The sequence below is a fragment of the Xanthomonas sp. SI genome, assembly GCF_014236855.1.
Taxonomy (GTDB): Bacteria; Pseudomonadota; Gammaproteobacteria; order Xanthomonadales; family Xanthomonadaceae; genus Xanthomonas_A.
The window spans coordinates 1,434,240-1,549,582 of the sequence record NZ_CP051261.1 but is presented as its reverse complement, the minus strand read 5'-3'; the positions used below and the strand labels follow the sequence as shown (position 1 = coordinate 1,549,582).

The 115,343-nt window shown below is 66.1% G+C and carries 91 protein-coding genes, 1 pseudogene and 1 riboswitch (2 of these 93 cut by a window edge); of the genes and pseudogenes, 48 read left to right on the top strand and 44 right to left on the bottom strand.

Features of this window, described 5'->3' with window-relative positions; all coding sequences use genetic code 11:
• Positions 1 to 830 carry the 3' portion of an alpha/beta hydrolase gene (locus HEP75_RS06490; RefSeq protein ID WP_185825866.1) on the top strand. 205 nt of this gene lie to the left of the window's left edge, so 830 of the gene's 1,035 nt are visible here — the last part of the coding sequence; its start codon lies beyond the left edge, outside the window; its stop codon occupies positions 828 to 830.
• A gap of 22 nt (positions 831 to 852) precedes the next feature.
• Here HEP75_RS06490 and HEP75_RS06485 read toward each other — a convergent pair whose 3' ends face one another.
• The 3 genes from HEP75_RS06485 to HEP75_RS06475 are packed head-to-tail and all read right to left on the bottom strand — an operon-like array spanning position 853 to position 4,201.
• Positions 853 to 1,917, bottom strand: coding sequence for a homoserine dehydrogenase (locus HEP75_RS06485; protein ID WP_185826517.1), 1,065 nt, complete (start codon positions 1,915 to 1,917; stop codon positions 853 to 855).
• Positions 1,918 to 1,937: 20 nt separating this feature from the next.
• Positions 1,938 to 3,155: an O-succinylhomoserine (thiol)-lyase gene (locus HEP75_RS06480; RefSeq protein WP_185825865.1), complete on the bottom strand. Its 1,218-nt coding sequence runs from the start codon at positions 3,153 to 3,155 to the stop codon at positions 1,938 to 1,940.
• Positions 3,152 to 4,201 carry a homoserine O-succinyltransferase gene (locus tag HEP75_RS06475; protein ID WP_185825864.1) on the bottom strand — a complete coding sequence of 350 codons (1,050 nt, stop codon included), beginning with the start codon at positions 4,199 to 4,201 and terminating at the stop codon, positions 3,152 to 3,154. Before HEP75_RS06475 ends, HEP75_RS06480 begins: the two co-directional genes overlap by 4 nt.
• 70 nt (positions 4,202 to 4,271) lie before the next feature.
• Positions 4,272 to 4,390, bottom strand: a riboswitch (SAM riboswitch).
• 134 nt (positions 4,391 to 4,524) lie between these two features.
• Here HEP75_RS06475 and HEP75_RS06470 point away from each other — a divergent pair.
• The 4 genes from HEP75_RS06470 (at position 4,525) to HEP75_RS06455 (ending at position 10,005) form a co-directional block, all read left to right on the top strand.
• The gene (locus HEP75_RS06470) at positions 4,525 to 5,541 is read left to right on the top strand and encodes a M23 family metallopeptidase (RefSeq protein ID WP_255424016.1); all 1,017 of its coding nucleotides are present in this window, start codon (positions 4,525 to 4,527) and stop codon (positions 5,539 to 5,541) included.
• A 46-nt stretch (positions 5,542 to 5,587) separates the two neighbouring features.
• Positions 5,588 to 7,192, top strand: coding sequence for a peptide chain release factor 3 (locus HEP75_RS06465; RefSeq protein ID WP_185822586.1), 1,605 nt, complete (start codon positions 5,588 to 5,590; stop codon positions 7,190 to 7,192).
• Positions 7,193 to 7,319: 127 nt separating this feature from the next.
• Entirely contained in the window at positions 7,320 to 7,964 is a 645-nt protein-coding gene (locus HEP75_RS06460) for a hemolysin III family protein (RefSeq protein ID WP_185815681.1), read from the top strand.
• A gap of 61 nt (positions 7,965 to 8,025) precedes the next feature.
• Positions 8,026 to 10,005, top strand: coding sequence for an AsmA family protein (locus HEP75_RS06455; protein ID WP_185825863.1), 1,980 nt, complete (start codon positions 8,026 to 8,028; stop codon positions 10,003 to 10,005).
• Between the two features lie 124 nt (positions 10,006 to 10,129).
• On the opposite strand, the gene HEP75_RS06450 is transcribed toward HEP75_RS06455, so the two are convergent.
• The 3 genes from HEP75_RS06450 to mtgA all read right to left on the bottom strand — a co-directional run bounded on the left by HEP75_RS06450 (position 10,130) and on the right by mtgA (position 12,541).
• The gene (locus HEP75_RS06450; RefSeq protein WP_185825862.1) at positions 10,130 to 10,558 is read right to left on the bottom strand and encodes a CBS domain-containing protein; all 429 of its coding nucleotides are present in this window, start codon (positions 10,556 to 10,558) and stop codon (positions 10,130 to 10,132) included.
• A complete protein-coding gene (locus HEP75_RS06445; protein ID WP_185825861.1) occupies positions 10,530 to 11,540 on the bottom strand; it encodes a glycosyltransferase family 2 protein in 1,011 nt (336 codons plus the stop codon). Before HEP75_RS06445 ends, HEP75_RS06450 begins: the two co-directional genes overlap by 29 nt.
• 263 nt (positions 11,541 to 11,803) lie before the next feature.
• Complete coding sequence (gene mtgA, locus HEP75_RS06440; protein WP_185825860.1) at positions 11,804 to 12,541, bottom strand: monofunctional biosynthetic peptidoglycan transglycosylase; 738 nt, start codon at positions 12,539 to 12,541, stop codon at positions 11,804 to 11,806.
• Positions 12,542 to 12,604: 63 nt separating this feature from the next.
• On the opposite strand from mtgA, the gene HEP75_RS06435 reads away from it, so the two are divergent.
• The 5 genes from HEP75_RS06435 to HEP75_RS06415 all read left to right on the top strand — a co-directional run bounded on the left by HEP75_RS06435 (position 12,605) and on the right by HEP75_RS06415 (position 20,105).
• Positions 12,605 to 13,519 (top strand): Hsp33 family molecular chaperone HslO, encoded by a 915-nt coding sequence (locus HEP75_RS06435; protein ID WP_185825859.1) that lies wholly within the window; start codon positions 12,605 to 12,607, stop codon positions 13,517 to 13,519.
• 117 nt (positions 13,520 to 13,636) lie between these two features.
• Positions 13,637 to 14,488: a hypothetical protein gene (locus HEP75_RS06430; RefSeq protein ID WP_185825858.1), complete on the top strand. Its 852-nt coding sequence runs from the start codon at positions 13,637 to 13,639 to the stop codon at positions 14,486 to 14,488.
• Positions 14,489 to 14,733: 245 nt separating this feature from the next.
• On the top strand, positions 14,734 to 17,616 hold the full coding sequence (locus HEP75_RS06425; RefSeq protein WP_185825857.1) for a TonB-dependent receptor: 2,883 nt from the start codon (positions 14,734 to 14,736) through the stop codon (positions 17,614 to 17,616).
• Between the two features lie 78 nt (positions 17,617 to 17,694).
• Positions 17,695 to 19,542 (top strand): tetratricopeptide repeat-containing sulfotransferase family protein, encoded by a 1,848-nt coding sequence (locus tag HEP75_RS06420; RefSeq protein WP_185825856.1) that lies wholly within the window; start codon positions 17,695 to 17,697, stop codon positions 19,540 to 19,542.
• Positions 19,539 to 20,105, top strand: a complete 567-nt coding sequence (locus tag HEP75_RS06415; RefSeq protein ID WP_185815672.1) for a 2OG-Fe(II) oxygenase — start codon at positions 19,539 to 19,541, stop codon at positions 20,103 to 20,105. Before HEP75_RS06420 ends, HEP75_RS06415 begins: the two co-directional genes overlap by 4 nt.
• 66 nt (positions 20,106 to 20,171) lie before the next feature.
• Here HEP75_RS06415 and HEP75_RS06410 read toward each other — a convergent pair whose 3' ends face one another.
• Both HEP75_RS06410 and HEP75_RS06405 read right to left on the bottom strand, forming a co-directional pair.
• The gene (locus tag HEP75_RS06410; RefSeq protein ID WP_185825855.1) at positions 20,172 to 21,464 is read right to left on the bottom strand and encodes an aspartyl/asparaginyl beta-hydroxylase domain-containing protein; all 1,293 of its coding nucleotides are present in this window, start codon (positions 21,462 to 21,464) and stop codon (positions 20,172 to 20,174) included.
• On the bottom strand, positions 21,464 to 22,075 hold the full coding sequence (locus HEP75_RS06405; protein WP_185815670.1) for a TetR/AcrR family transcriptional regulator: 612 nt from the start codon (positions 22,073 to 22,075) through the stop codon (positions 21,464 to 21,466). The genes HEP75_RS06410 and HEP75_RS06405 overlap by 1 nt, the downstream gene beginning before the upstream one ends.
• Positions 22,076 to 22,277: 202 nt before the next feature.
• Between HEP75_RS06405 and HEP75_RS06400 the strand changes: the two genes are divergently transcribed.
• The 3 genes from HEP75_RS06400 to HEP75_RS06390 all read left to right on the top strand — a co-directional run bounded on the left by HEP75_RS06400 (position 22,278) and on the right by HEP75_RS06390 (position 26,161).
• Entirely contained in the window at positions 22,278 to 23,135 is an 858-nt protein-coding gene (locus HEP75_RS06400; RefSeq protein WP_255424084.1) for an alpha/beta fold hydrolase, read from the top strand.
• Positions 23,132 to 25,612: an acyl-CoA dehydrogenase gene (locus HEP75_RS06395; RefSeq protein WP_185825853.1), complete on the top strand. Its 2,481-nt coding sequence runs from the start codon at positions 23,132 to 23,134 to the stop codon at positions 25,610 to 25,612. Before HEP75_RS06400 ends, HEP75_RS06395 begins: the two co-directional genes overlap by 4 nt.
• A gap of 69 nt (positions 25,613 to 25,681) precedes the next feature.
• Positions 25,682 to 26,161 (top strand): hotdog fold domain-containing protein, encoded by a 480-nt coding sequence (locus tag HEP75_RS06390; protein WP_185825852.1) that lies wholly within the window; start codon positions 25,682 to 25,684, stop codon positions 26,159 to 26,161.
• 31 nt (positions 26,162 to 26,192) lie between these two features.
• Here the strand turns inward: HEP75_RS06390 and HEP75_RS06385 are convergent, their stop codons facing one another.
• Both HEP75_RS06385 and HEP75_RS06380 read right to left on the bottom strand, forming a co-directional pair.
• Positions 26,193 to 26,546 (bottom strand): DUF1304 domain-containing protein, encoded by a 354-nt coding sequence (locus tag HEP75_RS06385; protein WP_185815666.1) that lies wholly within the window; start codon positions 26,544 to 26,546, stop codon positions 26,193 to 26,195.
• Positions 26,547 to 26,634: 88 nt separating this feature from the next.
• Positions 26,635 to 28,035, bottom strand: coding sequence for an MFS transporter (locus tag HEP75_RS06380; protein WP_255424015.1), 1,401 nt, complete (start codon positions 28,033 to 28,035; stop codon positions 26,635 to 26,637).
• Positions 28,036 to 28,121: 86 nt separating this feature from the next.
• On the opposite strand from HEP75_RS06380, the gene HEP75_RS06375 reads away from it, so the two are divergent.
• The gene (locus HEP75_RS06375; protein ID WP_185825851.1) at positions 28,122 to 29,720 is read left to right on the top strand and encodes a choline dehydrogenase; all 1,599 of its coding nucleotides are present in this window, start codon (positions 28,122 to 28,124) and stop codon (positions 29,718 to 29,720) included.
• A 36-nt stretch (positions 29,721 to 29,756) separates the two neighbouring features.
• Here the strand turns inward: HEP75_RS06375 and HEP75_RS06370 are convergent, their stop codons facing one another.
• Positions 29,757 to 30,653: a DMT family transporter gene (locus HEP75_RS06370; protein WP_185825850.1), complete on the bottom strand. Its 897-nt coding sequence runs from the start codon at positions 30,651 to 30,653 to the stop codon at positions 29,757 to 29,759.
• 280 nt (positions 30,654 to 30,933) lie between these two features.
• Between HEP75_RS06370 and HEP75_RS06365 the strand changes: the two genes are divergently transcribed.
• Positions 30,934 to 32,322, top strand: coding sequence for a serine hydrolase domain-containing protein (locus tag HEP75_RS06365; RefSeq protein WP_185825849.1), 1,389 nt, complete (start codon positions 30,934 to 30,936; stop codon positions 32,320 to 32,322).
• Between the two features lie 1,175 nt (positions 32,323 to 33,497).
• Here the strand turns inward: HEP75_RS06365 and HEP75_RS06360 are convergent.
• The 11 genes from HEP75_RS06360 to nudE form a co-directional block, all read right to left on the bottom strand.
• Complete coding sequence (locus HEP75_RS06360; protein ID WP_009600482.1) at positions 33,498 to 33,956, bottom strand: histone H1-like repetitive region-containing protein; 459 nt, start codon at positions 33,954 to 33,956, stop codon at positions 33,498 to 33,500.
• Between the two features lie 338 nt (positions 33,957 to 34,294).
• Positions 34,295 to 34,582, bottom strand: coding sequence for a hypothetical protein (locus HEP75_RS06355; protein WP_185825848.1), 288 nt, complete (start codon positions 34,580 to 34,582; stop codon positions 34,295 to 34,297).
• A 681-nt stretch (positions 34,583 to 35,263) separates the two neighbouring features.
• The gene (gene gcvH / locus HEP75_RS06345; protein ID WP_185825846.1) at positions 35,264 to 35,659 is read right to left on the bottom strand and encodes a glycine cleavage system protein GcvH; all 396 of its coding nucleotides are present in this window, start codon (positions 35,657 to 35,659) and stop codon (positions 35,264 to 35,266) included.
• Positions 35,660 to 35,759: 100 nt separating this feature from the next.
• Positions 35,760 to 36,866 (bottom strand): glycine cleavage system aminomethyltransferase GcvT, encoded by a 1,107-nt coding sequence (gcvT, locus tag HEP75_RS06340; protein WP_185825845.1) that lies wholly within the window; start codon positions 36,864 to 36,866, stop codon positions 35,760 to 35,762.
• Between the two features lie 253 nt (positions 36,867 to 37,119).
• A complete protein-coding gene (locus HEP75_RS06335; RefSeq protein ID WP_185825844.1) occupies positions 37,120 to 37,551 on the bottom strand; it encodes an NfeD family protein in 432 nt (143 codons plus the stop codon).
• Between the two features lie 3 nt (positions 37,552 to 37,554).
• Positions 37,555 to 38,523 (bottom strand): SPFH domain-containing protein, encoded by a 969-nt coding sequence (locus HEP75_RS06330; protein ID WP_185815658.1) that lies wholly within the window; start codon positions 38,521 to 38,523, stop codon positions 37,555 to 37,557.
• A gap of 66 nt (positions 38,524 to 38,589) precedes the next feature.
• Positions 38,590 to 38,892 carry a DUF962 domain-containing protein gene (locus HEP75_RS06325; protein ID WP_185825843.1) on the bottom strand — a complete coding sequence of 101 codons (303 nt, stop codon included), beginning with the start codon at positions 38,890 to 38,892 and terminating at the stop codon, positions 38,590 to 38,592.
• 246 nt (positions 38,893 to 39,138) lie between these two features.
• Positions 39,139 to 39,462: a YnfA family protein gene (locus tag HEP75_RS06320; protein WP_185822571.1), complete on the bottom strand. Its 324-nt coding sequence runs from the start codon at positions 39,460 to 39,462 to the stop codon at positions 39,139 to 39,141.
• Positions 39,462 to 40,241, bottom strand: a complete 780-nt coding sequence (gene mazG, locus HEP75_RS06315; protein ID WP_255424083.1) for a nucleoside triphosphate pyrophosphohydrolase — start codon at positions 40,239 to 40,241, stop codon at positions 39,462 to 39,464. The genes HEP75_RS06320 and mazG overlap by 1 nt, the downstream gene beginning before the upstream one ends.
• A 272-nt stretch (positions 40,242 to 40,513) precedes the next feature.
• A complete protein-coding gene (cysQ, locus tag HEP75_RS06310) occupies positions 40,514 to 41,314 on the bottom strand; it encodes a 3'(2'),5'-bisphosphate nucleotidase CysQ (RefSeq protein WP_185825841.1) in 801 nt (266 codons plus the stop codon).
• Positions 41,311 to 41,865: an ADP compounds hydrolase NudE gene (gene nudE, locus HEP75_RS06305; protein ID WP_185815653.1), complete on the bottom strand. Its 555-nt coding sequence runs from the start codon at positions 41,863 to 41,865 to the stop codon at positions 41,311 to 41,313. The genes cysQ and nudE overlap by 4 nt, the downstream gene beginning before the upstream one ends.
• 74 nt (positions 41,866 to 41,939) lie before the next feature.
• Between nudE and bioA the strand changes: the two genes are divergently transcribed.
• The 3 genes from bioA (at position 41,940) to HEP75_RS06290 (ending at position 47,167) form a co-directional block, all read left to right on the top strand.
• Positions 41,940 to 43,331: an adenosylmethionine--8-amino-7-oxononanoate transaminase gene (gene bioA, locus HEP75_RS06300; RefSeq protein WP_185825840.1), complete on the top strand. Its 1,392-nt coding sequence runs from the start codon at positions 41,940 to 41,942 to the stop codon at positions 43,329 to 43,331.
• Positions 43,322 to 44,053: a 16S rRNA (uracil(1498)-N(3))-methyltransferase gene (locus HEP75_RS06295; RefSeq protein ID WP_185825839.1), complete on the top strand. Its 732-nt coding sequence runs from the start codon at positions 43,322 to 43,324 to the stop codon at positions 44,051 to 44,053. Before bioA ends, HEP75_RS06295 begins: the two co-directional genes overlap by 10 nt.
• Before the next feature lie 495 nt (positions 44,054 to 44,548).
• On the top strand, positions 44,549 to 47,167 hold the full coding sequence (locus HEP75_RS06290) for a TonB-dependent receptor (protein WP_185825838.1): 2,619 nt from the start codon (positions 44,549 to 44,551) through the stop codon (positions 47,165 to 47,167).
• A 355-nt stretch (positions 47,168 to 47,522) separates the two neighbouring features.
• Here HEP75_RS06290 and HEP75_RS06285 read toward each other — a convergent pair whose 3' ends face one another.
• Positions 47,523 to 48,545 (bottom strand): glucokinase family protein, encoded by a 1,023-nt coding sequence (locus HEP75_RS06285; protein ID WP_185825837.1) that lies wholly within the window; start codon positions 48,543 to 48,545, stop codon positions 47,523 to 47,525.
• A gap of 893 nt (positions 48,546 to 49,438) precedes the next feature.
• On the opposite strand from HEP75_RS06285, the gene HEP75_RS06280 reads away from it, so the two are divergent.
• The 19 genes and pseudogenes from HEP75_RS06280 to HEP75_RS06190 all read left to right on the top strand — a co-directional run bounded on the left by HEP75_RS06280 (position 49,439) and on the right by HEP75_RS06190 (position 76,945).
• The gene (locus HEP75_RS06280; RefSeq protein WP_185825836.1) at positions 49,439 to 52,057 is read left to right on the top strand and encodes a TonB-dependent receptor; all 2,619 of its coding nucleotides are present in this window, start codon (positions 49,439 to 49,441) and stop codon (positions 52,055 to 52,057) included.
• A gap of 103 nt (positions 52,058 to 52,160) precedes the next feature.
• Positions 52,161 to 53,855: an alpha-L-fucosidase gene (locus tag HEP75_RS06275; RefSeq protein WP_185825835.1), complete on the top strand. Its 1,695-nt coding sequence runs from the start codon at positions 52,161 to 52,163 to the stop codon at positions 53,853 to 53,855.
• Between the two features lie 14 nt (positions 53,856 to 53,869).
• A complete protein-coding gene (locus HEP75_RS06270) occupies positions 53,870 to 54,925 on the top strand; it encodes a glycosyl hydrolase family 18 protein (protein ID WP_185825834.1) in 1,056 nt (351 codons plus the stop codon).
• A gap of 55 nt (positions 54,926 to 54,980) precedes the next feature.
• Entirely contained in the window at positions 54,981 to 57,464 is a 2,484-nt protein-coding gene (locus HEP75_RS06265; protein WP_185825833.1) for a family 20 glycosylhydrolase, read from the top strand.
• A 16-nt stretch (positions 57,465 to 57,480) separates the two neighbouring features.
• The gene (locus HEP75_RS06260; protein WP_185825832.1) at positions 57,481 to 60,180 is read left to right on the top strand and encodes a glycoside hydrolase family 2 protein; all 2,700 of its coding nucleotides are present in this window, start codon (positions 57,481 to 57,483) and stop codon (positions 60,178 to 60,180) included.
• A gap of 41 nt (positions 60,181 to 60,221) precedes the next feature.
• The gene (locus HEP75_RS06255) at positions 60,222 to 62,909 is read left to right on the top strand and encodes a glycoside hydrolase family 3 C-terminal domain-containing protein (RefSeq protein ID WP_185825831.1); all 2,688 of its coding nucleotides are present in this window, start codon (positions 60,222 to 60,224) and stop codon (positions 62,907 to 62,909) included.
• A gap of 136 nt (positions 62,910 to 63,045) precedes the next feature.
• The gene (locus HEP75_RS06250) at positions 63,046 to 64,491 is read left to right on the top strand and encodes a glycoside hydrolase family 125 protein (protein WP_185825830.1); all 1,446 of its coding nucleotides are present in this window, start codon (positions 63,046 to 63,048) and stop codon (positions 64,489 to 64,491) included.
• A gap of 129 nt (positions 64,492 to 64,620) precedes the next feature.
• Positions 64,621 to 66,963 carry a GH92 family glycosyl hydrolase gene (locus HEP75_RS06245; protein ID WP_185825829.1) on the top strand — a complete coding sequence of 781 codons (2,343 nt, stop codon included), beginning with the start codon at positions 64,621 to 64,623 and terminating at the stop codon, positions 66,961 to 66,963.
• A gap of 146 nt (positions 66,964 to 67,109) precedes the next feature.
• Positions 67,110 to 68,963 carry a beta-galactosidase family protein gene (locus tag HEP75_RS06240; protein WP_185825828.1) on the top strand — a complete coding sequence of 618 codons (1,854 nt, stop codon included), beginning with the start codon at positions 67,110 to 67,112 and terminating at the stop codon, positions 68,961 to 68,963.
• A gap of 657 nt (positions 68,964 to 69,620) precedes the next feature.
• On the top strand, positions 69,621 to 70,175 hold the full coding sequence (locus HEP75_RS06235; RefSeq protein WP_185825827.1) for an SMI1/KNR4 family protein: 555 nt from the start codon (positions 69,621 to 69,623) through the stop codon (positions 70,173 to 70,175).
• 18 nt (positions 70,176 to 70,193) lie between these two features.
• Positions 70,194 to 70,706: pseudogene (locus HEP75_RS06230) on the top strand (beta-galactosidase); the annotation flags it as partial.
• Positions 70,707 to 71,016: 310 nt separating this feature from the next.
• On the top strand, positions 71,017 to 71,742 hold the full coding sequence (locus HEP75_RS06225) for a hypothetical protein (protein WP_185825826.1): 726 nt from the start codon (positions 71,017 to 71,019) through the stop codon (positions 71,740 to 71,742).
• Positions 71,743 to 71,876: 134 nt separating this feature from the next.
• Positions 71,877 to 72,338: a hypothetical protein gene (locus tag HEP75_RS06220; protein WP_221899308.1), complete on the top strand. Its 462-nt coding sequence runs from the start codon at positions 71,877 to 71,879 to the stop codon at positions 72,336 to 72,338.
• 447 nt (positions 72,339 to 72,785) lie between these two features.
• Positions 72,786 to 73,214, top strand: coding sequence for a hypothetical protein (locus HEP75_RS06215; RefSeq protein WP_185825824.1), 429 nt, complete (start codon positions 72,786 to 72,788; stop codon positions 73,212 to 73,214).
• Between the two features lie 80 nt (positions 73,215 to 73,294).
• The gene (locus tag HEP75_RS06210) at positions 73,295 to 74,137 is read left to right on the top strand and encodes a DUF4062 domain-containing protein (RefSeq protein WP_185825823.1); all 843 of its coding nucleotides are present in this window, start codon (positions 73,295 to 73,297) and stop codon (positions 74,135 to 74,137) included.
• 47 nt (positions 74,138 to 74,184) lie between these two features.
• Positions 74,185 to 74,334, top strand: a complete 150-nt coding sequence (locus HEP75_RS22145; protein ID WP_221899307.1) for a hypothetical protein — start codon at positions 74,185 to 74,187, stop codon at positions 74,332 to 74,334.
• Positions 74,335 to 74,978: 644 nt separating this feature from the next.
• The gene (locus HEP75_RS06200) at positions 74,979 to 75,683 is read left to right on the top strand and encodes a transposase (RefSeq protein ID WP_185825821.1); all 705 of its coding nucleotides are present in this window, start codon (positions 74,979 to 74,981) and stop codon (positions 75,681 to 75,683) included.
• A 211-nt stretch (positions 75,684 to 75,894) separates the two neighbouring features.
• A complete protein-coding gene (locus HEP75_RS06195) occupies positions 75,895 to 76,461 on the top strand; it encodes a sigma-70 family RNA polymerase sigma factor (protein WP_185825820.1) in 567 nt (188 codons plus the stop codon).
• A complete protein-coding gene (locus tag HEP75_RS06190; protein ID WP_185825819.1) occupies positions 76,451 to 76,945 on the top strand; it encodes a hypothetical protein in 495 nt (164 codons plus the stop codon). The genes HEP75_RS06195 and HEP75_RS06190 overlap by 11 nt, the downstream gene beginning before the upstream one ends.
• A gap of 202 nt (positions 76,946 to 77,147) precedes the next feature.
• On the opposite strand, the gene HEP75_RS06185 is transcribed toward HEP75_RS06190, so the two are convergent.
• Together HEP75_RS06185 and HEP75_RS06180 are read right to left on the bottom strand one after the other, a co-directional pair.
• Positions 77,148 to 78,302, bottom strand: a complete 1,155-nt coding sequence (locus HEP75_RS06185) for a glycosyltransferase (protein WP_185825818.1) — start codon at positions 78,300 to 78,302, stop codon at positions 77,148 to 77,150.
• A gap of 259 nt (positions 78,303 to 78,561) precedes the next feature.
• Positions 78,562 to 79,386 (bottom strand): DUF5694 domain-containing protein, encoded by an 825-nt coding sequence (locus tag HEP75_RS06180; protein WP_185825817.1) that lies wholly within the window; start codon positions 79,384 to 79,386, stop codon positions 78,562 to 78,564.
• A gap of 466 nt (positions 79,387 to 79,852) precedes the next feature.
• Here HEP75_RS06180 and HEP75_RS06175 point away from each other — a divergent pair, with 466 nt between their 5' ends.
• Positions 79,853 to 81,190: a diguanylate cyclase gene (locus tag HEP75_RS06175; protein ID WP_185825816.1), complete on the top strand. Its 1,338-nt coding sequence runs from the start codon at positions 79,853 to 79,855 to the stop codon at positions 81,188 to 81,190.
• Between the two features lie 293 nt (positions 81,191 to 81,483).
• Here HEP75_RS06175 and HEP75_RS06170 read toward each other — a convergent pair whose 3' ends face one another.
• Positions 81,484 to 82,350: an NmrA family NAD(P)-binding protein gene (locus tag HEP75_RS06170; protein ID WP_185825815.1), complete on the bottom strand. Its 867-nt coding sequence runs from the start codon at positions 82,348 to 82,350 to the stop codon at positions 81,484 to 81,486.
• 111 nt (positions 82,351 to 82,461) lie between these two features.
• Here HEP75_RS06170 and HEP75_RS06165 point away from each other — a divergent pair, with 111 nt between their 5' ends.
• The 8 genes from HEP75_RS06165 to HEP75_RS06130 all read left to right on the top strand — a co-directional run bounded on the left by HEP75_RS06165 (position 82,462) and on the right by HEP75_RS06130 (position 90,966).
• On the top strand, positions 82,462 to 83,370 hold the full coding sequence (locus HEP75_RS06165; RefSeq protein ID WP_185825814.1) for a LysR family transcriptional regulator: 909 nt from the start codon (positions 82,462 to 82,464) through the stop codon (positions 83,368 to 83,370).
• Positions 83,371 to 83,476: 106 nt separating this feature from the next.
• Positions 83,477 to 83,914: a hypothetical protein gene (locus tag HEP75_RS06160; RefSeq protein ID WP_185825813.1), complete on the top strand. Its 438-nt coding sequence runs from the start codon at positions 83,477 to 83,479 to the stop codon at positions 83,912 to 83,914.
• A gap of 171 nt (positions 83,915 to 84,085) precedes the next feature.
• Complete coding sequence (locus HEP75_RS06155) at positions 84,086 to 84,523, top strand: hypothetical protein (RefSeq protein ID WP_185815625.1); 438 nt, start codon at positions 84,086 to 84,088, stop codon at positions 84,521 to 84,523.
• Positions 84,520 to 87,246, top strand: a complete 2,727-nt coding sequence (locus tag HEP75_RS06150; protein WP_185825812.1) for a hypothetical protein — start codon at positions 84,520 to 84,522, stop codon at positions 87,244 to 87,246. Before HEP75_RS06155 ends, HEP75_RS06150 begins: the two co-directional genes overlap by 4 nt.
• 57 nt (positions 87,247 to 87,303) lie before the next feature.
• Positions 87,304 to 87,711 carry a DUF2251 domain-containing protein gene (locus HEP75_RS06145; protein WP_185825811.1) on the top strand — a complete coding sequence of 136 codons (408 nt, stop codon included), beginning with the start codon at positions 87,304 to 87,306 and terminating at the stop codon, positions 87,709 to 87,711.
• A gap of 171 nt (positions 87,712 to 87,882) precedes the next feature.
• Positions 87,883 to 88,992, top strand: a complete 1,110-nt coding sequence (locus tag HEP75_RS06140) for a histidine kinase (RefSeq protein ID WP_185825810.1) — start codon at positions 87,883 to 87,885, stop codon at positions 88,990 to 88,992.
• Positions 88,989 to 89,729, top strand: coding sequence for a LytTR family DNA-binding domain-containing protein (locus HEP75_RS06135; protein WP_185825809.1), 741 nt, complete (start codon positions 88,989 to 88,991; stop codon positions 89,727 to 89,729). The genes HEP75_RS06140 and HEP75_RS06135 overlap by 4 nt, the downstream gene beginning before the upstream one ends.
• Before the next feature lie 103 nt (positions 89,730 to 89,832).
• A complete protein-coding gene (locus HEP75_RS06130) occupies positions 89,833 to 90,966 on the top strand; it encodes an acyltransferase family protein (protein ID WP_185825808.1) in 1,134 nt (377 codons plus the stop codon).
• 153 nt (positions 90,967 to 91,119) lie between these two features.
• Here HEP75_RS06130 and HEP75_RS06125 read toward each other — a convergent pair whose 3' ends face one another.
• From HEP75_RS06125 to HEP75_RS06105, 5 genes are all read right to left on the bottom strand, one after another.
• Entirely contained in the window at positions 91,120 to 91,980 is an 861-nt protein-coding gene (locus HEP75_RS06125; protein ID WP_185825807.1) for a Crp/Fnr family transcriptional regulator, read from the bottom strand.
• Positions 91,981 to 92,213: 233 nt separating this feature from the next.
• Positions 92,214 to 92,555: a RebB family R body protein gene (locus HEP75_RS06120; protein ID WP_185825806.1), complete on the bottom strand. Its 342-nt coding sequence runs from the start codon at positions 92,553 to 92,555 to the stop codon at positions 92,214 to 92,216.
• Positions 92,556 to 92,641: 86 nt separating this feature from the next.
• A complete protein-coding gene (locus tag HEP75_RS06115; protein ID WP_185815619.1) occupies positions 92,642 to 92,968 on the bottom strand; it encodes a RebB family R body protein in 327 nt (108 codons plus the stop codon).
• A gap of 563 nt (positions 92,969 to 93,531) precedes the next feature.
• Positions 93,532 to 94,101, bottom strand: coding sequence for a hypothetical protein (locus HEP75_RS06110; RefSeq protein ID WP_185825805.1), 570 nt, complete (start codon positions 94,099 to 94,101; stop codon positions 93,532 to 93,534).
• A gap of 40 nt (positions 94,102 to 94,141) precedes the next feature.
• A complete protein-coding gene (locus tag HEP75_RS06105) occupies positions 94,142 to 94,462 on the bottom strand; it encodes a hypothetical protein (protein ID WP_255424014.1) in 321 nt (106 codons plus the stop codon).
• On the opposite strand from HEP75_RS06105, the gene HEP75_RS06100 reads away from it, so the two are divergent.
• Positions 94,461 to 95,060 (top strand): hypothetical protein, encoded by a 600-nt coding sequence (locus tag HEP75_RS06100; RefSeq protein WP_255424013.1) that lies wholly within the window; start codon positions 94,461 to 94,463, stop codon positions 95,058 to 95,060. The two genes, HEP75_RS06105 and HEP75_RS06100, sit on opposite strands and share 2 nt — an antisense overlap.
• Before the next feature lie 46 nt (positions 95,061 to 95,106).
• Here HEP75_RS06100 and HEP75_RS06095 read toward each other — a convergent pair whose 3' ends face one another.
• From HEP75_RS06095 to HEP75_RS06075, 5 genes are all read right to left on the bottom strand, one after another.
• Positions 95,107 to 95,340: a RebB family R body protein gene (locus HEP75_RS06095; protein WP_145702145.1), complete on the bottom strand. Its 234-nt coding sequence runs from the start codon at positions 95,338 to 95,340 to the stop codon at positions 95,107 to 95,109.
• Between the two features lie 159 nt (positions 95,341 to 95,499).
• Positions 95,500 to 96,063, bottom strand: coding sequence for a sigma-70 family RNA polymerase sigma factor (locus HEP75_RS06090; RefSeq protein ID WP_185825803.1), 564 nt, complete (start codon positions 96,061 to 96,063; stop codon positions 95,500 to 95,502).
• A gap of 248 nt (positions 96,064 to 96,311) precedes the next feature.
• Positions 96,312 to 96,539, bottom strand: a complete 228-nt coding sequence (locus tag HEP75_RS06085; RefSeq protein ID WP_185825802.1) for a hypothetical protein — start codon at positions 96,537 to 96,539, stop codon at positions 96,312 to 96,314.
• Between the two features lie 23 nt (positions 96,540 to 96,562).
• Positions 96,563 to 98,764 (bottom strand): hypothetical protein, encoded by a 2,202-nt coding sequence (locus HEP75_RS06080; protein WP_185825801.1) that lies wholly within the window; start codon positions 98,762 to 98,764, stop codon positions 96,563 to 96,565.
• 39 nt (positions 98,765 to 98,803) lie between these two features.
• Positions 98,804 to 99,076, bottom strand: coding sequence for a hypothetical protein (locus tag HEP75_RS06075; protein ID WP_185825800.1), 273 nt, complete (start codon positions 99,074 to 99,076; stop codon positions 98,804 to 98,806).
• A 423-nt stretch (positions 99,077 to 99,499) separates the two neighbouring features.
• Here HEP75_RS06075 and HEP75_RS06070 point away from each other — a divergent pair, with 423 nt between their 5' ends.
• On the top strand, positions 99,500 to 100,591 hold the full coding sequence (locus HEP75_RS06070) for a sialidase family protein (protein WP_185825799.1): 1,092 nt from the start codon (positions 99,500 to 99,502) through the stop codon (positions 100,589 to 100,591).
• An 863-nt stretch (positions 100,592 to 101,454) separates the two neighbouring features.
• Here HEP75_RS06070 and HEP75_RS06065 read toward each other — a convergent pair.
• The 8 genes from HEP75_RS06065 to HEP75_RS06030 form a co-directional block, all read right to left on the bottom strand.
• The gene (locus HEP75_RS06065) at positions 101,455 to 102,174 is read right to left on the bottom strand and encodes a copper homeostasis protein CutC (protein ID WP_185826514.1); all 720 of its coding nucleotides are present in this window, start codon (positions 102,172 to 102,174) and stop codon (positions 101,455 to 101,457) included.
• 14 nt (positions 102,175 to 102,188) lie between these two features.
• Complete coding sequence (locus HEP75_RS06060; RefSeq protein WP_185825798.1) at positions 102,189 to 103,238, bottom strand: N(4)-(beta-N-acetylglucosaminyl)-L-asparaginase; 1,050 nt, start codon at positions 103,236 to 103,238, stop codon at positions 102,189 to 102,191.
• Between the two features lie 221 nt (positions 103,239 to 103,459).
• Positions 103,460 to 104,035, bottom strand: a complete 576-nt coding sequence (locus tag HEP75_RS06055) for a HEAT repeat domain-containing protein (RefSeq protein ID WP_185825797.1) — start codon at positions 104,033 to 104,035, stop codon at positions 103,460 to 103,462.
• Between the two features lie 62 nt (positions 104,036 to 104,097).
• Positions 104,098 to 104,421, bottom strand: coding sequence for a hypothetical protein (locus HEP75_RS06050; protein WP_185825796.1), 324 nt, complete (start codon positions 104,419 to 104,421; stop codon positions 104,098 to 104,100).
• Positions 104,421 to 108,785 (bottom strand): RHS repeat-associated core domain-containing protein, encoded by a 4,365-nt coding sequence (locus HEP75_RS06045; protein ID WP_185825795.1) that lies wholly within the window; start codon positions 108,783 to 108,785, stop codon positions 104,421 to 104,423. Before HEP75_RS06045 ends, HEP75_RS06050 begins: the two co-directional genes overlap by 1 nt.
• Positions 108,786 to 108,971: 186 nt before the next feature.
• A complete protein-coding gene (locus tag HEP75_RS06040; protein WP_185825794.1) occupies positions 108,972 to 109,448 on the bottom strand; it encodes a chemotaxis protein CheW in 477 nt (158 codons plus the stop codon).
• Positions 109,449 to 109,491: 43 nt separating this feature from the next.
• Positions 109,492 to 110,853: a chemotaxis protein CheB gene (locus HEP75_RS06035; RefSeq protein WP_185825793.1), complete on the bottom strand. Its 1,362-nt coding sequence runs from the start codon at positions 110,851 to 110,853 to the stop codon at positions 109,492 to 109,494.
• Positions 110,840 to 115,343 carry the 3' portion of an Hpt domain-containing protein gene (locus HEP75_RS06030; RefSeq protein ID WP_185825792.1) on the bottom strand. The gene runs 2,627 nt beyond the window's last position, so 4,504 of the gene's 7,131 nt are visible here — the last part of the coding sequence; its start codon lies off the right edge, out of view — the gene reads right to left on this strand; the stop codon is at positions 110,840 to 110,842. Before HEP75_RS06030 ends, HEP75_RS06035 begins: the two co-directional genes overlap by 14 nt.

Sequence of the window (115,343 nt, the reverse complement as noted above, 5' to 3'; positions counted from 1 at the left end):
AAACGGTCGTGCTGCTGCACGGCAAGAACTTCTGCGCGGCGACCTGGGAGTCGGCGATCGCCGCGCTGGTCGCCGCGGGCTATCGGGTGATCGCGCCGGACCAGATCGGCTTCTGCAAGTCGAGCAAGCCGCAGGCCTACCAGTTCTCCTTCGCGCAACTGGCGGCCAACACCCATGCGCTGCTGCAACACGCCGGGGTCACCCGGGCGGTGTTCGTCGGCCATTCGATGGGCGGCATGCTCGCCGCGCATTACGCCCTGCAGTATCCGCAGGACGTGAGCCGGCTGCTGCTGGTCAACCCGATCGGGCTGGAGGACTGGAAGGCGGCCGGCGTACCGTGGCGCAGCGTCGACGACTGGTACGCGAAGGAACGCAAGACCGATGCCGCCTCGATCAAGCAGTACCAGCAGAACGTCTATTACGGCGGGCAGTGGAAACCCGAGTACGACCGCTGGGTGACGATGCAGGCCGGGCTGTATGCCGGTCCCGGCCACGACCGTGTGGCCTGGAACCAGGCGCTGACCTCGGACATGGTGTTCAACCAGCCGGTGGTGCAGCAGTTCGCGCAACTCCGCGTGCCGACCACGCTGTTCATCGGCCAGCGCGACCGCACCGCGATCGGCAAGGACCTGGCGCCGCCGGCGCTGGCCAGGACCCTGGGCGACTATCCGGCGCTGGGCAAGCGCGCGGCGGCGGCGATTCCCGGCGCGACGCTGGTCGAATTCGCCGACCTGGGCCACTCGCCGCAGGTCGAAGCGCCGCAGCGCTTCAACGCCGCGCTGCTGCAGGCGCTGGCCGCGCCGAGCGCCGCACCGAACGCTGCGCCGTAACGGCGCAGCGGATGCCGGCGCCTCAGCGCACCGCGATGCGCAATACGTCGTCGAGCAAGGCCGCCGCGGTCACCTCGGCACCGGCGCCCGGGCCCTGGATCAGCAACGGTTGCTGCAGGTAGCGGTCGCTGTGGATGGCGACGCGATTGTCGGTGCCGGCGCCGCTGGCCAGCGGATGCGCCAGCGGCAGTTCGCGCAATCCCACCGACGCGCCATGCGCATCGAAGCGGCCGACGAAACGCAGGCAGGCGCCATTCGCGCGCGCCTGCGCCAAACGCGCCGCCAGCGGCGCATCCAGCGCCGACAACCCGGCATCCACGTCGCGCGGTGCCGCCGCGGCCAGCGCCGCCGGCAGCAGCGAATCGACCTGCACCTGCTCGGCGCGCAGCGACAGCCCGGCCGCGCGCGCCAGGATCAGCAACTTGCGGCGCACGTCCTCGCCGGACAGGTCCTCGCGCGGATCCGGCTCGGTATAGCCGGCCGCCGCGGCCTCGCGCACGCAATCGGAGAACGCGCGGCTGCCGTCGTAGCGATGCAGCAGCCACGCCATCGAGCCGGACAGCACGCCTTCCACCGCGTGGATATGGTCGCCGCCGGCGGCCAGCGCGCGCAGGCTGCTCAGCAACGGCAGGCCCGCGCCGACCGTGGCGCTGTCGCCGTAGTGCGCGCCGGCGGCATGCCGCGCGGCATGGATCTGTTCGGCGCGCGCCAACGCGGCGCCCTGGCCGAGCTTGTTCGCGGTGACCACATGCACCCCGCGCGACAGCCACTCGGCATGCCGCTGCGCCACCGCTTCGCTGGCGGTGGCATCGACCACGATGTCGCCGGCACGCAGATCGGCCGGTTGCGGCGTGCTGCCGCCATTGCCACGCGCGGCGGCATTGGCCACCGCCAATGCCTGCGCCGGTGCTTGCCCGCATTCCTGAAGGGTGCGCGAATTGGCCAGCCAGGCGAACGCCGGCAAGCCCGGGCGACGCTGCTGCAACACCTGGTAGCGCGCGACGAAGGCGCGTCCGACCGTGCCGGTACCGAGCAGACCGAGCCGCGGCAGTGCGGCATCGGCCGCCCGCGCCGGCGCCGGCGCTATTGCGTCAGCGACGCTGCTGTTCACGCGTCCACCCGTTTGCGCGCCACCGACTCGCCCGCCTGCTGCGCACGCAGCAGACCGGCCTGCAGGTCGGCGATCAGGTCCTCGCTGGACTCGATGCCCACCGACAGCCGCAGCAGGCCATCGCTGATGCCGGCGTTGGCGCGCGCCTCGGCGGTCATCGCCGCGTGCGTCATCGACGCCGGATGCGCGATCAGGCTCTCCACCCCGCCCAGCGACTCGGCCAGGGTGAAATAGCGCAGGCCATCGACGAAGGCGCGCACCTCGGCCTCGCCGCCGGCCAGCTCGAAGCTGATCATCGCGCCGAAGCCGGTCTGCTGCCGCGCCGCCACCGCATGCCCCGGATGCGTGGCCAGGCCCGGGTAATAGACCTGGTTGACCGCGGCATGCCCGTCGAGCAGCGCCACCACCGCCTGCGCATTTTCCTGGTGCACGCGCAGCCGCGCATCCAGCGTGCGCAGGCCGCGCAGGGTCAGGAACGCATCGAACGGCGACCCGGTCAGGCCCAGCGCGTTGGCCCACCACACCAACTGCTGGTGCAGTTCGGCGGTGGCGGCGATCACCGCGCCGCCGACCACATCGCTGTGGCCGTTGACGTACTTGGTGGTGGAATGGATGACCAGATCGGCGCCGAAGGCGATGGGCTTCTGCAGCGCCGGCGACAGGAAGGTGTTGTCGACCACCGCCAGCGCGCCGGCCTTGTGCGCGGCATCGATGACGAAGCGCAGATCGGTGATGCGCAGCAGCGGATTGGACGGAGTTTCGATCAGCACCAGCTGCGGCGACTGCGCCAGCGCATCGGCCAGCGAGCGCGGGTCGGTGAGGTCGGCAGTGATCAGCTCGAAATGGCCCTTCTTGGCCAGCGCGTTGAACAGGCGCCAGCTGCCGCCGTACGCATCGTGCGGCACCACCAGCTTGTCGCCCGGCTGCAGCAGCGCGTTCAGCACCAGGTTGATCGCGCCCATGCCGGTGGCGGTGATCACGCCGCCGGCGCCGCCTTCCAGCTCCGCCAGCGCTTCGCCGAGCAGGTCGCGGGTCGGGTTGCCGCTGCGGGTGTAGTCGTACTGGCGCTTGTTGCCGAAGCCGTCGAAGCTGAAGTTCGACGACAGTACGATCGGCGGAGTCACCGCGCCGTAGGCGGTATCGCGATCGATGCCGGCGCGCACCGCGGCGGTGGCGGCGCTACAGGGCAGATCGTTGTCGTGGGCAGTGCTCATGCGGTAGCTCCGGTGGGGCGAAGGGCGGTGGCGAGGATCGCGTCGATGCGGTCGGTTTCTTTCAGGAAGGCGTCGTGGCCGTATGGCGAACGCAGCACGCGCAGGCTGCCGCGCGGGCCCAGGCCTTCGACCAGGGTGACCAGGTCGGCCAGCGGCACCAGGCGGTCGCCTTCGACCGCGACCACCACTGTCGGCACGGCGACGGCGGCCGGATCGATGCGGTGCAGGTCGATGGATTCGGACAGGCGCAGGTAGGCGTTGACCTGGGTGCGCGCCACGTACTGCGCGCCGGCGGCATCCAGGTAGTCCTCGGCGGCGACGCGCACGCGGCCGTTGATCACTTCCGGTGGCGCATCGAAGCGCTCGCCGAATTCTTCCGGGGTGCGGTAGCTGAGCATCGCGAACTGCCGCGCCAGCGACAGCCCGTGGCTCTCGGCGCACTGCAGCTGGCCCAGCGCCACCGCGCGGCGCTGCAGCGCGCGCCATGCCGCGGCATACGGATGCGCGCGGTGCGCACCGCTGACCGCGACGAGCTTCAGCAAGCGCTGCGGATGCCGCACCGCCAGCTGCAGGCCGACAAGCGCGCCGTAGGAATAGCCGACGAAGCCGTGCAGTTGGGCGATGCCCAGCGCATCCAGCAGCGCGGCGATCGCATCGGCCTGGTCGGCGCTGTCGATCGGCGCGTCCAGGTTGCCGTCGGCGCCGACGAAATCGTATGCCAGCAACCGCCGCTGGCTCGGGTCCAGCGCCCGCCCCGGCCCGACCAGGCCTTCGGCCCAGCCCTTCTCGGGGAAGCTCGCGTTGGCGGCGAGATGGCGATGCGCGGAGATGCCGCCGGCGACGAACACCACCGGCGCGTCGACCGGTCCGCTCAGTTCGTAGCGCAGGCGCAGCAACTGCACGCCGGCGTGGCGCAGCGGCAGCGCCACCGCCACTTCGCCGCGCATCGCGATGACGCCATCGGCGGCCGGCGCAACGGCGGCGGCATAGCGGTCAAGCGGCACATTCACAGCAAGGGGGCGGTTTGGCGTATTCACGAGGCTCATGGCGGTATCCGGGGAGGAACGGCCATCGAGCTTCGCGGAGCTCGCGTTCGACGTGCGGAAGGCACGAATCGAACCATCTTTCGGCGGACGCGGTGGTCCCCGCAGGATTTGGCACCTACACGGTCGCTTGCGCGTCCGCTGGCTGCCCCGGCATCAAAGGGCCTGTCCCTCCGCCGGTCTCGATGGTGACCCCACGATGCCAGCGTTTTTCGGCGATGTCAAATCTCTTTATTCGGATGGAGCGATATAAGGAAACCGGGATCGCGACTGCCGCATACTCCGCACCGCCACGGCGCTCCCCCACGCCGGCGCCAGGAGTCCCGATGCCCGGCCAGTGCCCGGCCCCCGCCACCGCCCACGACGTCGCTGCGTTCCGCGCAGCACCGCGCTGGCCGCTGCTGGTCGCCTGCGCGCTGGGTGTCGCGTCCACCCCAGGCGCAGCCGGGACGCTGTATGCGTGGAAGGACGCCAACGGCATCGCCCACTACGGCGACCACGTGGCCGATCCGCAGCGCGCTGCGGCGCCCGAACCGCCGCCGGCGTCGGCGAGCGCCGAGCTGCCGCTGGCGCAGTTGCGCCTGGATGGCCAAGCTCCGCGGCAACAGGCCTGGGCCGACAACCGCCTGGACGGGCCGCTGCAGGTGCAACTGCGCTCCCGCCACGCCGACAACCTCGCCGCGGTCCCGGCACTGCCACTGCGCGCGATGCTGCCTGCCCGCGGCAGCGCCCTGCTGTCGCGGCTGTACGCCAGCGACCCGCGCTACGCCAGCCCGTTCGACCTGGTGCTGGAGGCCGTACCCGGCGACCCGGCCGCCAAGCCGCAGGACGCCCTGTACCAGTTGCCGTTCGCTGCGGCGCCGGTGCGCGTGGACCAGGGCGTGGGCGGCCACTTCAGCCACCACGACGCGCAGAACTACTACGCGCTGGATTTCGCCCTGGCCGAAGGCACCCCGGTCCTGGCCGCGCGCGCCGGCACGGTGATGCAGGTGGAAGCGGGTTTCGCCGAGGCCGGACTGGACCGCGAGACTTTCGGCGGCCGCGCCAACTTCGTGCGCATCCTCCACGCCGACGGCAGCATGGCGCTGTATGCGCACCTGGCGCCGCACGGCGTGGCAGTGCATGCCGGCCAGCGCGTCGCCGCCGGACAACGCCTCGCGCTGTCCGGCAACACCGGCCTGAGCACCGCGCCGCACCTGCACTTCGCGGTACAGGTCAACCGCGGCATGCGCCTGGCGTCGATCCCGTTCCGCATGGCCGGCGCGCTCGGCGAACTCAAATTGCCGCGCAGCGAGGACGCCGCGGACGGCGCGCAACCCGTGCCCGGCGCCGCGGCGCTATAATTGCGCTCTTCCCTGTAGCCGTGATCGCCCAGTGGGCGCCGTTGCCATGTCCGATGTTGCCCAGGAAGCTGCGCGCCGCCGCACCTTCGCCATCATTTCCCACCCCGATGCCGGCAAGACCACGCTGACCGAAAAGCTGCTGCTGTTCGGCGGTGCGATCCAGATGGCCGGTTCGGTCAAGGGCCGCAAGGCCGCGCGCCATGCGACCTCCGACTGGATGGCGCTGGAAAAGGAGCGCGGCATCTCGGTGACCTCGTCGGTGATGCAGTTCCCGTACGAAGGCAAGATCATCAACCTGCTGGATACCCCCGGCCACGCCGACTTCGGCGAGGACACCTACCGCGTGCTCACCGCGGTGGACTCGGCGCTGATGGTGATCGACGTGGCCAAGGGCGTGGAAGAACGCACCATCAAGCTGATGGAAGTGTGCCGGCTGCGCGACACGCCGATCATGACCTTCATCAACAAGCTCGACCGCGAAGGCAAGGAGCCGATCGACCTGCTCGACGAAGTGGAGACCGTGCTCGGCATCCAGTGCGCGCCGGTGACCTGGCCGATCGGCATGGGCCAGCGCCTGAAGGGCGTGGTGCACCTGATCAGCGGCGAAGTGCATCTGTACGAACAGGGCCGCAACTTCACCCGCCAGGACTCGACCATCTTCCCGTCGCTGGACGCGCCCGGTCTGGCTGAGCGGATCGGCGAACAGATGCTGGCCGAACTGCGCGAGGAACTGGAACTGGTGCAGGGCGCCAGCCATGCCTTCGACCTGGACGCCTACCGCGCCGGCAAGCAGACCCCGGTGTTCTTCGGCTCCGGCGTCAACAACTTCGGCGTGCAGCCGTTGCTGGACTTCTTCGCCGAGCACGCGCCGCCGCCGCAGGCGCATGCCACCACCGGCCGCCCGGTGCAGCCGACCGAGGAAAAGCTGACCGGTTTCGTGTTCAAGATCCAGGCCAACATGGATCCGCAGCACCGCGACCGGGTCGCGTTCATGCGCATCTGCTCGGGCCGCTTCAGCGCCGGCATGAAGACCCTGCACGTGCGCACCGGCAAGGACACCAAGCTGGCCAACGCGCTGACCTTCATGGCCAGCGACCGCGAGATCGCCGCCGAGGCCTACCCCGGCGACGTCATCGGCATCCACAACCACGGCACCATCTCCATCGGCGACACCTTCACCGAGGGCGAGGCGCTGTCGTTCACCGGCATTCCCAACTTCGCCCCGGAACTGTTCCGCCGCGCGCGGCTGCGCGACCCGCTCAAGCTCAAGCAACTGCAGAAGGGCCTGGCGCAGCTGTCCGAGGAAGGCGCCACCCAGTTCTTCCGCCCGCTGATGAGCAACGACCTGATCCTGGGTGCGGTCGGCGTGCTGCAGTTCGAAGTGGTCGCCTACCGGCTCAAGGACGAATACGGCGTGGATGCCAGCTTCGAGCCGGTCGGCGTGGTCACCGCGCGCTGGGTGCACTGCGACAACGCCAAGAAGCTGGAGGAATTCCGCGAGAAGAACGCGATGAACCTCGGCATCGACGGCGCCGGCGAACTGGTCTACCTGGCGCCGACCCGGGTCAACCTGCAGCTGGCGCAGGAACGCGCGCCGGACGTGCGCTTCGCCGCGACCCGCGAGCATGCGCACAGCGTCGCCCTGGACTGACGCAGGAACTGACGCCGCAAGCGCGCGGGCGTGAACCGCGCGCCAATTGCTGCATCGCAACGGATGCGAACCGCTCGCAATTGCGGTACCGTTTCGGGCCATGGAAGCAGACCCGCGTTCCTCGCTCATGAACGCCGATGCGCCGCCTTCGACGGACTGGCGCGACGAACTCGCCAGCGCGCTGACCCACGGCCTGGGCGCAGTCGCCGCACTGGCCGGCAGCTCGGTGCTCATCACCCTGGCCGCGATCTACGGCGACGGCTGGCAACTGGCCGGCGCGATCGTGTTCGGGGTCGCCTTGCTGCTGCTGTACACCGCCTCCACGCTGTATCACGCCATTCCGCATCCCGGCGCCAAGGCGCGGCTGCAGGTGCTGGACCACTGCGCGATCTACGTGCTGATCGCCGGCACCTACACGCCATTCACCCTGATCGGGCTGCGTGGCCCCTGGGGCTGGGGCCTGTTTGCGGCGATCTGGACCATCGCCCTGGCCGGGGTGATCTTCAAGCTGTTCTTCACCGGCCGCTTCCGGCTGCTGTCGACCATCCTCTACCTAGCCATGGGCTGGCTGATCGTGGTGGCGATCGAGCCGCTGCTGCACTCGGTCGATGTGCCGACCCTGTGCTGGCTGCTGGCGGGCGGCCTGTTCTACACGCTGGGCACCTACTTCTACCAGCGCGACACCGTGCGCTACTTCCATGCGATCTGGCACCTGTTCGTGCTCGCCGGCAGCGTCTGCCACTTCGTCGCGGTGACCGGGCAAGTGCTGTAGACCGGTTTGCTGGAGGGCACCCTTTCGCACCCTGTGCACGCACGCCGCCTAGTATGGCGAGATGGATCGCGAACCCACTTCTGTGTCACGTGGCCGGCGCCGTTCCTGGCCCTGGCGCCGCCCCGACGGCCGCTTGCGGCGTTGGCCGCTGGTCCTCGGCGCACTGGTGCTGGTGCTGCTGGTCGTCATTCTGATATTCGACTGGAACTGGTTCAAAGGTCCGGTGGAGCGCGCGGTGCAGGCCAAGACCGGTCGCGCGTTCCACATCGACGGCAATCTCGACGTCGACCTCGGCAGCACCCTCACCATCCGCGGCGATCGCCTGCGCTTCGCCAACGCGGACTGGTCGAAACAAGCGCAGATGGCCAGCGCGCAGCGTGCCGAGATCGACCTGTCGCTGTGGCCGCTGTTGCGCGGCAAGGTACGCATTCCGGAGATCCGCCTGAACCAGCCGAACCTGCTGCTCGAGACCGGACCGAACGGGCAACCGGGCAACTGGAACTTCGGCAGCAACGACGGCGGCACGCAGGTGGTCCTGGGCCGCATGCTGGTGCAGCAGGGACGGCTGCGTTTCCAGGACATCCCAGGCCGCACCGACATCGACGTCAGCGTGGACAGCCTGACCTCGCAGCGTCGCCGCGGCGACGCCGCACCGCCGATCGCGGTCGCCGGCGATGGCCGCTGGCGCGGCAACCCGTTCACGCTCAAGGGCAGCACCGCCTCGCCGCTGGAACTGAGCGAAAGCGACCATCCGTTCAAGATCGACCTGCGCGGCAGCGCCGGCAGCACCCGCGCGCACATGCGCGGCACGCTGACCAATCCGTTCCAGCTGCGCGTGTTCGACCTGCAACTGAGCCTGGCCGGTACCGACATGCAACACCTGTATCCGCTGCTCGGCATCGCCATTCCCTCCACCCCGCCCTACCAACTCGACGGCCGGCTCAAGCGCAACGGCGAAATCTGGCGCTACGAGGAGTTCAGCGGCCGCGCCGGCGACAGCGACCTGGCCGGCACCGTGCAGATCGACACCGCCGGGCAACGCCCGTTCCTGCGCGCCGACCTGCGTTCGCGGCGCCTGGACTTCGACGACCTGGCCGGCTTCGTCGGCGCGCCGCCGCGCACCGGCGCCGGCGAGACCGCCAATGCCGAACAGAAGGCACAGGCGGCCAAGCTCGCCGCCGACAGCAAGGTGCTGCCCTCCACCCCGTACGACCTCGGCAAGCTGCGCGCGATGGACGCCGACGTGCGCTGGAAGGCGCAGCGGATCAACGCGCAGACGCTGCCGCTGGACGACATGGATGCGCACCTGAAGCTCAACGACGGCGTGCTGCTGCTGCAGCCGCTCGACTTCGGCGTGGCCGGCGGCAACATCCGCTCCGACATCCGCATGGACGCGCGCAAGCCCACCATCGCCACCCGCGCGCAGATCTCGGTGCGCGGCATGCGGCTGGAAAAGCTGTTCCCGGACGGGCAGCTGGCCAAGGAAGCCTCCGGCGCGATCGGCGGCGAGATCGCGCTCGCCGGCACCGGCAACTCGATCGCGCAGATGCTCGGCAGCGCCGACGGCAGCGTCGCCATCGGCATGGGCAAGGGCCACATCAGCAACCTGATCATGGAACTGGCCGGACTGGACATCGCCGAGTCGCTGAAATTCCTGGTCACCAAGGACCGCGAGATTCCGGTGCGCTGCGCGTTCGGCGATTTCGCGGTCAGGGACGGGCTGATGCAATCGCGCGCACTGGCCTTCGACAGCACCGATACGTTGTTGATCGGCAGCGGCGATATCGATCTTGGCGACGAGAAACTGGACCTGCTGCTGAAGGCGCGCCCGAAGGACCGCAGCATCCTGTCGCTGCGCTCGCCGCTACGCGTCGGCGGCACCTTCAAGGATCCGACCTTCCGCCCCGACTTCAAGGCCCTGGGCATGCGCGGCGCGATCGCCCTGGCGCTGGGCAGCATCGCCCCGCCGGCCGCCCTGCTCGCCACGCTGGAAACCGGCCCGGGCAAGGACGCCGATTGTGGTGGGCATTATGCCAAGTAGCCGGGATTCGGGATTGGGGATTCGGGATTGGTAAAAGTCAAAAGCGCATCAGCCTGCTTTTGCTTTTACGAATCCCCAATCCCGGCTTTTCACAGCCGAATGGCTGGTCATCCCTAATCCCGCGTCAGCTAGTGATGTACCGCTGCAGCTGATCCAATTCCTGCTGCTGTTCCTCGATCACCGCCTTGACCAGATCGCCGATCGAGATCACCCCGACCACCGCGCCGGCCTGCACCACCGGCAGATGGCGGATGCGCTGGCCGGTCATCAGTTCCATGCATTGCTGCACGCTCTGCGACGGGTCCACCGTGTACACCTTCACGCTCATGATGTCGCGCACCGGCGTGGTCGCCGAAGAACGGTCCTGCAGCACCACCTTGCGCGCATAGTCGCGCTCGGAAAGGATGCCGGCCAGACGCCCGTCCTGCATCACCAGCACTGCGCCGATGCCCTTGTCGGCCATCAGCCGCAGCGCATCGACCACCGCCGCATCCGGCGACACCGCGTGGATCTCACCGCCCTTGTCACTCAACAACTGTCGTACCGTACGCATCGCTGCCTCCCGGTTCGCTTGATCGTACGGCCGAGGATACTCCTCCGCCCGGTGCACGCCAGGTGTCGACCAGATACAGCGGCCGCTGCTTGGATTCCTCGTACAGCCGGCCCAGGTATTCGCCGATCAGGCCCAGCGCGATCAGCTGCGCGCCGCCCAGGAACAGGATCACCGCCATCATCGTCGGCCAACCGGCGACCGGATCGCCCCACAGCGCCGCCTTGATCACGATCCAGGTGCCGAACACGAACGCGGCCACCGCGGTCGCCAGGCCCAGATAGGTCGCCACCCGCAGCGGCGCGGTGGAAAAACTGGTGATGCCTTCCAGCGCGAAGTTCCACAACCGCCACAGGCCGAACTTGCTGCGCCCGGCCAGGCGCGGCGCGCGCCGGTACGGCAACGCCATCTGGCGGAAACCGACCCAGCCGAACAGGCCCTTCATGAAACGATGGCGCTCGCGCAACTGCGCCAACGCGGAGAGCGCGCGCGGCGACAGCAGGCGGAAATCGCCGGTGTCGGCCGGAATCGGCGTCTTCGACAGGCGCCCGATCACCCGGTAGAACAGCGACGCGGTGCCGCGCTTGAGCCAGCCTTCGCCGTCGCGCGCGATGCGGGTGCCGTAGATGTCGTCGTAGCCGGCGCGCCACTGCGCGACGAATTCCCCGATCAGCTCCGGCGGATCCTGGCCGTCGGCGTCCAGCAGCATCGCCGCGCCGCGCTCGACGAAATCCAGGCCTGCGGTCAGCGCCAGCTCCTTGCCGAAATTGCGCGACAGGCGCAGCGCCCCGATTCGCGGATCGGCCGCGGCCAGCGCCAGGATCACCTCCCAGGTCTCATCGCGGCTGCCGTCGTCCACATACAGCACCCGCCCCTCCACATCGTCCAGGCCATCGAGCGCGGCGAGGATCCGCGGCTGCAGCAGCGGCAAGGTCTGCGCCTCGTTGAAGGCAGTGACGACGACGGTCAGGCGCTCGGGTTCCATGTGCCGATGGTACGGAGCGGCCTGCGCGTTCACCAGCGGCAGTGCGCCGCATGAAGAGAATCCGGAATCGCTCCCTTCTCCCACCGGGACCTGTTCCCTTCTCCCAACGGGAGAAGGTGCCCCGAAGGGGCGGATGAGGGTACGGGCGAAGCCTCGCATACCCAAATCCGCGAGACGCTTCGCGCCGTACCCTCACCCCAACCCCTCTCCCGATGGGAGAGGGGCTAGCGGCCAACGTCGCACGCGCTATAGCTCACATGTTGCTAGGGCGTCTGCAGATAGGCCGGCCCGCCCAGCTGCCGGGTCTGCCGCTGGATCCAGTTGGCGCGGCGCTGCACGTACGGCCCCGGGCGCGCGGCGGCGTAGCGCTGCGGCGCCGGCAGCACCGCCGCCAGCAGCGCGCTCTGCGCCGGACTCAGTTGCGCCGCATCCTTGCCCCAGAAACTGCGCGCCGCCGCCTGCGCGCCGTAGACCCCATCACCGAACTCGGCGACGTTGGCATACACCTCCAGGATCCGCTGCTTCGACCAAAACGCCTCGATCAGCACCGTGTACCAGGCCTCCAAGCCCTTGCGCAGCCAGCTGCGGCCCTGCCACAGGAACACGTTCTTGGCCACCTGCTGGCTGATCGTGCTGGCGCCACGCAGGCGCCCGCCGCGCGCATTGTGGTCGCGCGCCTTCTCGATCGCCTCCAGATCGAAGCCGTGGTGACTCGGGAAACGCTGGTCCTCGGCGGCCACCAGCGAAATCGGCAGGCTCGGGGCGATCTGCGCGCTGTCGCGCCAGTCGTAGGCGACGCGGAACGACCAGTCGCCCTCGCCCCAGGCGCCGAGTTGGCGCTCGAGCATCATCGCCGAGAACGGTGGATCGACGAAGCGCAGCATGATCACCTGCGACGTGCTCGCCAGCGCGAACAACAGCGGCGCCGCCAGCAGCCAGCGCAGCCAACGCCTGCGCCGCGGCACCGCCGCGCCACTTGCAACGCCCCGCGGCGCCCCCATTGCTATGCCTTCTTCGACTTTGTCCACCGAGATGACCCACTATCCTGCGGTCGCCATCTTCCCATGCGCAGCGAGGCCGCGATGAGTTCTTCCGATCACGATCACCTGACCCGCTTCCTGCTGCCGAGCGCCGGCGTGCGCGGCGTGCACGTGCGCCTGCAGTCCGCCTGGCGCGACATCCTCGCGCCGGCCAGCTATCCCGCCGCGGCGACCGAGTTGCTGGGCGAGGCCTGCGTGGCCGCGGCCCTGTTCACCGGCCACACCAAGGTCGACGGGCGCCTGTCGGTGCAACTGCGCAGCCAGGGCGCGCTGCGCACCCTGTTCGCCGAATGCACCGCGGCCGGCACCTTGCGCGGCATCGTCCAGTTGGGCGAGGGCAGCGACGCCCCGCGCGACCTGCGCGCGCTCGGCGACGGCGCGCTGCTGGCGATCACCATCGAAAATCCCGGCCTGGACCCGCGCGAGCCGCAGCGCTACCAGAGCCTGGTGGCGTTGTCGGCGGCCGAACTGGGCGAGGCCTTCGAAGACTATTTCCGCCAGTCCGAACAGTTGCCGACGCGACTGATCCTGGCCGCCGACGGCCATCAGGCGGCCGGCCTGCTGCTGCAGAAACTGCCCGGCGACAGCGGCGACGAGGACGGCTGGAACCGCGCCGGCGCCCTGTTCGAGACGGTAAGCGAAGCCGAACTGCTGGCCCTGCCGGCCGAAACCCTGCTGCACCGGCTGTTCCACGAGGAAGCGCCGGAGCTGCTGGGCACCAAGCCGCTGCGCTTCGGCTGCTCCTGCTCGCGCGAGCGGGTGGCGGCCATGCTGCGCTCGCTGGGCGAGGAAGAAGCGCGCGCCGCCGCCGAGGCAACCGGCCAAGTTGAGATACGGTGCGAGTTCTGCGGCCGACACTATGACTTCCCCTTGACGGAATTCGGCGTATTGTTCGCTGTAACCTCGGCTGAACCGGCGCCCTCGGAGCGCTTGCAATAGCCAGGGGCGAGGGCTAGGACCGGGGAGCCCGACTTGTTAAAGAAACATAAACCCACTAGTATCGTTCACCCTGAACGGCGGGAACTTTAGTCCCCGCCCGAGAGTCACACACTGCCGATGCGAGCCCTACTGCGCCTGCCACTTGCCCTGCTGATCGCCCTTGCGGCGACCACGGGCGCGCATGCGCAGAGCAAGCCCGCAGACCGCACCGTGCTGCCGATCTGGAACAAGGGCAGCGGCAAGGTCGAAGCGCTGCTGTACCTGGAGCCGACCGGCGAACAGGCGGCCGGCGCGCGCTGGCACTTCGGCCGCAACTCGCTCGACGCCGCCTTCGGCCTGTCCTCCGGCGACTCGCTCGGCCTGCTGTGCAACAGCGCCAGCGGCAGCAGCATCAGCGGGCTGGCCAGCCATTGCATGCTCGCCAGCCTCGGCGACGAGGACAACGATGTCGGCCACCACGTTGCCGCGACCACCACCTTCAACCGCCCCGGCGGACGGGTGTCGCTGTCGGCCGGCACCGGCCGCGAGAACATGCCGGCGTGGCTGGCGGGACCCAACAAGACGCCCGTGCTGCGCATGGAGCAGAACGACCTGACCGTGTTCGCGCAGCAGAACATCGGCCGCGAAGGCTTCGTCTCGATCGGCGGCACCTATGCGCGTGCGCGCCTGGTGCCGATCGCCGATGCTTCGCAGGCGCTGGTCGACCAATGGGACAGCAAGAGCCTGAGCATCGGCGGCGGCTACGGCTCGTTCAGCGCCAATGTCATCGGCCGCGTCGTCGACGCGCCGGGCCAGCCGGGCAAGTGGTCCGGCCTCGGCGTGGGCCTGACCTGGCGCACTCCGTGGAGCGGCCAGCTGACCGTCGGCGCCGAGAACGTGATCACCCGCGGCAAGAACCCGTTCGCCCCGAACAACATCAGCACCGAGGAAGGCACCATCCCCTACGTGCGCTACGAACAGGACTTGTAACCAGCAACCCCTTGTTCGGAAAAGGAGTTGCTGCGGAAAAACGCCCCCTTGTGGGGCTTTTTTTTGCCCGTCAGGAGCAAATTAGTGATACTTACATCACACTTATGTCGATCTTATTAACAACTCTTTAATTTCTCTGAAGACGCAGTTACTATCGGTTCACCCTGCGGATTTTGGCGTCGCCTTTCGACGCCACCGCTGGACAACCTTCAGTTGACACCACATCTCATTCGGAGAGAGAGCCAATGAATTGCAAGACCCATCGCCTGCGCGACGCCATCACGTTCGCGCTCGCCGCTGGCACCACCGCCCTGCTCAGCACGGGCGCAGCGGTTGCCCAGGACAGCTCTTCCAGCGACCCCTCCAAGACCCTGGACACGATCCAGGTGACCGGCTCGCGCGTTGCCCGCGTCGAGACCGAAACCGCCAGCCCGGTGGTGGTGATCGATCGCGCCGCGATCGAGCAGACCGGCAAGCTGACCCTCGGCGAACTGGTGCAGGAGCTGCCGGCGATGTCCGGCGCGCCCGCCTCCCCGGCGGTCAACAACGGCGGCGGCGACGGCAAGTCCACGGTCGACCTGCGCGGCCTGGGCGATGAGCGCACGCTGCTGCTGGTCAACGGCCGCCGCGTCGCCAACAACGACGTCAACTCGATCCCCGCCACCGCGGTGGAGCGCATCGAAGTACTGACCAGCGGCGCCTCGGCCGTGTACGGCTCCGATGCCGTCGCCGGCGTGGTCAACTTCATCCTGCGCAAGGATTTCGAAGGTCTGGCGGTCAGCGTCGACTACGGCCAGGCCACCCATCTGAGCGACGGCGCGCGTAACGGCGGCTCGGTCACCTTCGGCCAGGTCGGCGACCGCGGCAACATCATGGCGGGCCTGAACTACAACAAGTTCGACGGCATCTCCTCGGCCGACCGCAAGTACTCCAAGGACGCCACCTACCTGTACAGCGGCTCGGTGACCATCCTCGGTTCCAGCCGCACCCCGGGCGGCCGCATCACCATGCCGGCCACCCTGGCCACGCAGTACGGCTGTGCCACGGTCACCCTGACCCCGGGCGCCAGCGGCGCTGCGCAGGGCGACTACCGCTGCTACTCCGGCGCGCGCGACTCGTTCAACTATCAGGCGACCAACCTGATCATGACGCCGCAGGAGCGCACCAACGCGTTCTTCCTGGCCAACTACCAGATCACCGACAGCATCAACGCGTTCGCCCAGGTCTACCACAACAAGACCAGCTCGAACTTCGCCATCGCGGCGCTGCCGTTCGACGCCCGCGGCGACAAGGTTGTGATCTCCGCCGACAACTTCTACAACCCGTTCGGCGTGGATTTCGGCGCGGACGTGGCCGGCAACCAGTACAACCAGCTCCTGACCCGCTTCACCTCGCTGGGCCAGCGCCGCTCGTACTACAGCACCGTCACCGACCAGGTCGTCGCCGGCCTGGAAGGCTTCGTCGGCGACACGTCCTGGAAGTGGGACGCGGCGATGAACTACGGCCACTACACCCGCGAGAACACCAGCTACGGCTACGTGTACTACGCCGGCCTGCGCGACGCGCTGGGCCCGTCGTTCCAGGACACCGATGGCGTGGTCAAGTGCGGCAGCGCGGGCAATGTGATTTCCGGCTGTACCCCGCTCAACATCTTCAACATCAACGATCCGCAGACGATCTCGACGCTGAAGGATTACGAAGCGCGTCCGACCTACTCGACCACGTACCAGATGCGCAGCTTCGAAGCCAATGCCAACGGCGAGCTGTTCACGTTGCCGGCCGGCGCCGCGCAGCTGGCGGTGGGTGTCTCCTGGCGCGAGGAGTACCAGAAGAGCTCGGTGGACTACATCGCCATCGCCGATGCCAACGGCAACTGTTTCATTTCGCAGGAAGCGTGCGGAACCCCGCTGGGCGGCAAGTACAACGTCAAGGAAGTCTACGGCGAACTGTACGTCCCGCTGCTGTCGGAAGTCCCGTTCGCGCACCTGCTGGCGCTGACCCTGGGCAGCCGCTATTCGGACTACAACACCTTCGGCAACACCACCAACAGCAAGATCCAGCTTGAGTGGCGTCCGATCGAGAACCTGCTGCTGCGCGGCACGGTCGCCGAAGTGTTCCGTGCCCCGACCATCGACAACCTGTACGCGGGTGCGAGCGGCGATGCGCCGAACTTCACCGACCCGTGTATCGGTTACGGCGCCACCGGCACCGCCCGCAACCACGAAGCCGCGTGCGGCGCTGGCGCTGGCGCGACCGCCATCCCCGGCGCCACCGGCATCACTCCCAGCGGCCTGTCGCAGACCACCGGCGTGTGGTCGGGCTCGGTCGCTGCCGGTTTCGACCTGAAGCCGGAACAGGGCAAGTCGTTCGACTGGGGCGTGGTGTACGACCCGGATTGGCTGCCGGGCTTCTCGGCCAGCCTGGACTACTGGCGCCTGTACCTGAACGACACGATCAACCGCGCCGATGCGCAGACCGTGTCCAACATCTGCTACAACGACGAGAGCAGCCCGTTCTGCGGCTTCATCAGCCGTTATTCGGATGGCCAGGTCAACTTCATCCGCGAACCGATCGTCAACCTGGGCCGCCTGGATACCAAGGGCTGGGATCTGGCGCTGCGCTACCGCCTGCCGGATACCGCCTGGGGCAGCTACACCTTCGGCCTGGACGGCACCTACATCGCGCGTTACGACAACAACACCAACCCGGCCGATCCGGACGGCGTCGTGACCCACGTGGCAGGCACCTACAACAAGACCTACGGCCTGTACTCGCGCGTCCGTGGCCGCTTGTTCGTCAACTGGCAGAAGGGCGACCTGGGCGCCAGCTGGCGCGTCCGCTATATCGGTCCGTTCGACGTGGGCAGCGCCGATCCGTCGCAGAACTTCAGCTCCGACGCCGGCTTCCCGAACGTGGTCAGCTCGTACGGCTCCTACTTCCTGCACAGCGTCAGCCTGAACTACGCGCTGCCGTGGTTCAATTCGAAGGTGGAAGTGGGCCTGGACAACGTGTTCGACAAGCAGCCGCCCATGCTGTACCAGAACAACGTGCTCAACGCGAACACGGACGTCAACAGCTTCGACACCGTGGGCCGCTACCTGTGGGCTCGCTACAGCATGAACTTCTGAGCACGGCAACGACGCTCTTGATTTGAAGACGGGGCCGCGCGAATGATTCGCGCGGCCCTTTTTCATTGGTAGATCCGAATGAACTCTCCGCAACTGCAATACGCCATCCAGCTGATCGACCAAGGCCAGGCTGGCGTGGCCACCGACCTCTGCCGCCAGGCGCTGGCCAGCGATCCCGGCGATCCTTCCTGGAACACCTTGTTGGCGATGTCGCTGCAGCATGCGGGCGATACCGCCGGCGCTGCCTCCATCTACCAGCGATTGACCGAACTGCAGCCGCACGAATCCGCGCATTGGGCCAATCTCGGCCTGACCCTGCGTACGCTCGGCGAGCACGCCCCGGCCGAACACGCCTATCGGCAAGCCCTGGCGCTTGCGCCGCAGACATATCACTACCTGGTCGATTACGGCCTGGTATTGCTGGACAAGGGTGACATCGCCCATGCCCGCCACCGATTTCTGGATGCCGTGGACCTGGACCCCAGCCAGCCCGAGGCACGCATCTATGCCGCGATCGCCTGCTTCGAGTGCGGCGACGCCCAGCGCGCGGCGGCGTTGCTGCCGCCGCCGGCGATCTGGCCGCAACTGCCGGACAACCTGCGCGAGGAACTGGCCACCGCCTTGATCCAGGTCGGCCGGACCGACGAAGCCGAAGCGCTGCTCACGCAGAGCCGGCCCGGACAGGCCCCGTCGCTGTCCAACGTCATCCGCCTGGCGCAGTTGCACGAACGCACCAACCGCGTCGAGCAGGCCACTGCGCTGTTGGCGCAGGCCGCATCCATGCCGCAGCAGCAGCACGACCGGCAGACGCGCGTAGAGATCCTGCAACTGGAAGCGTCGCTGGCGCAGCGCCGCAAGGACTATGCCGCGGCACGCCGTGCAATCGAGAACCTGCTAGAGCTGCAGCCGCAAATCCAGGTCCAGGCCATCGCCTATTTCGCGCTCGCCGGCATCGAGGACAAGCAAGGCCATCCCGCCGCCGCGATGGCCATGCTGGAGAAAGCCCACGCCATCCACTTCAAGCTCGCAGCCGATAGCGTGCCGGAGATCGCCTACTCCAACGAAGAACCGCTGCAGGTCTCCAGCCTGTGGCTGGACGACGCACAGGCGCGCTATGCCGACGCGCGCGGCGATGCGCCCGGCAGCGACGCCTCGCCGGTGTTCATCGTCGGCTTCCCGCGCTCGGGCACCACCATGCTCGAGCAGATGCTCGACGCGCACCCGGGTTACGCATCGATGGACGAACGCGCCACCTTGCAGCGCTGCATCGAGTGGATGGAAGCGCAGGGCAAGCGCTACCCCTACGATCTGGGCGCGCTGGACGAGGCGCAGGTGGAGGCGATGCGCCAGGTGTACTGGTCGGAGATCGCCAAGGTCATCGCGCTGGCGCCGGGCCAGCAGTTGGTCGACAAGAATCCGCTCAACATGCTGCGCCTGCCGATGATCGTGCGCCTGTTCCCGAACGCCAAGATCATCCTCGCCCTGCGCCATCCGTGCGACGTGCTGCTGAGCTGCTACATGCAGAATTTCCGCTCTCCGGCGTTCATGGTGCTGTGCTCCAGCCTGGAGCGCCTGGCCAAGAGCTACGTCAACGCGATGCGTTTCTGGATCCACCATCAGGCGTTGCTGCAGCCGGACCTGCTGGTCCTCAAGTACGAGGAAACGGTTGCCGATTTCCCCGCGCAGGTGCAGCGCATCGGCGGCTTCCTCGGCATCGCGCAACCCGAATTCCTGGCCGGCTTCAGCCAGCATGCCGCACGCAAGGGCTACATCAGCACGCCCAGCTATTCGCAGGTGGTGGAACCGGTGAACCGGCGCGCGGTGGACCGCTGGCACGCCTACGCGCCGTGGCTGGCCGGCGCGTTGCCGATCCTGCAACCGGTGGCCGCGCATTGGGACTACGACCTGGAGATGCCTGCGCCATGAAAGCGCTGAGCGACTACATCCGCAGCTACGACGATGCGCTGCCCGAGGCGTTCTGCCGCCAGCTGATCGACGGCTTCGAGGCCTCGCGCGCGCATCACCAGCGCAACGGCAGCAACAGCCGCGCGGTGCTCGGCGACAGCAACTGGACCGAGCTGGATGTCGGCAAGCTCGCCGACCCGGCGTTCCTGGGATTCTTCCTGGACAAGATCGAGCACTACCTGGCGCGCTACAACCAGGACCTCGGGCTGACCCTGTCGATCCCGTACCGCCCCACCATCGACCGGCTGATCCTGAAGAAATACCAGGTCGGCGGCAGCGACCGTTTCCAGCCGCACTTCGATTCGATCGACGAGGTGTCCGAACGCTACCTGGTGTTCCTGTGGTACCTCAACGACGTCGCCGAAGGCGGCACCACGCGCTTCTGCGACCTGGACGTGGAGACCGTGCCGCGCACCGGCAGGCTGCTGATGTTCCCGCCGTACTGGATGTACCAGCACGTCGGCAATCCGCCGGTCTCCAACGACAAGTACATCCTCTCCACCTACCTGATGTTCAAGCGCTGAGCGGCACGCGCCGGCCCGGTAGTGCGTGCGCGAACCGGGCCGCACGCGGCTGGACGGCTGCGCCGGCTACAGGCCCGCGCGCAGGTTGAACGCGCCGATCGTCTCGATCAGCTGCCGCAGCGCCAGCGTCTCGGCCTCTTCCAGGTCCGGATGCCAAGTGTCCAGGATCATCACCACCCGCAGCTGCTCGCTGTGGTTCCAGGCCTGGTGCAGGCAGGTGTCGTTGAAGGTGACCAGCTGCCCGACTTGCCAGTGGTGGGTGATGCCGGCGACCTCCAGCGCGCACTCCGGCGGCACGATCAGCGGCAGATGGGTGACAACGCGCGAGTTGCTGACCCCGTAGTGCGGCTTGATCGTGGTGCCTGGCGCCAGGATCGAGAACAGCACCTCCGGCGCGTGCAGATCGATCTTGGTCAACGGCACATGCGCCAGCGCCGCCGTGGTGACCGGGCAACGCTGCAGGTTCTCGGCATGCGCAACGCCGTGCCGGTAGAAGAAATAGGCATCCCAGGCGCCATCGCCGTGCTTGGCGCTGAGGTAGTCCTGCGGCGTGGCGCCGTTGCTGAAATCCAGGAACGGTTGCACCGCCTGGCGCGAGGCCAGCACCTGCCGCAGTTCGTTGCAGATGCCCTCGGTGGCGGCCTGCAGCCGCGCGTACCAGGGGAAACGCGACGCGTCCAGATACGGCGAGGGATCCAGATCGGGCACATACAGGAAGGTGGGGCGCTGGCCGTCGTCGGCAGGGCGCGGCTGCAGCCCCAGATAGATCCGCAGCGCGGCCGTCACCCGGCGCAGCGCCGCTTCGCCGAAACGGTCGATCAGCGGCTGTACCGCCGCCGCGAACAAGGCGTGCCGTCCCTGGTCGATCCGCGCCATCGCCGCGATCACCCGCGGCCGCAACTCCGGCGCGGTGCTGTGCTGATCGAGCCAGCGGCCCTTGGCCTGCGCGGCATGCACCGCGGCGAAGTACATCGGCAAGGCGTCGTCGCCGCGCCCCACGGCATCCAGGCTCTCGGCGTAGCACAGCCGCACCAGGAACGCGTCCGTTGACAGCCGCAAGGCCTGTTCGAACGCCGGCAGCGCCTGCGCATGCTCGCCCAGGTGAGCCAGGCAGATGCCCAGCCGGCTGCACGCCTCCAGGCTCGGTTCGGCGGCGGCAACCAGAGCCCAGGCCTGGGCCGCACGCGCGATCTCGCCGCTCTCCATCAGCAGCGTCGCGTGCATGCGCCGCAGCGTCACATCGTCCGCCGCCGTGGCCAGTACCTGTTCGCACAGCGCATCGGCACGCCGATAGTCGCCCTGGGCGAGATGCCGGCGCACTTGCTCGTGCACGCTGGAGCGGGTCAGTTCCTGGAACATCAGCCGGGGATCAGGGTCACGATCACGTGTTCGACATAGGCCTCGAACTCCTCGCGCGCCTGCTTGGGCTGGTGCAACTGCAGCGACAACTGCAGGAAACCGACGTAGGCCGCGTAGGCCAGGCGGGCGCGGTGCTGGGCATCGGTGCGGCTGAGGCCGGCCTGGCGGAACGAGGCGATCAGGTACTCCATGCGCCGCTGCGAGACCCGGTCGATGACCGGACGCACCGCCGGATGGTCCAGCGCCTTCAGCAGCTCGCTGTAGATGATGTGCGGCTTGACCTCGTGCGCGACCAGTTGGAACAGCGCGCGCAACCGGGTGCGCGGATCCGGCACCTCTTCCAGGCTGCCGAACACCTGTTGCTGCTCGACCAGTTCCCAGCGCTCCAGCGCCGCCTGCAGCAACGCATCGCGCGACGGGAAGTGCCAGTAGAAGCTGCCCTTGGTCACGCCCAGACGCCGTGCCAGCGGTTCCACCGCTACCGAGTTGACGCCCTGTTCGGCGATCAGGTCCAGTGCGGCCTGCGCCCAATCTTCGGCGCTGAGTCGGTTGTTGCGGCCACCGCTGGGAGCGGCGGCGTCGTCGGTGGTAGACACGGAGGCATTGTTCATCCGTCGATTTAACCATACGGGGAAGTCGGTTGCAGTATGTGCCCTCCATGAATCGCACGCAAATGCCCGGCAGCATTGGCTTTTCGTTTCCATACTGCATCGTATTGACATCGCTGCCGGCTCATCCATACTAGCTCGTATGGTTTCCTCTCCTTCCAGCATGCCGATTGCGGCCTCCGCCCTGCTCGCCGGCGCGGACGACATGCAGCTGGCCGCGACCGTCACCGAGCCCGGCGCTGCGGGCAGCCTGTTGTTCGCGCACGGTTTCGGGCAGACCCGGCACGCCTGGATGTCCAGCGCCGCGGCGTTGCAGGCGCACGGCTATCGCAGCGTCGCCTACGACGCGCGCGGCCATGGCGACTCCACCCGCAATCCCACCGCCCTGCCCTACCGCGGCGAACAGTTCACCGACGACCTGATCGTGGTCGCCGGCGAAATGGCGCCGGCGCCGGTGCTGGTCGCCGCCTCGATGGGCGGGCTGTTCGGGCTGATGGCCGAGGCGCGCTGGCCGGGCCTGTTCCGGGCGATGGTGCTGGTCGACATCACCCCGCGCTGGCAGCCGGCCGGGGTCGAACGCATCCTCGCCTTCATGACCGCGCATCCGCACGGCTTCGCCACGCTGGACGACGCCGGCGACGCCATCGCCGCCTATCTGCCGCAGCGCGCGCGCAAGTCGCCCGATGCGCTGCGCAGCGTCCTGCGTCGGCACGCCGACGGCCGCTGGTACTGGCACTGGGACCCGCGCCTGGTCGAGGAGCTGGCGCGCGACGGCGAGCAGCACCAGGACGCGATCGCGCAGGCCGCGCGCAAGGTGCACTGCCCGGTGCTGCTGATCAGCGGCGGGCGCAGCGATCTGGTCACGCCGCAGACCATCGAAGAATTCCTGTCGTTGGTGCCGCATGCGCAGCATGTGCACCTTCCCGAGGCCACGCATATGCTGGCCGGCGACGACAACGCCGCGTTTACCGCCACTGTGTTGCATTATCTGGATGCACTGCCACCGGCTAACGCCGGCGCACCGTCCGCCGTCACCGAGCAAGTCCCCGGAGCAAGCCCATGAGCATCGTCGCACCCTTCCTTGTGTTGCTGCTGGCAGGCGCCTTCGCCGCCTATCACCGCATGCGGCTCGCCGTCTGGGCCGCGCTGAGCGCCACGCTGCTGGTCGCGTGCTGGCTGCTCGGCGCCCACCACGTCGCCACCATCGTCGCCGCCGTGCTGCTGGCGCTGGTCGCGGTGCCGCTGCTGTTGCCGTTCGTGCGCAAGCCGCTGCTCACCGCGCCGATGCTGAAGGTGTTCCGCAAGGTGCTGCCGCCGCTGTCGCAGACCGAGCGGATTGCGCTGGAGACCGGCTCGGTCGGCTTCGAAGGCGAACTGTTCACCGGCGACCCGGACTGGCAGAAGCTGCTCGACTATCCGAAGCCGCAGCTGACCGCCGAGGAGCAGGCCTTCCTCGACGGCCCGGTGGAAGAGCTATGCCGGATGACCAACGACTGGGAAATCACCCACGTCCATGCCGACCTGCCGCCGGAGCTGTGGAGCTTCGTCAAGAAGCACAAGTTCTTCGGCATGATCATTCCCAAGGAATACGGCGGCCTGGGTTTCTCCGCGCTGGCCCACCACAAGGTGATCCAGAAGATCGCCTCGGTCTCGAGCGTGGTCAGCTCCACCGTCGGCGTGCCCAACTCGCTGGGCCCGGGCGAACTGCTGCTGCACTACGGCTCCAAGGAACAGAAGGACTATTACCTGCCGCGTCTGGCGGTGGGCCAGGAAGTGCCGTGCTTCGGCCTGACCGGCCCGTTCGCGGGTTCCGACGCGACCTCGATTCCCGACTACGGCATCGTCTGCAAGGGCGAGTGGAACGGCGCCAACGTGCTCGGCGTCAAGCTGACCTTCGACAAGCGCTACATCACCCTGGCGCCAGTGGCGACGCTGGTCGGCCTGGCGTTCCGCATGTACGACCCGGAAGGCCTGATCGGCGACACCAAGGACATCGGCATCACCCTGGCGCTGCTGCCGCGCGAAACCCCGGGCGTGGAGATCGGCCGCCGCCACTTCCCTCTGAACTCGCCGTTCCAGAACGGCCCGATCCACGGCCGCGAGGTGTTCATTCCGCTCAGCCAGCTGATCGGCGGCGTGGACATGGTCGGCAAGGGTTGGAACATGCTCAACGAGTGCCTGGCAGTGGGCCGTTCGATCACCCTGCCCTCCACCGCCAGCGGCGGCGCCAAGTACGGCGCGATCGTCACCGGCGCCTACGCGCGCATCCGCAAGCAGTTCGGCCTGTCGGTCGGCCGCTTCGAGGGCGTGGAAGAGGCGCTGGCGCGGATCGGCGGCAAGGCCTATGCGATCAGCGCGCTGGCGCAGGCGACCGCCGCGGCGGTGGACCGCGGCGACGTGCCGTCGGTGCCGTCGGCGATCGCCAAGTACCACTGCACCACGATGAGCCGCGAAGTCATCAGCGACGTGATGGATGTGGTCGGCGGCAAGGGCATCATCCTCGGCCCGCGCAACTTCGCCGGCCGCAGCTGGCAGGCGGCGCCGATCGCGATCACCGTGGAAGGCGCCAACATCATGACCCGCAGCCTGCTGATCTTCGGCCAGGGCGCAATCCTGTGCCATCCGTGGGTGATGAAGGAAATGAAGGCCGCCGGCAATCCGGACCACAAGGCCGGCGTCGACGAGTTCGACCGCAACCTGTTCGGCCATATCGGCTTCGCGATCTCCAACGCGGTGCGCTCGCTGTGGTTCGGCCTGACCGCCGCACGCATCGGCGCCGCGCCCGGCGACGCCTACACCCGCCGCTTCTTCCGCAAGCTGGACCGCTATTCGGCGAACCTGGCGCTGATGGCCGACGTGTCGATGCTGATGCTCGGCGGCAAGCTGAAGTTCAAGGAATCGCTGTCCGGCCGCCTGGGCGACGTGCTGAGCCACATCTACATGACCAGCGCGATGCTCAAGCGCTACCACGACGACGGCGCGCCGGCGACCGACCAGCCGCTGCTGGCCTGGGCCTTCCACGACAGCGTGCACAAGATCGAACTGGCGCTGTCGGCCGCCCTGCGCAACTTCCCGATCCGTCCGGTGGGCTGGCTGATGTGGGCGCTGATCTTCCCGTGGGGCCGCCGCGCCGAAGCCCCGGGCGACCGCCTGGGTCACCGCGTCGCCGCGCTGCTGATGACGCCGAACGAAGCCCGCGACCGCCTCGGCCAGGGCGTGTTCCTGACCCCGTGCGAGAACAACCCGGGCGGCCGCATCGCCAGCTACCTGACCAAGGCGGTGCTGGCCGAGCCGGTCGAGCGCAAGTTCCTGAAGGCGCTCAAGAGCAAGGGCATCGAGGCGCTGGACTTCGCCTCGCAGCTGGACGAGGCGGTGCGCGAAGGCGTGCTGACGGCCGACGAGCGCCGCCAGCTGGAGGAACTGCGCGAGATCACCATGGACACGATCAGCGTGGACGATTTCGACGCCGACGAACTGCGCTCGGCCAGCTACTACCACCGTGCCACGGCCGGCGACGACCATTCGCGCGAAGCGGCCTGAGACCCACTCGGTAACACGCTCACCACGACGGCGGACTTCGGTCCGCCGTCTTCATTTGAGGGACACACCATGAGCCGATTGCTGTCGCTTTACCGACGCATGCAACGCTGGCCGGGTGGGCAGTGGCTGTTCTCGCGCGCGGTCTGTTTCAAGGCGCCCTACTTCGCCAGCATCGCCCCACGCATCACCGTGCTGCAGCCCGGCCGTTGCGAGGCGCGCATCGCGCATCGGCGGCGGGTCAGCAACCACATTGGCACCGTGCATGCGATCGCGCTGTGCAACCTGGCCGAGTTGTCCGGCGGGGTCATGGTCGATGCCAGCCTGCCGCCGTCGATGCGCTGGATCCCGAAAGGCATGCGCGTCGAATACCGCAGCAAGGCCAACGGCACGATGCACGCGGTGGCGACGCCGGACGTGGCGATCGTGGCCGCCGAGAGCGGCTACGAGCTGCCGGTCAGCGTGGAGATCCGCGACGCGCGCGAACAGGTGGTGTTCTTCGCCAGCATCGCCATGTGGGTGTCGCCGCGCGCGAAGGTGGCGAACGGCTGACGCCGCACCGCGATGCCGGCGCGCAGCCGGCTCAATAGGCCAGCAGCACCGCCGCGATCGCCAGCGCCGCCGGCAGCGCCTGCACGAACAGGATGCGGCGGCTGACGCTCCACGCGCCGTACAGGCCGGCCACGACCACGCAGCCCAGGAAGAACAGCATCACGTCCACGCGCTGCGTCGCCGCGCCCCAGCCCAGGCCGGCGGCAAGGAAGCCGTTGTACAGGCCCTGGTTGGCGGCCAGCACCTTGGTCAGCTGCGCCTTGTCCGGCGTGTTGCGGAACACCTTCATGCCCAGCGGCCGGGTCCACAGGAACATCTCCAGCACCAGGATGTAGACGTGCAGCAAGGCCACCAGGCATACCAGGATCGAGGCCAGCAGGGTCATGCGCGCGTCCATCGGCGAAAGAGGATGCACAGCATAGCGGTTGCCGCAGCGGCCGGCACCGCGGCCGCGCGGCCTGCTGCGCGCAGGCTCAGCGCGTCGGGGGCATCTCTGCCGCTGCAGCGGGCGCGGCGCTTTCGACCGCACGTGCCAGGCGCCAACCGATGACGCCGGAGACCGTCGCCGCCAGCGCGGCAAACGCGGCGAAACCGGGCACGCCCATGCCCAGCGCACGCAGGCCGTTCATTGCCGAGGCCACGGCCACGTCGCCGGCGCGCCATACCGCCGTATCCACCGCATTCTTGCCCTGGTAGCGCAGCTGCCGCGGCACCCGCGTGTACAGCGATTCGCGCGCCGGCCCGACCATGCCGTAGGTCAGCGAACGGGTGATCACCAGCGGCAGCACCACCCAGGGCACGATCCACACCGCCAGGGCATAGGGATCGGGCGACAACGCGGTGGTCACCAGCGTGCCCACGCTGATCAGCGCCCACAGCGCGATCACCGCGCCGGCACCATTCTTCATCAGCAGCCAGCGGGTCACGCTGATCTGCACGACGACCTGCAGCACGTTGGTCAACGTGTCGATGTTGGCCGCGAACTGGGTACGCTCGACCGCGTTGTGGAAGGTGGCGCCGGAGTAATCGGTCATCAGTGCATAGCCGACCGTGCCGATGCAATCGCCCAGCAGCATCAGCAGCGCCATGCCGCGCATGAACGGATTGGCCAGGATCTGCTTGAGGCCGTCGAACATGCCGCCGCCGACCGCGGCCTCGTGGCCGACGTCGTGGCGGCGCGCGCCATGCACCCGCGCCCAGCGTCCGAGCAGGATCACGCACACCAGCGCGACGCCCAGCAGCGCCGCCGACACCACCAGCAACGGCGCCACGCCGATCACCCCGACCAGCCCGCGGGTCAGCAGCGGCCCGGCCACCGCACCGGCGGTGCCGCCCAGGCCGATCAATGGGAACAGCCGCCGCGCCTGTTCGTTGCTCCAGATGTCGGCCATGAAGCTCCAGAACACCGACACCACGAACAGGTTGAACACGCTGACCCAGACGAAGAACACGATGCCCAGCGCACGCGGACTGAGCCCGCCGTAGCCGCTGAACAGCGGCACGAAGCCGAGCAGGCACAGCGCGAAGAACACGTACACCGCCGGCACCACGATCCGCCGCGGCCAGCGCGCCGCCATCCACGCGAACAGCGGGGTCAGCAGCAAGGTGGCGACGAAGGTGGCCATGAAGAACCAGGGCAGCTGGGTCGAGCCCACCGCCGCCGACAGCTGTTCGCGCACCGGCCGGATCACGTAGTACGCCGCCAGCACGCAGAAGAAATAGACGAAGGACAGCAGCACCGCGCGCAGCTCGCCGGTCTGGACGCGCTTGTTTTCCCCTTGCATCGGCCCGCCGTTCGCCGTGTGGTTGCGCGCACGGTAGCCGATGCACTGCAACATCGCCAGCGTCGCCGACACGCGCAGACCCATGCGCATCGCGGCGTCTGCACCCCGCGGCGCGGCCGAGCATATGCTCTATCCACGGCGACTAGCGTCGGCGCCACGAAACAGGGGGACCGCGGGTGTACGACTACATCATCATCGGCGCAGGCTCGGCAGGCTGCGTGTTGGCCAACCGGCTCAGCGAGGATCGCGATTGCAAGGTGCTGCTGATCGAGGCCGGGCCGCGCGACCGCAATCCCTTCATCCACATGCCCGCAGGCCTGGCGCGGCTGGCCGGCAACCGCCGCATCAACTGGAACTACCTCACCGCGCCGGAGCCGGCCTTGAACGATCGGCGCCTGTGGTGGCCGCGCGGCAAGGTGCTGGGCGGCTCCAGTTCGATCAACGCGATGTGCTACGTGCGCGGCGTGGCCGCCGACTACGACGACTGGGCCGCCGCCGGCGCCGAGGGTTGGGACTGGCAGGGCGTGCTGCCGTATTTCCGCCGCAGCGAACGCAACAGCCGCGGCGGCGATGCGCTGCACGGCGGCGACGGGCCGCTGCACGTGTCCGATCTGCGCTATCACAACCCGCTGTCGGACGTGTTCATCGCTGCCGGGGAGCAGGCCGGCTTCGCCCACAACCGCGATTTCAACGGCCCGCAGCAACAGGGCGTGGGCCTGTACCAAGTCACCCAGAAGGACGGCGCGCGCTGCTCGGCGGCGGTCGCCTACCTGGCGCCGGCGCAGGCGCGCGCCAACCTGCAGGTGATCACCGACGCGCTGGTGCTACGCCTGCTGGTGGAGGGCGAACGCGTGGTCGGCGTGGCCTACGCGCAACGCGGCGCCGAAGTGCAGGCGCGGGTGTCGCGCGAGGTGCTGCTCAGCGCCGGCGCGGTGAACTCGCCGCAGCTGCTGATGCTCTCGGGCATCGGCCCGGCCGACGAACTGCAGCGCCATGGCATCACCGTGCACCTGGACCAGCCGCAGATCGGCGCCAACCTGCAGGACCATCTGGACGTATGCACGCTGTACCGCACCCGCCCGGGCATCAGCTACGACCGCCGCAACCAGCTGAAGATCGCCTTCGACTATTTCCTGCGCGGCCACCGCGGCGCCGGCAGCAGCAACATCGCCGAGGCCGGCGGCTTCATCCGCTCGCCACTGGCGCCGGATGCGCGCGCCGACATCCAGCTGCATTTCGTGCCGGCGATGCTCGACGACCACGGCCGCAACCGGCTGCCCGGCGAGGGCTTCACCCTGCACGCCTGCCACCTGCAGCCGCGCAGCCGCGGCCGCCTGTCGCTCAACGACGCCGACCCGCGCACGCCGGCGCGGATCCAGGCGAACTACCTCAGCGATCCAGACGGCTTCGACCTGCGCATGCTGGTGGAATGCGCGCGCCTGGCGCGGCGCATCCTGCAGCAGCCGGCGTTCGATCCCTGGCGCGGCGCGCCGCTGCTGCCGGCACGCGACGACCTGGACGAAGCCGGCCTGGTCGCCTACATCCGCGCCAAGGCCGAGACCATCTACCACCCGATCGGCACCTGCCGCATGGGCAACGATGCGTGGTCCGTGGTCGATCCTCAGCTGCGCCTGCGCGGACTGGAAGGACTGCGCGTGGTCGATGCATCGGTGATGCCGCGCCTGGTCAGCGGCAACACCAACGGCCCGACGATGATGATCGCCGAGCGCGCCGCCGACCTGATCCGCGGCCACAGCGCGCTGCGCGACGGCTGAGGCACGGCCGGCGCAGCGGGCGGGCCTACCCGCGCCTCACCGCGCGCGGCCCGCCAGCCACACGCCCAGCGCCGCCAGCGCGAAGCCGCACAGCTTCAGCGCGGTCAGGTGCTCGCCGAGCAGCAGGTGGCCGAACACCGCGGTCACCGGCGGCATCAGGAAGAACAGGCTCGCCACCTGGGTAGCGGCGCCGCGACGCAACAGCAGAAACAGCAACGCGAAGCCGCCGATCGAATTGACCAGCACCAGCCACGCCATCGCCGCGACGAAACCGTCGCTGGCCTGGAAGCGGAAGCCTTCCCACGCCGCCAGCGGCAGCAGCACCAGCGTCGCCGCGGCGTTCTGCACCGCTAGTCCGACGCGCAGGTCGAGCTGCGCGGCATGCCGCTTCTGGTACAGGGTGCCGGCGGCGATGCCGAACAGGCCCACCAGCAAGGCCAGCCAGCCGCCCCACGGCGTCGCCCCATCGATGCGGTCTGCGGCGACCGTGGCGACGCCGGCGAAGCCCAGCGCCATGCCCAGCCACTGCGCCGCGCGCAGCCGCTGGCCGCCCCACCATGGGCTGGCCCAGGCCACCAGCAGCGGCATCGCCCCGATCACCAATGCGGCCACGCCGGAGCCGGTGCCCAGTGCGAAGGCGGCGTAGACCCCACCGAACTGCAAGGCCAGCATCAGCACCCCGGCCACCGCGCTGCGCGCCAGTTCCTGCCGCGGCAGCGCCTTCAAGCGTGCAGGACCGGCGGCCAGCGCGAAGCACAGCGCGGTCAGACCGAAGCGCCACAGCAGCGCGGTGAACGGCGCCGCATGCGCCACCACCTGCTTGCCGGCGATGTAGCCGGTGCACCAGACCAGCACGAAGGCCAGGCCCAGCCAGGTCGCGGCGGCAGGCGCGGTACGCGCGGCGGGGATTGAGGAAAGGTCGGGATCGGGCATGCGCCATGATCCCGCAGCGCTACCGCGCCGTCACTGCGCCGGCAACGGTTCAGCCTGGCCCGCGGCGAGCGCAGCGGCTTCGGCACGTCGATTGCATGCGTTTCAGGCACCTGCCGCGCCGTTGCGGCAGCCGCTCCAGACTCCGCGTTGCCGGGCTTGTCGGCTCGGCAAAATCACCAGCAGGATCAAGACGATGCCCATTCATCTTCTCCCGGTTTGTGCAATGGCGAAAAGCGGCGCTAGAATCGGTTTCGGCAGCACCTCACAGGCCACACGCGCGATGAAACAGAACAGCAGGCACCGGCTCCTTCGACCGGTGGCAACCGGGATGCTCGGGGTATTGCTGCCCTTTGCAATGTCCTCCACCGCGCAGACGCCGGCGCCCTCGCAGCCGCTGCCGCCGCCGATCTACACCGAAGCCACGCGCTACACCTCGCCGACCCAGCCGCTGCCGTACCGCGCGTCGCTGCCGGACAGCAAGGTGCTGCCGCTGGCCAGGGACTTCGATGTCGCCAGCCTGGAAGCGATGGCCGAGCAGCTCACCTACGGCGAACGCGTGCCCGGCCTGGCGGTGGCGATCGTGCACAACGGCCAGGTGATCAGCGCGCGCGGCTACGGCGTCACCGACGTCAACCGCCCCGAGCCGGTCGATGCGCACACCGTGTTCCGCCTCGCCTCGCTGTCCAAGGCCTTCGCCGGCACCATGGCCGGCCTGCTGGTCAACGACGGCACGCTGCGCTGGGACAGCAAGGTCGTCGACTACGTGCCCGGCTTCCAGCTCAGCGATCCGGTCGCCACCGGCCAGTTGAACGTGGCCGACCTGCTCAGCCATCGCGTCGGCCTGACCTACAATGCCTACGACCGCGACGTCGAATCCAATACCGACTACTACACGCTCAGCCACAAGCTCGCCTACGCGCCGCTCAAGTGCGCGCCGGGCGACTGCTACGCCTACCAGAACGTCGCCTTCAGCCTGATCGGCGACGTGGTGTTCGCCGCCTCCGGCAGCTTCTATGAGCAGTCGGTGGAGCGCCGCATCTTCAAGCCGCTGGGCATGAACGACGCCAGCATGGGCCTGGCCGGGATCCAGGCCAGCCCGCGCTGGGCGCGTCCGCACGTGCGCAGCCGCAACGGCTGGGTGTCGCTGATGCCCAAGCCCACCTACTACCGGCTGGCCCCGGCCGCCGGCGTCAACGCCAGCATCAGCGACATGGCGCAGTGGCTGATCGCGCAGACCGGGCACCGTCCGGACGTGCTGCCGGCGCCGTTGCTGGCCACGCTGCATGCACCGCTGATCACCACCCCCGGCGAGATGCGCTCGGGCTGGCGCCGCGAGCGGGTCAACTCGGCCAGCTACGCGCTGGGCTGGCGCATCTTCGATTACTCGGGACACCAGGTGGTGTTCCATGCCGGTGCGGTGCAGGGCTATCGCGGGCTGGTCGCGCTGGTGCCCGAACGCGACCTGGGCGTGGCGATCCTGTGGAACGGCGAGAGCGGCCTGCCCTCCGGCCTGCTGCCGACCATCCTCGACCGCGCGATCGGCCTGCCGATGCAGCGCTGGCTGGACGTGGACACCGACTTCGGCAGCGACAACATGATGGCCGAGCGTCCGGATCCGAAGGACAAGAAGGGCGCCTCCGCGTCAAAGTCGACCGCGTCGCCGCACTGACGCGGGCGGTCTGCTGATGGAGTCGGCGGAAGGCGGCGCGAGCCGCCTTTCTGCTGTCTGCGTGTTGGCTTTGCGGGAGCTGCGCTTCAGAGCGACAAAATCTACTGGGTTGCGCAAGCCAGCAATTGCGCCCTGATCCGACGTTGATGGAACCCAGGCGATAGGGTCGCGGCTGAAGCCGCTCCTACAGGGGGCGGCGTGCGGTAGCGGCTCGGCCCACGTCGAAGCGCTGCTTGAAGCGATCGATCGACAAGTCACTGGCGATTTGGCCGTCGTCTGTCACCAAGACAACCAGCCGTCGGATCAGCTGCCGACACTCGCGCACAAGTCCATCAAGCGAATAAAGCCCCTCTCCCATCGGGAGAGGGGTTGGGGTGAGGGTACGGGCGAAGCCTAGCGACAAGAGGTTGCTGCGAGGGTACGGGCGAAGCCTCGCAGCAAGAAGTTGCCGCAAGGGTCTAGACGAGATTCGCTGCAAGAAGTTGCTGCAAGGCTCCAGGCGACACCTCGTGGCAATGAATGCTCATGGCGATGTACCTCACCTCGCCACATACCCCACCGCTACGCACGCCGCCTGACCCGACCCTGCGCACCAACTTCCCCGGAAAGCGGCGCGTGGTCCCGGTGGAGAAGCAGGATCAGTCAGCCAGGCCGCACGGCAAGTCGGCACTGCAGCGCTGGGTTGCCAGCACGTGCGTCTACCCTCCCGCGCTCACACGCTCGCACAGGCGCCGCCAGCGCAGCAACGGGCACGTGGAGCGCGGTGAGGATGGTTTGAAAACGCAGAGGCTGCCGGCGCGACATGGCAACGCCACCTAATGCCCTCGAGCAGACGCGGGGGAGCCAAGCGGCATCGTCGACCACGTCGTCTGCGGCAGCGAGGCAGACGCCTGGCGAACTCGCGCAGCAGCGTGGCCTACAGAGCAGTCGGAATTCAGTACAGATCGGACACGTGCCAGGCGGCGACAGAGCGCGATGGCGGCAACACCGCCGGCTTGAGGACTAGCCACCGTGCAGGCGACACGTCGGTGGCAGATGGGCGGCAGGTGCGTGGCACCTAGGCGCCATGGCAAGCAGCTCGCCACTCCGACGGCAAACGGACGCCCATAAAAAAGCTCCCTCCCCGCTGGGCACCGGGGAGAGAGCTCTAGGTACGGCTATCGGGATGGATCAGATCAGATCAGCGGCGCGGGCGTTGCCGGCAGCGCGACCGGAGCGGTCTTCTTCTTGCGGGCAACCGGCTTCTTCTTCGCGACGGCCTTCTTGGCGACAGCCTTCTTCGCGGCCGGCTTCTTGGCAGCCGACTTCTTTACCGCCTTCTTGGCGACGGCCTTCTTCGCGGTCTTCTTTACGGCCTTCTTGGCGGTGGCCTTCTTCGCGGTCTTCTTGGTGGCGGCCTTCTTGGCGGTCGCCTTCTTCGCGGTCTTCTTTACCGCCTTCTTCGCGGTGGTCTTCTTGGTGGTGGCCTTCTTGATGGCCTTCTTCACCTTGGCGACCTTCTTGGCGACTTTCTTGGCGACCTTCTTGACCGCCTTCTTTACCGAGACCTTCTTCGCTGCCGGCTTCTTGGCGGCAGTCTTCTTGACCGCTTTCTTAGCGGCCGGCTTCTTTTTCGCAGCTTTTTTCGTGGCCATGGGATGGCTCCTCGTCAGTGAACTATGGATTGAAAACGCCCAGTTAAAGCAAACCCGCGGCGATGGTCCGCCTGCAGGATCCGCCGGCGCGTAGTGCGGGCCGGGTCGGATACAGAAACACCCGTATCGAAGCTCGATACGGGTGTCGTGCCAGGGGAGACGTTGCGTTTCTCGGAGGGAAGCGACACCTGATCCACCATCGTCAGGTTCCTGGTGGAGGTCCAAGTTGTGCTTCGCGTTCTGATGTCGATCCGATTCACTCGCTTGCGCAGCAACGTCTGCTGGGCGAAACCTAATCACGCTTTTTTTTACTGTCAACAGTTCTACGCAATTTTTTTTCAGGCGTCGCGTGCCGCGAGCGCACCGATCGCCGCGATCGGCAGCCGCCGGACCTCGACAACAGCCGTTGCGAAACCCGCGACGAAACTTCGGCGCAAACAAAAACAGCGGTAATTCCCGCGATTTTTTGCAACACGCCGATGCGACCGGCCATTTCGCGCGCTGCCGCGCGCGGCGCCGGCGGCATCCCGGCGCGCATACGCGAGCCTGTCCGCGAGCTGAAAAAAACTTTTCGCGGCATGCGCCGTTCCGGCATCGCACAAGAGCAAATGCGCAAAACTGCGCAAACTTTTTCGCGCTGTTCGGCGCTTGCGAGCGCGCGTGCGCGGCGTCTCGCACTGCATCGCGGCGGCGACGACGATGCCGTTGTAGCGCCCGCATGTCTGCGCATGCTCCTCACCGGCACATCACGCACACGCGATCGGACGCGTCGCGTTTGCGCTCGCCACCGCGTCCGCCAGCGGCGTGCATGTTCGCCTCGACCGACCCGCAGCACTGCGCATGCGCGCCACGACGAACACATCCGACCGGACGAACGCGACGCGGCTGGCCGACGCTGGCCGCAGCGCAGCGAGCGCTGCTGCGATCGGCAGATGTTCGGCAGATGCTTCGCCCGCGGCGCCCGACTGCGATGCACATCACCGTCACTGCCAAAAAACCGACGCGCGGTTCGCCGCGTCCCGGTGCCGCTGCAGCGGCGTCGCCTTCCGCCACTTGGCGACCACGTCGTGCGCATCGATGCGTGCGGCGCGGCCGGCATCCTCGCCCTGGCGTGCCGCATCCGCCGCCTGCGTCAAACCCGATCGCCGCTATGTCGGCCACTCAGAGAGATGCCGATCGCCTGATCGGCAAACCTCCGCACTACCGAAAGCGCGCTCCGCTTCCTGCTGCCGCTTTCTTTTGTGCGGCGCAAACGAAAACCGGCCGCACAAGGCGGCCGGTTCGGCTGTCGCGAAGTGGAACTCGGCTCAGTGGCCGTCTTCCTCGAGCAACTCGGCGTAGTCGTCCGGGGTCAGCAGGTCGTTCAACTGCTCCGGATCGGCGATCTCCAACACGAAGATCCAGCCTTCGCCGTAGGCGTCCTCGTTGATCGTCTCCGGCTTGTCGCTGAGTGCGGCATTGACCTCGACCACCTTGCCGGTGAGCGGGCTGTACACGTCCGAGGCGGCCTTGACCGACTCGACCACGGCCACGCCGTTGCCGGCGACGACGTCGTCGCCGACGTTGGGCAGCTCGACGTAGACCAGGTCGCCGAGCAGGCCCTGGGCGTGCTCGGAGATGCCGACGGTGACGTGACCGTTGCCTTCGACGCGCGCCCATTCATGGGACTTGAGGAATTTGAGGTCGCCAGGGATCTCGCTCATGGGGCTGCTCCGGAAAAAGACGGTATCGGGGATGGGTGGCTAGTGTAGCGAACCGGATGCTCCGCAACGACGTCGCGGGCGCATTGCGGCGGCGGCCGGTTCACTCGAGGACGCCGGGCTGGACCTGGCCTTCGCGCACGAACGGGAACTTGACCACGCGCACCGGCACTTCCTTGCCGCGGATGTCCACCCGCACCTGCCCGGGCGCGCCGGCCGGCACGCGCGCGAACGCGATCGCCTTGCCCAGCGTCGGCGAGAACGTGCCGGACAGGATCTCGCCTTCGCCCTGCGCGGTGAGCACCTTCTGGCCGTGGCGCAGCACGCCCTTGTCGTCCATCACCAGGCCGATCATCTGCCGCGGCGCGCCGTTGGCCTTCTGCGCCTCGAGCACGTCGCGGCCGATGAACACACGGCCCTCGTCCAGCGCCACGGTCCAGGCCAGCGCGGCCTCGTACGGCGACACGCTGTCGTCCATGTCCTGCCCGTACAGGTTCATGCCGGCTTCCAGGCGCAGCGTGTCGCGCGCGCCCAAGCCGGCCGGCTTGACCCCCGCTTCCAGCAGTGCGTTCCAGAACGCCACCGCCTGCTCCTGCGGCAGCACGATCTCGAAGCCGTCTTCGCCGGTGTAGCCGGTGCGCGCGACGAACAGCGCCACGCCGTCGGCCGACACCGCCTCGAACGCGGCGAAGCGGCCCAGCTTCTGCACCGCAGCGCGATCGTCCTCGCGCAGCAGGCCGATCGCCTTGGCGCGCGCGTTCGGGCCCTGTACCGCGATCATCGCGAAGTCCTCGCGCTCGCGCACTTCCACGCCGAACTTCTGCGCCTGCTCGCCGATCCAGGCCAGGTCCTTGCTGCGCGTGGCGGCGTTGACCACCAGGCGGAAGAAGGTGTCGGACATGTAGTAGACGATCAGGTCGTCGATCACCCCTCCCTGCGGGTTGAGCATGCAGGTGTACAGCGCCTTGCCCGGCAGCTTCAGCTTGTCTACCGAGTTGGCCAGCAGGTGGCGCAGGAACGCGCGCACCTGCGCGCCGTGCAGGTCGACCACGGTCATGTGGCTGACGTCGAACATGCCGGCGTCGCGGCGCACCTGATGGTGCTCGTCGATCTGCGAGCCGTAGTGGATCGGCATGTCCCAGCCGCCGAAGTCGACCATCTTGGCGCCGAGGGCGCGATGGCTGTCGTTGAGGATGGTCTTCTGGGTCATGGCGCGGGTCCGTGAGGAAAGTCGCCCATTATCGCCGCCGAGCGGCCGGGATTGGAGATTCGGGATTGGGGGATTCGGGGCGGCCGCATACGATCCAGCCCGAAGGCACGCCGTTGTAGGAGCGGCTTCAGCCGCGACACAATCTCTGATTCTGATAATGCCTGTCGCGGCTGAAGCCGCTCCTACAACGGATGCATGCAGCATGCGGAGATGCCGCGCACGCACGGTAGCCTCCAAATCCCGAATCCCGGCCTTACTCCGGCTGCACCAGCAACGTCATGCCATCCACCCCGACGATGCGCACCGCGCTGCCGGCCGGCAGGTCGGGGCCGCCAACCACCCAGAACGCGTCGTCGACCTTGGCGCGGCCGCGGCCGGCCTGGATCGGCTGGTCCAGCGTCACCACTCGGCCGATCAACTGTTCGGCGCGGCGGTTGAGCAGCGGCCGGTCGCTGACCCGGTCGCGGCCGCGGAACCAGGTGCGGTAGATCTGGATGGAGACGAAGCTGAGCACCACAAACGCGCCGATCTGCAGCAGCAGCGGGATGCCCGGCAGCACCAGCACGGCGACGAACACCGCCGCGGCGGCGAAGCCCATCCACAGCATGAACGCGCCCGGCGCCAGCGCCTCGGCCGCGAACAGCAGCAGGGTCAGCGCGCCCCACGCCACCACCTCGACGCGCATCGCTCAGACTCCGCTGCGCGGCGGCATGCCGCGCGGCACCGCCGGCGGCGCGGACTGCTGCTTGCTCAGCGCCTCGCGCGCCAGTTCGCCGATGCCGGCGATCGAGCCGATGATGCCGCTGGACTCCATCGGCATCAGCACGAACTTCTGGTTCGGCGCGGTGGCCAGTTCCTTGAACGCCTCCACGTACTTCTGCGCGATGAAGTAGTTGATCGCCTGCACGTCGCCCTCGGCGATCGCCTTGGACACCATCGTGGTGGCGCGCGCTTCGGCCTCGGCCAGGCGCTCACGCGCCTCGGCGTCGCGGAATGCGGCTTCCTTGCGGCCTTCGGCCTCCAGCACCGCGGCCTGCTTCTCGCCCTCGGCGCGCAGAATTTCCGACTGCCGCGAGCCCTCCGCCTCGAGGATCTGCGCGCGCTTCTCGCGCTCGGCCTTCATCTGCCGCGCCATCGAATCGATCAGGTCGCGCGGCGGCTGGATGTCGCGGATCTCGATGCGGGTGACCTTGATGCCCCACGGATTGGTCGCATGGTCGACCACGTTGAGCAGCTGCGCGTTGATCGTCTCGCGCTGGCTCAGCGATTCGTCCAGGTCCATCGAGCCGATCACGGTACGGATGTTGGTCTGCACCAGCGCGATCGTGGCGATCTCCAGGTTCGACACTTCATAGGCGGCCTTGGCCGCGTCCAGCACCTGGAAGAACACCACCCCGTCCACCCGCACCACTGCGTTGTCCTTGGTGATCACGTCCTGGCTGGGCACGTCCAGCACCTGCTCCATCATGTTGACCTTGCGGCCCAGGCCGTAGACCACAGGAATCAGGAAGTGCAGGCCGGGCGACAAGGTGTGGGTGTAGCGGCCGAAGCGCTCCACCGTCCACTGGAATCCCTGCGGCACCATGCGCACGGTCTTGAACAGCACGATCACGCCTGCGACCAGGATCACCAGCGCGAGGAAATAGGTGGACGGCATCGATTTGCTCCATTTAACCGAAAGGGTCTATCCAGCGAGTATAGCGAGCGCCCGGGACGGCGCCGGCTACCAGCGGATGCGCCCGAGCAGCATGTCCTTGAACATGACCCAGTCGCCGGCGAACGAGTACAGCGGGTGACGGAAGGTGGCCGGGCGGTTCTTCTCGAAGAAGAAATGCCCGATCCAGGCGCAGCCGTAGCCGCACAGCGGCGCGATCCACAGCCAACGCGGCTTTCCTGTGCAGATCGCCAGCAGCACCGCCAGCAGCACTGCGGCGCTGCCGACGAAATGCAGCCGGCGCGACAGCGGATGCCGGTGCTCGCTCAAATAGAATGGATAGAACTCGCGGAAGCTGGCGAAACGCCGCACGCGGTGGCCCTCCCGAGGCAACGCAGGCAGCTAGCATACGCCGCGTTGGTACCCGCATTAAAGAAGGGGTGTCGGCGCTCGCGCGGCCGGCCCGCCGCTGGCAGCGAACGCCTCCAACGTGGTCACACGCGGCATCGCCAAGCGCCGCCTGCGACATGCGAGCGTCGCCTCTTGGCCAGGTTCGCCACCATCGCGCTGGAAGATCGCGACGCACGGCAGGCGCCGATCCCGCGCGCTGCGCGTACTTCAGCCCTGCCGCGGCGCGAACATGATCACCGCCATGCCGAGCACGCACAGGCCGGCGCCGAGCAGGTCCCAGCGCGTGGGCCGGATCGATTGCACCGCCCACAGCCACAGCAGCGCCACCGCGATGTAGACGCCGCCGTACGCGGCGTACACGCGGCCGCTGGCCTCCGGATGCAGGCTCAGCAGCCACACGAACGCGGCCAGGCTGGCGCCCGCCGGCAGCAACAGCCATGCGCTGCCCTGCTCGCGCAGCCACAGGTACGGCAGGTAGCAGCCGACGATTTCGGCCAGCGCGGTCAGCACGAACAGCAGCAGCGTCTTCATTATTGCGCCGCGTCGCGCTCCTGGCGCTTGGCGCGCTGCCAGTACGCCTCCTGCTGCTGCAGCGACAGGCCGTCCAGCGCGCCGCCGTCGTGCTGCGCCAGCTGCTCCATCGCGCGGAAGCGGCGTTCGAATTTCTGGTTGGCATGGCGCAGCGCAGCACCGACATCGACCTGGGCGTGGCGCGCGAGATTGGCGCAGACGAACAGCAGATCGCCGATCTCGTCCTGCAACCGCGCCTGGTTGTCCTGCACCGCGCCGCGCGCGAATTCCGCACGCACCTCCTCTAGTTCTTCCTGCAACTTTTCCAGCACCGGCTCCGGCCCTGGCCAGTCGAAGCCGATCCGCGCTGCGCGCGCCTGCAGCTTCACCGCGCGCTGCCATTCCGGCAGGCCGCGGGCGATCCCGGCCAGCGCGGAGCTGTCGGTCTTGCCGGCTGCGGCGCGCTCGTCGTGCTTGATCTGTTCCCAGTTCAGCGTCTGCTGCTCGGCGTCGGCGACCTGGCTGTCGCCGAACACATGCGGGTGGCGGCGCACCATCTTGTCGCTGATCGCGGTCACCACGTCGTCGAAGCCGAAGGCGCCCTGCTCGCGCGCCATCTGCGCATGGAACACCACCTGCAGCAGCAGGTCGCCGAGTTCGTCCTTCAACTCGCCCAGGTCGTTGCGGTCGATCGCGTCGGCGACTTCGTACGCCTCTTCGATGGTGTACGCGGCGATGCTGGCGAAATCCTGCTCCAGGTCCCAGGGGCAGCCGTGCTCGCGATCGCGCAGGCGCGCCATGATCTCGAGCAGGGCGGGAAGGTCGTAGCGGGCTGCGGTCACGTGCGGGTTCCGATGCGACGGCAACGGCGCCGCCTGCCGGTTAGTGTGGCAGAGCGGCCCGCACGATGAGCGGCCGGCGGCATGGCGAGCGGCGATGCGGCGCATGCGAACGGCCGGCGGCGCATGGCTGCAACGCCGTCATCGCGCCTGGTTACCGAGGCGCGCATTGCGGCGGCGTCAGCCGCGACGCCGCCTGGCAGCCCTACGCCGCTGCCGGCGGCAGCGTCCGCTCAGCCCAGCCAGCTGCGCCACGGCAGCGTGGGATCGCCCAGCGCCAGGAAATCGCCGTTGAGCAGCGATTCGCGGCGGTTGTAGCGGAACGGCTTGCCGGTATCGGCGGCGAGCAAGGTGCCGCCGGCCGCCTGCAGCACGCACTGGCCAGCCGCGGTATCCCATTCGGAGGTCGGGCCGAAGCGCGGGTACACGTCCAGCTCGCCGTCGGCGATGCGGCAGAACTTCAGCGACGAACCCTGCGCGATCACCTCGGTCTCGCCCATGCGCAGCAGCAGCGCGTCGGTGCGCGGATCGCGGTGCGAGCGGCTGGCCGCCACCCGCAGCGGCGCGCCGGCCGGGCGCCGCGTGTTCAGCGCGGTGTCGCGGAAACCGTCGCGCCGGTACGCCTGCTCGCCGCGCACCGCGTGCCAGACGCGGCCATCGACCGGCGCCTGGACCACGCCGAACACCGGCGCGCCCTGGTGGATCAGCGCGATGTTGACGCTGAACTCGCCGTTGCGCTTGACGAACTCGCGGGTCCCGTCGAGCGGGTCGACCAGCCAGTAGCTGGTCCAGTGCTCGCGCACGTCCCATGGAATGTGCGCCGATTCCTCGGACAGCACCGGCAGGTCGGGGGTCAGCCGTTCCAGGCCTTCGACGATGATCCGGTGCGCGGCCAGGTCGGCCTGGGTCAGCGGGCTGGCGTCGGCCTTGTGCTCGACCTCGAAGCCGGTGGCGTAGACGGCCATGATCGCCGCGGCGGCGTCGATGGCGATGGCGATGACGGTTTCGCGCAGGTCTGCGGTGATGCGGATCATCCGCTACGACCCAGCCACTCGCGGGCGATGAACAGCGCCGCCAGCGAACGCCCTTCGGAAAAATCCTCACGCAACATCAGTTGATCCAGTTCAGCCAGTTTCCAGGGCACCACTTCTAGTTCCTCCGGCTCGTCGCCGGCAAGTTTTTCGGGATAGAGATCTTGCGCGAGCACCAGCCAGGACTGGTGGCTCATATACGTGGGCGCCAGGGTCATCGCGCGCAGCACCTGCAGCTGCCGGGCGCCGTAGCCGGCCTCTTCCTTGAGTTCGCGGTCGGCCGCCTGCAGCGGCGTCTCGCCGGCGTCGATGCGGCCCTTGACCAGGCCCAGTTCGTAGCGATGCACGCCGGCGGCGTACTCGCGCACCAGCAGCACGGTCTGCGCGTCCAGCATCGGCACCACCACCACCGCGCCGTGGCCGGGGGATTTGAGTCGGTGGAACACGCGCCGTTCGCCGTTGCTGAACTCCAGGTCCAGCTCTTCGACCTTGCGCTCCATGGCCGACTCGCCGCGCTCGCGCAGCGCGTGGATGATCGGCAGCGGACGGCTCACGCCGGCACCCCGCGGCGCTTTGCAGCGTCGACCGATAGAATGCACGGAGCGAAGAACCTGTTCATGAGCGCGAAATGCTAACAGACCTGACCGCATCACAGACTGCCGCCGCCTGGCGGCAACGCGACCTGGCGGTGCTGTGGCACCCCTGCACGCAGATGCGCGAGCATCCGGACACCCTGCCGCTGCTGCCGATCGCGCGCGGCGAAGGCGCCTGGCTGATCGATCACGAAGGCAACCGCTACCTGGATGCGGTGAGCAGCTGGTGGACCAATCTGTTCGGCCACAGCGAGCCGCGCATCGCCGCGGCCATCGCCGCGCAGGCCACCCAGCTGGAACAGGTGATGCTGGCCGGCTTCAGCCACGCGCCGGCGGTGGAACTGGCCGAGCAGCTGCTGGCGCTGGCGCCGCGCCAGGACGGGCGCGCGCCGCTGGCCAAGGTGTTCTACGCCGACAACGGCTCGGCCGGGGTCGAAGTGGCGCTGAAGATGGCCTTCCACTATTTCCACAACCGCGGCGAGACCCGCCGCACCCGTTTCGTCGCGCTGGAGAACGGCTACCACGGCGAGACCATCGGCGCGCTGGCGGTCGGCGACATCCCGCTGTACCGGCGGGTGTACGCGCCGCTGCTGTGCGAAGCCCTGTTCGCGCCCTCGCCCGACGCCTACCTGGCCGCGCCGGGGCAGAGCGCGCGGCAGCGCGCCGATGCCGCCGCCGATGCGCTGGCCGACCTGTTCGACCGCCATCCGGGCGAGATCTGCGCGGTGATCCTGGAGCCACGCCTGCAGTGCGCCGGCGGCATGCGCATGCACGACCCGGCCTATCTGCGCCGCGCGCGCGAGCTGTGCGACGCCAACGGCGCGTTCCTGATCGCCGACGAGATCGCCACCGGCTTCGGCCGTACCGGCACCCTGTTCGCCTGCGAGCAGGCCGGGGTGATGCCGGACCTGCTGTGCCTGTCCAAGGGCCTGACCGGCGGCTTCCTGCCGCTGTCGGCGGTGTTGGCCACGCAACACTTATATGACGCCTTCCTCGACGACAGCCGCGAGCGCGCCTTCCTGCACTCGCACAGCTATACCGGCAATCCGCTGGCCTGCGCCGCCGCGCTGGCCAGCCTGCGGATCTTCCAGCAGGACGACGTGATCGCGCGCAACCGCAGCACCGCCGAAACCATGCGCGCGCTGTCGGCGCCGTTCAACGACCATCCGCATGTGGCCGACGTGCGCCAGGCCGGAATGGTGGTGGCGTTCGAACTGACCCGCAACGGCGACAAACGCACCCCGTTCGCGGCCGGCGCGCGGGTCGGCCTGTGCGCGTACCGCGCCGCCCTGCAGCGCGGCGTGGTGCTGCGCCCGCTGGGCGACGTGCTGTACTGGATGCCGCCGTACTGCGTGGACGACGCGCAGCTGGCGCTGCTCGCCGAGACCACCCTGGCCGCGATCGACGAGGCCGTGGCATGCGCCTGACCCGCTGCCATGTCGAGCTGCCGTTGCGCGAAGGCGAGGACGTGGTGCTGCCCGAGGACGTCGCCGGGCATCTGCTGCGCGTGCTGCGGCTGCGCGAAGGCGACCGCTGCGTGCTGTTCAACGGCGACGGCTGCGACTACGACGCCGAACTGCTGCAGGTCGGCAAGCGCGGCGCCAGCGCGCGGATCGGTGCGGCGCAGCCGGCGGACAACGAATCGCCGCTGGCGATCACCCTGCTGCAGGGCGTGGCGCGCGGCGAGAAGATGGACCTGATCCTGCAGAAGGCGACCGAACTGGGCGTGGCCGCGATCGTGCCGGTGTGGGCCGAGCGCACCGAGGTGAAGCTGGATGCGGCACGCACCGACAAGCGCGTGGCGCACTGGCGCAGCGTCGTGGTCTCGGCCTGCGAACAGTCCGGCCGCGCGCGCGTGCCCAGCCTGGCCGCGCCGCTGGCGCTGGCCGACGCCGCCGCTGCGGTGGCCGGCACGCAGCTGAAGCTCACCCTGGATCCGCAAGGCGAACACCGGCTGCGCACGCTGGACATCGCCAGCAACGCGGCGACGATCGCGATCGGCCCGGAGGGCGGCTGGTCGCCGCGCGACCGCGCCGCGCTGCACGCCGCCGGCTTCGCCGGCCTGCGCCTGGGACCGCGTATCCTGCGCACCGAGACCGCCGGCCTGGCCGCGATCGCGGCATTGCAGGCGCGCTGCGGCGACCTGTGAACCGGCGCACGCAATCGCGTAGACATCGTTGACCGCAGGCGTGCTGCGACGGTGCTACCGAAGCCGCGCGAATTGTCGATTTCACCTTTAAAACAGCGCTTTTCTTAGCGATTATTTAACCGCAACGCGCGTTGACAACGAAGGACAAGCGCGACACAGTCGGCGCTCCTGAGCCATCGCGCGGGGTGCTTCCGGCTTGAACCGGCGCAACGAACGACACGGCCCGCCAGCGCATGGCCGCCGGTCCGCACAACCCACGCACGCGCAGCCGCGTGCGCCATCCGCCGCTGCCGCGCCCATGTGCGGCGCGCCCGCCGGCACGCACCACAGCGCCGATGCCGATCCCGATACGCCGTCTCCGCCACTCGGCGGCATGCACGGCCCGCCCTTGTTTTCCATTCGCCCATCGCGCCGCATCCGGGCCGAGGGCATCACTTGCCTGCCGCCACGCCGGCGGGCCTTTCGCGTCCTGCGCACCTTTCGGAGACCGCCCGCTTGAACCACACCCGCCTCGCTCCCCTGGCCTTCGCCATCGCCGCGGCGCTGGCCGCACCGGCCAGCGTCTTCGCCCAGCAAGTCCCCCCGCCACAGAACGACGCCGCGACAGCGCCCGCGACCGACAGCGGCACCGCCGCCAGCGACCAAGCCGCGCCCGCGGCGGTACAGGAACTGGATGCGGTCAAGGTCACCGGCTACCGCGCCAGCCTGCAGAAATCGCTCAACATCAAGCGCAATGCCGATGCGATCGTTGATGCGATCTCGGCCGAGGACGTCGGCAAGTTTCCCGCCGCCAACGTCGCCGAATCGCTGTCGCACCTGCCCGGGGTCAGCGTCGATCGCCAGTTCGGCGAGGGCGAGAAGGTCTCGATCCTCGGCACCGATCCGGCCCTGAACCGGGTGCTGCTCAACGGCCAGAGTATCGCCTCCACCAGTTGGGGCGGCGATCCGAACAATCCGGACAGCCGCTCGTTCAACTACTCGCTGCTGGCGCCGGAAGTGATCGGCAGCGCCGAGGTCTACAAGAGCCCGCAGGCCAGCATCGACGAAGGCAGCCTGGGCGGCACCGTGATCCTGCACACGCGCAAGCCGCTGGAACTGGACAAGAACCTGCTGACCGGCAGCGTGAGCTACGGCTACAACGACCGCTCCGAGGACGGCAAGCCCAACGCCTCGCTGCTGTACAACTGGAAGAACGACGCCGGCACGCTCGGCGTACTCGGCTCGGTGATGCATTCGGAGCGCTCACTGCGCCGCGACGGCGTGGAGATCTTCGGCTACAGCGACATCCAGGACGCCGGCTTCCCCGACGCGGTCGCCGCCGGCAAGCAAGGGGTCTACCCCACCGCGATCAACAGCGCACTGTTCACCCAGACCCGCAAGCGCGACGGCGTCACCGGCTCGCTGCAGTGGAAGCCGAACGATGCCTTCGAGCTGACCTACACCGGCCTGTACGTCGAGGAGACCTTCGACAACGTCAACCAGAGCCGCTACGCCAACTTCGTGCCGGCCAACGCCACCGCGCTGGACGTGACCGACGGCGTCGCCACCTCCGGCGCCTATGGCGACAACGCCGAAACCATCCTCGATTCGTACGTGCGCAAGACCACGGTCAAGACCAGCAGCAACACCCTGCGCGGCGACTGGCACGGCGACGGCTGGAACGTCTCCGGCCAGGTCGGCGCGACCCGCTCGGCCGGCGGCGCCGATCGCATCTACGGCCTCACCTTCCGCGGCAACGGCGGCTACGACTACGCCATCGATCACCGCAACGTCGGCGTGGACTACGCGGTGCCGCCGTCGGCGCTGGAATCGATGTCGGTGCTAGGCGCCACCGTCAACCGCTATCCAAACCTGGACAAGGAGCGCTACGCGCAACTGGACTTCGACCACGACGTGGCCTGGGGGCCGATCACCAAGCTGCGCGCCGGGGTCAAGGCCACGCGCCACAGCACCGCGCAGGACATGTACTACGACAGCTTCCCCGCCGACCCGAACACCACGCTGGCCGCGGTCTATGGCGGCGGCACGCCCGGCGGCTATCTGGACGGTCTGTCGGTCAGCGACGACATGCACCACTGGCCGCGGCAAAGCCCTGGCGCGCTGGTGGACTACGTCGGCGGCCTGCCCGGCAGCGATACGCTCGCGCCCAGCTACGGCAGCAGCTTCGACGTGGTCGAGCGCAACCGCGCCGCGTATCTGCAGGCGGATTTTTCCGGCTACAACTACCGCGGCAACATCGGCGTGCGCTACGTCAACACCCGCGACGCGATCGGCGGCTACCAGTACGACGGCAGCGCCTATGCGCCGGTGCGCTACAACAAGTCCTACGGCGAATGGCTGCCGTCGCTTAACTTCGCCTACGACCTGTCCGACGCGCTGATCCTGCGCGTGGCCGCGGCCAAGGTGATCGCGCGGCCGCGCTATGCCGACCTCACGCCCTACGTCAACGCCGACGACAACAAGCTCACCGCCAGCAGCGGCAATCCGGCGCTGGATCCGTACCGCTCCACCAACTACGGCGCCTCGCTGGAATGGTATTTCGCGCCCAACAGCGTGCTCGCCGGCGAACTGTTCTACCGCGACATCTCCAACTACATCCTGCAGACCCTGGTGCAGCAACCGCTGCACAACAACACCTACAACCGCGAGGACATCTACGAGGTGACGCTGCCGCAGAATTCCGGCGCGGCCAAGGTCAAGGGCGTGTCGCTGAGCTACCAGCAGGAACTGGGCGGCGGCTTCGGCGTGGCGGCGAACTACACCTACTCCAAGGCCGATACCCAGGGCGACTACAACCTGCCCTACAACTCCAAGAACAGCTACAACCTCAGCCCCTACTTCGAGAAAGGGCCCTGGGAGGCGCGGCTGACCCTGGGCTGGCGCTCGGCCTACTTCACCCAGATCGGGCGCCTGGGCGCGAACCAGATGACCGACGACTTCACCCAGCTCGATGCGTCGGTGTCCTACGCCATCACCGACAAGGTCAAACTGCAGCTGGAAGGCACCAACCTGCTCGACGAGACCTACTACAGCTACGTCGGCCAGGAGAGCCAGCCCTACTATCTGTACAAGAACGGGCGCGGCTACATGCTCAGCGTGCACTTCACGCTATAACCGCGGCGATGGCGGCGGCCGCACGGGCCGCCGCTGTTGTCGCAGGCATCGGCGCTCCGCGGGCGGCACCAGCGAACGTCGCTGCGACGGCGCTTGCGGTCGCTACCGGCGGCTTCGCGACCGCTTCGTCTTTCTGTCGCGGCTGAAGCCGCTCCTACAGAAGCCGCACCGCTCGCTCCTGTAGGAGCGGCTTCAGCCGCGACAGGAGAACGGCAACGCCGATGATGCCCTATCGCACCGATTCCGGACGCGAGGTTTTACAGGGTCCTTTCAGCGGCGACGGACGATCCCCGACACGCCGCGCGCCGCGATGCCATGTTCCCATCTCGCCAACGCAGCCCGCGCGCCGCGAGCGCTAGCGCTGCTGCTGCAAGAACCAGTTCGCCGCGCCGATCACCCCGAGCTGGCCGTGCTCCACCAGCTTCACCGGGATCTGCTCCAGCGCCGGACGCATCGCGCCCTTGTTCAAATAGCGCTCGACGAAGCTGCTGGCGGCCAGGAACTCGCCGATCTGCGGCAGGAAGCCGCCGGCCAGGTAGATGCCGCTCTGGATGCCGTACAGCAGCGCCATGTCGCCGACCACGCTGCCGAGCAGGCCGCAGAACGCCGACAGCGCTTCGTGCGCCAGCGGATCGTTGCCGGCCAGCGCCGCCGCGGTGACCTCGCTGGGCGCGGCATGCGCCGGCGCGACATCGTGCAGCTCGCACAACACCTTATAGAGATTGAGCAGGCCGGGACCGGACAGCAGGTGTTCCACCGGCACATAGCTGCGCGTGCGCAGCAGCCGCTGCGCGATCGCCATCTCCAGTTCATTGCCGATCGGCAAGGCCGCGTGTCCGGCTTCGGTGGCCAGCACGACGGCGCCGCCATTGGTCGGAATCCACACCGCCGCGCCGAGCCCTGTGCCCGGGCCGATGACCAGCGCCGGTCCGCGCTGCGCCTTGCGCGGGCCGGTCAGATGCAACACTTCGCTGGCATCCATCGACGAGGCCGCATAGGCCACCGCTTCGAAATCGTTGACCAGGTGCAGCGCCTGCATGCCCAGCCGCTCGCGGATCTCCGGCGGCGACAGGCTCCACGGCAGATTGGTGGTGATCACCCTGCCGTCTTCCAGCGCATAGCCGGCGCTGGCGATCACGCCACGGGTCGGCGCCGGACCCGGCACGCCGGACAGGAATTCGCCAATGATCTCGGTCAGGCCCGGATAGTCGGCGCAGCGGTACTTGCGATAGTCCAGCACCTTGACCGTCTGCACGCTGTCGCTGGCGTCGCCGCGCGACACCAGGCCGATACGCACATGGGTACCGCCGACGTCGGCGGCGATGAAAGGCTCGGCGCGCGGTCCGGCCGCTGCCACTGGTGAACTGCTTGCGGACACGTATTCTCCCGTTGCGCCCCACAGGGCGCAGCCGATGGGGCCTGTTGATCGATCGAGTTTCAGACCACCTTGACAACGTTGTCAAGATGAAATTCACCCAAATGTCGCTCTACCGTCACTGCTTCCACGATAAGCCATCGCGGCCGATTCGTCGCGCTATTCCGACAGGACACCGACATTGCCGATGGAACGCCCGAAAGCCGGTACAAACGGCGTGCGAAAATTCGCCGCAATGCACAAATTCTGGGATGCAGGTCGTGCTGTTGCGCGTCGCAGCCCAGCGCGCAGGCAGTCGCGAACGCGCCACCCGGCCTTGTTCTCAGCGTGGATTTCCTTTCCCGCACAAGCACCTACGCAGCGTACAGGAAACTAAGCGGATTCATCTTCGGCACCTGCCGTCGCATCCGTGCCGAGAATTGTCAAAATACCGTGAAGTAAGTGTTGACAACGCTGTCAACGCTATACCAGACTCGGTCGCATACAAGTTTTACATCTTCAAGACACGCCTCGTTCAGGGACACGGGACAGCGGTGCATCGCGATCCAGTGCCTGGCAGGGCCGCGCCAGCAGGTTCGCTGGCCGCGGCCCGCAACGAAGGCAAACGGCTCCAACGCCGGTGCACGGAACGGGGGGACTCCCGCCCGCGCATCAGGCAACTGCACCTTGCACGGTTTTGCTGGATTTGGTTGTCACTCAACAGGAAACAAGGAAGGACCGGCGCCCTCGGTGCCGCCGGCCGGCTACTTCCGCGTCAACGACCGGACGACGCGCACCGAAACGCGATACGCGCAACCACCGCAAGGTGCCGCGCAATCAACAGGCCGGGCAGCGGCCAGCACGCCGGAACATCGGTTGGCACCTCATGCCCATGTACTAACCCAGAGGTTTAGCCAATGAATAGCCGCACCACCACGTTAGCCATCAGCATCATGGCCGCGCTGTACCTGTCCGGTAATGCTATGGCGCAGGAAGCACCCGCTTCCGGCGCAGAGTCGAAGAACGTCCAGGAACTGGACACCATCACCGTCACCGGCTACCGCGCCTCGCTGGAGAAGAGCCAGGCGGTCAAGCGCTCGGCCAACTCCATCGTCGACGCGATCAGCGCCGAGGACATCGGCAAGTTCCCGGACACCAATGCCGCCGAGTCGCTGGCGCACCTGCCGGGCATCAGCGTGGACCGCCAGTTCGGCGAAGGCGAGAAGGTCAGCATCAACGGCACCGATCCGGCGCTGAACCGCGTGCTGCTCAACGGCCAGACCATCGCCTCGGGCGACTGGGGCGGCAACCCGTCCGACACCAGCGGCCGTACCTTCAACTACACCCTGCTGTCGCCGGAAATCATCGGCCTGATGGAGGTCTACAAGACCCCGGAAGCGCGCATCGACGAAGGCTCGATCGGCGGCACCGTGATCGTGCACACCCGCAAGCCGCTGGACCTGCCGAAGAACACCATCCGCGGCTCGGTCGGCTACAACTACAACGACCGCTCGGAAGAAGGCAACCCGCGCGGCTCGGCGCTGTGGAGCTGGAAGAACGACGACGAGACCTTCGGCGCGTTGATCTCCGCCACCCACGACAAGCAGGACATCTCGCGCGCCGGCATCGAGTTCTTCGGCTACACCACCGGCGCCAACATCCCCGCCACCGCCAATATCACGGGCGACGGTGGTAACGTTGCTACCGCCAAGGTGCCGGCCGGCATCAACAGCGCCTACTTCCAGCAGACCCGCGAGCGCAACGGCCTGCAGGGCGCGCTGCAGTGGAAGCCGAACGAGCAGAACGAGTTCAACCTGACCGGCATCTACATCAAGGGCAAGTACAACAACTTCAGCGAATCGCGCTACGTCTGTCCGGCCTGCAACGACGATCTGAAGAAAGTCACCAGCGCCAACGTGCAGAACGGCTACATCACCTCCGGCACCGTCACCGACGGCGCCGCCGGCCAGCCCTACGCCCAGCTCGACACCAATTACCGCGAAAGCACCGTCACCACCAAGAGCGTGAACCTGCGCCACGACTGGTACGGCGACAACTGGGTGTTCACCACCCAGGCCGGCACCACCAAGGCCACCGGCGGCAAGAATCCCGAGTACCTGATGAAGTTCCTGCTGCAGGACGGCGGCTACAACTTCAACTACGACGGCAGCCACACCGGCGTCACCTACGACAACAACAGCGCGTCCAACTGGGGCCTGGCCTCCGGCCAGCAGGCCGGCGGCCTCGAGTACACCACCACCGAGGACAAGGAAAAGTACTTCCAGTTCGATGCGGCCCGCGATCTGCAATGGGGCCCGTTCAACAAGGTGCTGGTGGGCTACAAGTACATCAACCACGACAACGGCCAGAACTCGCGCGGCAACGCGATCTTCGCCAACCAGGACGTGCTGCTGACCGGCTTCAACCCGGGCACCACGCCGGGCGGCCTGTACGACGGCCTGGGCGCAAGCGGCGACCTGGTCAACTGGCCGACCGCCAACCTCAACTCGGTGCTGGACTATCTGAAGGGGCTGCCGCAGGCGGCGCTGACGCCCAAGTTCGGCCAGATCTACGACGTCAAGGAAATCACCAGCGACCTGTACGCGCAGATGAACTTCGAAGCCGGCAAGTTCCGCGGCAACGTCGGCCTGCGCTACGCCGACACCAAGGACAAGTCGCAGTACTACCAGACCAGCGATGGCGGCACGACCTACGCGTTCCAGCAGGTCAGCAACGAGTACAAGAAGCCGCTGCCCAGCTTCAACATCGCCTATGACCTGGACGACACCAAGGTGCTGCGCTTCTCCGCGGCCAAGGTGATGGCACGCCCGCGCTACAGCGACCTGGCCGGTTCGTTCTCGCTCAACAGCACCAGCGGCGACCTGACCGCCAGCGGCGGCAACCCGGACCTGAAGCCGTACGAGTCGACCAACTACGATCTGGCCGCCGAATGGTACTTCGCTCCGTCCAGCATGCTGTCGGCCGAAGTGTTCTATCGCGACATCAGCTCCTACATCGTCAGCACCACGACCACGGAGATCCTCAGCGACCCGACCAACGGCATCGTCAACCAGCCGTACAGCGTGACCCGCCCGATCAACGCCACCGGCGCCAAGGTCAAGGGCGCGTCGCTGAACTACCAGCAGGCGTTCGGCTACGGCTTCGGCCTGCAGGCGAACTACACCTACGCCGAGTCCAGCTCCGAGGACGGCCTGAACCTGCCGTACCTGTCGCGCAACACCTACAACGTGATCCCGTACTGGGAAAACGGTCCGTGGATGGTGCGGGTGAACTACAGCTACCGCTCCAAGTACTTCACCCAGATCGGCCGCCTGGACTCGAACGTGTTCACCGACGAGTACAAGCAGCTGGACCTGACCGCCTCGTACGAGATCAACGACTGGATGAGCGTCAGCGTCAGCGCCACCAACCTGCTCGACTCCACGTACTACTGGTACAACGAGGTCAAGTACGCGCCGATCGGCATGTACAAGAACGGCCGCGGCTACCAGGCGCAGCTGAACTTCAAGTTCTGATGTAGGACTGGCGCGCCACCGACCCTCCACGGTGGCGCGCCCTTTTTTTGCCCGGCGTTTGGTTTGCGCCGGCATCGCGTTTTCTACAGAGGAGTGCAGTTCCATGACGTCCGAGACCCGCCTGCGCGCGGACCGATCCCGCCACGCCGGAGCTGTACGCAAGACTCTGGCAAGCAGCTTTTCCCTCATTTTCGCGTTGGCGGCCATGCCGGCCTGCGCCGCGGATGCGCCGTCGCCGACCGCGCCCACCGCCACCACCCTCAGTCCCGAACAGATCGACCAGCAGTGGCTGCAGGCCACCGCCAAGTACGCGCCCGAACGCGCGCGGCTGGTGCGCGAAGCCGATGCCGGCGCGCGCAAGGGACCGTTCCGCCCGGACTGGGCCTCGCTGAAGAACTACCGTTCGCCCGGCTGGTACGACAACGCCAAGTTCGGCATCTTCATCCACTGGGGCGTGTTCTCGGTGCCGGCCTTCGGCAACGAGTGGTACTCGCGCAACATGTACCAACCCGACGCCAAGGACAGCCAGGACTACGCGCACCATCGCGAGACGTACGGCCCGCAGTCCACCTTCGGCTACAAGGACCTGATCCCGCTGTTCACCGCGCCCAAGTTCGACCCGCAGGGCTGGGCCAAGCTGTTCCGCCAGGCCGGCGCGCGCTACGTGGTGCCGGTGGCCGAACACCACGACGGCTTCGCGATGTACGACTCGCAGCTGTCGGACTGGACCGCGACCAAGATGGGTCCCAAGCGCGACGTGATCGGCGAGCTGTCCAAGGCGATCCGCGCCGAAGGCCTGCATTTCGGCCTGTCCTCGCACCGCGCCGAGCACAACTGGTTCTTCGACGGCGGCCGCAGGTTCGACTCGGACGTCAACGATCCGCGCTACGCCGGCCTGTACGGGCCGGCACAGATCCGTTTGCCGGGCAAGGACGATGCCGATGTCGTCAACGACTGGACGCCGGTGTCGCAGGCGTGGCTGGACGACTGGCTGGCGCGCACCACCGAGCTGATCGACCGCTATGACCCGGAGCTGATCTACTTCGACTGGTGGATCGCGCACCCGACCTTCCGCAGCACCTTGCCGACCATGCTGTCGTACTACTACAACCACGGCGCCGCGCGCGGCGACGGGGTGGTGGTGAACTACAAGCTCGGCGCGTTCCCGGAAGGCGCCGGCACGCTGGATATCGAGCGCGGCCAGCTCACCGGCATTCACCCGACCCACTGGCAGACCGACACCTCGGTCAGCAACGCCTCGTGGGGCTATGTCGAAAACGACACCTACAAGACCCCGACCTTCATCGTGCACATGCTGGTGGACGTGGTCAGCAAGAACGGCAACCTGATGCTCAACATCGGCCCGCGCGCCGACGGCTCGATCCCCGATACCGAACGCGACATCCTGCTGTCGATCGGCAAGTGGCTGAAGACCAACGGCGAGGCGATCTACGACAGCCAGCCGTGGCGCACCTATGGCGAAGGCCCCACCGAAGTGGTCGGCGGCACCTTCCAGGACACCAAGACCAAGCCCTACACCGCCGAGGATTTCCGTTTCACCACCGGCCACGGCGCGCTGTACGCGATCGAGCTGGGCTGGCCGGCCGGCGGCAAGGCGGTGATCCGCTCGCTCACCCCCGCCGACGGCGTGCGCGGCGTGACCCTGCTCGCCACCGGCAAGAAGGTGCCGTTCGAACAGCGCGCCGACGGCCTGCACCTGACCCTGCCGACCAAGCCCGCCGGCGAACACGCCTACGTGTTCCGCATCGACCTGCCCTTCCCCACTTCCACCCGCTGACGGATATTCCCCCGATGATGAAGCGATTCGCAGGGCTGCTGCTTGCCCTGGCCATGGTCTGTACCCCCGCCATGGCCAAGAACCCGACCGCGCTGTTCTATTTGATGAGCACGCAGAAATCGACCAACTCGTTCCTGGCCAACGTCGACAAGATCGACGTGGTGGTACCGACCTGGTACGGCGTGGACCAGAACGGCCTGGTCAACGGCACCCCCAACGCGTACATCTACGACATCGCCAAGCGCAAGCAGCTGCGGGTGATGCCGATCCTGTCGATGACCACCGGCCGCGAAGGCTTCCACAAGCTGATGCACGACGAGGATGCGAAGAAGCGCATGATCGGCTCGCTGCTGATCCACGGCAAAAAGAACGGCTACTACGGCTTCCAGTTCGATTTCGAGAACATCGCCTGGACCGACCGCGACGCCTACACGCTGATGGTCAAGCAGACCGCCGACGCACTGCACAAGGCCGGCTTCAAGATGTCGGTGGCGGTGGTGCCGAACGCACCGGGCTACGCCGAAGGCGGGCAGTTCTCCAAGTGGATGTGGGAATACTGGCGCGGCGCCTACGACCTGAAGGCGCTCGGCCAGGCGGTGGATCTGGTCAGCCTGATGACCTACGACCAGCACACCCGCTGGACCACGCCCGGCCCGGTCGACGGCATGGTGTGGATGAAGAAGCACCTGGACTACGCGCTGACCCAGGTGCCGAAGGAGAAGCTGTCGCTGGGCATCGCCACCTACGGCTATCGCTGGTACACCGGCAACCCGGTGAAGGAAGACGGCACCGAAGCGTCCAACATCTCGGCGACCTACATCGATGCCGACGAGTCCTTCCCGCTGGCGATCGAGCAGAACGCCACCGTGCAATGGGATGCGCAGGAGCAGGAGTCGTGGTTCTATTTCTACCGCGACGACATGCGCGAATGGGTGTTCCGTCCGGATGCGCGCAGCTTCCGCGCGCGCTACGACATGGTCAAGCAATACGGCCTGGAAGGCTTCAGCTGCTGGGTGCTGGGTGCCGAGGATCCGAAGGTGTGGGACGAGCTGCCCGCCGCATCGCGCTGATCCGTTACGCGCCGATCCACTACGATAGGCGTCCGCACAGCACGAGGTAGACCGAATGATTGCAGCAGGTGCACGCCAGCGCACGCCACACCGCCCGACGACCGCCCCGGCGGGCGCCGCGGCGGCGTCCCGCACCACGTGGCTGGGGCTTGCCCTGTTCGCCCTCGTTGCCGTACTGAGCGGCTGCGACCGCAAGGCCCCCGCCGCGGCGGACACCGCCAAGCCCGCCGCTGCGCCCGCACCGGTTGCGCCGAAGCCGGTCAGCACCGCGCCGTTGCCGCTGATTCCGGCACCGGCGCAGGCCAAGCGCGGCAGCGCCACGCTGACCATCGGCACCGGCAGCACGCTGTCGGTGCCGACCGACGACGACGCGGCCATGCGCGTGGCCCGGCAATTGGCCGCGCTGCTGGAAAAGACCCGCGGCCTGTCGCTGGAGGTGCGCGCCGAGACCATTCCGGCCAACGGCGCCATCCGCCTGCAGATGAACCCCAACGCTCCGGTGGAAGCGCCGGAAGGCTACGGGCTGGACGTGGACGGCAGCACCATGCTGATCCAGGCGCGCGACGAGCGCGGCCTGTTCTACGGCGCGATGAGCGCCTGGCAGCTGCTCACCCCCGATGCCGGCAAGGGCGAAGTGGACGTACCCGAGGTCAAGATCCGCGACTGGCCGCGCTTCGGCTGGCGCGGCCTGCTGCTCGACGTGGCCCGCCATTTCCACAGCCCGGACACGGTCAAGCACGTCATCGATGCGATGGCCGAGCACAAGCTCAACGTGCTGCACCTGCACCTGACCGACGACCAGGGCTGGCGCATCGAGATCAAGCGCTATCCCAAGCTCACCGAGATCGGCGCCTGGCGCACCCCGCCTGGCGCCGGCACGCAAGGCGTGCCGGAAAGCTACGGCGGCTTCTACACCCAGGACCAGATCCGCGACCTGGTGGCCTACGCCGCCGCGCGGCACGTCACCATCGTGCCGGAGCTGGACATGCCCGGGCACGCGCAGGCGGCGGTGGCGGCGTATCCGGAACTGGTCGGCGTGACCAAACAGCGGCCGAAGGTGTCGGTGGACTGGGGGGTCAATCCCTACCTGTTCAATACCGACGAAAAGAGCATGACCTTCATCCAGGGCGTGCTCGACGAAGTGCTGCAGCTGTTCCCCTCGCAGTACATCCACATCGGCGGCGACGAAGCGGTCAAGGACCAGTGGGAGCGTTCGCCCGCCGTGCGCGCGCAGATGCGCAAGCTCGGGATCAAGGATGCGCACGCGATGCAGGGCTGGTTCAACCAGCAGTTGTCCGATTACCTGACCAAGCACGACCGGCGCCTGATCGGCTGGGACGAGATCCTGGAAGGCGGCCTGCCGGCCAGCGCATCGGTGATGTCGTGGCGCGGCGTCGATGGCGCGGTGGCCGCGGCCAAGCAAGGCCACGACGTGGTGCTGGTGCCGGCCGGCTGGCTGTACCTGGACAACCTGCAGAGCGCGCGCAGCGACGAGCCCAATGGCCGGCTGGCGGTGCTGCCGCTGCAGAAGGTCTACGAGTTCGATCCGGTCCCGGCCGCGCTCAGCGCCGAGGAAGCCAAGCACGTGCTCGGCGCGCAGGCCGCGCTATGGGCCGAATACATTCCCTCGGCCTGGCATATCGACCATGCGCTGTTCCCGCGCCTGGGCGCGCTGGCCGAGGCGGCGTGGTCGCCGCCGGCGGCGCGCGGCTGGGACGGCTTCCTGCAGCGCCTGCCGGCGCAGCTCAACCGCTACCGCGCGCTGGGCATCGACTACGGCGACGGCGCGTTCGCGCCGGACATCGCCATCCAAGGCGGCGACAACGCCGCGCTGGAAAGCGGCAAGGCCAGCATCGCACTCGGCAACCAGGCCAAGTTCGGCAGCTTCCGCTACACCATCGACGGCAGCGAGCCCACCGCCGATTCGCCGCGTTACGACAAGCCGTTCGACGTGACCCTGCCGGTCACCGTGCGCGCAGCCACCTTCGCCGACGACGGCAGCGTGCTGGCCGCGGCGCGTACCCGCATCCTCGACCGCCCCGGCCTGCTGAGCCGCGACACCCAGGGCCTGAGTTCCTGCGCCGACGGCAGCCTGGGCCTGCGCGTACCGCTGCTGCCGGACATGTCGGGCAAGGACACGCCGGTGTTCAACATCGACCTGTTCGGCAGCTGCTGGCGCTACGCCGACGCGCGCCTGGACGGCATCGCCCGCATCCGCATCGATGCCGCGCGGCTGGCGCGCAATTACGGGCTGGCGCACGAGCAGGTCAAGGTCAAGCAGTACCCGGCCAAGACCGCGCACGGCGAACTGGAAGTGCGCCTGGGCGACTGCAAGGGCAAGCTGCTGGCGCGGATCCCGCTGCCGGGCGGCAAGGCGCTGGGCGAGCAGTTCTCGCTGGAAGCCCCGCTGCCCAAGCAGACCGGCACGCACGACCTGTGCCTGCGCTCGACCGCCCGCATCAACGGCCCGTACTACGCCATCGGCGCCGTCCACCTGATCGAAACCACCGCGCAGGCGCCCCCCGCCGCCGCGCGTTGACCCTGGAGACCCACGCATGACCCAGCCGCACCGCCGTTCCCGTTCCGCGCCGCACCTGCGCCTTCCCGCCCGGCTCGGGCTGCTGCTGGCGCTGGGCCTGCCCACGCTGGGCCAGGCCGCGGTGCCGACGACGCTGCCGCTGCAACAGGGCTGGCAGGTGCGGCTGGCGCCGGGCGAGGTGCGCGCCAAGGAATTCCCGAAGGCCGCGCAGTGGCTGCCGGCGCAGGTGCCGGGCACGGTGCAGACCGACCTGATCGCGGCCGGGGTAGTGCCCGATCCGTTCTATCGCGACAACGAGGCAAAGATCCAGTGGGCCGGGTTGAGCGACTGGCAATACCAGACCCGCTTCAAGGCCGACGCCGCGCTGCTCGCGCGCGAACACGTGGAGCTGGTGTTCGATGGCCTGGACACCTTCGCCGAGGTCTACCTCAACGGCAAGAAACTGCTCGCCGCCGACAACATGTTCCGGCAGTGGCGGGTGGACGCCAAGCCGCTGCTCAAGCGCGGCGACAACGTGCTGGAAGTGCGGCTGTACTCGCCGATCAAGAAGATCCAGCCGTGGCTGGCCAAGCAGCCGTACGCGCTGCCCGGCGCCTACGACTCGGCGTTCGGCGACGAGCCCGTCGCGCGGCACAGCTCCACCTACGTGCGCAAGGCGCCCTACACCTTCGGCTGGGACTGGGGCCCGCGCATCGTCACCGCCGGCATCTGGCAGGACGTGCGCGTGGAAGCCTGGGACGCGCTGCGCGTGGAAGGCCTGCACATCGCCCAGCAACGCGTCGATGCGGACGCGGCGCAACTGCTGGCGCAACTGGAGGTGCAGGCCGGCCGCAGCGGCGAGGTGCAGCTGGAGCTGGACGTGCTCGGCCCCGACGGCCAGCGCGTGGCGCAGCTGAGCCAGAAGGCGGTGCTCGATCCCGGCAGCAACACGCTCACCGTGCCGGTACGCATCGCCAAGCCGCAGCGCTGGTTCCCGGCCGGCTACGGCAAGCAGGATCTGTATACGTTCAAGGCGCGCATCCGCGACGCCGCCGGCGACAGCTACGCCACCGAGCGCGTCACCGGCCTGCGCAGCGTCGAGCTGCGCCGCGACCAGGACAAGTGGGGCAAGGGCTTCGCGATCGTGGTCAACGGCATCCCGGTGTTCGCCAAGGGCGCCAACCTGATCCCGTTCGACAGCTTCCCCAGCCGCGTCGATGCGGCGCGCATGCGCGGCATCCTGCAATCGGCGCGCGACGCCAACATGAACATGCTGCGCATGTGGGGCGGCGGCCACTACCAGCCGGACAGCTTCTACGAGGACGCCGACCGCCTGGGCATCATGATCTGGCAGGACTTCATGTTCGGCGGCGCGATCCCGCCCTACGACGTGGCGTTCCGCGAAAACACCCGCGCCGAGGCCGAAGCGCAGGTCAAGCGCCTGGGCGACCACCCCAGCATCGTCATCTGGTGCGGCAACAACGAAGTGCAGACCGGCTGGGAAAACTGGGGCGACCGGGTCAAGTTCAAGCAGTCGATCGATCCGGAAGAACGCAGCCGCATCGAACGCGGCATGACCACGCTGTTCGGCACCGTGCTGCGCGAGGCGGTGAGCAAGTACGACAGCGACACCCCGTACTGGGCGACCTCGCCCGGCACCGATTTCGATGGCGCCGCCGACCAGCCCGACGACGGCGACATGCACTACTGGAAGGTCTGGGGCGGTCCGGCGCTGCCGGTCACCGAATACCTCAACGTGACCCCGCGCTTCATGTCCGAGTACGGCCTGCAGTCGTTCCCGGAAATGCGCACCATCCGCGCCTTCGCCGAACCCGGCGACCTGCAGCCGGAATCGCCGGTGATGCGCGCGCACCAGAAGTTCGACAAGGGCAACGGCAACCAGCGCCTGCTGCTGTACATCCGCCGCGAATTCGGCGAGCCCAAGGACTTCGAGAGCTTCGTCTACCTGAGCCAGCTGATGCAGGCCGAGGGTATCGCTCTGGCCGCCGAGCACCTGCGCGCGTCGCGGCCGCAGTCGATGGGGACGCTGTACTGGCAGCTCAACGACGTGTGGCCGGGCGCGTCCTGGTCCAGCCTGGACTACTTCGGCCGCTGGAAGGCGCTGCACTACCACGCCAAGCGCTTCTACGCGCCGGAGCTGATCGCCGCGCTGCGCAACGACAAGGGCCAGACCGAGGTGACGCTGGTGTCCGACCGCACCGTGCCGCTGGCCGCGCGCTGGCGCATGCGGGTGATGGACGTATCCGGCAAGGTCCTGAGCAAGAGCGAGAAGCCGGTGACCCTGGCGCCGCTGTCCAGCGTGCGCGTGGGCAGCTTCAGCGATGCGCAGTTGCTGCGCCGCGCCGATCCGATGCGCAGCTTTGCGGTGTTCGAACTGCTCGATGGCGCGCGCGTGCTGTCGCGCAACCTGGTGTTCTTCGACGCGGCCAAGAACCTGCACCTGCCCAGCCCCGACATCCGCAGCGAGTTGCGTGCCGACGGCGACGGCTACGCGCTGACCCTGACCAGCACCACCCTGGCGCGCGAAGTGTGGCTGGGGTTCGGCGATCTGGATGCCACGCTGTCCGACAACGCATTCGACCTGTTGCCGGGCGAGCCGCTGACCGTGCACGTGCGCAGCAACGCGACGCTGGAACAGCTGCGCAGCGCCTTGCAGGTGCGCGATCTGGCACAGACCCTGACCGGGTCGCCGCCCGAGCCGGCGGAGGCGAAGTGATGCGGATGGCACCGACACTGCACAAGGAAATCCGGGGGACCATGAGCGATAGCGCGCGACGCGATGCGGACACTGCGCGGTCGCGGCTGAAGCCGCTCCTACAGGGGATTTTGCGGGGGCTGTATGTGCTTGGATTGGCCGCTGCGCCGCTTGCGCATGCCGACGACGCCGAGGACCGCGCCGCCGCGCTGGTGGCGAAGATGACGCGCGAGGAAAAGGTCGCGCAGGCGATGAACGATGCGCCGGCGATTCCGCGCCTGGGCGTGCCTGCCTACGAATGGTGGAGCGAAGGCCTGCACGGCATCGCCCGCAACGGCTACGCCACCGTGTTCCCGCAGGCGATCGGCCTGGCCGCGACCTGGAACACCACCCTGCTCGAGCAGGTCGGCACCGTGACCTCGACCGAAGCGCGCGCCAAGTTCAATCTCGCCGGCCGCCCCGGCAAGGACCACCCGCGCTACGCCGGGCTGACCATCTGGTCGCCCAACATCAACATCTTCCGCGACCCGCGCTGGGGCCGTGGCATGGAAACCTACGGCGAAGACCCGTATCTCACCGGACAGCTGGCGGTGGGCTTCATCCACGGCCTGCAGGGCGACGACCTCAGCCACCCGCGCACCATCGCCACGCCCAAGCACATCGCCGTGCACAGCGGCCCGGAACCCGGCCGCCACGGCTTCGACGTGGACGTGTCGCCGCGCGACCTGGAAGCGACCTACACCCCGGCGTTCCGCGCCGCCATCGTCGACGGCCAGGCCGGCTCGGTGATGTGTGCCTACAACTCCTTGCACGGCACCCCCGCCTGCGCCGCCGACTGGCTGCTCAACGGCCGCCTGCGCGGCGACTGGGGCTTCAAGGGCTTCGTCGTCTCCGACTGCGACGCGCTCGACGACATGACCCAGTTCCACTATTTCCGCGCCGACAACGCCGGCTCCTCCGCCGCCGCGCTCAAGGCCGGCCACGACCTCAACTGCGGCCACGCCTATGCCGAACTGGGCCAGGCGATCGAGCGCGGCGACGCCGACGAAGCCCTGCTCGACCAGTCGCTGGTGCGATTGTTCGCCGCGCGCTACCGGCTCGGCGAACTGCAGCCGCAGCGCAAGGACCCATACGCGCGGCTGGGCGCCAAGGACGTGGACAGCGCCGCACACCGCGCGCTGGCGCTGCAGGCCGCGCAGCAATCGCTGGTGCTGCTGCAGAACCGCAATGCCACGCTGCCGCTGAAGCCGGGCCTGCGGCTAGCGGTGATCGGCCCCAATGCCGACGCGCTGGCCGCGCTGGAAGCCAACTACCAGGGCACCTCGGCCGCGCCGGTGACGCCGCTGCTGGGCCTGCGCGAACGCTTCGGCGCCGCGAATGTGAGCTACGCGCAAGGCGCCCCGCTCGCCGCCGGCGTGCCCGGCATGATCCCCGAGACCGCCCTGCGCAGCGACGGCAAGCCCGGCCTGCGTGGCGAGTATTTCGACAACGTCGATCTGGCCGGCAATCCGCGCACGCAGCGCCAGGACCGCGTGGTCAGCTTCAACTGGGATCAGGTGGCGCCGGCCAAGAGCGTGGACAAGGATCGCTATTCGGTGCGCTGGAGCGGCGAACTGCTGCCGCCCGGACCGGGCGACTACACCCTGGCGGTGCGCGTGGCGCGCTGCTTCGATTGCGCCGGCCACGATCCGGTGCGGCTGTACATCGACGACAAGCTGGTCGTCGCCGGCAACGCCGAAGACAAGCACCTGCCGGCCGGCATGCACAACGCCGACGGCCGCAACGTCGAGACCGTGCTGCACTTCGACGACACGCGCCCGCGCCGCATCCGCCTGGAACTGGAGCACCGCGGCCAGGACCAGGGTCTGCGCCTGGAATGGCTGGCGCCGGCCGCGCCGCAACTGGCCGAGGCCGAACGCGCGGTCGCGCAGGCCGACGCGGTGGTCGCCTTCGTCGGCCTGTCGCCGGACGTGGAAGGCGAGGAACTGCGCATCGACGTGCCCGGCTTCGACGGCGGCGACCGCAACGACCTCGCCCTGCCCGCGGCGCAGCAGGCGCTGCTGGAGCGCGCCAAGGCCAGCGGCAAGCCGCTCGTGGTGGTGTTGATGAGCGGCAGCGCGGTGGCCTTGAACTGGGCCAAGCAGCATGCCGACGCGATCGTCGCGGCGTGGTATCCGGGGCAGTCCGGCGGCACCGCGATCGCGCAGGCGCTGGCCGGCGACGTCAATCCGGGCGGCCGCCTGCCGGTCACCTTCTACCGCTCCACCAAGGACCTGCCGGCCTACGTCAGCTACGACATGAAGGGGCGCACCTACCGCTACTTCAAGGGCGAGCCGCTGTTCGCGTTCGGCAGCGGGCTGAGCTACACCAGCTTCGCCTACGCCGCGCCGCAGCTGTCGGCGACCACGCTGCAGGCCGGCGCGAACCTGCAGGTGCGCACGCAGGTGCGCAACAGCGGCACGCGCGCCGGCGACGAGGTGGTGCAGGTGTACCTGGAATACCCGCAACGCGCGCAATCGCCGCTGCGCACCCTGGTCGGCTTTCAGCGGGTGACGCTGCAGCCGGGCGAAACGCGCGAGGTGAGTTTCGAGCTGGCGCCGCGGCAGCTGAGCGACGTCGATCGCGCCGGCCAGCGCGCGGTGCAGCCCGGCGACTACCGCATCTTCGTCGGCGGCGGCCAGCCCGGCACCGGGGCGCCCGGCGACGCGGCCGCGTTTTCGATCCAGGGCAGCGCGCCCATCCCGCGGTGATCGATACATGTGCCCCTGTAGGAGCGGCTTCAGCCGCGACCGGACCTTACCGGTAACACCCGGTCGCGGCTGAAGCCGCTCCTACAGAAAAGCAAAGCAATGCGCTCACCCGTATAAACCAGACCAGGAGTCACCCATGCCTTCCCGCCGCGATGTCCTCCAGTTGCTCGGCAGCGCCGCCGGCGCCGGCCTGCTCGCCAGCGCCGTGCCCGGCTTCGCCGCGAGCGGCGCAGCGGCGGCAGGCTTGCCCAGCAAGCGCCCGCCGCCGGCGCAACGGCGCTTCGTCAGCGCCGCGGTGGAAAAGCACCTGTGCACGGTCAAGGCCGGCATCGGCGATCCGCGCCTGGCCTGGCTGTTCGAGAACTGCTATCCGAACACGCTCGACACCACCGTCGAAATCGGCACCCGCAACGGCAAGCCGGACACCTTCGTCATCACCGGCGACATCGAGGCGCTGTGGCTGCGCGATTCCTCGGCGCAGGTGCATCCGTACGTCCCGCTCGCCAAACGCGATCCCGCCTTGCGGCGCATGTTCCATGGCCTGATCCAGCGCCAGGCCGCCTGCATCCAGCTCGACCCCTACGCCAATGCGTTCCTGCCCGACGGCAAGAGCCAGCGCCTGAAATGGTCGGTGGCCGACATCACCGAGATGAAGCCTGGCGTCGGCGAGCGCAAGTGGGAAGTGGATTCGCTGTGCTACCCGATCCGGCTGGCGCACGAATACTGGCGCGCCAGTGGCGACGCCGCCCCGTTCGACGACGACTGGCGCGCGGCGATGCACGTGGTGGTCAAGACCTTCCGCGAGCAGCAGCGCCTGCACGACCGCGGCCCCTACAATTTCCAGCGCCCCTCGCCGCTGGCCACCGAGACCCTGGTGCTGGAAGGCTACGGCCAGCCGACCAAGCCCAACGGCATGATCCACTCGATGTTCCGCCCGTCCGACGACGCCTGCCTGTACCCGTTGTTCGTGCCGGCCAACCTGTTCGCGGTGACCTCGCTGCGGCAGCTGGCGACGATGAGCGAAGCGCTGCACCACGATGCCGCCTTCGCCGGCGAATGCCGCGCGCTGGCCGACGAAGTCGAGACCGCCACGCGCAAATTCGGGCAGATGCGCGATGCCGATGGGCAGCCGTTCTGGGCCTACGAAGTGGACGGCTACGGCAACCAGCTGTTCATCGACGACGCCAACGCCCCAGGCCTGCTGAGCCTGGCCTACCTGGGCTGCTGCGACCGCCGCGATCCGCTGTTCCTGCGCACCCGCCAGCTGGCGTGGAGCGAGCGCAACCCGTACTTCTACCGTGGCCGCGCCGCCGAGGGCGTGGGCAGTCCGCATAGTGGCATGGGCACGATCTGGCCGATGTCGATCATGCAGTACGCGCTGGCCAGCGACGACGACGCGCAGATCCGCCAATGCCTGGCCTGGCTGAAGAGCACGGACGCCGGCAGCGGCTTCATGCACGAAGCCTTCGACAAGGACGACCCGAGCAAGTTCACCCGCGACTGGTTCGCCTGGGCCAACACCTTGTTCGGCGAACTGATCGTCGACCTGCACCAGCGCAAACCGCACCTGCTGAAAGCCTGACCACCCCACCGCCCCCTGTAGGAGCGGCTTCAGCCGCGACCGGATCTGACCGGCAACACCAAGGTCGCGGCTGAAGCCGCTCCTACAGAAACACCATCCCGCTCCGCTGCACACCCCGAGGAAAGCACCATGGCCACACGACGCGGTTTCCTGCAGGGCGCCATCGCCCTGGCCCTGTTCGGCAGCAGCGGCATCGCCCGCCTGGCGCAAGCGCGCGCCGGCAGCTACGCACTGCCCGCCGACGCGCGCGCCAAGGCCGAGTTCACCCGCCACGTCGACGTGTTCATCGGCACCGGTGGCCACGGCCACACCTTCCCCGGCGCCACGCTGCCGTTCGGCATGGTGCAGCTGAGCCCGGACACCTACAACGCGGTGTGGGATTCGTGCTCCGGCTACCACGAGTCCGATGGCTCGATCATGGGCTTCTCGCACACCCACCTGTCCGGCACCGGCGTCGGCGACCTGCTCGATTTCCTGGTCGTGCCCGCCACCGGCGACGTCAAGCTGGTCCCCGGCACGCTGCAAGATCCGGACGCCGGCTACCGCTCGCGCTACGACCACGCCGACGAAGCCGCCTCGCCCGGCTACTACCGCGTGCGCCTGAAGGACAGCGGCGTGCACGCCGAGCTGACCGCCACCGCGCGCGCCGGCCTGCACCGCTACCACTTCCCCAAGGGCAAGCCGGCGCACCTGCTGCTGGACCTGTGCCACGGCATGCAGGACAAACCGGAGATCGCGACCCGGGTCAGCGACGCGCAACTGCGCATCGTCGATGCGCGCACCCTGACCGGCGGGCGCCGCGTGTACCAGTGGGCGACCGGCCGCTACCTCTACTTCGCCATGCGCCTGTCGCGGCCGTTCGCCAAGGCCCAGCTCTATTCCGAAGACCAGCCACTGGCCGCCGACGCGCACCAGGCCGACGGCACCCACCTGAAGGTGGCGCTGCACTACCCCGACGCGGCCGACGCGCCGCTGCTGGTCAAGGTCGGCATCTCCGCGGTCAGCGCCGAGAACGCCCTGGCCAACCTCGACGCCGAACTGCCCGACTTCGATTTCGCGCGCGTGCACGCCGCCGCCGTGGCCGCGTGGGAGAAGGAACTGGCGCGCGTACGCATCGACAGCGACGACGACGCGCAGCAGCGCATCTTCTACACCGGCCTGTACCACAGCCTGCTCGCGCCGACCCTGTTCAGCGACACCGATGGCCGCTACCGCGGCATGGACCTAAAGGTGCACCAGGCACCCGCCGGCTACCACAACTACAGCACCTACTCGCTGTGGGACACCTACCGCGCGCTGCACCCCTTGCTGACCCTGGTGCAACCCGAACGCGTACCCGACCTGGTGCAGTGCCTGGTGCGCGGCGCCAACGAATGCCCGGACGGCGTCGGCATCTGGCCACTGCAAGGCGTGGAGACCGGCTGCATGATCGGCTACCACTCCGCCGTGGTGCTGGCCGAAGCGCACGCCAAGGGCTTCACCGGCATCGACTACGCCGCCGCCTGGCCGGCCTACCGCAAGCGCGCCATGGACGACACCACGCACGGCCTGGACGAGTACCGCAAGCGCGGCTACATCCCCAGCGACACCGTGGACGAAGCGGTCAGCCGCACCCTCGAATACGCCTACGACGACTGGGCGGTGGCGCACCTGGCGCAGGCCGCCGGCGCCACCAAGGAAGCAAGCGCCTTGCGCGAACGCTCGCGCAACTACCGCAACGTGTTCAATCGCAAAAGCGGCTTCGTGCAGCCGCGGCTGAGCAACGGCGACTGGGCCGCCCCGTTCGACCCGCGCGCGATGGGCCACATGGCGAAGTGGCGCGACTTCACCGAGTCCAACGCCTGGCAGGCCACCTTCCTCAACCAGCACGACCTGTACGGCTACATGGAACTGTTCGGCGGCCGCGACGGCTTCGTCGCCAAACTCGACGAACTGTTCTCCACCAGCTCCGAACTGCCGGCCGACGCGCCGCCGGACATCGACGGCATGGTCGGCCAGTACGCGCACGGCAACGAGCCTAGCCACCACGTGGCCTACCTGTTCGCCTACGCCGGGCAGCCGTACAAGACCCAGGCCATGGTGCGGAGGCTGCTGCGCGAGCAATACCACGACGCGCGCAACGGCCTGTCCGGCAACGAGGACTGCGGGCAAATGAGCGCCTGGTTCGTGCTCAGCGCGCTGGGCTTCTATGCCGTGGACCCGGTCAGCGCAACCTACGTGCTCGGCAGCCCGCTGTTCAAGCGCGCCGACGTCGATGTCGGCAACGGCCGCACCCTCAGCGTCGTCGCCCACGGCAACAGCGCCGCCAACGTCTATATCCAGCGCGCCCGCTGGAACGGCAAGCCCTACACCCGCAGCTGGCTACGCCACGCCGACCTCGCCGCCGGCGGCACCCTGGAACTGGAGATGGGCCCGAAGCCGAATCCCGCCTTCGGCGCAGCCAAGGAAGACCTACCGCCCTCGTTCGTTTGAGACTCACCGCTCCCCTCGCCCCTGTAGGAGCGGCTTCAGCCGCGACCAAGACTCTCCGGTAGCACTCGGTCGCGGCTAATGGCCCAAGGCCACCCAGAGCCGCTCCTACAAAAAAGCCCAACGTCACCCCCGCCAGAGACCCCCACATGCTGCGTCACTCCCTGTCCGCCCTTGCCCTGTCGCTTCTGCTCTCCCTCCCGGCATCCGCACAGCCGACGCACGCAGCCACGCACTGGCCCGCCGTCGCCACCCAGGGCGACCACTTCACCCGTGACGGCAAGCCGTACCAGATCATCTCCGGCGCCATCCACTTCCAGCGCATCCCGCGCGCCTACTGGAAGGACCGCCTGCAGAAAGCGCGCGCCATGGGCTTGAACACCGTGGAGACCTACGTGTTCTGGAACCTGGTCGAACCGCGCCAGGGCCAGTTCGACTTCAGCGGCAACAACGACCTGGCCGCCTTCATCGACGAAGCCGCCGCCCAGGGCCTCAACGTCATCCTGCGCCCCGGCCCCTACGTCTGCGCCGAATGGGAAGCCGGCGGCTACCCCGCCTGGCTGTTCGCCGAACCGGGCATGCGCGTGCGCAGCCAGGACCCGCGCTTCCTCGCCGCCAGCCAGGCCTACCTCGACGCCGTCGCCGCGCAGGTCAAGCCCAAGCTCAACCGCAACGGCGGCCCCATCATCGCCGTGCAGGTCGAGAACGAATACGGCTCCTACGACGACGACCACGTCTACATGCAGGCCAACCGCGCCATGTTCGTCAAGGCCGGCTTCGACAAGGCCCTGCTGTTCACCGCCGACGGCGCCGACGTGCTCGCCAACGGCACCCTGCCCGACACCCTGGCGGTAGTGAACTTCGGCCCCGGCGAAGCCGAAAAAGCATTCCAGAGCCTGGCCAAGTTCCGCCCCGGCCAACCGCAGATGGTGGGTGAATACTGGGCCGGCTGGTTCGACCAGTGGGGCGACAAACACGCCAACACCGATGCCAACAAACAAGCCAGCGAATTCGAATGGATCCTGCGCCAGGGCCACTCCGCGAACATCTACATGTTCGTCGGCGGCACCAGCTTCGGCTTCATGAACGGCGCCAACTTCCAGAAGAACGCCAGCGACCACTACGCTCCGCAGACCACCAGCTACGACTACGACGCCGTACTGGACGAAGCCGGCCGGCCCACGCCCAAGTTCGCCCTGTTCCGCGACGCCATCGCCCGCGTCACCGGCGTGCAGCCGCCCGCCCTGCCCACGCCGATCCGCTTCGCCGAGCTGCCGGCTACCCCGCTGCGCGAATCCGCCTCGCTGTGGGACAACCTGCCCGCGCCGGCCGCCACCACCGACACCCCGCAACCGATGGAGCGCTACGGTCAGGCCTACGGCTACATCCTCTACCGCACCACCGTCACCGGCCCGCGCAAGGGCAGCCTGTACCTGGGCGAGGTGCGCGACTACGCACGCGTCTACGTGGATCGTAAGTTGGCCGGCAGCGCCGAGCGCCGCCTGCAGCAGGTGGCCGTGGACGTGGACATCCCCGCCGGCACCCACACCATCGACGTGCTGGTGGAAAACGGCGGCCGCATCAACTACGGCGCCCACCTGCCCGACGGCCGCGCCGGCCTGGTCGACCCCGTGCTGCTCGACGGCAAGCCGCTGACCGGCTGGCAGACCTTCCCGCTGCCGATGGACGACGCAAACAAGATCACCGGCTGGACCACCGCCAAGGTCGACGGCCCCGCCTTCCACCGCGGCACCGTCAAGATCGGCACGCCCACCGACACCTTCCTGGACATGCAGGCCTTCGGCAAAGGCTTCGCCTGGGCTAACGGCCACAACCTGGGGCGGCATTGGAACATCGGGCCGCAGCGGGCGTTGTATTTCCCGGCGCCGATGCAGCGGAAAGGTGAGAACAGCGTGATTGTGTTTGATCTGGATAGTGCGGCGGATGCGAGTGTGCGTGGGGTTAAGGGGCAGGTTTGGAGTTCGCCGACGGCTGGCGGCTGAGCCACTCAGCGTGCTGCGCTATCCGCTGCATTCGGATGGCGCAGCATCGCCGTTGTTCACCGCTCTCAAACCTATAAATCCAGGAGTTCGACGATTCATGCGACCGCGAGCGCTATTTCTTATCGTCGCCGCAGCCATATCCCTCACTGGTTGCGATGGATTCTTCAAGAGCAGGATTGTTGTTTCGGACACCCCAGAAGCCCGGAAATCGGTGGTAGACGCAGTTCGCAAATATGCGATGGACGAGGGCTTTTCCTGCTCTTACCGAGAGGGAGCGGAACTCTTCTGCACCAGGACGCCTGTGCTAGTCATGGTCACAGTGCAGTCCGGCCAGATTGAGGTTTGCTACGACGCCCGGATGGCTGCGTTCGAGAACCAAAAGTTCATGAGACGCATGGACGTGCTTAGGAAAAGGGTTGCCATTGCTACAGGCCAGGCCAGGCTAGCCGCTGGACCACAAGACCTGCAATGCACCCCACTTTGAACCCGACAACGGCCCTGCCGAAACGCAAGACATCCCTTCGATACCGGCCGACGATCGCATCGAATCTGTCTCGATCGAGCAGGTGTCCACGATCGGCCTGGAGTTGAAGTCGCCGGCGACCTTGGTCACGATCTGATGAGCAGGACACCTCAAAGCAAATTTCAGGAATCGCAATGCACGAACAATGGAACCGAATTGAAAGTCGCCTCGCTGAACTCGGATGCCTCGATGCGATCGCATTACGGCAGGGCACGGATCTGGCTGCGCTTCATGGCTTAGAGCAACACCTCGGCGTGGCACTGCCGGATTCGGTCAAGACTTTCTTGCTGGCACACGACGGCCAAGACGGACCAGGCCTCTTCTTCGGTCAGCAGCTTCTATCAGTCGCTGGAATTCGCGCGCAATGGGACACCTGGCGCTCCATCGACGAAGCTGAAATGAACGCCGATTGCGCTGAATTCATGCGTTCAGACCCGGAAGGCGCCATCAAGCCCATGTATTGCAATCGAGCATGGATACCTCTCACCCATGATTGGGGTGGAAATCATCATGGCTTGGACTTCGGCCCAGATATACAGGGCCATTCCGGTCAAATCATTGCCTTCGGTCGCGACGAAGACACAAAGGTACGCCTGGCGTCCGACTTTCAGAAATATGTAGAGACATTAATTGAGTGGCTGCAGTCGGCCACGTGGGACGGCGAGTGGTTGGAGAACGCCGCTGCCTAACAGTTCATTCAGTTGGCCGGCAGCGCCGAGCGGCGCCTGCAGCAAGTGGCCGTGGACGTGGACATCCCCGCCGGCACCCACACCGTGGACGTGCTGGTGGAAAACGGCGGCCGCATCAACTACGGCGCTCATCTGCCCGACGGCCGCGCCGGCCTGGTCGACCCCGTGCTGCTCGACGGCAAGCCGCTGACCGGCTGGCAGACCTTCCCGCTGCCGATGGACGACCCGAGCAAGCTCACCGGCTGGACCACCGCCAAGGTCGACGGCCCCGCCTTCCACCGCGGCACCGTCAAGATCGGCACGCCCACCGACACCTTCCTGGACATGCAAGCCTTCGGCAAAGGCTTCGCCTGGGCCAACGGCCATAACCTGGGGCGGCATTGGAACATCGGGCCGCAGCGAGCGCTGTATTTCCCGGCGCCGATGCAGCGGAAAGGCGAGAACAGTGTGATCGTGTTCGATCTGGATAGCGCGGTGGATGCGAGTGTGCGTGGGGTTAAGGGGCAGGTTTGGGGTACGCCGGGTAACTGAGTTATTGGCGAAGCGTGCCGTCCGGTAAATCTGGATGGCGCGTCATCAAACAACTTGTCTACAAATTAAGGCCGCCGACGGTTACGCCGAGCGGCCTTTAACTTGTGACGGCCGTCAACAAGTGATAGCGTCGGCCTTGTGCGGGGATGCACTGGGGAATGGCCGTGGGGTTAGACGCAAGGGTTATGCGACAGCGCGACGGGCGAGAGATCGAATTTGGGATGCATACTGCTCCGAAAGGTAGCGGCATCGGCGCGTTACACACCCGTTTTACACACCATTTTATCGCCGAATAGTGGTTAGGCCTCACATGAAAGCGTTTCGCTACCTGCGGCAAAACAAGCTCGATGCTTCACTATTTCTGCTATGCGTCGTTGCTGGCTATGTGATGACAGCGGCGTCCGAGGACCCGCTTGCCGGGTGGGTGGCACACACTGGATTAGCATCCGCGTTCCTGCAGTTTGAGACGGGCAACGAAGTCCTTTTCAACCTTTCGGCGGGCGTTGTCTCCGCAGTCGTCATGTTTTACCTGCTGGTCCGTGTTCCCGCGTACGAGCAGAAGGTTCGAATAAGGGGTCATTTGCTCGATACTTATCGCCAGTACAAGCGAGAAGTCATATACATCTTCCTAGGGATCCTGCACGGCTCGATTGATTCCGATCTCGCAGATGAGCTGATGAGTGCGCCAGCGTTTAAGGACTATTTCAAGGCATCATCCGGTGTACCGCGACAGGACAGGACGCACTACATCATGAACAACATCGAGGAGCATCATTTGAAGCGCCTCAAGGTTGAGTCTGAAGTTCTCTATGCCGAACTGCAGTACGCTACGAGCCGACTAGATATACAAGACAAAGAACTGCATGCTTTCGCCCGCCGCATAGGCGAATCACTGATCAGGGCTCGAGAGTGGGACCTGAGCTATGACGGTGTTGAGCACGTTTTAGGTTTTTATTGGCAATTATTTGCGGGATGGTCTTTCATTTCCGGTTACCTGGGAAACGATCCGCTTGAAGCCCGAATCCGACGGCTGTGAGGCCTAACTCGTTCAAGCCGAACCCGCATCGTGGCATTCGCCTCGTGCCTGCGCTACGCTAGCACGGCTCGCTGCCCCGCTGCGGGGCGGCTTAACTCAGGCATTAGATGCCAATGCCAATTTCAGAAGATGATGTGAGAAAGCTGATTGAAGGCGCAGCGAAGGCTGCCGCTGAGTCTCGCGGAAAAGATGCTATTCGAGAAAATTATGAGAGGGTCGTTCTTGTTTCCCTAGGGCGTTTCCAGCTTTTGGAGTTTGCCTTGAAGCGCCATATCGGAAAACTCGCAAACCTACAAAAGAACTTTCGCAAGAAAGATCAACTACTGAAGGAGCTTGATGAACTCTCTCTTGGCCTGTTGCTCAAGCGATTAAAGATTGCGGATAATGGCGAGCCGCTGATCGATCAAATCAGACCACTGTTAGAAGTTCGCAACGAGATAGCGCACCAATCTCTGCTTTGGATTTCCGGCATAGACAACATTGATATTTTTCATCATTTCAATGCAACCATCGCATACAGCGCCCATGCTATGGCAGTACAAGATTGCCTAAGAGAACTGGCTGCCAAGCTAAATGAACCTCAGGTTGGCATCTAACAAATAATTCAAGCCGAACCCGCTTCGTGGCTTGGCTTAATTCAGACGTTAGCTGGCTATGGAGAGTTTTATGTTGACTGATGCAGAGGTTGACAAGGCAAAATATACTGCCAAGTACAGTCTTGAAGTTACAGGGTCAGGTTGACTTCCAAGTGAACCTGACCCCGTTACACTGGTCGATGTCCGCAAAGAAGCACGGGGGCGATCATTGCCCCGCTGCACGATATGCTGAGCGACACCAGGGAGATCCAGTCGGGGACGGCGTGGCATGTGCGATCCTTCGCTCTGTGGTGGACACAGGGCCGCGCATCCAAACGAGCCGCCCCATCGGGTAACATCGAGAGTCTGTGTAGGGGAGTGCATTCTGACCCCGATTTTTGTCGCGGCCTAAAAATTCATTCAAGCCAAAGCCGGTTCGCAGCGCGGCTCAACTAAGGTGTTAGCCACATGAAAAAGCCACGCTACTCCGAAAACCTAGAAACACTAATCGCTTTGGTTACTCATCTAGCAATGACCGACTGGGCCGCACGTAGCCCGCCAAATCTTGCAAAGGCACTTTCCATTGAACAGTCGGAGATTGAGGGCGTCCTGGAATCTTTTAAAGGACTCTTCCGTAAGTCAAAGAATACATCCAAGAAAACCGGGGCGTATTTCTACACATTACAACTCCGCCATGCGAGGCAGTGGCTTCAAGACGAGGAAGATGAAGACTCCAAGCGCCCGCCCTTAGAGCAGGAGTACCTTTCGACACTTTTGGAGTTCATTTCACATCGAGCCCAAGAAGAATCGGGCCACAGCCTGGGTATTGTGACAGCATGGGTTGCAGCCGGCGCTTCTATTCTGATAGCAATTCTTGCAATCGTGTTCAAAGGCTAATTTGGCTAACAATTTATTTAAGCCAAATACGCTTCGCGACCTTTCTTGAATGAGGCGCCATTTTAATTCGGAGAAAGACAATGAGTTACACAGCCTCAGCATTCAACGTGATGATTGCCTCGCCTGGCGATGTGGCATCCGAGCGAGCAATTATTCGCGATGTAGTATATGAGTGGAATGCAGTCAATTCTGGCGTGCGAAAAATTATTTTACTACCCATCGGCTGGGAAACCCATTCCTCACCAGAAATGGGAGCGCCTGCACAGCAGATCATCAATCGCCAAGTGCTGAATAAGTGCGATCTTCTCGTGGGCGTCTTTTGGACTAGGATCGGAACACCTACTGAGAAGCATCTGAGCGGCGCGGTTGAGGAAATTGAAGAGCACATTATCTCTGGCAAGCCGGCAATGTTATATTTCTCAAGCCAGCCTGTTGCAATGGACTCGGTTGACATCGACCAGGTTCAGAGGTTAAAGGAGTTCAAACAGTCTTGCCAAAGTCGCAGCCTATACGAGGGCTATGACAGTCACGCTGATTTTAAGGAAAAATTCTACCGACACCTGCAGTTAAAGGTGAATGAGCACCCTATCTTTCAAACGGATAAAGCAAGCCAAGCTGATGCAGCGATTGTCGAGTCGCGAACCAAGATCCCAACTCTTTCGCGGGAAGCAAGAGTTCTACTAAAGGAGGCCAGTCAAGATAACGGGGGCATGATTATCTGCGCTCGCTTCATCGAAGGAACTACCATTCAGACGAATGGAAGAAATTTAATACCATCAAGCGATCGGCGTGAAGTCGCGATATGGGAAGAGGCGCTCGAACAACTCAGGTCTTATGATCTTGTAGTCGACCGCGGGTACAAAGGCGAACTGTTCGAGATCACAAATCTCGGGTATCAAGTTGCCGATATGATCGCGCTATAAACCACACATTCCCATTGAGCAACAACCAGAGCCCTGGAAAATTTTTTGTGAAATTTGAAATCGGCGACGCGACGGACGACGCACTTACAACCGCTATCGCGCATGAGTTTATTTTATGCAAAGACAGCTTCGAGCGCTTTACTCACTACGCCAGCCAAAACATCATGGGAAAATCATATCTCCACATATATGGTTGAAGTACCAGAAGATTTCGGCACGCAGTTCCGCCGCATAAGAAATCGAACTGCGCATATCAGCATCGAGAGAGCGAGACCAAGCACTGAGCCATCACTCTCCGAATTCTATTCTCGATACCACAAATTTGTTTATCTCCTTTACTACTCTGCAAAATTCGCATGGGCCATCAAAGATATTGAGGCAAAAAACTGGAAGTCGATAGAGGATTTTGATCTATCAGTCCAAACAACAACATTGGGGCCAGAGTGATCCATCCCTGATAACTCGGGCACGGTGTCTTCCGACCTAATGTTAAGCCATGCTGTTGCCCTTAACCTCGGGTCGACTTACGGCGCCAGATACCCGCTCACGTCCTCAGTAGTGCGCTGCATGTCGATCGCCAACAGGTCCTTGAGGATCGCCGTGTGGCCGAATCCAGGGATAACGGCGGATAACCACAGAAACGGCAGAAACGGGGTCAGGTTGACTTCCTAAGTGAACCTGCCCCCACTACAGCCTGCACGTTCACCGGCCGGGACCACAGAAACGGGACCAGTAACGGGGTCAGGTTGACTTTTCCGATGCGCAGACACGGTGTCTTCCGATCACGGGGCGAGACCTGTTCGGACTGCGCTGACCATCGAGAAAGGCGACGCTGGATCGCATGGCCCGACTCCCTCGTATCACCATTCCTGGCATTCCGCAGCATGTGGTCCAGCGCGGGAACAACCGCCTGCCTTGCTTTTTGGATGACGGTGATCGACTGCGCTACCTGCAGCTGCTGCGCGATGCCCTACACCACTGCGACTGCACGCTGCATGCCTACGTCCTGATGGACAACCACGTCCATCTGCTGCTTACCCCGAAAAAGGCTGAGGGTGTTGCACGCCTGATGCAGCGACTTGGCCGCAATTATGTTTCCTTATTCAACGGACGCCACGACAGGAGCGGCACGCTGTGGGAAGGCCGCTACAAGGCGTGCCTAGTCGACAACGAGGACTATGTGCTGCGCTGCTACCGCTATATCGAGCTAAACCCCGTGCGTGCAGCAATCACGGACGACCCGGCGCATTATCGCTGGTCCAGTTGCCAGGCAAATCTCGGCCTGCGGACCCATTCGGCCCTGCATCCACATCCCGCTTTCCTGGCACTTGGCGCCGATGCCTCCCAACGCAGCCACGCCTACCACAGCCTACTGCACGAAACCCTGGCCCCGGAGGAGGTGGACGCCATCCGCGCCTACCTGCAACAGCAACGCGCGCTCGGCACCAGCACTTTCCAGGCCATAGTCCAAGCCAAGACCCAGCGCTTCGCAGGCATCAGGCCCGCACACCGCCCGCGCAAAGCATCCCACTCAACCGATAAGTGAACCTGCCCCTGAAGCTCGAAAACCGGATGACCGGTTGGAGATGCCGATGCCCGCTTTGGGTCGAAAGCGCCATGACAGCGCCAGATTCTGGTTTTCTAACCAGGAAGGTTCGGACTCCCAGGGTCGAACGTAGAGGTAGCTGAACAGCGCCCGATGAACCTTTTTCCCGGTTCCCCGACTACCTTGGCGACGAGTGAAGGAGAATCAGGAATTGGAACGAGACACCACCAACCGCGAGCGTGCCGATCAGTTGCTGGTGGTCCGCTGTCAGCTGGGTGAGCGCGCGGCCTTCGACGATCTTATTCGCCGCTGGTCAGGCTCGTTGCATCGGTATGCGCTGAAGCTAGGCAATGACCCGGAACTGGCCAACGATCTGACCCAGGACGTCTGGTTGCGCGTCATACAGGGCATCGCGAGGCTGCGGGAAGCTGCGCAATTCCGTCCTTGGCTGTTCGGGATCGCGCATCGCACGTTCATGGACCGCCTGCGAACCCGCTATGCCATGCCAGTGGATACCGGCATCGATGTAGATGAGATCGCATCTATCGACGATAGCGGCGCTGATGAGGATCTCGAGCGGACGCTGACGACCAACCTGGCATTGCTGCCGATCGTCGAGCGCGAGGTGTTGACGCTGTTCTATCTGGAAGAACTTTCGTTGGTCGACATCGCAGATGCCCTCGGCATCCCGGTCGGTACCGTCAAATCGCGGCTGTTCCGCGCAAGAACGCTGCTACGCAAACAAATCCTTCTGGAGGACTCTACCCATGATCAATAAGTCTTCGTCGATCTCCCTCGATACGGAGTTGCAACAACTGACAGCACGCCTGCTTTCTCCGCGGTCGCGATATGGCCACATGGCGTTGTTGCTGGCGGCACTAATGATGTGCGTGTTGCTGGGCGCACTGCTGGCAACCGAACCGGCATTGTCGGATCGCACCCAGGCCGCGCTTGTCGTCATGCTGTGCATTGGCTCCTGCTGGGTGGCATATGCGTTCTGGGTACTGCGGCAGCGCAGGCCTCTGCTGGCCAATCACCGCATCGTGGCAGGTTGGATGGCAGTGGCTTTCACCGCGGTGTTTGCCGCCGGTGCACTGGGAATGACCGTCGCCACGGGTAGCGCGACCTTCTACGCGGCCGCGGCGGCAGGTGTCGGGATGCTCGTTCTTGCGGTGGCGGTTCTCGTCCGGGCTTATCGCCACGTCGCCTGGCTACAGGCTCGGCGCCTAGAGCTTGAACGCCAGATAAGAGAACAGGAATGAACGCGGACGGCGCTAACGATGCCAAGTCGGAAGTAGACGCTGGGCAATGTCCGCTACCGGCGGTGGATTCAACCGGTCAACGCAAAACAGTAGTAACGGGGTTAGTAACGGGGTCATGTTGACTTCCTAAGTGAACCTGACACCGTTAAACGCCATCACAAGTACCCAGGCCAGGTAGACCAGCGTGCGGCGGATAGGCGCTCTATCTACAGCCCGCATCATGCGGCATGCTCTGCAGCACACGTTGAAGCACCGTCGCTGCGGCCTGAGGCTTGCCGAGCGCAAGGCTGCATGCAGCCATGGTTCGCAATTTCGGCCGATCGGCCATCAGCCGTTCGACCTTGTAGTCAAGGCCAATGGCATCGTAGGCCAGCCATGCTGCGCCTTCTTCCATCAGGAAGCCGGCGTTGTGTTCTTCTTGGCCAGGGATCGGCGAGATCAGCAGCATCGGCTTGCCCAGCGCCAGGCATTCGGACACGGTGAGGCCGCCGGGCTTGGTGACGACCAGATCGGCAGCTGCCATGAGCTTGTGCATCTCGTCGGTGAAGCCCACCGCAATCATCCGGCCCGGATGGCGAAGCGCCAGCGCCGACAGTCTGGCGTGCGTTTCGGCATTGCGGCCCGCCACGGCGATTACCTGGAAATCGCTTGCCATGCCCAGTGCACGTTCGACCATGCTCGCAAGATCGCCAACGCCAGCGCCGCCTGAGGCCATCAGAAGCGTGGAACGCGATGGGTCCAGACCCAGGGCGGCCGCGCACGCATCGCGCTCCAACGTCGGTGCGTCGGGCTTCGAGAATGCTGGCATCACCGGAATTCCTGTGACGTGCACACGGTCGGCCGGAATGCCGCGTGCGCGAAGCCGGAACGCGACCTCTTCGTTCGCCGCCAGGTAGCCGGTCATCTCGGGAACGAGCCACATGTTGTGCAGGTCGTAGTCGGTGATCTGCAACCAGACGGGGTAGTCGAGGCCAGCGTTTCTGCGTTCGCGCATCAGCAACTCGGCCGGCAGGAAGTGGGTGCAAATCACGGCATCGGGCTTCGCGTTTCGAATCTCGCGCAGCAGCGCGCCGGTGCTCAGCCGCTCGATGCCGCGGCGCATGCGCTGCGACGCCGCGTGGTGCGGCGTGAGGTCGCTGCGCTGATGCAGATACGACCAGAGTTCGGGCGCGCGATTCACGAGCTGGATGTACCACTCGGTGTAGATACGGCGGAACGCCCCTGACACATGGGCCATGGTGTCGATATGTACAGCCGTGCACGAGGGAGCGAGAGAGGCTGCGGCGGCAGCAAGCGCCTGCGCTGCGCGCACGTGGCCATTGCCGGCGCTTACGCTGAGGATCAGAACTTTGGTCATGGCTGGAGTCGGCGTAGTCGGTGTCGGGGACGAAAACTGGGAAAGCAGGGCGCAGATTCTGAGGCTTCCCCAGCTTTAGTTCTTGGCAATCAACATTGTGCAGCGGCGTTGGCTTGCAAAAGCGCGTGTATTGCGCATCTTCACGGTTGCCACACCAATGAGGATCGCCAACAACGGGGCCAAAGGAAATACGATTTAAAGCACATATTTCTCCTGGCCCCACTGTTGAGCCCCGCTGTTGCCCTAACCTCAGGTCGACTTACGGCGCCAGATATCCGTTCACGTCCTCGGCGGTGCGCTGCATGTCGATCGCCAGCAGGTCCTTGAGGATCGCCGTGTGGCCGGATCCAGCAATCACCAGCAAGCGGTGGCCGGGTTGCGCGGCCTTCTGCACGTTGGCATACATGCGGAAGTTGCGGTGCCACCAGCTGGCCGCCGCGTCGGCACCGACAAAGCTGCCACCGGCATCCACCGCATTGGTGCTGATGTAGAGATTCTTGTTTTCGCGGTCGCGCGCGGGATCGTTCGTCAGGCGCAGCAGCTCGGCCAGCGGCAATGTCGATTGCTCGCGGTCGGCGCGCGCGGAAAGATTCTTGAACGTGGCATCCATCGTCGCCTGCATTGCCGGGTCGTTCGCCTTGATGTAATCGAACATCGGATCGGCTTCCCAGCCGATCTTGCCCTCGTCGAAGCACGTTACCCCCGCTATCCCTGAGGCTTTGGCGACGCGGAAGCCGATTTGGTGGGTTTCGTTAGCCGGCAGGGTCGACTGACCGTCGCGGTAGCGGGCAAACGCGGCGTCGTATTTCGCCTGCTCGGATGGATCGCATTCCACCAGGACGTCGGTGGGGCGGAACGCGGCGAGCCGCGCGGCAAGGCCCGCGAGGTAGGCCTGATTTTCTTTCGACATCACGTCGGAGACCTTGAACTTCACCATGTCCCGCCCCGGATTTTCGAAGTGGAACGAGCCAAGCATCATCACTTTCGCCGGGGCGACGGGCGCCTGCGTCGCGACGGCAGCGAGCGCGGGCACAGTGGTCAGGCAAGCGGACAGAGCGACGACAAAAAATCGGTGGACGTTCAAGGTGCTTGCTCCAGTAAGGTAAAGCCGATGGCGGCTCCGGCATTAAAGCACCCGTTCGCGCGTTGGGCATAGGGTTGCTGATCGCTGGCTTGGGCAGACGAAAAGCCGTCACGCGACCTCGCCGTTGTGCCGCTGCTTCTGCTACCAAGCCCAAAGGACTCCGCGCCTTGCCGGCTGCCCTCCCGCGCACAGCGCATCCGCAGGGCGACAGAACACGCGCTCGCCGCGACTCAGGTCGATGCCGGTACGCTCGTACAGGGTCCGCGTGTGCTTTCCTCTGAGATGCCGGGCGACACCGGCGAGATCCCGCCGGGGTTGGCATGGCATGTGCGGTCCTCCGCTCTTAGCTGGAACCAACGCGGCGCCTCCAAACGAAGCACTCCAGCGAGCAACCTCCTGTACCGGAGTACGCCAAGCGCACGCTGGCCCCGGTTTTCCTCGCCATTCAGGCCGTATACTTTTCTTTATGGAACCCAACCCCCGCGAGCCGTCAGCCAGCTTTATTGATCTTATGATGGATGCCGTTTTTGCGGTGGATGTTGAAGCCCACGTCGTCTTTGCGAGCGCTTCGTGCGAGCGTATTTTCGGATATACGCCGAAAGAAATGATCGGCAAAAACATGTTCGACATGATGCTGCCTGAAGATCGCGAACTGACCCGTAACTCGCTGGTGGCGGTGATGGCAGGCAACCCTCAGCTGCATTTCGAGAACCGGTACTTGCACAAGACTGGGAAAGTCGTCCACATCATGTGGTCAGCGCGCTGGTCGCCGGCCGATCAGTTGCGCATTGGGGTTGCGCGCGATATCACCGAACGCAAGCGATCCGAATCCTTGCAGTCTGCGCTCTATTCCATTTCTGAAGCAGCGCAAACCGCGGAGGACCTTCTCAAGTTATTCCAACGCATCCATCAGATCGTCGGCACACTCCTGCCTGCAGATAATTTCTCCGTGGCGCTCTACGACGATGAAACCGACCAACTCAGTTTCCCCTATCATGTGGATGAGCATCTGCAAACGCCAGAGCCTTTCAACCTGATCCCAGGGTCGCTCTACGCCGAGATTATTCATACCGGCCAGCCGTTGCTGCTGACACCTGGGACGATGGCTGATCGCCTGAAGCTGCTGCATTTCTCCTTTGGGATGAATCCTTTCTGCTGGCTGGGTGTTCCGCTCAAATCGCACAAAGGGACAATTGGCCTGCTCATGGTCAAAAGCTATCCTGGTGGCGTCTGCTACAGCGAACAGGATCAGGAATTGCTGCAGTTCGTCTCGACTCAAATTGCCACCGCCATCGAGCGCCAGCAAATGCAAGTGCGACTGCAATATATGGCGCAGTACGACCAGCTGACCGCGCTTCCCAACCGTGTCTTTTTGTACGATCGCCTGAAATTTGCGCTGTCAGCGGCACGACGAGAGCAGGGGCAACTGTCTTTGCTCTATCTTGATCTGGATAAATTCAAACAGGTGAACGATGCGCTTGGTCATCGCATCGGAGATCTATTACTGAAAGAGGTTGCCGTACGACTGAAGCAATGCATTCGCGAATCGGACACCGTTGCTCGCGTCGGTGGCGATGAGTTTGTTGTTCTGCTCCGCGGGACCTCTTCACCGGAAAACGTAATGCGGGTGTCGGAAAAAATTCGCGACGCATTCGATCATCCCTTTATTCTGGACGGCCACAGCTTGAACATCGCGCTGAGCATTGGGATCGCGCACTATCCTGAGCACGGCAATGACGAGCATCAGCTTCTCGAACATGCCGACAAAGCGATGTATTTTGTCAAAAATGTCAAAGGGAATTGACGGGTATCTGTCCACCATTGCGTGCCCGCATGCCAAAGCGCTCACACACGTGGCACAGCAGACCGCGATAGCCATGTCGATCTTCGTCGTCCAGGAGAATTGACCCCACGCTGGACGACATGCATCGGAATGCCTGGAAGCTCCAGGCGCCGCCGACTCCGCATGGCAACTCACATGACGGTGGGAAAGATCCAAACCTGCTCGTCGCCTACCGCGCATGCCGTCAGGCACTACCACGGCAACCCATGTGATCTGGTCGCTTAATTACCTGCGCCCCCTTTGTTCCTGGCGCATCAGGCGCTCGCCGAGACAAGGCCCCGCAACACCGTCTCGAGTTCCGTCGTGCCCTTCAGCGATGCATCACATCCGGCCTCGAATTCGATCCAGCCATCGTTGAATCCGTCCAACATCCGGATGCGCGGCTGCGGGTTGGCCATGCCTTGTGAGCGGAAAAGCGCGTCCCAAGTCGCCCGCGGTACCGGCTGCGCCACGACATCGCGCCCGAGCACCCGGCCCAAGGCGGCGGCCAGCGCCAACGGCGTGATGCGGTGCGGCCCTTCCAACTCGACCACCCGGCGTCCCTCCCAGACCTCGCGCAGCATCCGAACCGCCATCGCGGCGACGTCTGCCGTCGCCACCATGGGCACCTGCTTGTCCAGCGGCTGCAGGAAGCTCGACACGACACCAAGCGAGCGCGCACCGTCGATGTCCCACGCGGTGTTCTCCATGAACCACGCGGCGCGCAGAAAGGCGACCGGCATGGGCAGCGCTTCAAAGGCGCGTTCCATGATCTGCAACTGGACCAGCAAACTGTCTTGCCTCGCCTGGGCGCCGATGGTGGAAAGCGCGACCACACGCTGCGGCCGTACCTGCTGCAGTGCCGTGACCAGCGCTGCGACATTGGCCCGGGTTTCGGCGTAGCCCGGCGCCGGATCGAACACGGGCGGCAAGAGCACGAACACGGCTTCGGCCCCGGCGAATGCGTCCGCCAACGCCGCGGCGTCGTCCATTGCGGCCAATGCCGTCTCGCAACCGAGACTGGCCCACGTCGATGCCTTGGTCGCGTCCCGCAGAACGGCGCGCACGGAAACGCCTTCGGTCAGCAACGCTCTGGCGATCCGACCACCGACCTGGCCGGTCACTCCGGTGATGACAAACATGGGGTTCTCCTGATGCCACGCGGGGTGCGTAGCGTTGAGCGGAAGTCTGGATACGAACTCCGCGAAAGGCGATAGCATGGGAGGCATCTTGTTCATGCGCGGCAGTCATCAATGGCAATGTTCGACCCGCAACTGCTCGAAGGCCTCGACATCATGGCAGCCGTCGTCGACATGGCCAGCTTCAGCCGGGCCGGAGAAGCACTCGACATGTCCCAATCAGGCGTCAGCCGGGCCGTGGCGCGACTCGAAAGCAGGCTGGGCATCCGTGTCTTCGAGCGCAGCACCCGGTCCGTGCGTTTGACGGACGAGGGGCGCCGTTTCTATGAGCAGGTCATGCCATTGGTCGGTGCGCTCGAAGAGGCCACCAGCAGCGCCGCGGGAGGCACTGCCGCGGTACGCGGTCGGCTGCGCGTCAACATCGACCCATTCTTTTCCCGGCTGGTCCTTGGCCCCATGCTGGGCGCCTTTCTGGACAGTCACCCGGGTCTCGAGGTGGAACTTCGCAGCCGGGACGACCTTGGCGACATGGTGACCGACGGGTTCGACCTGGCGATCCGTTTTGGTTTTCCGCAACCCTCGTCGTTGGTGTCCCGCAAGTTGCTCGATACACGGGTGTTGACCGTCGCGTCGCCGTCCTATCTCCGACGCTACGGGCGGCCGACCGATCCTCGCGAACTCGAGACAGGTCACCACCGGTGCATCCTGTTTCGTGACTCGATCACTGGTCGACCATTCCCCTGGGAATTCCACCAGCGCCGACGAAAGCTCACCGTCGCGGCCCGTGGCGCCTTGACTGTCAACGATGCCGGCACCCTCTACAGCACCTGCCTGGCTGGCCACGGCATCGCCCAGCTGTTCGAGCTGGGTGCCGAGAGTTACCTCGCCGGCAACAAGCTCGTGCCCTTGTTCCCTGATTGGCAGGACGAGCGCTTTCCACTGCACGCCTACTACCCCACGAGACACCACGTCCCGGCCAAGACGCGGGCGCTGCTGGACTTCGTGGTCGGCCTGCTGCGATGAGTTGGGGCCAGGCGACCCAGGCGAGGTGGTGACCGGCTGTAGAACAAAAGGGGACGGAGGCAATTGATCCCTAGCCCCTACCCTTCGCCCGACAGGAGCAACAAGCATGGACTTACATGACCATCCCACCTTCGAGTGGGTGCAATTCCCGGAGGGGCGCGCCAGATTTTCTGGCCTGGTTCGCGGCATCATGGATGAACAGGGCCATGAGACGTTCGCCGTCGAGGTAGGCGGCGAAGAGTACTTCGGCGAAGTTGAAAACGTATTCCTGCCCAATGGCAATGACTACAACATCGAAATCGTCTCGTTTGGCTACGGCCGCCGCGGCGACATAGGAATGCCGATGCAGGGGAGGACATGCCGCGTCTTCACGGCAACACAGGCAAGCGACATTCAGGCACTCACAGTTCAATTGATCGCTGCTGGCATTCAATTTTCGGACAGGCCATCTCTGTTGACGGAATATCCGAACGCCCACTTTATGGGCCAAGTGAGCTTCAGGAAGGACTGGGCCTTAGTCAAGGATGATCGAATCACCCCCTGATCGCAGCCATCGGCGCCTTTCTTGAAATCCTCACTGTGATGGCAGAAGCTATCGCCGACTCGGAGCGCAGGGCTTCGTCGGCCAGGCATCAAGCGAACCGCTTGACCAGACCGACAACTTGAAGCCCGCGCAACGTTGTAATTTCCGATGATCCAACATGGAGCACTAGACATGGACTTATCCAACCACTCCACCTTCGATTGGCTGCAATTCCCGGAAGGGCGCGCCAGATTTTCGGGCGGTGTGCGCGGCATCATGGATGAACAGCGTCATGAGACATTCGCGATCGAGGTGGATGGCGAAGAATACTTCGGCGAAATCCAAAGGGCGTTCCTGCCCAATGGCAACGACTTCAACATCGAAGTGGTCTCGTTTGGCTATGGCCGCGACGGCGACATCGGAATGCCGATGCGGGGGAGGACATGTCGGATCTTCGCGGCAACAGAAGCAAGCATCATCCATACCCTGATAGCTCAACTGATCGCTGCCGGGATCCGCTATCCGAATAGGCCATCCCTTCTAAACGAGTATCCGGACGCCCATTTCATGGGGCAAGTCCTTTTCAGGGATGGCTGGATTCTAGTTGCCGATGATGGAGCCGCGACATGAGCGACGACTACTCCAAGCAGATCGAGCAGATCAGAAGAGCCCAATCGCTGGAGGAAATCCAGGCGGTCGCACGCCAATATCCCGCCAAAGCCATAGGCGAGGGAGGCATCCTCTATAGCCGCCCGGTCGGCGAGGTATCGTCCGAGACGATCGCCAAGGAGCTTGCGAGCAAGACGGGCGAGCCCATCATCAACAACACGCCACGGGCGCAATTCCTTGGCGACAAGCAGGTCGAAACTGCCATCCACGATGCGGCAGAGCGCCTCTTCAAAGGACAGGGCCAAGGTCTTGAGCAGGCCGGGAAGTCCGCTGGTGATTTTCTGTATGGCAATCCCAAGGCTGTCGCCAGGAGCGCGACGTCATTGGAAGGCTCCCTTTGGGGCGAAGCGTCGCATGAATTCGCAGGCTCGCTGCGCGGCGACATCAAGGTGGTCGCCACCAACGCCAACATCGAACGTGTCTTCGGCAAGGTGGAACTGCCCGCCATCCTGGAGAATCCCAACGTCAGGACCTTGGGCGGGCAGCCAATAGGCGAGTTGAAAGCCACCTACGCCCAAGGCGGGGCCGATGCCGTGCTGCCCAAGGTGCAGGCGCAGTTCGTAGAGGCAGTGCCCAAGGGCATCTTCGTGTCGCCCGAGAACGTTGATCCAAAGATCACCAGGGTCACGATTTCGCGCGAAGCAGCCGCGACCCTCGGCGCAGATGCCGCCAAATTTCCGCCCGCCGCCGAACTGGCAAACGCGGGCCTGACCCGGGCGCCGACCGGATTCGGCGCGCCTGCGGCATCGGTGGGAGAAGCGGCCATCACCGGTGAAGCGGTGGCGGCGTCCAAAGGCCTGCGCCCCGGCATGCTGGCGAAAGGCGGGACCGTGATCGCGGTGGCCGCGCTGGCATACGACTTCTCCACCACCGGCCATCAAGTGGTGAAGCTGGAAGCGCAGGGCAACGCGACAGGTGCCGAGTCGGCCAAGACCCATTTCATCGGCCGCAATGTCGGCGGTATCGGCGGCGGCATCGCCGTTGGCTTCCTGGCTGGCGCCGGATACGGCCTGGCGGGTGGCTCGCCGAGCGGCCCGGGCGCCCTCGTCACGTCGGCGATCGGCGGCGTGGCTGGTGGCGTCGGCGGTGCCTTCCTCGGCGAGAAATGGGCGCAGCAGAAGGATATCGACAGCGTCTTCACCCAGAAGGACCGGGACGGCAACGAATGGAGCCGCGATCCCAACGATCCGAAAGGCACCTGGTCGCGGGTGGCGGAGACGCAACAGATCAAGGCCACGACCACCGCATCGCCGGAAAGCGGAAGCGCCACCTACAGCAAGGTCAGATACGTGGCCGGCGACGTGCTGGCCAATCAACTGAACTACAAGTCCGCCAACGCGTCCTACGAATTGGGACTGGCGAATCTGTCGCAGCCGCAGAACCCCTACTCCATCCCATCGGGCAAAGGCGAGACCCCCAGCCTGGACGGGGAAGGACACTGGAACCGCAATCCGCAGACCCACACCTGGTCGCGGACGGTTGTCGACCAATACATCGAGCACGGCATGAAGGTCACCCATGCCGAAACCGCCACCCCGCAACGCGCGGCCGAGCTGGACCAGGCCTCGAAATTGATCATCGCCCAGAACGCGGCCAACACGCCGGCCGCGATCGCTGGCCGCTACGAAGTGGCCTACAACCAGTTCGGCTGGCACCAGCACGGCGACATGCCGGCCGCGGTGAAGCACGCCAGCGCGCAGACCGACTCCCTGCAGGCGTCCGACGGCCACACCTACACGCGTGGCGCCAATGGCGAATGGGCGACGCCGGGCATGATCTACAGCACCAACCAGGCCCAGGGCAACGTCCGCGACGAATTGAACGAAGTGCATCGCAGCCAGCAGGCCGGGTTGCAGGAATACGCCGCCATGGCGGCCGAAGCGCAGGCCAATCCGACGCTGCCGAAAGCCAAGACGATGCGCGGCATGGTGGCCGGCGCCTACGCCAACGCCGGGATTGCGCGAACCGAAGCGGAGATCGACGCCGCCACGGCCGCCGTCTCCCGCACTCACGCCCACGACGGTCTGGATGCCGGCAAGCCGTATTCCCTGATGCTGCAGCCCGACCCCAAGACCGGCCGCCCGGGGCCGAACAGCGCGATCGTGACGATGATGGACGATGGCCGCGACGGCTTCCTGTCCGACAGCAAGATGGTGCCCAAAGCGATCACCACCGCGGAAGACATCAAGCAGGCAGAAAAGCCGGCACTGGAAGGCAAAGGCCCGGCGATCCAAAGCGGGACCAAGCCACCGGAATCCCCATCACATGCATCCTTGCCGGCGCACGGCTCACCGACATCCGCCGCCACCGAGCACACCGACAAGCAGGCTTCGCCCCTCGGGCAACTGCCCCCGAACGATCAGGCGCTCTTCGCGAAGCTCAGGGATGGCACGCCACCCCATATCGCGGACGACCATGTCGCCCACGCCATGCTGCTGAGCAAAAAGGAGGGCATAACCGACGCCGGCAAGATCGATGGCGTACGACTGGCGGGGGACACGTTATGGGTGACGGGGACCACGCCGGGCTTCAGGACTTCGGTCAACACCAACGAACCCGTCCCCTCGTTGCAGGAAACGTCGCAGCAATCGCTGGCGTTCAACAAGCACCAGGAGCAGCAGCTTGCGCAGGAAGCGACGCAGCGCAATCAAGATGTCCCCGGTCGTGGAGGACCGGCGGTGTAATTGCCTTACAGGCGCTGAGCGATAGCGCTGCCTTGTCCAACATCTGAGCGAACGAACATGCCAATCACCCTCACCGCAGAAAGCGAGTTGATCGTCGGCACCGCCTTGGTCGTCGAGGCGCAAGCGCCCGAAGAGCCGTTCGTGGCCGTCTTCGAGGACGACGGCGACACCGGCTATTTCTATGCGGTCGACCCGTCGGCGGATGACAACCCGATCCAGGACGCGCTGCACATCTACAACGCTGCCGATGTCGCCGACAGGGAGACGCCTTCCGAAGTGAAGATCGGCTGGTCCCAGGACAGCAAGAAGGCGGTACTGCTGATCAACGGCTATCCGCATGCGATCTTCGATTTCGAAGCCAAGCGCGGCTATTGCCGCACCGGGTTCCCGCCCGCACCGGAAAACACTCCCTGGGGGCTGCACGGGCATGCGTGGAGCGATGCCGCCGTGGAGTTGTTCGCGTAACCCGCTCCCGGAGCCAGTCAACAAGACAAGACGCCAAACCACTGGGGCTGCTGCTCGAACCTGGAAACAGCGTGGAAGCAGCAGCCCCCATCACGTCCCACTCGCCCCATGCAGGTCCCGCTCGCCACATAGGCGCGCCCGCGCCTATCGCCGTGGGTAAACTTGCTCGACATGAACGCGCCATCCCATCCATCAGCGGCAGGCATCCATGCCGCCAACGGCGCGGCATTCACCCGGAACGCCTTGATCGTGTTGTGGACAGGGTTCTGTCTGCTGATGATCGGCGTCGCCCTGCAGGAAGGTCTGCGCAATCCGCTCACCCGTTGGTGGGAGCCGGTGCTGTGGGAAGGAAGTTCCGCGCTGGTCGCGACCGGATGGATGTGGCTTGCGTTCCGGGTGCGTGCACGCCATGCGCCGTCTCTGGACAAACCCCTGGCCTGGTTCGGCCGCTACCTGCGCTGGTTGCCGGTGGTCGCGCTCACGTTCGTCGTAGCGGTGTATGCGATCCGGCATGGCGTCTATGCCGCGCTGGGCCTCACCTACGCGCATCCAAGCTGGCGCTATCTGTTCGTATACGAGACCGCCAAGCTGACGGTCTTCGTGGGGCTGTGGCTGGGGATCCTGTTTGGACTCGAGTCGCATGGCCAATGGCAACTGCAACGGACGCGCTTGCTGCAAACGCAGAAGGCATTGGCCGAAGCGCAGCTGGCGCAGCTTCAGGGGCAGCTGCGGCCGCACTTTCTGTTCAACGCGCTCAATACCGTTTCTTCGGTGATGCATATGGACGTGGCGCGGGCCGACCGCCTTTTGGCGGCACTCGGCGACCTGTTGCGCACCAGCCTTGGGACAATCGAGAACGAGATGACGCCGCTCGCTGCGGAGCTGCGCACGCTCGAGCTGTACGCGGACATCATGCGCGAACGGTTCCGGGATCGGGTGACCCTGACCTGGCAGGTCGATCCGGCATTGCTAGACGCCAGCGTTCCTGCTCTCCTGCTGCAACCCTTGCTGGAGAATGCGTTCAAACATGCCGTCGAGCCCACGCTGGCGCGCGTGGACATCACGATCAGTGCGCGAGATGAAGGCGGCTCGCTGGAAATCGAAGTGCGTAATTCCGGTTCCATGCTGCCGGCGCTGGAGAGGCATGACGGGTTGGGATTGCGCAACTGCCGGGAGCGGCTGAGCATCATTTATGGCGATGCTGCATCCCTGGTCGTCCGCAACGAGGGGGGCGGTGTCGCCGCGCGCGTCTCGATCCCGCTGGTGGAGGCCACGCGATGATCCGCGCCGTGATCGCCGACGACGAGGCGCCCGCGCGCGAGAAGCTCGAACGCTGGCTGGCGGAGCAACCGGGCATCGCCGTGGTCGGATCGGCCGCGGACGGCTTGTCGGCAGCGCACTGCATCAGGCAACTCCGGCCGCACGTGGCGTTTCTCGATGTGCGTATGCCGACGCTGTCGGGACTGCAGGTCGCGGCGCAACTCGAACCCTCGAGTGCGCCGCTGATCGTGTTCGTGACCGCCTTCGATGCGCATGCCGTGAAGGCGTTCGACCTCAACGCGATCGACTACCTGCTCAAGCCCTACGACCGGGATCGGCTCACGCGCACCGTGCAACGCGTGCGCGAGCGGCTGGACGCGCACGAGTCCGGCGCGGCAGCGGTCGCGATAGGGCGGGCACGCGCCCCGGAGTGCGAACGCCTGCTCGTGCCCGATGGCGAACGGCTGCACCTGATCGAGACCGCATCGATCGAGTGGCTGGAAGCCGACGACAACTACGTGCACGTGCATACCGCCGCGCGCACCTACCTGATGCGCAGGACCCTGCAGGATCTGCTGGCGCAGCTGGGCGAACAGCGTTTCGTCCGCATCCATCGGTCGGCCGCGGCGAACGTCGCCTGCATCGGATCGCTCACGCCGCTGTTCAAGGGCGACTACGAACTCCATCTCCGCAACGGTCGCACCCTGCGGCTCAGCCGGCGGTATCGCGAAGCCTTGTTCGCGCGCATGGGCTGGTAGCGTCCTCCTCGCCACGGCCGGCCTCCGTCCGCCCCAAATCCGCTGCTGGCCAGCTGCCGATCGCGCAGGCTTCCCGATATCGCGGATACGGGAGACCCAACCGATGCTTGCCACCACACAACCGCAGGAACGCTACGACTTCCTGGACTGGTTACGCGTCATCGCCATCTTCGTGCTGTTCTTCTTCCATACGGGGATGATCTTCGTCGGTTGGGGCTGGCATGTCGTCAACAGCCAGACCATCCCCTCTCTCGAGTGGCCGATGGACATCGCCCACCGTTTGCGCATGCCGCTGCTGTTCGTCATTGCCGGCGCCGGCATGTGGTTCGCGCTGCAGCGGCGCAGTACCGGACTGTTCCTACGAGAACGCACGAAAAAACTGCTGCTGCCGCTGATCGTCGGCATGTTCCTGGTCGTCCCGCCGCAGATCTACTACGAGCGGCTGCTGCATGGACAATGGACTGGCGGCTATCTGGATTTCTACCTGGCGCGCGTTCTGCAATTCCATTTCTACCCGGCCGGGGATTTCAGCTGGCACCACCTGTGGTTCGTCCTTTACCTGTACGTGTACGTGTTGCTGCTGCTCCCCGCAATGCTGTGGTGGAAGCGAACCGCAAAACACATAGCGCCGGGAAAGTGGCTTTTCCTGCTGGGGATCCCGCTGGGCGTCAACGAAGCCCTGCTGAAACTGCGGTTCCCGGAGACGCACAATCTCATCAGCGATTGGTACATCTTCAACCACTACCTGCTGCTGACGGCGTACGGATACTTCATGGCCTCCATGCCCGGTGTCTGGAAGTGGCTGTCCGATTTCCGCCGATGGTCGCTCGCCATTGGACTCGCGGCGTTCTTCTTGCTGATCTCGCTGTTCGCCACGGGGATCATCCTGCACGACTCCCTGATCGACAGGGTCGGCTCCAATCTCTTCACCTGGCTATGGCTCATGGTGTTCCTCGGTTACGGCTACCGCTATCTTTCCCGCACGAATCGCGTCCTTGCCTGGGCGAAGGACGCCAGCTATCCGTTCTACATCATGCATCAGACGATCATTGTCGCGATCGGCTACTACGTCATCCAATGCGCGTGGGGGCCTTGGATGAAATACTTCGCCATCCTGCTTCTCAGCATGGGCGCGTGCCTTGTGCTTTACGAGGGGTGCCTGCGGAGGTTTGCCGTATTGCGCCTTGCCTTCGGGATGAGGGAGAAGCCTGCGCGTTCGGGTCATGGTTCGAAATGACGCCCCTATCCGAAAAGTTTCGTTCGTCCGCTGCTTTCCTGGGCGGTGCGGGGATGCCAAAGAACAGGTAATCAGTCGGTTGCCATCCGTGCTCCGGGGACATGCTGTCGCGGCTGAAGCCGCTCCTACAGGGGACTGTGCATCGGCGATGCGCTAGCCGCTGCAAGGCAACAACGGCAGGCACGGGGCCGGCCGCAGTCCGTCCTCGCCGTGCCAGGCCGGCGTGCGCGGCGGCGCGTTGGCGTGCAGGTATGCCTTGGCGCGCAGTGCGTCGAGGTCGTGGATGCGCAGCAGGTTGCGGCGGCGGCTGACCAGGCCGCTGCGCTTCCATTGCTGCAGCTGCGCATTGAGCTTGGAGCGGCTGACGTTGAGCATCGCCGCCAGGATGCTCTGGTTGGGCGGCAGCGCGATCGCGCAGCTGCCGCCGCGCTGCCACTCCTGCACCTCCAGCTGGCGCAGCACGTAGCGCGCCAGGCGCACTTCCAGCCGGTGCAGGCACATGCTTTCCAGGCTGTCCAGCGTCTGCCGCAGACGCAGGCGCAACAGTGCGTCGATGCGCTGGTGCAACACCGGCGCGGCCAGCAGCGTGGCGAAATGGCGGCGCGACAGCTTCAGCACGGTGCTGGCGCCGAAGGCGATGGCGGTGAAGCTGCGCCCGTGCGGTTCGAGCAGTGCAGCCTCGTCCACCAACCCACCCGGTTCGATGGTGCCGACGATCAACTCCTGCCCATCGGGGCCATACAGCACCTTGTACAGGCGTCCACGCACCAGCACGCCGACGAAACTGCTCGGGTCGTGCTTGAAGAACAGCACGGCGCCGGGCGCCAACTCGCATTCGCTGGCGTGGTCGAGGAGATGGTCGAGCAGTCCGCCAGGCAATCCTTGAAACAGCATCGACCGCTCCAGCAGCGAGCGGTAGCCATCGTCCGTTGCATGCGGCTGCAGGCCGGCGCTGCCGTGGATCGGATCGGCGATGTCTTCGGCCGTCGGCGCGGCGACTGCAAGAACGTCCATAGCCCCCCTTTTCGGGCCCCGCATTGCGCGGCGCCCGGCATCGACGTGCCCGGCCATGGCGGCAACCGCGACGCAGGCCGGCCTTGGCGGGTCATGATTGATGGGAAAGCAGCGCGGTGGCGCTGCCGCTGCGTGCCGCTGCCCCGCGCGCCCAGGCGCGGCGGTATCGACACGGCGCAGAAGGAACGGCGCAACCGAGCGCTACGCCGTTCCGGATGCCGGCCAGTGCCGGCTCAGAGACCCGCCGGCGTGCCGCCCTTGAACGCCTGCAGCACGGTCATCAGGCTGGTGAGGTTGTCGGACACACCGGTCTGCGCGACCTTCTCCGACGCCCCCGCCGCGGCGGTGGTATCCAGGGTGTAGATCTGCATCACGCCCTGGTTGTTGGCCGCCTGCGCCAGCGTGTTCTGCTGCTGCTGGGAGGCGACCGCGTTTTCGTACAGGATGCCGCTGGAGTGCGCCAGGCTCTGGTAGATCGAGCCCATGGCGAAGGCCGGCGCCTCGCCGATGACCTTGACGTTGGACTGGGTGACGGCATCGGTGATCTGGTTGTTGACTGCGGTGGGATAAGCCATGAAACGCTCCTCGATAGGAAAGGAATAGCAGGCTCGCGCTCCGCGCTACCGTCGCCGCGCTACGGCGACGGCAAGCGGGCCGACGCTTACTTATTGGTGAACGCGTGGAGCACGGTCAGCAGGCTGGTGAGGTTGTCGGAGACACCGGTCTGCGCGACCTTCTCGGTGGCGCCGGCGGCGGCGGTGGTATCCAGGCTGTAGATCTGCATCACGCCCTGGTTGGCCGCGGCCTGGGCCAGGGTGTTCTGCTGCTGCTGCGCCGAGACGGCGTTCTCGAACAGGATGCCGGTCGAGTGCGCCATGCTCTGGTAGATCGACGCCATCGCAAAGGCCGGCGCTTCGCCGATGACCTTGACGTTGGACTGGGTGACCGCATCGGTGATCTGGTCGTTGACGGCGGTTGGAAATGCCATGTGTTCGCTCCTGGGTTGGCGTACGGCCCACGCCGTACGATCACTGAAAACGGCGCAGTGCAGGGACTGTGAAAGCAGGCGCCGCACTTGTCTCGCTGTTCTGCCAGGTTTTGGTGCAGTCCGGTGGGGCGTCGGCAAACGCGTGCGCATCGTCGCGCAGGATGGACGTCGGCGATGGCGATGGCGATGGCGATGGCGATGGCGCGATAGAACCGCATGGCCTGCGGTACAGTCGCCTTGCAGCTGCATCGCCTGCCTCGCAATAGCCGGTATCGCCAAGTGCGCTTGGCGACATGGCGGCGGCTGCCTACGGCACGCGCATGCGATGCCCGCAAGCGGCTACCGAGGCATTGCATTCGGCCGCCCGTGCACAATCGATCTGTGCGCCCCATCGAGCGCTGCCGCCATCGCCGTATTGCTGCGGCAAATACGTGCACAAGCGTCTTCCGCACGGATTGCACAGCACACACCGCGGCACTGCCGCACCGCAGATACGCAAACGCGCACGGCCGCGCACATCCGCCGGGAAAGCGGACATGCACGGCCATGCGCGTTCGGAGGGATCAACCCGGAGCGGGCGCTGCCGGCGTACTTTCGCCCGTCTCCGCCGACGGCGGCGCAGCGACCAATCCGGCCGCGCGCGCCGCGTCCACCACCGCCTGCATCTGTTGCGCCAGATTGCCGAACTCGCGATCGAAGCAAGCCTGCACTTCCTTGCTCACCAGGTTGCCCAGGCGATCGGCGATCTGCGCCACCAGCAGCTGAGTGCCGATGGTCTCGCCGCTCTGCGGCTGCCGCAGCCGGCTCGGACGCAGCGCGTCCAGCGACGGCGCGGCAGCGACCGCATCGAGCACCGCCTGGCCGCTGGCGCCGTCGGCCAGTTCGACGCCGCGCGCGGCGTCCTGCATGCCGTGCATCATTTGCGCGATCAGGCCATCCACGCGCTGGCGTTCGGCATCGATCAGCGATTTCGACATTTCCCGCGCCTTGGCCGACGGCTTGCTCTGCGTTGCATTGGCCGATTGCGCGAACGCCTGCAACTGCACGCGTTCGACCGGACTCAGTTCGCGCCCGAGCCAGCGCTGAGCGAAGCCGTACAGGGGATCGAGTTCGGATTCTGGGGTGTCCTGCATGGTGGCTCCCGATGGCGGATGTCTCGCGCGGTGCGCGCGCTCAGCTACTGGCCGACTTGCGCCCGCGCATCAGGTCGGCGTACTTGGCGATGCTCTGGTCGATCTTGTCGATGGCGAAACTGGCCGACTCCGCTTCCAGCGCGCCGGCTGCGGCCGCCACCGCCGCTGCTGCGCCGACCAGCACATCGGTCGCCAGCACGCCCAGCGCATCCTCGGCGGCCTGCTCGAGCTTGTTCTCGGCCAGGTTCTCGGTCATCTGCTTGATCAGCACGCCCTGGCTGGCCAGCGCCATCTTGCTGACGCCGTCGAAATAGACCGCCGCCGACTGTGCGACCAGACCGGCCGCCTGGCTGATCAGCATGTCCGAACCGATCACGATCTGCGATGGCGCGTACGCCATCGTTTCGGCATTGGTGAGCCGAACCGCCTGCACGATCTTGCTGTTGAGCGCATCGCTGGCCGGCGTCGGCATGGAGGACTGTTCCAGCATGCGCGCGTTGAACGTCCTCAGCATGGATGGCGGTGGCGTTGGTGGCGGCGGAGGCGGAGGCGAGGTCGGTGTTGCCGGCGACGACGATGCGCCATCGCTGACCGGGGCAGCCGCAGCGCTACCTGCGCTGGCCGCTGTGGTGTCCGCGGCGGTCGATGCGGATGCCGCACCGGCACCGCCTGCATCGGCGCCGCCAGCGCTTTCCGTCGGCGCAGCCGTCGATGCGGCGGCAGGCGCCGCCTCAGCGGTCGCGCTAGCAGCAGCGGTGGATGCGGATGCGGCGGGCGCGGATGGCGCCGTGCCGTCCACTGTCGGCGCTGGCGCGCCTGTCGTCGCAACGCTCGCCGCCGGTGCGCCGGATACCGCCGCAGTACCTGGCGCCGGCAGCGCTACCGCGGGCGCCGGCGTTGCGGCGGCCGTTGGCGGCGGGTTGGTCTTGCTGTTGAAAGGCCACATGCCACTCTCCTGAAGGATGGAACGACGCCGCGGTATCGCCCGGCGCTATGCGGACCGCGTCACTTCTCGCCGATCGCCATGATCAGCGCCACCGCCTTGGACACCACCGCGGTGGAGATCTGGTTGAGCGCTTGCTGGCTATACACCGCGTTCTGCAAAGCCAGCCCGGTGGAGTGGCTGGAGACCTGGTACAGCGAAGCGATCGCCTGGGCGGGCGCCTCGGCCACCACCTTGACGTTGGTCTGGGTGACCGCATCGGTGATCTGCGAATTGACGAGCGTGTTGTCTGCCATGAACCTGTTCCTTCGTAAGTCGCCTGCCGGGAGGCGCTGCGGTTGTCACGGACGGAGCCGTGAGTCAGCCGCAGCACCCGCGATGCCGCAGCCCGCGCCGGCCCGGCGTTGAATGAAAACGCCGCCGTGGGCGGCTTGTGAAACCATGGCCGCGCACGCTCACTCCGCCACCAGCGCCAGGCGCAGGCGCTTGCGCAGCAACTCCACGCGCTTGCGCACCAGCGGCTGGTTGATGCTGAGCAAGTTGGCGATCACCGGATACGGCAATTCCTCGACGAAGCGGTAGCCGAACAGGCGCCGCTGTTCGCGGGTCAGCGCCGCCACCGCGGCGACCACGCGTTCCATCTGATCGCTCAACTCGGCGCGCTGCAGCGCGGTCATGCCCTGGTCGGCCACCGTGTCCACGTCGTGCGCCTCGTGTTGCCGATCCAGCGGCTCGCCGCCACGACGACGCCTGACCGCGTCCAGGAACACGTGGCGCAGCACCACGAACAGGAATCCCTGCGCATCGGTCATCGCCTCCGGCGAGCGGCGCATGAACAGCAGCGCCTTCACCGCGGTATCCGACAGCAGGTCTTCCGCCGCATCCATGCGCCCGTTGGCCAGCCGCAACGCACGCCTGCGCAAATCCGGCAAGGCGTTGCGCCATGCCCGGGTAAACATCTCGTCGGCCCTGGCGAAACGGCCGGCATCCCCTTCTTCTTTCCCCGTTGCCACATCCATCGCACGCACTCCCGAAGTCCCTTGTGCAACGAGTCTCTGCGGGGCCCGCAAGCAATAGCTGTTCCCTGGGTGACAACGCCACGCCGCATCGGCGGTGTGCCGCGCCACATGCGGCATGCCGCGTTGCTTTGTCTACAAATGCATACGCGCATGCACCGCAGCGGCCGCGTTTCTTGTCGCGCGCGTACGCAAAAAGAAGGGCCTGCTGCGCATGCAGTCAGGCCCGGATCGGAACGTGCCGGCGTGGATCAGCGAGGCTGCAGCAGCCTGACCAAAGCCTCGCGCACGTCGGGGTCGCTCAAGGCACGCAGCAGCTGTTCCAGGTTGGGCTGGTAAGGCTGCTCGGGCTCACTCGCCGGCGGCACTGGCGACTGCGGCGGCGCCTCCGCGGCGGCGTCCGACGGCGGCGTGTCTGCCGCCACAGCCGGCGGTCGCGCCAGTTGCTCTTGCCACAGGTACTCGGTGATCTCGTCCATCGCACTGTCCCCTTGCGTGGATGTCACGGCTTGGCGGGCGGCGTGCGCCGCACCACGACCACCGACGCAGGACCTTTGAAGCCATCCAGCGATTCCAGGCCCAGCGGATCGGCGTTGACCTCGAGCATGCTCGGCTGGCCGATGGTCGCCCGCCAGTAGCCGAGCGCGAGCTTGCGCAGCAGCGCGGCCACGGTCTGCAACAGGTCCACCTGCAGATCGTTCTGGTTGTTCGGCAGCAGCGTGTAGATCAGCAGCACCAGCATGCGCAGGTACTCGTGCTGCACGCCGGTATGCTCCACGCCCTGGCCATCGGCGCCGAGCAGATAGGAGCGCCAGTTCTGGAACACCAGCAGGCTGCGCACCATCGCCTGATAGCGCGAGGCGGCAGCGGGGTCGTCGCCGGCGCAGTACAGGGTCAGCTTGCAATACGTCTCGAACATGAAATCGTCCTGCGCCGGATCGTGGATCGGCGCCAGCGCGTCGGTCAGTAGCAGCTGCAGCGCGGCCCGGTTCTGCTGCAGCGTCGCGGCCAGATCGTCGGGCTGGCTGAGGCCGATGAAGGTGGCGACCTGCGCGCGGCTCAGCCCCTGCGCTTCCATGCTCAGCACCGCGTTACCGACCGCGGCGAGCACGTCGGTATCGATGTAGCCGTCCAGATGCCGGTAGCCGCGATTGAGTCGGTAGCCTTGCACCGAATCGAACAGCGCCGAGGCGCCGGTGATCGCGTTGCTGCCCAGGTTGGTATCGAAGGCCAGCCACGGATAGCGCGACACCATGTAGCTGCGGTAGTAGTAGTCGTGGCCGAGACGGAACGCGTACAGCGGATTGTCCTGCACCAGCGCGTGGTAGCAGTCGGTCGACGGCGTCGCCGATGGCTGGTCCAGCGCCTCGCTCAGCGCCATCACGTTGCGCTTGGCGTGGTAGCCGGCCAGCTCGCGCGACAGCGGCGCATTGATGTCGAAACGGCGCAGCACGTGCCCGGCATGGCCGAACGCGGTATTGGTGAACAGTTCCTCGAACAGGCCCTGCGGCGTGGCGGTCCCACGCGTGCCGCGTGGCGTGTCGCGACGCTTGGCCTGCGCCGCGTTCCAGGCATCGAGCACATGCGCGGACAGCGCCGAGTAGAACGCCTGGTCCGGCTCGCCCGCCTGATGGATGTAATAGCCGGTGAGCGAGCGGTTCTCCGTGCCGAAGCCGCTGCCCTCGCCGCAGTGGATGTGCACGATCGCGCGCAACGCCCGCTTGCCGTCGCCGCTGCCGAAGTTGCCGCGCAACGCATCGGCATTGGCCTGCAACCAGGCGAACAGCTCGCCGTAGTTGCCGACCTTGTTCTCCGCGCCCAGCAGATCCAGCCCGACGATGGTCGCGTAGCCGTCGTCCGGCCTGGCCAGCAACGGCTTGACCTTGTCGGTCAGATACTTGGTCAGCGCCCCATCGGGCATGTACTGGTGCGGCGTGTGCACCAGCAGGCGGTAGTCGGTGCCGTTTTGCGCGTTGTACTGCTGCGCGAGCGCGGCCAGCTGCGGGATCTCGTCCTCGGTGGCCGCGCTCTGGGTCAGCAGCACGCCGTCCTCGCGCAGGTAATCGAAGGTCGCGGTCACCCACAGCCTGTAGTCGGCCTGCTGCGTTTCGCTCCAGCTGCCATAGCGGGCCGGATCGCCCTGGCACAGCTGCTTCACGAAATTCCCGCGCAGCTTGTAGGCATCGTCGAACGGGGTGTACTTGCTGGCGCTGTACAGCTTGTTGTTGAAGTAGCGCACCAGCTCGCGCAAGCGTGCGTCCGGTCCTGCCGCGGACGCCAGCGCCGGGGCGACGATCTCGCGGCCGACCAGCGCATACAGCGCCGGCGACTGCGGCGGCAGGGCCAGTTCTTCCTGCAGATAGCCCGCGTTCGCCGCCAGCACCTGGCAGGCGATGTACAGATTTTCCGCCACGCACTCGGCGCGCTCGTACTCGGCGCGATTGGCCTTGCGCAGCAGCCGTGCGAACGGATTGCTGGCCGGATCGGTCATCAGCGCCAGCGCATAGTCGAACAGCAGCAGTTCGCCCTTGGCCAAGCTGTGCGCATCGTTGGGATAGAAGCGCTGCGCCAGCAACTGCGCCAGTGACGGACCGGCCGCATCGTCCTGCTTGCGCTGGGTCGGCAGGATGCCGGTGAAGTGGCTGTGGTAATCGCAGACGTAGCGGGTCAGCTGGGTTTGTTCGGCGAGCTTGAAATAGGCCATGGCGGTTCCTTTTGAGAAGAGACGGGCGGCATCCGCCGCCTAGGGACGAGAATGAAAGCCGGATCGCTCCGAGTCCGCAGCGCAGCGCGAGCTGGGACGGTCGGCAGCGAGCGCGGCACGTTGCAGCGCATCGATCGCATCGTCGCGCCTGGTCGGCGCCAGCGGCTCGCCGGGATGCCGAGTCGTGATCGGCTGCTCGCGGACGATCCGCAATGGATCGCGGTAAACCTTGGCCATGGCCATGGCCGACAGCGGCTGCGCACGCGTGTCCCACGACGGAGCCAGCATGACCGCGATGCACGCCAGCGCCACGCACCATGCCTGACGCAGGCGCGCGCGGCGCCGAACCCTGCAACGTGTCCATGCCGATCGGAAATTGGACCGTCCACCTGCCCTGCTGACCATGGCGATTCTCCATTTGGAAACGCACTGCCATCGGCTCGCGCATGCCTCGTCCGCGCAGCGCGCTGCAGGCATCGCGCGATGCTCGGCGACACTGCCCTAAACGCCGCCTTCGTCGCGATGTGAAAAAAGGCCGCGCCCGGCGGATGACGGGCGCGGCCAGTGCGTGGCGCAGACGGATAGGTTCAGCCGGCGGATCGGAGAGAGCGTGCGGCTCGGCGTCGCAGGTCCTCGCAGTCGTCGAGGCCGCCGTTTGCGTCCCGCACAGCCATCACGTGGTATTTAATTGATGTTAAATAGGTATCTTCCAGACCGGAAAAGGACCGGACCACCATGATGTACCCGACGCTGCTCCCGCTCCTGTCGCTGTTCGCAGTGCGCGCGATCGCCGCGCCCGCGCCGACCATCCCCACGCTCGGCCCACCCTCGCCGATCGTCTACAGCGAATTCGTCAACGCCGCTGCGCCGACCGCGCAGTGCCATGCCTCGACCCTGCTGGAAACCCGCGACGGCCTGCTCGCCGCGTGGTTCGGCGGGCGCCACGAGGGCGCCGACGATGTCGGCATCTGGGTCGCGCGGCGCGACGCGCATGGTTGGCAGCCGGCGCAGCGCGTGGCCGACGGCAAGCAGCCGCAGGGCACGCCGTTGCCGGCATGGAACCCGGTGCTGTTCCAGCCGGCAAAGGGACCGCTGCGGCTGTTCTACAAGGTCGGCCCGGACCCGAAGCGCTGGTGGGGCATGCAGATCACCTCCCACGATGGCGGCGCGCACTGGTCTGCGCCCGAGCGCCTGCCCGAGGGCATCCTCGGCCCGATCAAGAACAAGCCGGTGCAACTGGCCGACGGCCGCATCCTCAGCCCCAGCAGCAGCGAGGACGCCGGCTGGGTCGCGCACATGGAGTGGTCAGACGACAACGGCGCGCACTGGACCCGCGGCCCGGCCTTGAACGACCCGGCGCGGATCGGCGCGATCCAGCCCAGCGTGCTGGTGCACACGGACGGCAGCGTGCAGGCGGTGGGCCGCAGCCAGCAGAACCATGTGTTCAGCACCTGGTCGCACGACCACGGCCGCAGCTGGGGGCCGATGACCTTGCTTGACCTGGCCAACCCCAACTCCGGCACCGACGCCGTGGTCCTGGCCGACGGCCGCTCGCTGCTGGTCTACAACCCCACCGAAGCCGGCAAGGACTGGTGGGACGGCCGCGGCACCCTGGCGGTCGCCCTGTCCGCCGACGGCAGCCACTGGACCCGCGTCCTGACCCTGGAAGACAGCGCCAAGGACGAATTCTCCTATCCAGCGGTGATCCAGACCCGCGACGGCCTGGTGCACATCAGCTACACCTGGAAACGCACCCGCATCAAGCACGTGGTGCTGGACCCGAAGCGGTTGAGCGCGGCCGCGGCGCAGTCGGGCGGCAAGGAGTGAGGTTTGTTCGTCCTGGCATGCGGCGATCGCTGCATGGAACGCCATGTGTGGCTCGCGCGAATTGTCGATCCGACACCGCAGCCACCAGCGAACGCAGCGCGGGCTTCCTGTAGGAGCGGTTTCAACCGCGACACAGGCCACGATGAGATAGCAGGCTCCGGCAAGCCATCCGTCGGGGCTGAAGCCCTCCTACAGTGCACCCAGCCAGCCAATCGCAAGCTTCCCTGTAGGAGCGGTTTCAACCGCGACACAGGCCACGACGAGAAGCAGGCTCCGATAAGCCGTCCGTCGGGGCTGAAGCCCCTCCTACAATGCACCCAACCAGCTAATCGCAAGCCTCCATGTAGGAGCGTTTTCAACCGCGACACAGACCACGATGAGATAGCAGGCTCCGGCATGAAGCCCCTCCTACAGTGCATCCAGCCAACCAATCGCAAGCTTCCCTGTAGGAGCGGTTTCAACCGCGACACAAACCACGACGAGATAGCAGGCTCCGGCAAGCCATCCGTCGGGGCTGAAGCCCCCTACAGTGCACCCAGCCAGCCAATCGCAAGCCCCTTGTAGGAGCGGTTTCAACCGCGACACAGACCACGACGAGGCAGCAGACTTCGGCAACCAGTTAGGGCTGATGCTCGTCCCACAGTGCACATAGCAACCCGACCGCAAGTCCCTGTGGGAGCGACTTCAGTCGCGACGAACGGAGCCTGTCGCCCCACCGGTTTGATGATCTGTCAGGGCCGAAGCTCCTCCTGCAATGTCACTGACGCTGATCGCAACCAGCATCATCAGCTACAACCAGATCGCTCCGCCCCATTCGGTCGCTACGGGCGAATCACGCCCGCCCACAAACCACCAGCACCCCACTACTCCGCCAGCAACGCCACCATCCGCCGCACCCGCTCCACATCGGTCTGCATGCGATCGCCGCCCAGGCTGCGCACATGCGGATGCTGCATCAGCGCCTGCGACGCCAGCGGCCCACGCGCCGAACCATGGAACTCGCGCGCGCCGGTCAGCGCACGCAGCCGCGCCAAATTGGTATCGGATACCCCCGATCCCGGCATCACGCTCAAGCGCGTGCCCGCCTGCTGGACAAGTTCGGCGATCAGCGCAGCGCCCTCCTCCGCCGTCTCGCGCGCACCCGAGGTCAGCACCCGCTCGCAACCCAGCGCGATCGCATCCTCCAACGCACGTCGCGGATCGGCACTGACATCGATGGCGCGATGAAAGGTGACGCCGAGCGACCCGGCCGCCGCGATCAGCACCCGCATCGTCGCCATATCCACTTCCCCAGCCGGATCCAGCGCCCCCAACACCACCCCATCGCAACCCAGCCGCACGCACTGCTCCACGTCGCGGCGCATCGCCTCCACTTCCGCGGCGTCGAACACGAAATCGCCGACTCGCGGGCGAATCAGCACGTACAGCGGAATGGTCAAGCGATCGCGCAGCACCGCCAGCGTGCCGAACGACGGCGTCAGCCCGCCGCCATCCAGGCCGCCGCACAGTTCCACCCGCATCGCCCCGCCGGCTTGCGCCGCCAGCGCCGAACCGATCGAATCGGCGGCCACTTCGAGTCCCATCGGCACGGCCTGGCTCATGCGGCCGGCTTCGCGAAATGGCTCTGTCCCGGCAGCAACAGATCCTGCCGCTGCGCATCGCAGACCGCGTAACTGAAACCGGGCTGGATTGCGAACGCACCGACCTCGCCGCGCTTGTTCATCGCCAGGAAACCGACCTGCAGGTCGCGGGTCAACTGCGGCTTGCGCCGCACGATGCGCATCACCACCTCCCGGCAGGCCTCGGCCGGGCTCTTGCCCTGGCGCATCATCTCCACCACCGCGAAACTGCCGACATTGCGGATCACCTCCTCGCCGACCCCGGTCGAGGTCGCGCCGCCCACCTCGTTATCGACGTAAAGACCCGCACCGATGATCGGACTGTCGCCGACCCGCCCGTGCATCTTCCACGCCATGCCGCTGGTGGTGCAGGCCCCGGACAGATTGCCGTGCGCGTCCAGCGCCAGCATGCCGATGGTGTCGTGGTTGTCCTTGCCCCCGGGCAGCGTGCCCTTCTGGTAGGCGCGGTTCTCGATGTTCGCTTCCGGCTTGTACTCGGATTTCTTCAGCCACTCCTGCCACGCCTTCTCCGACGACGGCGTCAGCAACTTGGTGCGCTCGAAGCCCTGCGCCAGCGCGAACTGCAGCGCGCCGTCGCCGACCAGCATCACGTGCGGCGTCTTCTCCATCACCCGCCGCGCCACCGAGATCGCATGCACGATGTCCTCCAGCGCCGCCACCGACCCGCAGCCGCCGGTGTGATCCATGATGCAGGCATCGAGCGTGACCCGCCCATCGCGATCGGGATAGCCGCCCAGCCCCACTGTCGGATTGTCGGGGTCGGCCTCCGGCACCCGTACCCCGGCCTCCACTGCATCCAGCGCCGCACCACCGCGCGACAGCACCTGCCACGCCGCCTGGTTGGCCGCGATCCCGAAATCCCAGGTCGAGATCACCCGCGCCGCGCCACGCGGCAGCGGTGCGACGCCGCTGCTGGCCGCGGCCCGTGCGCGCGGCAGCGCGGCGGCCAGGCCGGTGGCGATAGCGCCGAAGGCGGCGGTCTTGAGGAAGTGGCGGCGTTCGTGCATTGGGTGGCTCCGGCGCGGGGAAGGATGGCGCAGCGCAAAGCGCGCGCGGTTGGCCTTGCATCATGCGGCAGAGCGGGGTGGGATTGAATGGGTGATGCGTCATCGAATTGCCCGTGGCGAGTCAGACGCAGATCAACTACATCCATGGCTGCCGCAGGACGATCCATCTACCAGCATCCGATCACAGTGCGGCCAATAGCCGACTAATGATCTTCACTTTGTCAATCAATAGAGTCCAATAGAGACTTGGCTGCCTGCCTAACATGGGCTGAGGGGTCATCAAGATAAGGACTTATGAGATAAGCACTATCAGACGAAATAAGCCCATCCAACTCATCAATTGCATTTTCTCGCACGATCGCGTCTTCATCATGAAGCCCACGCAACAACAAAGGCAAAGCTTCTTCACCCAGCCTGTCTTTTGCAAAGCGAAGGGTAGCGCCGCGAACAAACGGAGAAGGATGCTGCAGCTGCCACGAAACTGCAGACCAATCCGCAGCACCAATAAGCCTGAGTCCGTCAATAGCAGCAGCGACTATCAAAGGCTCATCATGGCTGATGAATTTTTTTATAACTGAATCACTTTCGGCAGAAGAAATTATTCCCAAGCCACATATTCCTGCACGCAGCCGTTTGACAGAAAGACTGTCTAGCATCATTTCCAATTGCTGCCGATATCCTGCCGCCAACTGAACAGCGACAATATCGTAGAAATCGTCATCATCTGATATTTCACAAAAAAACAATGCCATTAATTCATCGAAAGATTTATCAGAAACCCTCAACGCAATCTCCATTGCGGCCCCTACCCGTCCGTACAGCACTATCCACCAAACAGACCATACGTCCCAGACAGAAATCACTCTTCAACAAAAAACTTTATTTCATCTGATTTAATCTGAAGACACCCATCCACAAAATAAAAATACGCACCACCGCCTGCGACCGCAGGCACCCAAGAATTAATATTTCCAGACCTTGAATTATTAATTATTCCCAAAAAATCCATGGAACAGGAGGAGAAAGCAACTCCAATAAACACTATTCTACCAACACTCCTCTCTTTACTGGAAGAAGATTTATAATAACGCAACCCAACCTCGATCGAACAATCACCAAATTCAAATGACACACGATCGATTATCGCATCATGCAGATCCAATTCTAGAAAATCAATCTCCATCAGCTTCCCGCTCCCGTTAAGGCACTAAATATTATTATGACAGCCCCACCAACATAAATTGCAGCTTTTGCACCAGCGCTAATTTCCGGCGATTGAACCATGGGAGAGTAATTTTCATTAGTGACTGACTGCCCTGAGAAACCGTTCCTTAGAGCACATTCTTTAATGGATTTAGGAGCATCATCCCATGTTCCGCCATGAGATTCTCCACCATATTCACCACACTCCCCCTCCGCACCTTTGCACTCCCAATGCAAGTGCCTTGCCTTTCTTCCTGTCTTCTCATCGTATGTAAAATCTATCCTTATCCTGCAGCCTTTTCCGCAATCTATCCAGCGACCAGAAGTATGCTTTACAAGGCCGAAGATATCGCTATAGCGAAATGGTGCAGCCTCAACATATGAGTAAGTGCTGAAGCCGCCCTCTAACCCAATGGGATCACTCTGCCCATACCGCCCGGTCCCGGGGTCGTAGTCCCGGAAGTAGTTCTGGTTGAACCCCGTCGCTGAGTCATAGCGCTGCCCCGGGAAACGCATGTCGAACACGAACGTCGTGCCGTCCTTGTCCGGGTCCTGGTCCGGTGGGGTGTTGCCGAAGGCTTCGCCCTTGAGGTCCCATTTCCAAATCGCAACGTCGCGCACCGGGTCGATCACTGCGCGCGGCGTCCCTAGATGGTCGGGCTGCACGTAGCGCAGGCTGTTCTTGGCCAGCACGCCCACCGGCAGGTCGTCTAGCCAGATCGCCTGCTGCAGCGACGCGCCGTTGGCGTCGTAGTTGCCCAACCAGTGTCCGCTCTCGTCGTACAGCGTGTAGGTGTTGGTCTTGTCCACCCGACGCACCTGCTCGCCGCGGCCGTTGTAGCCGTACTTCATCACCACCGTGCCGGCACGCTTGGCCTGGCTCATCCGGCCCGTAGCATCGTAGGCGAACTCCTGCGCCGTGCCGCCGATGGAGAGGGTATTGCCGATCGCGTCGTAGGTGCGAGCCGTGCCGGCCACCGCGCTCAGGCGATGGTTGGTGGTCGGATAGGTGTAGCTCTGCGTGGTGGTATTGACCTTGGCACTGAGCCGGTTGCCGGTGGCGTCGTAGCTATAGCCGTCGATCACCGTGCCGGTCGGGCCGTCCTTGAACGCGGTCAGACGACCCAGTGCATCGTAGTCCAGGCTGACCACCGGCGCGGTGTTGCCCGCCGCGGTCAGGGCACTGAGGTTGCCGGCCGGGTCGAACGCGAAGCCGGTGCTCAGGCCGTCGCTGCGGGTGTCGCTGACTGCCAGCGGGCGGTAGTCCTGGTCCAGCACGCGCTGCATTGGACGGCCGTTGCCGTAGGACCAGCTCGCCACCGGGCCGAACGGGTAATAGGTCGCATTGCCCAGCAACACCTGCCGCGGGCCGCCGGCCGGGGTCACGCCCACTTCCGTGGTCTGGCCCTGAGCGTTGCGTACGTAGTCCACTGCCGCACCGTCGGGATAGGTCAGCCGGCTCAGCTGACCCGCCTTGGTATAGGCGTAGCGCAGCACGAACACCTTGCCGTTGGTGGTCTGGACCTTGCGCACCAGGTCGCCGAAGCGGTCGTAGCAGTAGTCGGTGCTGCCGCTGCTGTCCTGCATGCGGGCCAGGCGGCCGACCGCGTAGGTCTCACCGTTGGCGCATGTGGTCTGGCTGACGTCGTAGGTGTAGCTGACGTTGAGGCTGGTGGTTGGATAGGCCACCTTGGTCAGCCGGTTGAGCGCGTCGTAGCTGTAGGTGGTCTTGATGTTGCGCGCATCGGTCTGCGTGGCGCGGTTGCCGGCGCTGTCGTAGGTATAGGTGGTGACCCCAGTGTCCGGGCTGGTGAGCTTGGTCAGGTCGCCCAGGCCATTGTAGGCATAGGTGGTGTCCAGGCCCTTGGGATCGGTGACCTTGGTGAGGTTGTCGAGCGCGTCGTAGCCGAATTTGGTTTCGGCCGCGATGCCGCCGACGTCCTGGAGCGTGCGCGCCAGGCGGTTGAGCGGGTCGTAGTCGTTCTGGGTCTTGTGCCCCAGCGCATCGGTGACCGCCGTGGTGTTGCCGTTGGCGTCATAGCCGAAGTCGGTCGGGTCGCCGCTGGCGGTGGCCTGCGTGGCCAGCTGGCCGAGCTGGTTGTAGACCCGCGACAGGGTGCGCTTGAGCGTCCCCGCCGCGTCCTTGGTGTCTTCCTTGACCCGGTTGCCGGCGTTGTCCAGCGTGTAGTGCAGCGTGTTGCCGACGTTGTCGGCGATATCGGTCAGGCGGTGCGCCGCGTCGTAGGTGAAAGCGGTGAAGGCGCCATCCGGCTGGGTCACCTGCTTGACCAGGCCGGTCGGCCAGTAGTCGATGCGGGTGATGTGGTCGTCGCTCTCGCTGGTGTCGTCGGCGCCGCGGACCTTGCTGGCGGTCAGCCAGCCGCGCGGGTGGTAGCTGTAGTCGGTGATGGTGCCGTTGGCGTCCTTCACCGACAGCACACGACCGGCGCCGTCGTAGGACAGGTACTCGGTCACCTGGCCCAAAGCGTTGGTGACTTTCCACAGGTCGCCCCTGCGGTGCGGGCAGATGGTCGGCGCGCTGGTGCAGGTGCTGTCGTCGGCGGAATAGTACGTGTAGGCGAAACGGTCCATGACATCGCTACGCGGGCCATCGACCGTGGTCACCAAACCCAGCAACGGACAAGCCCCTGCATCGAGATCGGCCTGTTCGCAGTACTTCGTGGTGGACGTGCGGACCGTGCCGGCTGCGGGATCTGTACGGGACACTGTCAGCGCTTGGCCGCGAACGTTGTAGGTCCATGTTGACTTTTCGGTCAACGCACCTGCCGCATTGTAGATTCGGCGCTCTAGCGGGGCGGCGAAATCCGGATTCCAATCGGTCTGAGTGGTCCGTTTCTTGCCCGCTGCATCATTGGACGCCTCTACACGGGCGTCCAACAAACCCCTGGCGTTATAGACATAACTCGTGATGACGCCTGATCTCGTGATGCTAGAGACCTGTCCGTCGGCAGCATATTCATAAGACACGTCTTGCGGCGTACAGCTATCGCACGATTGCACGATCGAGACCGGCGACACGATACCGTCGACCAAGGCAAAACTGATCGTCTTGACACTACCTAGACTAGATGTAATGGCCGCAGCGGTCGTATAGGTTTCGCCATCGGCGAAGGCATAGTCCGCCATGTGTCGATCCACGGCATCGCCAAGATATGTCTCCAGTGCCTTCGCATCGCTTCCATAGAGCGACTTTGCATAACTTGTCGTCGAGTAACGCTGCTGCTGCTCGTCGATGAATCCCGTATACATTCCAGCCGGCGCATAGCCACTGATATGGTCTGGCTCGTCGTACAGATACTTCACTTCGTGCCCATCCGGATAACTTACCCGCTCCAGATCTTTGCTCGCCGTGTAGTAAAAGCGTAGCTGCTGCCCATCAGGCAACCACACGCCACTAACCAGCCCGTCGGCACCGTATTCGAATCGCATTGCTCGACCGACCGCATCCCTCACAGAAGCAAGGCGTCCCGCATCGTCGTAAGCGAGCACTTGCCTGAATCCAGACACATCCTGGATTTCAGACAATTGCCCTTTTGCATCAAAAATCTCCACATCCCCCTTGTTTTCACGCAACTGCCAACCCGCGATGGCTCCTCCGCCATCTACCGACATGGAAAGCTGCCCATCGCCCGGTACATCCGGCACCCAGCCCGAGCCAGACTGAGTGAAGCGCAGCGCCTCGCCGCCAGGGCGCGAAACATAGACGACAGGACCAGAAGACGTATCGAAATAGTTGATGCGGCGCAAATAGCTATGTGTACGATTTCGACCGAACACCTTCAACTCTTCAGGGTAATAGCTAATCCCGCGCGAGCTGTTATAGGTCAATGCCAAGGACAGCGGGAAAACCCCTTCCCCCCGGTACTCGACATGCGTCTCGAACTTATTGCCGACACCTGCATTGATCGGATCGCCGAAGCACTGCTCCCGACAGCGAGGCACACCCAGGACCGACCCAGGATTGAGCGGCGCCGTTCCTGCCACATAAGCGAATCCATTCTGATAGTCGTTAAGGCCCGCATCGAGCCCCAACGGATCCGAGTGAACAATATTGTAAGAATTACGCCCATGGCCGTTATAGCAGATCAGACCCTGCACCCAGGGCTGCAGCCCTGAATCCTTCTTGGCCAAAGATAGTTCGTCGCTACACTCCGCATACGCAGAAGCCTCATCGCACGCGTTGTAGCCGCATGCAGGATTCTGCTGACGCGCCGACCCCGCCGCCAGGGCTGTATTGTCTAGCGTCAACCATGCCAAACAAAACAATCCAAAAAAATGGCACAAAGGTCTTGCAATCCTAGCCGAGGCAAAGAAGCGTTCCATTCATTCTTCCTGATGAATAAGCTGCCGATACCCAGACGCAGCGACTGAGCCAAAAGAAACACGCCGGTAAGCGCAGCGCACCTCCGCCATCTCAACCGAATCTGCGCCCTGCGCCAGAGTCCTGGCATCGCTGCAGGACGATTTGATGTACAGGTGCGACTCGTTTTGTCAGAACTAGAAGCTCACTCAACCAACAGCCGAAAACCGCTCCCCAATCATCCCCTCGATCGCTTCCATATCCGGCAGCAACGCACTCTGCTCACCCAGCAACACACGCATGTGCACACCAGCAGGCAACGTTTCTTCGGAGGCGTCGGCAAGCAAACCATCGCGCGGAACCGAGATCAGTTGCGGGAAGGATTGGGTGATGAGGGCGAAGTACGGCAGGTCGGGGTTGCCGCCCAGCGCCTTCAGCACGACGATCTTGTTATTGGAGGCGACGGTTTCGCTGCCCAGGCCGGTGAGGCGGGCGAACGAGAGCAGCGGGACTTTCCAGCCGTACCAGGCGATCTGGCCGAGCAGCCAGTGCGGGGCGTCGGGCAGCGGTTCGACAGGCACGCGCGACATCACTTCGGCGACGGTGGCGTTGGGCAGCAGCGCCCGCTCGCTGCCGGCCTGGATCAGGACTCCGCGGATTTCGTCGTTGCTGGCGTAGCTGCTCATGGATTACGTCGTCCTGAAACTGGAAAAACGCGCGGGCGGCGGCTCAGCCGCCCCATCGCGCGGACAAGGCCTGCGCCAGTTGCACCGGGTCGCCGCTGGGATGGCCGCGGCCGATTAGTTGCGTCGCGGCGGCCGGGTCGTAGCAGCCGTCGCCGGTCTGACCGGCGACCCAGGCGCCTTGTGCGGCGAGCGCGAGAACTTCTTCGACCTGCTGCGGGTCGCTGCCGCTGAGCAGCAGCACGGCGCTGTGCGCGGCCGGCAAACCGCCGACCACCGAGGCGCCGGCCTGCTGGGCGACGAAACGCAGGCCGGCGGTTTCACCGCTGCGCACGCCGACATCGTCGGGCAGGATGTAGACGTTGCCGACGCCGACCGCCTGGCCGGCTTCGGCCAGCAGCACCGGCAACGCGGACACGCGCGCGATCTGCTTGACCAGGTTGCCGTAGCGGCCGCCGTCCAGGCGCAACTGCACCAACAGCGGCTGCGGGAAGTCCGGCGGCAATGCGGCGAGCAGGCGACGGATGGCATCGGGACCGCCGATACCGGCCATCACCAGCACCGCGCCCTGCGCGACCGTGACTGCTGCGGCAGCGGCGTTATCGATGGTGGACTCCTCCTCCGAATCCAGCGCGACCAGCGACAGGCCTTCGGTGGAAATCTGCATCTGGCTCAGCGGCGCGCGCGCCTGCACGACCAGAGGCGCGTCGTCGTCCACCAGCGACCAGGCGCTGGCCGGCAGCGGCGGCGGTGAGCTGGCCGGTGCAGCGGCGGATGCCGCCTCGGTCGCCGTCACTGTTGCGGAGACCGCAGCAGGCGTGGCCACATCGCCGGCAGCGATCTGATCGTGCGAAAACTGCATGTCCTCGAAACCGGGCGCAGCATCGGCTGGCGGTTGCCAGGCATAGAAGCTGTCGCCGGGCACGGTGGTGGCGAAGCTGGCCGCTTCCTCGACGTGGAAGCCGATCGGCGCGCCTTCGTGCAGTTGCGCCGGAGTGGCCGGCAGGCCCGGTTCGGGCTGCAGGCCGGTGTCGGTCTCGCGCCCCGGCGGCAGCACGTCCTGGTGGCCTTGCAGCTTGGCCGCCAGGTGCCGCGCCCAGCGCTGCGCTTCCCAGCCCTCGCGGCGCGCGGCCAGTTCGGCCTCGTCGAAGATCACGGTGAGGCCGGGCAGGTCCAGCGCCGCATCCAGCCGTTCCAATGCGTCCTCGATCGCCGGTTCCAGCGCGATCAGCACCGCGTCGGGCGCGGCGTCGGCCAGGGTCTGCGCATCGATCGCGCCGGGGTCGTCCTCGAGCACGATCGACGCGCCGACCTGGTGCAGCGCCTCGCGCAGGCGCTCGCGCGCCTGGCCGGGACGCGCCAGCAATGCGACCGGGGTCCCGCTGGCGGCGCCGTCATTCGCGAACACGGGCGATCCCCAGCAGGTCGTACACGTTGCGCATCAGATCCAACTCTTGGTAAGGCTTGCCCAGGTAGCGCTGCACGCCGATCTCGAAGGCGCGCTGGCGGTGCTTTTCGCCGCTGCGCGAGGTGATCATCACGATCGGCACCGATTTGTAGCGGGGATCGGCGCGCATCGCGGTCGCCAGTTCGTAGCCATCCATGCGCGGCATCTCGATATCCAGCAGCATCAGGTCGGGGACGCGTTCTTCCAGGCGCTCCAGCGCCTCGATGCCGTCGCGGGCGACGATTACGTCGAAGTTGTGGCGTTCCAGCACGCGGCCGGTGACCTTGCGCATGGTCAGTGAATCGTCGACCACCATCACCAGCGGCACGCGCCGCTGTTCGGTCGGCGCCGCTTCCACCACCGGCCGCGCCGGCTGCGCCAGGTAGCGGCGCACCAGCGGGGCGACGTCCAGGATCACCACCACGCGGCCATCGCCGGTGATGGTGGCGCCGTAGATGCCGGGCACCGAGGCGATCTGCAGGCCGACCGGCTTGACCACGATTTCGCGGTTGCCGAGCACCTGGTCGATCGCCACCGCGGCGCGCAGGTCGCCGGCGCGCACCAGCAGCAGCGGCACCTGCGCCTGGCCTTCGGCGCGTGCCGGTGCCTGGCCGACCAGCGAGCCGAGGTCGTGCAGCGCGAATTCCTCGCCGCTGTAGTGGTAGCCGCCGTCGGCCGCTTCGAAACGCTCGCGGCTGATGCGGCCGATGCCGCTGACCGAGGCCACCGGCACAGCGAAGGTGGTCTCGCCGATCTGCACGAACACCGCCTGGGTCACCGCCAGCGTCTGCGGCAGGCGCAGGGTGAAGGTGACGCCCTGCCCCCACACCGAGTGGATGTCCACCGAGCCGCCGAGCTGGCGCACTTCGTTGCGCACCACGTCCATGCCCACGCCGCGGCCGGCCAGCTGGCTGACCTGGTCGTAGGTGCTGAAGCCGGGGGCGAAGATCAGCGAATCCAGTTCTTCGTCGGACAGCGCGGCGCCGATCGCGATCAGGCCGCGCTGTTCGGCGCGGTGACGGATCGCGTCGCGGTTGAGGCCGGCGCCGTCGTCGGCCACTTCCAGCACGATTTCCGAGCCTTCGCGGCGCAGCCGGATGGCGATGCTGCCCTCTTCCGCCTTGCCCGCAGCGCGGCGTTGTTCGGGCGTTTCCAGGCCGTGCGCGACCGAGTTGCGCAGCATGTGTTCCAGCGGCGCGATCATGCGGTCGAGCACATTGCGATCGAGTTCGCCGTGGGTGCCTTCCAGGGTCAGATGCACCTGCTTGCCGGTCTCGCTGGCGGCCTGCCGCACCACGCGGCGCAGCCGCGGCACCAGGCCGTCGAACGGCACCATGCGCGCGCGCATCAACCCGTCCTGCAGTTCCGAACTCACGCGCGACTGCTGTTGCAGCAAACCGTCGTACTGCCGCGCCAGGTCGTCGAGCACGCCTTGCAGGCCACCCAAGTCGGCCGCCGATTCGTTCAGCGCGCGGCTGAGCTGCTGCAGCGTGGAGAAGCGGTCCAGTTCCAGCGGATCGAAGCTCTGCTGGGTCTGGTCCTGCTCGCGCTGGTAGCGGGCGACGATCTGCGCTTCGGTTTCCAGGTCCAGGCGGCGCAGCTGGTCGCGCAGTCGCGCGTTGGTGCGGTCCAGTTCGGACATCGCGCCGCGGAATGCGCCGAGCTGCTGTTCCAGCCGCGAGCGGTAGATCGCCACTTCGCCGGCATGGTTGACCAGGCGGTCCAGCAGGTCGGCGCGCACGCGCACCTGTTCCTGCATCGGCCGCGCGATCATCGACTCTTCGTCGAGCGTGCCGTCCACCGGCAGCGGCGCCGACAGCGGCGCCGGCGCCGGTGCGGGCACCGACTCCGGATCGACCGCGGCCTGGATCATCGCCGCCACATCCGCATCGGTCTCGGTATTGGCAGCAGTATCGATGTCGTCAGCGGCGAACGGCAGGCTGCGGCCGTGGGCGCGCGCGTCGAAGCGGCCAATCAGATCGAACGGCATCGCCACCGCGCGGTGGTTACCGGTGAGGGTGAGCAACTGATGCAGGCGGTCGAACCCGCGTTCGAGCAATTGCACGTCGCTGCGGTCGAGTTCGGTGCGGTTGGCGGCCACCGCCTCCAGCAGCGATTCGATGCCGTGGCCGAGATCGCCGATCGGGTTGACCCCGGCCATGCGCGCGCCGCCCTTCAGCGTGTGCAGGTCGCGTTGCAGGCCGGCGAGCGCGTCGCGGTCCTGCGGCGCGGCGCGCAGTTCGGCGATCAGGCGGTCGCAATGGTCGAGCAGGTCCTTGCCTTCCTCGACGAAGATATCGACCAGCTCGCGGTCCAGATCGGCAAAGTCCAGCGGGCCGAGATCGACCGCGGCCAAGTCGATGGATTCGGTCGAGGCGGTGTCGTGCTGGGTGGATTCGGCGAACGACGGTGCGTCGGCAACGTCGGCGGGCACGCGATGCGCGTCGTCGGTCGCGATGTCGGACGGCTCGGTGATTTGGGCGTGTGCCGGCTCGGCATCCGTGTCCGCGGGGTGCACCGCGTCGCCCGCATGTTCGGCGTTGTCCAGCGTGACGTCGGCAACGTCGCTGGTTTGCGTGTCGTCGGCGTGCGTCTCGTGGGCATGCGGCGCTTCGACCGGTTCCGGGTCGGAACCGGTGTCGCCTTCGTGCCCGGCATGGTGCTCTGGCGCGTCGGCCGTGTCGGTCGAATGCGTGTGTTCGAGGTCGGCCGTTGCGCCGAGCGCTGCGTCCGCATCGGCATCGGCGGATTCGGGTGCGGCATCTTCGGCGTGCGGCGTCGGCGCGTGATCGTGCGCGTCGGTCGCCTCGACCGCTTCGGCGTCGGCCGGATGCGTTTCGATGTCGGCCTGCGCGGCATGGCCATCGACATCCTGGTCGATGGTCTCGTGCTGCGATTGCGCTGCGGCATCCACGTCGTCGTGCGCGTGTGGCGCGGTGTCGGCATGCGCCGCCGCGTCGTCCGCCACGGGTAGCGGCTCGGCATCGTCATTCGCCGATACCGGCTCGCTGCCATGCCAATGCGTGGACGGCTGCACCGGCTCTGCGTTGAACGCATACCCCTGCGGATCGCGCTCCTGGTCGTGCTCACCTTGATCGTGCTCGCCTTCGGCATGCCCGGTTTGGTCGTGCGCGCCTTGCGGGTCTTCCTGGTGCTCGCCGTGATGGGTTTCGTCGTGCGTCGCGCCCTCGTCGGCCGCTACGTCCTGCTCCTGCGTCTCGACCGTCGCTTCCACGGGCGGCGGCAGATCGCTGTCCGCCGGCACACGCTCCTCTGCCAGCGGCGCCTCGACGGTCAATTCGTCGAGCTTGCCTTCCTGGGCCAGAAGGGCCTGTTCATCGGCGTCGATCGCGACAGGTTCGCTGTCGGCTGGCGCGGCGGCGACCGCGTCCGATTCCTCTGCTGCGCCGTCCGCATCGTGTGCAACGTCGGATGCGGCACTGTCGCGCTCGTCGTGGGCGGATGCGTCGTGTACGTCGAACGCAGGCGGCGACGATGCCGTGCCGTCGGCAACTTCTTCGCTCGGCGCATGGGAATACTCGGCATCGAATGCCGGTGCATCGGCTGCAGACGCCGCCGAGGCATCGGCATCGGTGCTTTCGGCGACAGGCGCGGCGGCGGCGTGATCCGCATCGGTGCTGCCGGCCGCTTCGAGATGCCGTGCATCGCCCAGGTACGCCGACAGGTCGTCGGCCGAGGTGAGTTCCACCGCCTGCAGCAACTGCGCGTCCAGCCCGGCATCGGCGTGCGGCTGCGGTTCGTCCTCGTCTTCTTCGTCGTGCGCGATCGAAGGCCACTGCACTTCCGGCAACGTGGCGACCAGGGCCTGCAGACGCTGCGCCAGCTCGGTGAACGGCGGGATCACCGGCGACGGCGCCTGCAGTTCCTCGATGGTGGCGGCGATGGCCTGAGCGGCATCGTCGAGCGCACGCACGCCATCGGCGTCAGGCACCACGGCGGCGGCCAGCAGGCGCTTGACGTAGCTCTCGGCCGGGCCGGTGACGTCGGTGATTTCCGGCACGTCGGTCATCGCGAACGCGCCGCTCATCGTGTGCACCGCGCGCAGCAGCGCCTCGGTGGCCGGCTGCGGCGCATGCTGCAGCCAGTCGCGGACCGTCTCCAGATGCGTGCCGACTTCGGCTTCGAGGATCTCGCGCAGCACGCTGTCCACCGAGGCCGGCGTGCCGGCGCGCGGCGCGGCAACGGCCGGTGCCGGCGCGGCGGCGAAATAATAGGCGTCCTCGCCTGCCGCGATGCGGTCGGCGACCGCCTGGATCGCGCCCAGATCGGCATGGATGACGCCGTGCCCGCGCAGTGCCGCATTGAGCTGCGGCAACACCTCGTAAGCCAGTTCGACCATGGTCACCACGGCCGGGCTGGCCACGCGGGTGCCATCGAGCACGCGATTGAGCATGCCCTCGATCTTCCAGCTGAACTCGCCGAGCACGCGC

Bases quoted from the DNA above. Each gene is read 5' to 3' on its own strand.
- HEP75_RS06160 (WP_185825813.1), top strand. From the start codon at position 83,477: ATGGACTTACATGACCATCCCACCTTCGAGTGGGTGCAATTCCCGGAG.
- HEP75_RS06155 (WP_185815625.1), top strand. From the start codon at position 84,086: ATGGACTTATCCAACCACTCCACCTTCGATTGGCTGCAATTCCCGGAA.
- HEP75_RS06430 (WP_185825858.1), top strand. From the start codon at position 13,637: ATGCGAGCCCTACTGCGCCTGCCACTTGCCCTGCTGATCGCCCTTGCG.
- HEP75_RS06070 (WP_185825799.1), top strand. From the start codon at position 99,500: ATGATGTACCCGACGCTGCTCCCGCTCCTGTCGCTGTTCGCAGTGCGC.
- HEP75_RS06410 (WP_185825855.1), bottom strand. From the start codon at position 21,464: ATGTTCCAGGAACTGACCCGCTCCAGCGTGCACGAGCAAGTGCGCCGG.
- HEP75_RS06090 (WP_185825803.1), bottom strand. From the start codon at position 96,063: ATGGATGTGGCAACGGGGAAAGAAGAAGGGGATGCCGGCCGTTTCGCC.
- HEP75_RS06050 (WP_185825796.1), bottom strand. From the start codon at position 104,421: ATGGAGATTGATTTTCTAGAATTGGATCTGCATGATGCGATAATCGAT.
- HEP75_RS06110 (WP_185825805.1), bottom strand. From the start codon at position 94,101: ATGCAGGACACCCCAGAATCCGAACTCGATCCCCTGTACGGCTTCGCT.
- HEP75_RS06215 (WP_185825824.1), top strand. From the start codon at position 72,786: ATGAAAAAGCCACGCTACTCCGAAAACCTAGAAACACTAATCGCTTTG.
- HEP75_RS06040 (WP_185825794.1), bottom strand. From the start codon at position 109,448: ATGAGCAGCTACGCCAGCAACGACGAAATCCGCGGAGTCCTGATCCAG.
- HEP75_RS06210 (WP_185825823.1), top strand. From the start codon at position 73,295: ATGAGTTACACAGCCTCAGCATTCAACGTGATGATTGCCTCGCCTGGC.
- HEP75_RS06265 (WP_185825833.1), top strand. From the start codon at position 54,981: ATGATTGCAGCAGGTGCACGCCAGCGCACGCCACACCGCCCGACGACC.
- HEP75_RS06165 (WP_185825814.1), top strand. From the start codon at position 82,462: ATGGCAATGTTCGACCCGCAACTGCTCGAAGGCCTCGACATCATGGCA.
- HEP75_RS06415 (WP_185815672.1), top strand. From the start codon at position 19,539: ATGAAAGCGCTGAGCGACTACATCCGCAGCTACGACGATGCGCTGCCC.
- HEP75_RS06115 (WP_185815619.1), bottom strand. From the start codon at position 92,968: ATGGCATTTCCAACCGCCGTCAACGACCAGATCACCGATGCGGTCACC.
- cysQ (WP_185825841.1), bottom strand. From the start codon at position 41,314: ATGATCCGCATCACCGCAGACCTGCGCGAAACCGTCATCGCCATCGCC.
- HEP75_RS06175 (WP_185825816.1), top strand. From the start codon at position 79,853: ATGGAACCCAACCCCCGCGAGCCGTCAGCCAGCTTTATTGATCTTATG.
- bioA (WP_185825840.1), top strand. From the start codon at position 41,940: ATGCTAACAGACCTGACCGCATCACAGACTGCCGCCGCCTGGCGGCAA.
- HEP75_RS06335 (WP_185825844.1), bottom strand. From the start codon at position 37,551: ATGCGCGTCGAGGTGGTGGCGTGGGGCGCGCTGACCCTGCTGCTGTTC.
- HEP75_RS06460 (WP_185815681.1), top strand. From the start codon at position 7,320: ATGAACGCCGATGCGCCGCCTTCGACGGACTGGCGCGACGAACTCGCC.
- HEP75_RS06450 (WP_185825862.1), bottom strand. From the start codon at position 10,558: ATGCGTACGGTACGACAGTTGTTGAGTGACAAGGGCGGTGAGATCCAC.
- HEP75_RS06105 (WP_255424014.1), bottom strand. From the start codon at position 94,462: ATGCTGATCAGCCAGGCGGCCGGTCTGGTCGCACAGTCGGCGGCGGTC.
- HEP75_RS06275 (WP_185825835.1), top strand. From the start codon at position 52,161: ATGACGTCCGAGACCCGCCTGCGCGCGGACCGATCCCGCCACGCCGGA.
- HEP75_RS06055 (WP_185825797.1), bottom strand. From the start codon at position 104,035: ATGGAGATTGCGTTGAGGGTTTCTGATAAATCTTTCGATGAATTAATG.
- HEP75_RS06465 (WP_185822586.1), top strand. From the start codon at position 5,588: ATGTCCGATGTTGCCCAGGAAGCTGCGCGCCGCCGCACCTTCGCCATC.
- HEP75_RS06065 (WP_185826514.1), bottom strand. From the start codon at position 102,174: ATGGGACTCGAAGTGGCCGCCGATTCGATCGGTTCGGCGCTGGCGGCG.
- HEP75_RS06390 (WP_185825852.1), top strand. From the start codon at position 25,682: ATGAGCCGATTGCTGTCGCTTTACCGACGCATGCAACGCTGGCCGGGT.
- HEP75_RS06295 (WP_185825839.1), top strand. From the start codon at position 43,322: ATGCGCCTGACCCGCTGCCATGTCGAGCTGCCGTTGCGCGAAGGCGAG.
- HEP75_RS06435 (WP_185825859.1), top strand. From the start codon at position 12,605: ATGCGCAGCGAGGCCGCGATGAGTTCTTCCGATCACGATCACCTGACC.
- HEP75_RS06470 (WP_255424016.1), top strand. From the start codon at position 4,525: ATGCCCGGCCAGTGCCCGGCCCCCGCCACCGCCCACGACGTCGCTGCG.
- HEP75_RS06370 (WP_185825850.1), bottom strand. From the start codon at position 30,653: ATGCCCGATCCCGACCTTTCCTCAATCCCCGCCGCGCGTACCGCGCCT.
- HEP75_RS06385 (WP_185815666.1), bottom strand. From the start codon at position 26,546: ATGACCCTGCTGGCCTCGATCCTGGTATGCCTGGTGGCCTTGCTGCAC.
- HEP75_RS06200 (WP_185825821.1), top strand. From the start codon at position 74,979: ATGGCCCGACTCCCTCGTATCACCATTCCTGGCATTCCGCAGCATGTG.
- HEP75_RS06270 (WP_185825834.1), top strand. From the start codon at position 53,870: ATGATGAAGCGATTCGCAGGGCTGCTGCTTGCCCTGGCCATGGTCTGT.
- HEP75_RS06365 (WP_185825849.1), top strand. From the start codon at position 30,934: ATGAAACAGAACAGCAGGCACCGGCTCCTTCGACCGGTGGCAACCGGG.
- HEP75_RS06475 (WP_185825864.1), bottom strand. From the start codon at position 4,201: ATGAGCCTCGTGAATACGCCAAACCGCCCCCTTGCTGTGAATGTGCCG.
- HEP75_RS06480 (WP_185825865.1), bottom strand. From the start codon at position 3,155: ATGAGCACTGCCCACGACAACGATCTGCCCTGTAGCGCCGCCACCGCC.
- HEP75_RS06170 (WP_185825815.1), bottom strand. From the start codon at position 82,350: ATGTTTGTCATCACCGGAGTGACCGGCCAGGTCGGTGGTCGGATCGCC.
- HEP75_RS06235 (WP_185825827.1), top strand. From the start codon at position 69,621: ATGCACGAACAATGGAACCGAATTGAAAGTCGCCTCGCTGAACTCGGA.
- HEP75_RS06085 (WP_185825802.1), bottom strand. From the start codon at position 96,539: ATGGACGAGATCACCGAGTACCTGTGGCAAGAGCAACTGGCGCGACCG.
- HEP75_RS06185 (WP_185825818.1), bottom strand. From the start codon at position 78,302: ATGACCAAAGTTCTGATCCTCAGCGTAAGCGCCGGCAATGGCCACGTG.
- HEP75_RS06125 (WP_185825807.1), bottom strand. From the start codon at position 91,980: ATGGACGTTCTTGCAGTCGCCGCGCCGACGGCCGAAGACATCGCCGAT.
- HEP75_RS06130 (WP_185825808.1), top strand. From the start codon at position 89,833: ATGCTTGCCACCACACAACCGCAGGAACGCTACGACTTCCTGGACTGG.
- HEP75_RS06445 (WP_185825861.1), bottom strand. From the start codon at position 11,540: ATGGAACCCGAGCGCCTGACCGTCGTCGTCACTGCCTTCAACGAGGCG.
- HEP75_RS06150 (WP_185825812.1), top strand. From the start codon at position 84,520: ATGAGCGACGACTACTCCAAGCAGATCGAGCAGATCAGAAGAGCCCAA.
- mtgA (WP_185825860.1), bottom strand. From the start codon at position 12,541: ATGGGGGCGCCGCGGGGCGTTGCAAGTGGCGCGGCGGTGCCGCGGCGC.
- HEP75_RS06360 (WP_009600482.1), bottom strand. From the start codon at position 33,956: ATGGCCACGAAAAAAGCTGCGAAAAAGAAGCCGGCCGCTAAGAAAGCG.
- HEP75_RS06425 (WP_185825857.1), top strand. From the start codon at position 14,734: ATGAATTGCAAGACCCATCGCCTGCGCGACGCCATCACGTTCGCGCTC.
- HEP75_RS06190 (WP_185825819.1), top strand. From the start codon at position 76,451: ATGATCAATAAGTCTTCGTCGATCTCCCTCGATACGGAGTTGCAACAA.
- HEP75_RS06255 (WP_185825831.1), top strand. From the start codon at position 60,222: ATGAGCGATAGCGCGCGACGCGATGCGGACACTGCGCGGTCGCGGCTG.
- mazG (WP_255424083.1), bottom strand. From the start codon at position 40,241: ATGGCGCGCCTGCGCGATCGCGAGCACGGCTGCCCCTGGGACCTGGAG.
- HEP75_RS06250 (WP_185825830.1), top strand. From the start codon at position 63,046: ATGCCTTCCCGCCGCGATGTCCTCCAGTTGCTCGGCAGCGCCGCCGGC.
- HEP75_RS06080 (WP_185825801.1), bottom strand. From the start codon at position 98,764: ATGGCCTATTTCAAGCTCGCCGAACAAACCCAGCTGACCCGCTACGTC.
- HEP75_RS06405 (WP_185815670.1), bottom strand. From the start codon at position 22,075: ATGAACAATGCCTCCGTGTCTACCACCGACGACGCCGCCGCTCCCAGC.
- HEP75_RS06320 (WP_185822571.1), bottom strand. From the start codon at position 39,462: ATGAAGACGCTGCTGCTGTTCGTGCTGACCGCGCTGGCCGAAATCGTC.
- HEP75_RS06045 (WP_185825795.1), bottom strand. From the start codon at position 108,785: ATGGAACGCTTCTTTGCCTCGGCTAGGATTGCAAGACCTTTGTGCCAT.
- HEP75_RS06095 (WP_145702145.1), bottom strand. From the start codon at position 95,340: ATGGCAGACAACACGCTCGTCAATTCGCAGATCACCGATGCGGTCACC.
- HEP75_RS06245 (WP_185825829.1), top strand. From the start codon at position 64,621: ATGGCCACACGACGCGGTTTCCTGCAGGGCGCCATCGCCCTGGCCCTG.
- HEP75_RS06380 (WP_255424015.1), bottom strand. From the start codon at position 28,035: ATGCGCATGGGTCTGCGCGTGTCGGCGACGCTGGCGATGTTGCAGTGC.
- HEP75_RS06225 (WP_185825826.1), top strand. From the start codon at position 71,017: ATGAAAGCGTTTCGCTACCTGCGGCAAAACAAGCTCGATGCTTCACTA.
- HEP75_RS06280 (WP_185825836.1), top strand. From the start codon at position 49,439: ATGAATAGCCGCACCACCACGTTAGCCATCAGCATCATGGCCGCGCTG.
- HEP75_RS06400 (WP_255424084.1), top strand. From the start codon at position 22,278: ATGCAGCTGGCCGCGACCGTCACCGAGCCCGGCGCTGCGGGCAGCCTG.
- HEP75_RS06060 (WP_185825798.1), bottom strand. From the start codon at position 103,238: ATGCACGAACGCCGCCACTTCCTCAAGACCGCCGCCTTCGGCGCTATC.
- HEP75_RS06455 (WP_185825863.1), top strand. From the start codon at position 8,026: ATGGATCGCGAACCCACTTCTGTGTCACGTGGCCGGCGCCGTTCCTGG.
- HEP75_RS06330 (WP_185815658.1), bottom strand. From the start codon at position 38,523: ATGCCGTCCACCTATTTCCTCGCGCTGGTGATCCTGGTCGCAGGCGTG.
- HEP75_RS06260 (WP_185825832.1), top strand. From the start codon at position 57,481: ATGACCCAGCCGCACCGCCGTTCCCGTTCCGCGCCGCACCTGCGCCTT.
- HEP75_RS06395 (WP_185825853.1), top strand. From the start codon at position 23,132: ATGAGCATCGTCGCACCCTTCCTTGTGTTGCTGCTGGCAGGCGCCTTC.
- HEP75_RS06140 (WP_185825810.1), top strand. From the start codon at position 87,883: ATGAACGCGCCATCCCATCCATCAGCGGCAGGCATCCATGCCGCCAAC.
- gcvH (WP_185825846.1), bottom strand. From the start codon at position 35,659: ATGAGCGAGATCCCTGGCGACCTCAAATTCCTCAAGTCCCATGAATGG.
- gcvT (WP_185825845.1), bottom strand. From the start codon at position 36,866: ATGACCCAGAAGACCATCCTCAACGACAGCCATCGCGCCCTCGGCGCC.
- HEP75_RS06120 (WP_185825806.1), bottom strand. From the start codon at position 92,555: ATGGCTTATCCCACCGCAGTCAACAACCAGATCACCGATGCCGTCACC.
- HEP75_RS06135 (WP_185825809.1), top strand. From the start codon at position 88,989: ATGATCCGCGCCGTGATCGCCGACGACGAGGCGCCCGCGCGCGAGAAG.
- HEP75_RS06420 (WP_185825856.1), top strand. From the start codon at position 17,695: ATGAACTCTCCGCAACTGCAATACGCCATCCAGCTGATCGACCAAGGC.
- HEP75_RS06100 (WP_255424013.1), top strand. From the start codon at position 94,461: ATGTCCGAACCGATCACGATCTGCGATGGCGCGTACGCCATCGTTTCG.
- HEP75_RS06240 (WP_185825828.1), top strand. From the start codon at position 67,110: ATGCTGCGTCACTCCCTGTCCGCCCTTGCCCTGTCGCTTCTGCTCTCC.
- HEP75_RS06145 (WP_185825811.1), top strand. From the start codon at position 87,304: ATGCCAATCACCCTCACCGCAGAAAGCGAGTTGATCGTCGGCACCGCC.